The 115343-nt window shown below is 42.0% G+C and carries 109 protein-coding genes, 1 tRNA gene, 1 other RNA gene, 1 riboswitch and 3 other annotated features (2 of these 115 only partly in view); of the genes, 12 read left to right on the top strand and 99 right to left on the bottom strand.

Going from position 1 to position 115343, the window contains the following annotated elements; translation table 11 throughout:
* From BMX79_RS02525 to BMX79_RS02540, 4 genes are all read right to left on the bottom strand, one after another.
* Positions 1–190, bottom strand: partial view of a V-type ATP synthase subunit K gene (locus BMX79_RS02525; protein WP_091264998.1) — the start only. 287 nt of this gene lie to the left of the window's left edge; only the first 190 of its 477 coding nucleotides appear in the window; the start codon lies at positions 188–190; the stop codon falls past the left edge of the window.
* A gap of 32 nt (positions 191–222) precedes the next feature.
* On the bottom strand, positions 223–2184 hold the full coding sequence (locus tag BMX79_RS02530) for a V-type ATP synthase subunit I (protein ID WP_091478841.1): 1962 nt from the start codon (positions 2182–2184) through the stop codon (positions 223–225).
* The gene (locus BMX79_RS02535) at positions 2171–2497 is read right to left on the bottom strand and encodes a hypothetical protein (protein WP_091478843.1); all 327 of its coding nucleotides are present in this window, start codon (positions 2495–2497) and stop codon (positions 2171–2173) included. The genes BMX79_RS02530 and BMX79_RS02535 overlap by 14 nt, the downstream gene beginning before the upstream one ends.
* Before the next feature lie 42 nt (positions 2498–2539).
* Positions 2540–2586, bottom strand: a sequence feature (sodium ion sensor (DUF1646 type); this cis-regulatory element may regulate processes involved in with the transportation of sodium ions).
* A 118-nt stretch (positions 2587–2704) separates the two neighbouring features.
* Complete coding sequence (locus BMX79_RS02540) at positions 2705–3571, bottom strand: DegV family protein (protein WP_091478845.1); 867 nt, start codon at positions 3569–3571, stop codon at positions 2705–2707.
* 251 nt (positions 3572–3822) lie between these two features.
* On the opposite strand from BMX79_RS02540, the gene BMX79_RS02545 reads away from it, so the two are divergent.
* The gene (locus tag BMX79_RS02545; protein WP_091478846.1) at positions 3823–4146 is read left to right on the top strand and encodes a hypothetical protein; all 324 of its coding nucleotides are present in this window, start codon (positions 3823–3825) and stop codon (positions 4144–4146) included.
* Between the two features lie 44 nt (positions 4147–4190).
* Here BMX79_RS02545 and BMX79_RS02550 read toward each other — a convergent pair whose 3' ends face one another.
* The 7 genes from BMX79_RS02550 to BMX79_RS02580 form a co-directional block, all read right to left on the bottom strand.
* Positions 4191–4880, bottom strand: coding sequence for an ABC transporter permease (locus tag BMX79_RS02550; RefSeq protein WP_091478848.1), 690 nt, complete (start codon positions 4878–4880; stop codon positions 4191–4193).
* Position 4881: 1 nt separating this feature from the next.
* Positions 4882–5838: an osmoprotectant ABC transporter substrate-binding protein gene (locus BMX79_RS02555; protein ID WP_091478849.1), complete on the bottom strand. Its 957-nt coding sequence runs from the start codon at positions 5836–5838 to the stop codon at positions 4882–4884.
* A gap of 16 nt (positions 5839–5854) precedes the next feature.
* Complete coding sequence (locus BMX79_RS02560) at positions 5855–6487, bottom strand: ABC transporter permease (protein ID WP_091478851.1); 633 nt, start codon at positions 6485–6487, stop codon at positions 5855–5857.
* A gap of 12 nt (positions 6488–6499) precedes the next feature.
* A complete protein-coding gene (locus BMX79_RS02565) occupies positions 6500–7666 on the bottom strand; it encodes a betaine/proline/choline family ABC transporter ATP-binding protein (protein ID WP_091478853.1) in 1167 nt (388 codons plus the stop codon).
* 473 nt (positions 7667–8139) lie between these two features.
* A complete protein-coding gene (cls, locus tag BMX79_RS02570) occupies positions 8140–9594 on the bottom strand; it encodes a cardiolipin synthase (protein WP_091478854.1) in 1455 nt (484 codons plus the stop codon).
* Positions 9595–9684: 90 nt separating this feature from the next.
* Positions 9685–10251 carry an energy-coupled thiamine transporter ThiT gene (gene thiT, locus BMX79_RS02575; RefSeq protein ID WP_091478856.1) on the bottom strand — a complete coding sequence of 189 codons (567 nt, stop codon included), beginning with the start codon at positions 10249–10251 and terminating at the stop codon, positions 9685–9687.
* A gap of 88 nt (positions 10252–10339) precedes the next feature.
* Positions 10340–10445: riboswitch (TPP riboswitch) on the bottom strand.
* A 24-nt stretch (positions 10446–10469) separates the two neighbouring features.
* Positions 10470–12152 (bottom strand): ribonuclease J, encoded by a 1683-nt coding sequence (locus tag BMX79_RS02580; protein WP_091478858.1) that lies wholly within the window; start codon positions 12150–12152, stop codon positions 10470–10472.
* 169 nt (positions 12153–12321) lie between these two features.
* Here BMX79_RS02580 and BMX79_RS02585 point away from each other — a divergent pair, with 169 nt between their 5' ends.
* Positions 12322–13302, top strand: a complete 981-nt coding sequence (locus BMX79_RS02585) for a biotin--[acetyl-CoA-carboxylase] ligase (RefSeq protein ID WP_170230943.1) — start codon at positions 12322–12324, stop codon at positions 13300–13302.
* A 111-nt stretch (positions 13303–13413) separates the two neighbouring features.
* Here the strand turns inward: BMX79_RS02585 and pnp are convergent, their stop codons facing one another.
* From pnp to pdhA, 27 genes are all read right to left on the bottom strand, one after another.
* Positions 13414–15528 (bottom strand): polyribonucleotide nucleotidyltransferase, encoded by a 2115-nt coding sequence (gene pnp / locus BMX79_RS02590; RefSeq protein WP_091478861.1) that lies wholly within the window; start codon positions 15526–15528, stop codon positions 13414–13416.
* A 232-nt stretch (positions 15529–15760) separates the two neighbouring features.
* Positions 15761–16030: a 30S ribosomal protein S15 gene (gene rpsO, locus BMX79_RS02595; protein WP_091264966.1), complete on the bottom strand. Its 270-nt coding sequence runs from the start codon at positions 16028–16030 to the stop codon at positions 15761–15763.
* A 136-nt stretch (positions 16031–16166) separates the two neighbouring features.
* On the bottom strand, positions 16167–16796 hold the full coding sequence (gene pyrE, locus BMX79_RS02600) for an orotate phosphoribosyltransferase (protein ID WP_091478862.1): 630 nt from the start codon (positions 16794–16796) through the stop codon (positions 16167–16169).
* Between the two features lie 5 nt (positions 16797–16801).
* Complete coding sequence (gene pyrF, locus BMX79_RS02605) at positions 16802–17509, bottom strand: orotidine-5'-phosphate decarboxylase (RefSeq protein WP_091478864.1); 708 nt, start codon at positions 17507–17509, stop codon at positions 16802–16804.
* On the bottom strand, positions 17502–18428 hold the full coding sequence (locus tag BMX79_RS02610) for a dihydroorotate dehydrogenase (protein ID WP_091478865.1): 927 nt from the start codon (positions 18426–18428) through the stop codon (positions 17502–17504). Before BMX79_RS02610 ends, pyrF begins: the two co-directional genes overlap by 8 nt.
* A gap of 25 nt (positions 18429–18453) precedes the next feature.
* A complete protein-coding gene (gene carB / locus BMX79_RS02615; protein WP_091478867.1) occupies positions 18454–21639 on the bottom strand; it encodes a carbamoyl-phosphate synthase large subunit in 3186 nt (1061 codons plus the stop codon).
* On the bottom strand, positions 21632–22723 hold the full coding sequence (locus BMX79_RS02620; protein ID WP_091478868.1) for a carbamoyl phosphate synthase small subunit: 1092 nt from the start codon (positions 22721–22723) through the stop codon (positions 21632–21634). The genes carB and BMX79_RS02620 overlap by 8 nt, the downstream gene beginning before the upstream one ends.
* Entirely contained in the window at positions 22720–24000 is a 1281-nt protein-coding gene (gene pyrC / locus BMX79_RS02625) for a dihydroorotase (RefSeq protein WP_246117617.1), read from the bottom strand. Before pyrC ends, BMX79_RS02620 begins: the two co-directional genes overlap by 4 nt.
* Before the next feature lie 19 nt (positions 24001–24019).
* Positions 24020–24934: an aspartate carbamoyltransferase catalytic subunit gene (locus tag BMX79_RS02630; RefSeq protein WP_091478872.1), complete on the bottom strand. Its 915-nt coding sequence runs from the start codon at positions 24932–24934 to the stop codon at positions 24020–24022.
* A gap of 246 nt (positions 24935–25180) precedes the next feature.
* Positions 25181–25723 (bottom strand): bifunctional pyr operon transcriptional regulator/uracil phosphoribosyltransferase PyrR, encoded by a 543-nt coding sequence (gene pyrR / locus BMX79_RS02635; protein WP_091478873.1) that lies wholly within the window; start codon positions 25721–25723, stop codon positions 25181–25183.
* Between the two features lie 341 nt (positions 25724–26064).
* On the bottom strand, positions 26065–28050 hold the full coding sequence (uvrB, locus tag BMX79_RS02640; protein ID WP_091478875.1) for an excinuclease ABC subunit UvrB: 1986 nt from the start codon (positions 28048–28050) through the stop codon (positions 26065–26067).
* 95 nt (positions 28051–28145) lie between these two features.
* Complete coding sequence (gene rpsT / locus BMX79_RS02645; protein WP_091478876.1) at positions 28146–28397, bottom strand: 30S ribosomal protein S20; 252 nt, start codon at positions 28395–28397, stop codon at positions 28146–28148.
* Between the two features lie 166 nt (positions 28398–28563).
* The gene (gene holA, locus BMX79_RS02650; protein ID WP_170230942.1) at positions 28564–29589 is read right to left on the bottom strand and encodes a DNA polymerase III subunit delta; all 1026 of its coding nucleotides are present in this window, start codon (positions 29587–29589) and stop codon (positions 28564–28566) included.
* Complete coding sequence (locus BMX79_RS02655; protein ID WP_091478880.1) at positions 29573–31951, bottom strand: DNA internalization-related competence protein ComEC/Rec2; 2379 nt, start codon at positions 31949–31951, stop codon at positions 29573–29575. Before BMX79_RS02655 ends, holA begins: the two co-directional genes overlap by 17 nt.
* 13 nt (positions 31952–31964) lie before the next feature.
* The gene (locus tag BMX79_RS02660) at positions 31965–32441 is read right to left on the bottom strand and encodes a ComE operon protein 2 (RefSeq protein WP_091478882.1); all 477 of its coding nucleotides are present in this window, start codon (positions 32439–32441) and stop codon (positions 31965–31967) included.
* Positions 32442–32534: 93 nt separating this feature from the next.
* The gene (locus BMX79_RS02665) at positions 32535–33203 is read right to left on the bottom strand and encodes a helix-hairpin-helix domain-containing protein (RefSeq protein ID WP_170230941.1); all 669 of its coding nucleotides are present in this window, start codon (positions 33201–33203) and stop codon (positions 32535–32537) included.
* A gap of 535 nt (positions 33204–33738) precedes the next feature.
* Entirely contained in the window at positions 33739–34776 is a 1038-nt protein-coding gene (locus tag BMX79_RS02670; RefSeq protein WP_091478885.1) for a SepM family pheromone-processing serine protease, read from the bottom strand.
* Positions 34777–35274: a pantetheine-phosphate adenylyltransferase gene (gene coaD, locus BMX79_RS02675; protein WP_091478887.1), complete on the bottom strand. Its 498-nt coding sequence runs from the start codon at positions 35272–35274 to the stop codon at positions 34777–34779.
* Entirely contained in the window at positions 35275–35832 is a 558-nt protein-coding gene (rsmD, locus tag BMX79_RS02680; RefSeq protein ID WP_091478888.1) for a 16S rRNA (guanine(966)-N(2))-methyltransferase RsmD, read from the bottom strand.
* Positions 35833–35856: 24 nt separating this feature from the next.
* Positions 35857–36177 carry a YlbG family protein gene (locus tag BMX79_RS02685; RefSeq protein WP_091478890.1) on the bottom strand — a complete coding sequence of 107 codons (321 nt, stop codon included), beginning with the start codon at positions 36175–36177 and terminating at the stop codon, positions 35857–35859.
* Between the two features lie 69 nt (positions 36178–36246).
* Positions 36247–36522 carry a DUF1507 family protein gene (locus tag BMX79_RS02690; protein WP_091478891.1) on the bottom strand — a complete coding sequence of 92 codons (276 nt, stop codon included), beginning with the start codon at positions 36520–36522 and terminating at the stop codon, positions 36247–36249.
* 121 nt (positions 36523–36643) lie between these two features.
* Complete coding sequence (gene typA / locus BMX79_RS02695; protein WP_091478893.1) at positions 36644–38476, bottom strand: translational GTPase TypA; 1833 nt, start codon at positions 38474–38476, stop codon at positions 36644–36646.
* Positions 38477–38662: 186 nt separating this feature from the next.
* Entirely contained in the window at positions 38663–39442 is a 780-nt protein-coding gene (locus BMX79_RS02700; protein ID WP_091478894.1) for an inositol monophosphatase family protein, read from the bottom strand.
* Positions 39443–39579: 137 nt separating this feature from the next.
* The gene (gene lpdA, locus BMX79_RS02705; RefSeq protein WP_091478896.1) at positions 39580–40986 is read right to left on the bottom strand and encodes a dihydrolipoyl dehydrogenase; all 1407 of its coding nucleotides are present in this window, start codon (positions 40984–40986) and stop codon (positions 39580–39582) included.
* A gap of 12 nt (positions 40987–40998) precedes the next feature.
* Complete coding sequence (locus tag BMX79_RS02710) at positions 40999–42357, bottom strand: dihydrolipoamide acetyltransferase family protein (protein WP_091478897.1); 1359 nt, start codon at positions 42355–42357, stop codon at positions 40999–41001.
* A 129-nt stretch (positions 42358–42486) separates the two neighbouring features.
* Positions 42487–43464, bottom strand: a complete 978-nt coding sequence (locus BMX79_RS02715; protein ID WP_091478899.1) for an alpha-ketoacid dehydrogenase subunit beta — start codon at positions 43462–43464, stop codon at positions 42487–42489.
* A 2-nt stretch (positions 43465–43466) separates the two neighbouring features.
* Positions 43467–44573 (bottom strand): pyruvate dehydrogenase (acetyl-transferring) E1 component subunit alpha, encoded by a 1107-nt coding sequence (pdhA, locus tag BMX79_RS02720; protein ID WP_091478906.1) that lies wholly within the window; start codon positions 44571–44573, stop codon positions 43467–43469.
* 442 nt (positions 44574–45015) lie between these two features.
* Between pdhA and def the strand changes: the two genes are divergently transcribed.
* Positions 45016–45591: a peptide deformylase gene (def, locus tag BMX79_RS02725; protein WP_091478908.1), complete on the top strand. Its 576-nt coding sequence runs from the start codon at positions 45016–45018 to the stop codon at positions 45589–45591.
* Between the two features lie 105 nt (positions 45592–45696).
* On the opposite strand, the gene BMX79_RS02730 is transcribed toward def, so the two are convergent.
* The 3 genes from BMX79_RS02730 to BMX79_RS02740 all read right to left on the bottom strand — a co-directional run bounded on the left by BMX79_RS02730 (position 45697) and on the right by BMX79_RS02740 (position 48047).
* Entirely contained in the window at positions 45697–47034 is a 1338-nt protein-coding gene (locus tag BMX79_RS02730; RefSeq protein ID WP_091478910.1) for a DUF1576 domain-containing protein, read from the bottom strand.
* Positions 47035–47077: 43 nt separating this feature from the next.
* A tRNA-Ala gene (locus BMX79_RS02735) sits at positions 47078–47150 on the bottom strand.
* Positions 47151–47258: 108 nt separating this feature from the next.
* Entirely contained in the window at positions 47259–48047 is a 789-nt protein-coding gene (locus tag BMX79_RS02740; RefSeq protein ID WP_246117616.1) for a Cof-type HAD-IIB family hydrolase, read from the bottom strand.
* Positions 48048–48284: 237 nt separating this feature from the next.
* Between BMX79_RS02740 and rnjA the strand changes: the two genes are divergently transcribed.
* Positions 48285–49955, top strand: coding sequence for a ribonuclease J1 (gene rnjA, locus BMX79_RS02745; RefSeq protein ID WP_091478911.1), 1671 nt, complete (start codon positions 48285–48287; stop codon positions 49953–49955).
* Positions 49956–50013: 58 nt separating this feature from the next.
* On the opposite strand, the gene BMX79_RS02750 is transcribed toward rnjA, so the two are convergent.
* The 11 genes from BMX79_RS02750 to BMX79_RS02800 form a co-directional block, all read right to left on the bottom strand.
* Positions 50014–50649 (bottom strand): response regulator transcription factor, encoded by a 636-nt coding sequence (locus BMX79_RS02750; protein ID WP_091478913.1) that lies wholly within the window; start codon positions 50647–50649, stop codon positions 50014–50016.
* A gap of 13 nt (positions 50650–50662) precedes the next feature.
* Complete coding sequence (locus tag BMX79_RS02755) at positions 50663–51706, bottom strand: sensor histidine kinase (protein WP_091478914.1); 1044 nt, start codon at positions 51704–51706, stop codon at positions 50663–50665.
* A complete protein-coding gene (gene liaF, locus BMX79_RS02760; protein WP_091478915.1) occupies positions 51703–52440 on the bottom strand; it encodes a cell wall-active antibiotics response protein LiaF in 738 nt (245 codons plus the stop codon). The genes BMX79_RS02755 and liaF overlap by 4 nt, the downstream gene beginning before the upstream one ends.
* Positions 52441–52581: 141 nt before the next feature.
* Positions 52582–53055: a transcription elongation factor GreA gene (gene greA / locus BMX79_RS02765; RefSeq protein WP_091479046.1), complete on the bottom strand. Its 474-nt coding sequence runs from the start codon at positions 53053–53055 to the stop codon at positions 52582–52584.
* A gap of 158 nt (positions 53056–53213) precedes the next feature.
* Positions 53214–53843 carry a uridine kinase gene (udk, locus tag BMX79_RS02770; RefSeq protein ID WP_371862051.1) on the bottom strand — a complete coding sequence of 210 codons (630 nt, stop codon included), beginning with the start codon at positions 53841–53843 and terminating at the stop codon, positions 53214–53216.
* Positions 53844–53932: 89 nt separating this feature from the next.
* Complete coding sequence (gene mltG / locus BMX79_RS02775) at positions 53933–55018, bottom strand: endolytic transglycosylase MltG (RefSeq protein WP_091478917.1); 1086 nt, start codon at positions 55016–55018, stop codon at positions 53933–53935.
* Positions 55019–55198: 180 nt separating this feature from the next.
* Positions 55199–55516, bottom strand: a complete 318-nt coding sequence (locus BMX79_RS02780; protein ID WP_091478918.1) for a DUF1292 domain-containing protein — start codon at positions 55514–55516, stop codon at positions 55199–55201.
* Positions 55517–55532: 16 nt separating this feature from the next.
* Entirely contained in the window at positions 55533–55955 is a 423-nt protein-coding gene (gene ruvX / locus BMX79_RS02785) for a Holliday junction resolvase RuvX (protein WP_091478919.1), read from the bottom strand.
* Positions 55956–56213: an IreB family regulatory phosphoprotein gene (locus BMX79_RS02790; protein ID WP_091478920.1), complete on the bottom strand. Its 258-nt coding sequence runs from the start codon at positions 56211–56213 to the stop codon at positions 55956–55958.
* 157 nt (positions 56214–56370) lie between these two features.
* Entirely contained in the window at positions 56371–59019 is a 2649-nt protein-coding gene (gene alaS / locus BMX79_RS02795) for an alanine--tRNA ligase (protein WP_091478921.1), read from the bottom strand.
* Between the two features lie 321 nt (positions 59020–59340).
* On the bottom strand, positions 59341–60234 hold the full coding sequence (locus tag BMX79_RS02800; protein ID WP_091478922.1) for a YitT family protein: 894 nt from the start codon (positions 60232–60234) through the stop codon (positions 59341–59343).
* Positions 60235–60419: 185 nt separating this feature from the next.
* On the opposite strand from BMX79_RS02800, the gene BMX79_RS02805 reads away from it, so the two are divergent.
* Positions 60420–61334, top strand: a complete 915-nt coding sequence (locus BMX79_RS02805) for a diacylglycerol/lipid kinase family protein (RefSeq protein ID WP_091478923.1) — start codon at positions 60420–60422, stop codon at positions 61332–61334.
* 59 nt (positions 61335–61393) lie between these two features.
* Here the strand turns inward: BMX79_RS02805 and recD2 are convergent, their stop codons facing one another.
* The 6 genes from recD2 to gshAB all read right to left on the bottom strand — a co-directional run bounded on the left by recD2 (position 61394) and on the right by gshAB (position 70436).
* A complete protein-coding gene (recD2, locus tag BMX79_RS02810; RefSeq protein WP_091478925.1) occupies positions 61394–63796 on the bottom strand; it encodes an SF1B family DNA helicase RecD2 in 2403 nt (800 codons plus the stop codon).
* Positions 63797–63851: 55 nt separating this feature from the next.
* On the bottom strand, positions 63852–64607 hold the full coding sequence (locus BMX79_RS02815; RefSeq protein WP_091478927.1) for an AraC family transcriptional regulator: 756 nt from the start codon (positions 64605–64607) through the stop codon (positions 63852–63854).
* A gap of 205 nt (positions 64608–64812) precedes the next feature.
* Positions 64813–65940, bottom strand: a complete 1128-nt coding sequence (gene mnmA, locus BMX79_RS02820; protein WP_091478928.1) for a tRNA 2-thiouridine(34) synthase MnmA — start codon at positions 65938–65940, stop codon at positions 64813–64815.
* A 670-nt stretch (positions 65941–66610) separates the two neighbouring features.
* A complete protein-coding gene (locus tag BMX79_RS02825) occupies positions 66611–66955 on the bottom strand; it encodes a hypothetical protein (RefSeq protein ID WP_091478930.1) in 345 nt (114 codons plus the stop codon).
* 40 nt (positions 66956–66995) lie between these two features.
* Complete coding sequence (locus tag BMX79_RS02830; RefSeq protein WP_091478932.1) at positions 66996–68150, bottom strand: cysteine desulfurase family protein; 1155 nt, start codon at positions 68148–68150, stop codon at positions 66996–66998.
* A gap of 18 nt (positions 68151–68168) precedes the next feature.
* Positions 68169–70436 (bottom strand): bifunctional glutamate--cysteine ligase GshA/glutathione synthetase GshB, encoded by a 2268-nt coding sequence (gene gshAB, locus BMX79_RS02835; RefSeq protein WP_091478933.1) that lies wholly within the window; start codon positions 70434–70436, stop codon positions 68169–68171.
* 186 nt (positions 70437–70622) lie between these two features.
* Here gshAB and BMX79_RS02840 point away from each other — a divergent pair, with 186 nt between their 5' ends.
* The 3 genes from BMX79_RS02840 to BMX79_RS02850 all read left to right on the top strand — a co-directional run bounded on the left by BMX79_RS02840 (position 70623) and on the right by BMX79_RS02850 (position 72742).
* Positions 70623–71888, top strand: a complete 1266-nt coding sequence (locus tag BMX79_RS02840; protein ID WP_091478935.1) for a replication-associated recombination protein A — start codon at positions 70623–70625, stop codon at positions 71886–71888.
* A 66-nt stretch (positions 71889–71954) separates the two neighbouring features.
* A non-coding RNA gene (gene ssrS, locus BMX79_RS02845) (6S RNA) lies at positions 71955–72143 on the top strand.
* 140 nt (positions 72144–72283) lie between these two features.
* Positions 72284–72742: a universal stress protein gene (locus BMX79_RS02850; RefSeq protein WP_091478936.1), complete on the top strand. Its 459-nt coding sequence runs from the start codon at positions 72284–72286 to the stop codon at positions 72740–72742.
* Between the two features lie 169 nt (positions 72743–72911).
* Here BMX79_RS02850 and BMX79_RS02855 read toward each other — a convergent pair whose 3' ends face one another.
* The 18 genes from BMX79_RS02855 to BMX79_RS02940 form a co-directional block, all read right to left on the bottom strand.
* Complete coding sequence (locus BMX79_RS02855; RefSeq protein ID WP_091478938.1) at positions 72912–74105, bottom strand: acetate/propionate family kinase; 1194 nt, start codon at positions 74103–74105, stop codon at positions 72912–72914.
* Positions 74106–74126: 21 nt separating this feature from the next.
* Positions 74127–75137 carry a class I SAM-dependent methyltransferase gene (locus BMX79_RS02860; protein ID WP_091478939.1) on the bottom strand — a complete coding sequence of 337 codons (1011 nt, stop codon included), beginning with the start codon at positions 75135–75137 and terminating at the stop codon, positions 74127–74129.
* A 238-nt stretch (positions 75138–75375) separates the two neighbouring features.
* Positions 75376–75660: a 50S ribosomal protein L27 gene (gene rpmA / locus BMX79_RS02865; protein ID WP_091478941.1), complete on the bottom strand. Its 285-nt coding sequence runs from the start codon at positions 75658–75660 to the stop codon at positions 75376–75378.
* 16 nt (positions 75661–75676) lie between these two features.
* A complete protein-coding gene (locus BMX79_RS02870) occupies positions 75677–76018 on the bottom strand; it encodes a ribosomal-processing cysteine protease Prp (protein WP_091478942.1) in 342 nt (113 codons plus the stop codon).
* Positions 76019–76042: 24 nt separating this feature from the next.
* Positions 76043–76354, bottom strand: a complete 312-nt coding sequence (rplU, locus tag BMX79_RS02875) for a 50S ribosomal protein L21 (RefSeq protein ID WP_091478944.1) — start codon at positions 76352–76354, stop codon at positions 76043–76045.
* 48 nt (positions 76355–76402) lie between these two features.
* Positions 76403–76475, bottom strand: a sequence feature (ribosomal protein L21 leader region).
* 48 nt (positions 76476–76523) lie between these two features.
* Positions 76524–77318, bottom strand: a complete 795-nt coding sequence (gene minD, locus BMX79_RS02880; RefSeq protein ID WP_091478945.1) for a septum site-determining protein MinD — start codon at positions 77316–77318, stop codon at positions 76524–76526.
* Positions 77319–77996, bottom strand: a complete 678-nt coding sequence (locus BMX79_RS02885; RefSeq protein WP_091478947.1) for a septum site-determining protein MinC — start codon at positions 77994–77996, stop codon at positions 77319–77321.
* A gap of 15 nt (positions 77997–78011) precedes the next feature.
* Entirely contained in the window at positions 78012–78575 is a 564-nt protein-coding gene (gene mreD / locus BMX79_RS02890; RefSeq protein WP_091478948.1) for a rod shape-determining protein MreD, read from the bottom strand.
* 1 nt (position 78576) lies between these two features.
* Positions 78577–79428: a rod shape-determining protein MreC gene (mreC, locus tag BMX79_RS02895; RefSeq protein ID WP_091478950.1), complete on the bottom strand. Its 852-nt coding sequence runs from the start codon at positions 79426–79428 to the stop codon at positions 78577–78579.
* 149 nt (positions 79429–79577) lie between these two features.
* A complete protein-coding gene (locus BMX79_RS02900; protein ID WP_091478951.1) occupies positions 79578–80588 on the bottom strand; it encodes a rod shape-determining protein in 1011 nt (336 codons plus the stop codon).
* A gap of 214 nt (positions 80589–80802) precedes the next feature.
* On the bottom strand, positions 80803–81003 hold the full coding sequence (locus tag BMX79_RS02905; RefSeq protein WP_034302391.1) for a cold-shock protein: 201 nt from the start codon (positions 81001–81003) through the stop codon (positions 80803–80805).
* 192 nt (positions 81004–81195) lie between these two features.
* Positions 81196–81882 carry a RadC family protein gene (gene radC / locus BMX79_RS02910; protein WP_091478953.1) on the bottom strand — a complete coding sequence of 229 codons (687 nt, stop codon included), beginning with the start codon at positions 81880–81882 and terminating at the stop codon, positions 81196–81198.
* A gap of 57 nt (positions 81883–81939) precedes the next feature.
* A complete protein-coding gene (locus BMX79_RS02915; RefSeq protein ID WP_091478955.1) occupies positions 81940–82596 on the bottom strand; it encodes an HAD family hydrolase in 657 nt (218 codons plus the stop codon).
* Positions 82593–85244 carry a valine--tRNA ligase gene (locus BMX79_RS02920; RefSeq protein WP_091478957.1) on the bottom strand — a complete coding sequence of 884 codons (2652 nt, stop codon included), beginning with the start codon at positions 85242–85244 and terminating at the stop codon, positions 82593–82595. The genes BMX79_RS02915 and BMX79_RS02920 overlap by 4 nt, the downstream gene beginning before the upstream one ends.
* A gap of 51 nt (positions 85245–85295) precedes the next feature.
* Positions 85296–85533, bottom strand: a binding site (T-box leader).
* A 16-nt stretch (positions 85534–85549) separates the two neighbouring features.
* Positions 85550–86053 carry a thiol peroxidase gene (locus tag BMX79_RS02925; RefSeq protein ID WP_170230940.1) on the bottom strand — a complete coding sequence of 168 codons (504 nt, stop codon included), beginning with the start codon at positions 86051–86053 and terminating at the stop codon, positions 85550–85552.
* 68 nt (positions 86054–86121) lie between these two features.
* Positions 86122–87339, bottom strand: coding sequence for a tRNA uracil 4-sulfurtransferase ThiI (gene thiI, locus BMX79_RS02930; protein WP_091478960.1), 1218 nt, complete (start codon positions 87337–87339; stop codon positions 86122–86124).
* A gap of 10 nt (positions 87340–87349) precedes the next feature.
* The gene (locus BMX79_RS02935; RefSeq protein ID WP_091478962.1) at positions 87350–88486 is read right to left on the bottom strand and encodes a cysteine desulfurase family protein; all 1137 of its coding nucleotides are present in this window, start codon (positions 88484–88486) and stop codon (positions 87350–87352) included.
* A 149-nt stretch (positions 88487–88635) separates the two neighbouring features.
* Entirely contained in the window at positions 88636–90354 is a 1719-nt protein-coding gene (locus BMX79_RS02940) for a septation ring formation regulator EzrA (protein ID WP_091478964.1), read from the bottom strand.
* Positions 90355–90486: 132 nt separating this feature from the next.
* Here BMX79_RS02940 and msrC point away from each other — a divergent pair, with 132 nt between their 5' ends.
* Entirely contained in the window at positions 90487–90945 is a 459-nt protein-coding gene (gene msrC / locus BMX79_RS02945; RefSeq protein ID WP_091478965.1) for a free L-methionine (R)-S-oxide reductase MsrC, read from the top strand.
* Between the two features lie 79 nt (positions 90946–91024).
* Here msrC and rpsD read toward each other — a convergent pair whose 3' ends face one another.
* The 11 genes from rpsD to BMX79_RS03000 form a co-directional block, all read right to left on the bottom strand.
* Positions 91025–91630, bottom strand: a complete 606-nt coding sequence (rpsD, locus tag BMX79_RS02950; protein WP_091478967.1) for a 30S ribosomal protein S4 — start codon at positions 91628–91630, stop codon at positions 91025–91027.
* A gap of 311 nt (positions 91631–91941) precedes the next feature.
* A complete protein-coding gene (locus BMX79_RS02955) occupies positions 91942–93075 on the bottom strand; it encodes a baeRF6 domain-containing protein (protein WP_091478969.1) in 1134 nt (377 codons plus the stop codon).
* A 145-nt stretch (positions 93076–93220) separates the two neighbouring features.
* Positions 93221–93781, bottom strand: coding sequence for a sugar O-acetyltransferase (locus tag BMX79_RS02960; RefSeq protein WP_091478970.1), 561 nt, complete (start codon positions 93779–93781; stop codon positions 93221–93223).
* Between the two features lie 20 nt (positions 93782–93801).
* Complete coding sequence (locus BMX79_RS02965) at positions 93802–94440, bottom strand: DUF1054 family protein (RefSeq protein ID WP_091478972.1); 639 nt, start codon at positions 94438–94440, stop codon at positions 93802–93804.
* 108 nt (positions 94441–94548) lie between these two features.
* Positions 94549–95547 carry a siderophore ABC transporter substrate-binding protein gene (locus BMX79_RS02970; protein WP_091478973.1) on the bottom strand — a complete coding sequence of 333 codons (999 nt, stop codon included), beginning with the start codon at positions 95545–95547 and terminating at the stop codon, positions 94549–94551.
* A gap of 30 nt (positions 95548–95577) precedes the next feature.
* The gene (locus tag BMX79_RS02975; RefSeq protein WP_091478975.1) at positions 95578–96339 is read right to left on the bottom strand and encodes an iron ABC transporter ATP-binding protein; all 762 of its coding nucleotides are present in this window, start codon (positions 96337–96339) and stop codon (positions 95578–95580) included.
* 2 nt (positions 96340–96341) lie between these two features.
* Entirely contained in the window at positions 96342–97298 is a 957-nt protein-coding gene (locus tag BMX79_RS02980) for an iron chelate uptake ABC transporter family permease subunit (protein ID WP_091478977.1), read from the bottom strand.
* A complete protein-coding gene (locus BMX79_RS02985; RefSeq protein WP_246117615.1) occupies positions 97295–98272 on the bottom strand; it encodes an ABC transporter permease in 978 nt (325 codons plus the stop codon). Before BMX79_RS02985 ends, BMX79_RS02980 begins: the two co-directional genes overlap by 4 nt.
* Positions 98273–98541: 269 nt before the next feature.
* Positions 98542–99252 (bottom strand): 5'-methylthioadenosine/adenosylhomocysteine nucleosidase, encoded by a 711-nt coding sequence (locus tag BMX79_RS02990; RefSeq protein ID WP_091478978.1) that lies wholly within the window; start codon positions 99250–99252, stop codon positions 98542–98544.
* A 29-nt stretch (positions 99253–99281) separates the two neighbouring features.
* Positions 99282–99527: a hypothetical protein gene (locus tag BMX79_RS02995; protein WP_091478979.1), complete on the bottom strand. Its 246-nt coding sequence runs from the start codon at positions 99525–99527 to the stop codon at positions 99282–99284.
* A gap of 11 nt (positions 99528–99538) precedes the next feature.
* Complete coding sequence (locus BMX79_RS03000) at positions 99539–100093, bottom strand: NUDIX hydrolase (RefSeq protein WP_091478981.1); 555 nt, start codon at positions 100091–100093, stop codon at positions 99539–99541.
* A gap of 172 nt (positions 100094–100265) precedes the next feature.
* Here BMX79_RS03000 and BMX79_RS03005 point away from each other — a divergent pair, with 172 nt between their 5' ends.
* The 3 genes from BMX79_RS03005 to BMX79_RS03015 all read left to right on the top strand — a co-directional run bounded on the left by BMX79_RS03005 (position 100266) and on the right by BMX79_RS03015 (position 102517).
* Positions 100266–100934 (top strand): 5-bromo-4-chloroindolyl phosphate hydrolysis family protein, encoded by a 669-nt coding sequence (locus BMX79_RS03005; RefSeq protein ID WP_091478983.1) that lies wholly within the window; start codon positions 100266–100268, stop codon positions 100932–100934.
* Positions 100935–100963: 29 nt separating this feature from the next.
* Positions 100964–102169 carry a toxic anion resistance protein gene (locus BMX79_RS03010; protein WP_091478984.1) on the top strand — a complete coding sequence of 402 codons (1206 nt, stop codon included), beginning with the start codon at positions 100964–100966 and terminating at the stop codon, positions 102167–102169.
* 105 nt (positions 102170–102274) lie between these two features.
* Positions 102275–102517, top strand: coding sequence for a GlsB/YeaQ/YmgE family stress response membrane protein (locus BMX79_RS03015; protein WP_091264552.1), 243 nt, complete (start codon positions 102275–102277; stop codon positions 102515–102517).
* 63 nt (positions 102518–102580) lie between these two features.
* Here BMX79_RS03015 and BMX79_RS03020 read toward each other — a convergent pair whose 3' ends face one another.
* The 12 genes from BMX79_RS03020 to mraY all read right to left on the bottom strand — a co-directional run.
* Entirely contained in the window at positions 102581–102781 is a 201-nt protein-coding gene (locus BMX79_RS03020; RefSeq protein WP_091478986.1) for a cold-shock protein, read from the bottom strand.
* A 212-nt stretch (positions 102782–102993) separates the two neighbouring features.
* On the bottom strand, positions 102994–105774 hold the full coding sequence (gene ileS, locus BMX79_RS03025) for an isoleucine--tRNA ligase (protein ID WP_091478987.1): 2781 nt from the start codon (positions 105772–105774) through the stop codon (positions 102994–102996).
* A gap of 263 nt (positions 105775–106037) precedes the next feature.
* Positions 106038–106694: a DivIVA domain-containing protein gene (locus BMX79_RS03030; RefSeq protein ID WP_091478989.1), complete on the bottom strand. Its 657-nt coding sequence runs from the start codon at positions 106692–106694 to the stop codon at positions 106038–106040.
* A 76-nt stretch (positions 106695–106770) separates the two neighbouring features.
* Positions 106771–107556 carry a YlmH family RNA-binding protein gene (locus BMX79_RS03035; protein ID WP_091478990.1) on the bottom strand — a complete coding sequence of 262 codons (786 nt, stop codon included), beginning with the start codon at positions 107554–107556 and terminating at the stop codon, positions 106771–106773.
* A gap of 7 nt (positions 107557–107563) precedes the next feature.
* Complete coding sequence (locus tag BMX79_RS03040) at positions 107564–107863, bottom strand: YggT family protein (RefSeq protein ID WP_091478992.1); 300 nt, start codon at positions 107861–107863, stop codon at positions 107564–107566.
* A gap of 24 nt (positions 107864–107887) precedes the next feature.
* Positions 107888–108358: a cell division protein SepF gene (locus BMX79_RS03045; protein WP_091478993.1), complete on the bottom strand. Its 471-nt coding sequence runs from the start codon at positions 108356–108358 to the stop codon at positions 107888–107890.
* 24 nt (positions 108359–108382) lie between these two features.
* Positions 108383–109600 (bottom strand): cell division protein FtsZ, encoded by a 1218-nt coding sequence (ftsZ, locus tag BMX79_RS03050; protein WP_091478995.1) that lies wholly within the window; start codon positions 109598–109600, stop codon positions 108383–108385.
* A 30-nt stretch (positions 109601–109630) separates the two neighbouring features.
* Entirely contained in the window at positions 109631–110941 is a 1311-nt protein-coding gene (gene ftsA / locus BMX79_RS03055) for a cell division protein FtsA (RefSeq protein ID WP_091478996.1), read from the bottom strand.
* A gap of 234 nt (positions 110942–111175) precedes the next feature.
* Positions 111176–112003, bottom strand: a complete 828-nt coding sequence (locus BMX79_RS03060) for a cell division protein FtsQ/DivIB (RefSeq protein ID WP_091478998.1) — start codon at positions 112001–112003, stop codon at positions 111176–111178.
* Between the two features lie 21 nt (positions 112004–112024).
* Positions 112025–113149 carry an undecaprenyldiphospho-muramoylpentapeptide beta-N-acetylglucosaminyltransferase gene (gene murG, locus BMX79_RS03065; protein ID WP_091479000.1) on the bottom strand — a complete coding sequence of 375 codons (1125 nt, stop codon included), beginning with the start codon at positions 113147–113149 and terminating at the stop codon, positions 112025–112027.
* A 23-nt stretch (positions 113150–113172) separates the two neighbouring features.
* On the bottom strand, positions 113173–114558 hold the full coding sequence (gene murD / locus BMX79_RS03070; protein WP_091479002.1) for a UDP-N-acetylmuramoyl-L-alanine--D-glutamate ligase: 1386 nt from the start codon (positions 114556–114558) through the stop codon (positions 113173–113175).
* Between the two features lie 95 nt (positions 114559–114653).
* Positions 114654–115343: the 3' portion of a phospho-N-acetylmuramoyl-pentapeptide-transferase gene (gene mraY / locus BMX79_RS03075; RefSeq protein WP_444826248.1), read on the bottom strand. 273 nt of this gene lie beyond the right edge of the window; the window shows 690 of its 963 coding nt (coding positions 274–963); the start codon falls outside the window, past its right edge — the gene reads right to left on this strand; its stop codon occupies positions 114654–114656.

The following is a 115343-nucleotide window of genomic DNA, read 5'->3' on the forward strand; positions in this document are numbered from 1 at the left end:
GAAGCATCTGAAGAACTAGTGCACGACCGAATTTTTCCGGCTGTTCTTTTGTCAAGGCAGCTGCTGCTTCACCTGCAGATCCTACCCCTCTTGATGATCCGATACCTGAAAGGATGACTGCCAGAGCGACACCTACTGCACCAAATACAAAACCTAAATTATCTCCAAAAAACAGTTCAAAGTTACTCATTATTTTTTTCCTCCATTATTATAAATATAGTTTTAACCGTTATTATTGTCTTCCATCCAGACATGTTTTTCAAGCATTTTAAGTGGAGTCAGTGGTCTGCCTCCGCCTTCGAAGAATTTACCGAAGAACTCAACGTACTGCAGTCGGGATGTGTGGACATAAGCACTTAAGAATGTCAGTGCTATATTTAGTGCCTGCAGGGCAATAATGATCAGAACACCTACAGTAAATCTTGCTATAGGCGGCAGGAAACCGATGATCATATTGAACGCCATCGCAATATTTGCACTTGCTACTGCCAGTGCCATCAGTCTTGTATAACTGACAATATCTCCTACATAACCTGATATTCCATATAAATTGTATGCTCCAAGACCAATACCCAATGCTTTGTTGGAACTGGAAATTGCTGAAACAACAAGGATACCAACTGCATTTAGAACCACAAGTCCAATACCGACTTGAGTCAGCAATGGAATATTTAATAACATAGCTCCTGCAACCCAGAGAATAAACCCTATCAGCATAAGGAACCAGGCATATCCATCCACGTATGAAGAGGCTCTCTGCCCCTGCTTGCCTTTGATGATTCCGTTCAGAACCAACCCGTACAGCAGCTGGATCAGTCCTAGTACAACTGAAAATGCCATAATTTCAAGGACATCATCCTGTAAAGAAAAGACTTGTATGGGCAGCTCTATTCCGAAGAAACTTCCGAAGAAAAGACCAAAAGCCATTGTCGGGAATGACAATGTATAGAGGAATTTCAGAAAATTGCCCATCGATCCTTCTATGTTAAATGCCTTAAGGGCAAATAATGTGACCCCAAACAGAAGCAGCCCATAACCAAGATCAGCTGCCATCATACCGAAGAACACCATAAAGAACGGCATCATAAGCGGGGTAGGATCAACCTCATTGTATTTAGGATAACTGAACATTTCTGTGATCATCTCGAACGGACGGACAAGTTTATTATTCTTGAGCACCACAGGTACATCATTATATTCCTTCATTAAAATATCGTCGGAAAGAACAGCTACTTCGCTTTCACCGGTTGAGCTCTCGATATTGGCTTTAAGGGAATCTACCTTTTCTTCTTCTATCCAACCGGACAGCAGAAAAAGATGGGGGCTGTCTATGAGCAGCGCATGAGCCTTTTCCCGTTCGGAAATATTGTAGAAATATTCTTCTGCTAGTTCAAGATCTCTATAGAGTCTTGTCCATTTTCTCATATCAGATATAAGAGAAGATTTTTCGTCTCTAACTTCTTTCTGACCGGTCAGGTTGCGATAAAGTTCGTCTTCAGGTAGAAGTTCGTGTGAGTAAGTCAATTCTCTGTAGCTGTACTGGGCTATCAGTTCATCAAAGTGCTTTTTCTCTGTTTTAGGAAGAATCAGTAGATACGCCACTTCATCACTTCGTCTGTAGACTTCATCGTAATAGACTTTTCCATTTTCACGCAGTGACTGAACCAGAGAATCAGACTGTTCTTTGTCAACTGTGCCGACCAGTACATCCATAAGCCTGAAATCACTGACTTCTTCCGGCATAAAGCTAAGAGCCCGCCATTTTCTCAGAAATTCCTCTTCCTGTTTCAGTCCTTTGAGTCGTTCATCCAGTTCGTTCAAATGTTTTTCCTTCTGAGAGACTTTCTCCAGAAGACCCTCAACATCTGCAGTTTCCACGTGACTTTCAAGCTCTTTAAGTGTGAAAACATCCCGCTTGGTCTTAAGTCTTTCAATCAGCCCAGGCTGATCAACATAATCTTTCAAATAATTAATTGCATATTCAATATCCTGAAGTTTCGACTGACTGTCACTAGCCACATCACTCGATACGTTAGTTTCAAATTCACTGAGCAGACTTTCTTCTAGTACGTCAGCTAAAGGAATAATTTCAAGACTTTGCATTTCCTGAACACTTTTTAACACAGCTTCCTTGTTAGAATGTTCCGCTAACAAGGTCAGTTTTTTCATTTTAGCTATTGCCATATCGACGCAATACCTCCTCTGCTATTCGACTGGCCAATCTGTCTTTTTCCGATTCATAGGTAGCGTTGAATCGGTTAATGTCTTCATTGATCTGCTCTTCAAACACTTTCTCATCTTCACCCAGTCTGGACTCGACCTGTTCCTGCTGCTCTTTTCGATAGGCAGCAAGTTCGTGTTCAGTCTGCTCGTTTATTTTCTCCATCCGAAGAGCAGTTCCAGCCTTGATGTCTTTTATCTCTTTTTCAGCATTGGCTCTAAGTTCTTCAACTCTAGCCTCTGCATCTTTTACGTAATTAATTGCTTCACGGTTCACTTCATTCTCCCCCTTTCAAAAAAAGGGCGCAGCTAACAGGCCTTCTTCTCGCCCTAGAAGAAAATAACCTTGAAAGCTCACGCCCAACCGCATTGATATAAATTGTACTAACAAAATTTATAATAGCATACTCTCAAAATTAGTGTCAACTGAAACTTATCAGCAGTCTCTTTATTCAGGACTACTGTAATGAGGGGAAAGTGACTGTTACCGTTCTTCTCCATAACTGAAGACGGATAAAGAGCCAAATCCTGTATGGGCTGCAACTGTCGGACCATAGCTTGATACAATAATTTCCTTAGGACTCACTTTTTCAAGCAGTTTCTCTCTGACAAAGTCAGCTTCCTCAGGCACTCCAACATGACCGATAAAGACAGCATGCTCTTCTTCATCTCTTATGTTCTTGACTGTCTGATCGACAAGGAATTGAAGTGACTTCTTCCTGCCTCGAACTTTTGAGGACGGGACAAGCTTTCCTTCACGGTTCATGATGATGATCGGCTTGACATTGAGCAGTGAACCAACTGTAGCTGCAGTAGCTGAGATCCTTCCTCCTCGCTGCAGATGTTTAATGTCATCTACTGTGACCCAGGAATGGTAGTTCAGCTTATTATCCTCGACCCAATTGACCAGTTCATCCTTACTCATACCTGCCTCTTTTTTCAGTGCAGCTTCATAGACCAGCAGGCCTTCTCCAAGACTGGCTGCCCGTGTGTCGATGATGGTCAGATCCACATCATCATATTCTTCTTCAAGCATCTGCTTGGCTTGACGGGCACTATTAAGTGACCCACTCAATTCTGAAGAAAACCCTAAGTAAATAACCGGCTTACCTTCATCTACATATTTCTTAAACTTTTCGAGATAGGCATGAACGTTGACTTGTGATGTTGAAGCAGTCTCTCCTTCTTTAAGTCGATTAAAAAAGGACGTCTTATCGAACGTTTTTCCCATATCATCGATCAGCTCTTCTCCACTGATAGTAATTGTGAAGTTGACAATATCCAGGTCGAATCTTTCCACTAATTCCAGCGGAAGATCACAACAGGAATCGGTTATCAGCTGATAATCCATAAAATACCCACTCCTTATAATGTATTCATTCCTATTATACGTTTTTTTTAGTTAAATAGAAACAAAAGCACTAAAATATCCTCCCCACTTCAGTTTTATCTTCAGTTCCTTCATTCCTATAGTCAATAAGCTTTTGAGAATCTCATTAGACAAACGTGTTCCAGACAATCACAAAAAAACTGCATGAGACTCTTGACGAATGTATGTTCGCAAGCTATACTAAAGGTAACATATGTTCGGGGAGGACGATCATGAGTAAATTAGCTATTGAAACACAGCATATTGTAGATGTTTTCAGGAAAGGATACGGCGCTCTGTTTTCTACCAGTTTATCTAAAGTTCAGCCGCAGATGCCAAAAAGTCAGTTGGGTTTATTCCTTAAGCAGTCTGTCAAAAAACAGCAGCGTATTATCGTTCAGGTCAACCCTACTGCTCATTCAGATCAGATCAACGAGTTTATAGGGATACCAGTATTTTCACCTCATTCAACTCAAGTCATTATAAAAACAGCTTCATCACGAACTACTTACTTAATTAATGCCAAAGACATCAGACATATCAGATTGACAAAATAAAAAACAGCTATGGAGACAAGATCATCTCCATAGCTGTTTTTTGATTATCTGCTCACCCGACTGGCCGGATTCAGTTTTCTTTCAAGCCATGCCAGGACAAGATCAGCTGCAACAGCCATGAGTGCAGTTGGAATAGCACCGGCCAGGATGATTGCTCCTCCTTGAGAAGCATTCACGCCTCTCTGGATAATATCTCCTAGTCCACCTGCACCGATAAACGTTCCAATAGCAGTTACACCGATAGCTACGACCAGAGCGTTCCTTAATCCAGCCATAATCACCGATAATGCCATGGGCAGCTCCACTTTGTAAGTCTGCTGCCAGCGGGTCATTCCCATCCCTTTTGCAGCATCCATCAAAGCGTTGTCTACATTCTTCACACCCGCATAAGTGTTTTTAACGATCGGAAGAAGTGAATACAGGAATACAGTGATAATTACTGTGTTGACACCAATCCCGAACCCAAGCATTAGGATCGACAGCATTGCGAGAGATGGTATGGTCTGTATCACGTTAGCTGCTCCTACTACCCAATCAGCCAGTTTACTGTGTCTCGCTATATAAAATCCCAGAGGAATAGCAACGAGAGCGGCAAACAGCACACCGTAAATCGAGATAAGAAAGTGACGGACAAACTGATCCCATAGATAGGGGCCATTCTGCTGAACGTAGTAAATCAGCTGCTGGACGATATTCATTTGCGATAATTCATCTAGCCCTTCAATATTTAACATCTTATTCCCCTCCTGCTGGTTCGAGATATGGTTCACTGTCTTCAAAGTAGTTATTAGCTTCAAGAAACTCTGTAGCTACAGTGGCCGGTTCAATAAGATACTCGTCAGCGATAAAGTTCATTTCCTGCATATATTCCGTTTCTATGACTCCTTCAAGCTTCAACAGGATGTCCTCGAGGAGAGGATACTCTTCAAGAGTATCATAAAGAGCTGACGGACTTGCGTCATATGGAGGGAAGAAATTTAAGTCGTCCTCCAGAAATACCAGATCATAGCTGGCGATTCGTCCATCTGTAGAATACCCCAAGACGATGTCCATGTTGCCGGACTGAACTGCATCATATACTAGACCTATCTCCATGGGGTAGACGGTATCGAAGTCGAATTCATATGTTTCCAGAAATGCTCTGTAGCCATCTCCTTCTCTTTCCATCCAAGAATTATCGACTCCAGCAGTCAGGTCTTCAGCAATGGGTTCGAGATCGCTTATTGTTTCAAGTCCATACTCTTCTGCCAGTTCACTCGTTACGAGAAATGCATAAGTGTTTTCAAAACCATAGGACGGGAAGTATTTCATATTGTACTGTTCTCTAAATCCTTCTGTTACAGCGGCTCTTGCTTCATCAGGATCCGTAATTGGATCCATACCCAGCTCTCCTGTCAAAGCAGTTCCCGTGTAGCTTGCAGCAGCGACATCCGCATCTCCCTGCGCAAGTGCCTGTGTCACCATCGTGGATGACCCGAGATTTTGAATAACATCCGCATTGATATCAGAGTAGTGATTGACCATGCCCTGTACAATGTATCCTAAGATGACCATCTCAGTAGATGACTGAGTAGCAATAGTAATATTACCTTCTTCAGTCAGACCTGCTCCCAGACCAGGAAGAGAACAAGCTGTCATCAATACTGCTGCAGAACTCAAAGCAGCAAGTTTCAAATTTTTCTTAAATTTCATTATTATCAGCCTTTCTCTATTCTGTGACTTGGTTTCTAGGTGTAACCTTCTTCTCTACTCGTCCTAATACAAAATCCACCAGTAAAGCCAGGATGGTCACAGGGATCGTTCCTCCTATGATCAGTTCAGGAATGTAGAGGTTCAACCCATTAAAAATGAAATCTCCAAGTCCACCTGCTCCTATATATGATGCAAGAGCTGCCCAGGCGATAACGTAAGTTCCTGACAGTCTGATACCCGCCATGATTACTGGAGCTGCCTGAGGGAGTTCCACCTTCCTGACCAGCTGGGATTCGGTCATCCCCATTCCTCTGGCTGCATCTACAAGATCAGGATTCACACCCTTCATGCCTGTATACGTATTTCTGAGAATAGGCAGGAGCGAATAGATAAAGAGTGCCATGATAGCTGGAAACTGTCCGATCCCAAGAAATGGAATCATCAGAGCCAGCAGTGCCAGTGACGGAACAGTCTGAAGTATGGAAGCCAGACCGATGAAAAATGTCGCCAGTTTATCCGTTCGTGTAAGTAGGATACCGATCGGCACTGCTACGATCACACCTAATCCTAATGCTACTATTGATATATATAAGTGTTCCCAGATCAGTCGCATCATCTGAGCACCGTAGTTGTTAAGAAAATCGATCACTGAGGTCTCCTCCTATTCTGATTCTGAAAACTGGGTCGTTTCTAGAGGAATGCTTTCCACTTCTTCGTCATCTCCCCAGATTGTATCGTACACAATATCTACTAGTGACGCCCGTGTGACAAGCCCTTCCAATTTGCCTTCTTCGCTGACAACTGGGATGTTCTTGTATCCACGCTTGAGCATCTTGTCTGCCACACTGCTCAGCAGGGTGCCGGATTTTACATAATAGACATGAGACACAATATCCTGAACAGTTGACGCTTTCTGTCTGTTTTTATTGATTGCTTCGAAATCAACCAGCCCCTGCAGTACATTATTCATATCAGTCACAAATAATGTGTCTACTCTTCGGTCTCTCATGACACGAATAGCTTCTCCCAGTGTAATATCCTGTGTGACCGAAATAGGTGTTTTCACCATAACCTGATCTACGGTCTGCATCGTTGATCGCTGTTGAAGTCTGTCCTCACCTAGGAAGCTTTCGACAAATTCATTTGCAGGCTCAGCTAGAATGTTATCCGGTGTGTCATATTGAATGATTTTTCCTTCTGACATGATCGCAATTTTGTCTGCCAGTTTAAGTGCTTCGTCCATATCATGAGTAACGAATACAACCGTACGTCCCATCTCTTCCTGGAGGTGCTTGACCAGTTCCTGTAAAGCATCTCTCGTTATAGGATCCAGTGCTCCGAATGGTTCATCCATGAGAATGATGTCCTGATTAGCAGCAAGTGCTCGGATGACACCGATCCTCTGCTGCTGTCCACCTGAAAGCTCCTGTGGATAACGGTCAAGAAATTCCGGTCCCATATCGACTCGTTTCAGTAATCGTTCTGCAGTTTCCTGCATTTTTTCTTTGTCCCACTTTAACAGCTTGGGTACCATGACAATATTTTCGTAAACTGTCATATGGGGCATAAGGCCAGTCTGCTGGATAACATACCCGATTTTTCTCCTCAACTGCACGGCATCTTCTTGCTTAATATCCTTTCCATCAATAAGGATCTCTCCCGATGTCGAATCGATCATACGGTTGATCATCCTCATTGTCGTAGTCTTCCCACTTCCTGATGTTCCAATCAGGACAACAAATTCACCTTCGTTGATCGTGAACGTTACATCGTCAACAGCCTTTGTTCCATCTCCATACACTTTTGATACATTCTTGAACTCGATCATGATCGTATCTCCTCTACATTTATTCTGTTATGCTCTGAGTTTAACCCATAAAAAAACTGTATGAAGTCACCAAAGGAATAGACCTTCCTCACCATCACACAGACTCAAACACATAACTGGATTATGTACCAGTAGGTTTCTCACATTTTTTTAATAATTATGACTACCTTCTGGCTATTTTAGTTTCCATAAGCAATTATATGCATTCTATCATACATATTTTTGCAAATAAAAGGTCCTTATTAATTATTACAGAAAGATGACGCAATTGCAAATGATACGTTTATTAGCATTTTCAGCTTACAGATCAACATTGAAAGCCTTTTTATATTTTTGCATATAAAAAACAAATTTAGATAATTAAATTACAATGAAATGAGAAAATGTAAAGCTACCAAAAAAATAACGTCTGTTCAAACCCATAGGAAGAACCGGACGGTCTTCTGAACAGGATGAACAGACGTGAATATTATTTAAAGTATGGGTGAAAAAAGCCGAGAAAACTGCTGTTTGAAAATTTCCCATTTGGAGTAATTGTCGATCATATCTTCTGTGAGTAAATATGAATTTTTCTCATCCTCTTCAAACAGCCTGACCTGTTTCTTGGCAAGGTAACGATCATAAATAAATGCATTGACTTCAAAATTCAGACGGAAACTTCTGATATCAAAATTAGCTGTCCCTACTGATAAAATTTCTCCATCTATCACGATAACTTTCGAGTGAAGAAACCCTTTGTCATAAATATGAACTTCTGCCCCACTTTTAACCAGCTCTTCAGCATAACTTAGTGTAGCACGATAAATAAATGGATGATCAGGCTTGTTCGGTATCATGACTTTTACTTTTATTCCTGACAGAATGGCTATTTTAATTGTTTCCATAAGCGCTTCGTCAGGAATGAAATAAGGTGTTTGAATCAGCACGGATTCTTTAGCCATGCTGATCATTTTGATGAATCCTTTCTTGATGGCATGCATCTCATTGTCTGGTCCACTGGAAACAATCTGCATGTCCGTAGACCCTCTTAAACTGGAAAAAGGAAAATATGTTTCCTCGTAGTTTACCTGCTTATCTTTAACAGAAGCATTCCAGTCCATCAGAAAACGGGTCTGCAGAGTAAGAACTCCATTACCTTCTATTCTCAAATGTGTATCTCTCCAATACCCCATATCTTCATACATGCCAAGGTAATCATCCCCTACGTTAAAACCACCAGTATAGCCGACCTTTCCATCAATAACCACGATCTTCCGGTGATTTCTATAGTTCAGTCGCAGGTTGATCAGGAAAAACTTAGAACCAAAAAATGGTTCAGCCTGACCACCGTATGTTCTCAGTTTATCAAAGAAGTCTTTGCCCAATACTCTGGCACCAACTGGGTCGTATAACACTTTGACCTCAACACCCTGCTTAGCTTTTTCTTCGAGAGCTCTTAAAAGCCTCAAACCAATATTGTCTCCTCGGAAAATATAATAGGTCACGTGAATATGATGCTGCGCTTTTTCAATGTCTCTAATAAGCTGATCAAACTTTTCCTCTCCATCACTGATGATTCTTACTTTATTGCCTTTTGTTAAAACAGCCTGATTGCTTTCAAGAAATAAGCGAACCATCTCAAATGTCTTGTCCTGATAATTTGATTCAGGAACATCAAGGTTCTCTGATTCGATCAGGATTTTCTGTGACTCGACTAATTGAGGCATCCCAATTCGATCCTGACTTCGAAGATCAAAAATAGATTCCTTTGATATTTTCCTTCCTAAAAACAGATAGATCAAAAATCCGAATCCAGGCAGCATCGTAATGACCAGCAGCCAGGCCCAGATTGCTGCAATGTCCCGTTCCTTTTCTTTAAACACAGTAAATATGGCTAAAGCCGAGTTCAGAAAAATAAAGCCCCAGAAAATCGTGCTTAAAATCGTCATACAGGTCTCCTTTGTACACTATGGTAATGTTATTTATCTTAGTGTACATTAGCCTGTAACCTCCTGTCCACTATCTTAAGCCAACAGGGGTTATTTGCTTTTTGGCACAAAAATCAGTGGAGACCGCTCATACAGCATCAATAGAACAATCATGGTAACAGCGGCAGTTGCCAGCATACTAAGACCATTCATAACCAGTGAGAATGTAAAGGCACTAAAGCCCCATAAGGCATAGTCTCCCCAGAATATCCAGCCGGCTATGAAGTGCCAGAAATATCGTGCAACGGCTCCTGCTAGAACAGCAGCAACGATCGTTAAATTTACACGTCTGTCTTTCTGATTTCTGATCCCCTCAAGAATGTCCTTGGAGTAGAATCCGGCCAACCCAATGCTTGCATAGGTAATCGTATATTCAATAATGACTTGATACACATTCAGCATATATACTGAGCCAGTAACAAAATGAAGGATTCCCCATAAAAAACCGGCGAATATTCCCGGTCCCAGTCCTCTCCTGATGGCGTAGAATGTCAGAGGAATCATGCCTAAAGAAACACTGAAAGACGACCCTATTCCTGAGGGGATCCAGGACAGCACCATCCCTAATGCGGCAAATAGTGTCCCTTCCAGATAAATCCTCAACTGTCTGTTCTGCATAAAAAATCTCCTTCTCTAGTTAGTTTACTGAACTAGGGAAGGAGATAATGACATATTGAGAGCATAGTTGTACATACTCCAGATTGTCGATCTCAGTCAAGTACTCTTCCTACGCACGTATGAACGTACAGGTTCGAAGGGTCTGAACTCACAGTTCACTCTCAGCCAATTTATTGACTCCCCTAGTACAGTATCTGTTTTTATTATATACCAAAAACTTATCTTGTAAAGCGTCTATTCTGATTGACTTCCATTATAACAGGAAGAATGATCGGTCTTCTCTTCGTTTTCTTGAATAGATGATTATTCAAGCCTTCACGGATATCCTGCTTGATTGAACCCCAGTCAAAATCATTATGTTTAAGATTCTTTTTAACGATATTTTTAACAATATCTGTGGATTCATTGATCAGATCCTGACTTTCTTTAACGAAAACAAATCCACGCGTCACGATATGAGGGTCAGATACGATACGCTGCTTTTTACGGTCGATGGTGACTACTGCAACAAAAATACCGTCCTCTGATAAAAGACGTCTGTCACGCAGGACGATGTTTCCAATATCACCGATTCCAATACCATCAATCAATGTATTATCTGCAGATACCTGTCCGCTCTGTGTCATTTTATTCTTAGCATAGCTGACGACGTCTCCATTACTCAAAATAAAGATATTCTGGTAAGGGATACCTGTCTCATTTGCCAGGTCCGCGTGAGCAGCAAGCATTCTGTATTCACCCTGAATCGGTATGAAATAAGTCGGTTTCAGCAAGTTGATCATCAGCTGCAGATCATTAGGCGTCGCGTGTCCGGACGCTTTCAGTCTGCCTGATAACTTAATAACTGTACCGCCGGCTCTGTAAATCAGGTTTTCAGTCTCAGCTACCATAACTTCCATCGCTGTAGATGGACTGGTAGCAATAAAGACAAGATCCCCTTCTTTGATATTGACTTGATCATGATTATCTGTAGCCATACGGTTTAATGTTTTAATCGGTTCACCAGCTGATCCCGTTTCGAGAATCAGAATCTGATCGTCATCGTATTTATCGATCTTGCTGATCGGTACGATTAGGTTCTCATCCGGCAGAGTCAGCTTGTCAAGATCCATGGCAGTTTTCAAAATGGCTTCGAGGTTCTTTCCAGTGATGAACACTTTTCTACCTGAACTGTGTGCTGCATTTAGAACCTGTTGGATTCTCAAAATGTTGCTTGCAACTGCAGCTACGATGATTCGGCTGCTGGTATCCTGAAAGATATCTAGAACTTCTTCCTGAACTTTTTTCTCAGACACATTTTCAGTCTGACTTTCTGCGTCACCAGAGTCACTCAGCAAGGCCAGCACACCTTCTTTACCTAAGTCCGCGATCTGAGAAAGATCTGTACTGTACATGTCCTGAGAACTCTGATCGAACTTGAAGTTTCCAGTATAGACAATATTTCCTTCTTCTGTATGGACAGCGATACCCATTGAATCTGGAATCGTATGGGTCGTACGGAAGAACTTGACTGTTGTTCCGTTAAAGTCGATTTCAGTGTGTTCATCGATCACATGATAGTCATCGAATGATGTTGTCAGATTGGACTGACCCACAAACAGCTTAGCTAAAGCTATAGTCAGCTCTGAGCCAAATACGGGTACATTGAATGTATCCAGGAAATAAGGCAGTGCGCCGATTGCATCTTCATGCCCATGAGTCAGAAAGACTCCAGCTATTTTATCTCTGTTATCTTCAAGGTAACTGAAATCAGGAATGACGGCATCGATTCCGAACAGTTCATCTTCAGGGTACATCAGTCCGCAGTCCAGGACGAAAATATCGTCTCCAGATTCCAGTACATACAAGTTTTTACCATTTTCTCTTACTCCTCCAAGAGGAATAATTTTTATATTACTCACAATCTTCCACCTCTAATACGCTTGTTACAGCATTTGATTTTATAGTTTATTTCACCTATGTACGTTTGCCTGTTATGTGCTTAACAGTTTCAGTATAGCATAGATATAGGCAAATGCCTACTTATCAGGTATACTGAGCCTAATGAACTTATTTACAAAGGAGTCTGACATGTCACTCATTTCATCTTTTATCGCTCTACTTAAATCAGACTATCCATCTTTCGTTTCTTTTGATCTGGTCGGTAAAACCCTTCATATAAAAACAGAAGAGATAAAACTGTTACTTAATGAAGCTAACGTGCAGGGCTACCCGATTCAGACCGAAGAGGACAGATGTAGACTGACCCTGCCTCTAGTCAATAAAGAATCCGTAGCTGAGAATCTACTTGCCTCCGCTATTGGACGATCGCTTGAATTCTTCGATAGAATCGATTCGACAAATACCTATGCTTTAGATAATCTTCAAGATCTGGCTCATGGATCAGTTATCCTGACTGATCATCAGTACAGAGGAAAAGGGAGGCTGGGCCGATCCTGGCATGCTGATCTCGGAAAGTCCGTAGCTCTTTCTATTGTACTTAAACCGTATATCGACAGTCAGCAGGCAGTACTGCTTACTCAGCTGACCGCTGCTGCTCTTGTGAAAGCACTGGAACCGGACTGGCCTGCATCTATTAAATGGCCCAATGATGTAGTCATCGGCGGGCGCAAAGTGGCCGGTATTCTTGTTGAATCTCAATTCAGCGGCTCAGAACTGACTGGCATCGTGATCGGGACCGGGATAAACACCAATCTTTCAAGAGATGAACTGCCTGAAGAATTGAAATCTAAAGCCACTTCTCTGGCAATTGAAAAAAATAGAGTCATCGATCCTAATCCGATCATCACCAGCTTTCTATCCTGGTTTGACAAATTTTATACAGCCTGGGACGAGTCGATGGACGCCTCCCCTTTCATTTCCCTCTGCAGAGAAAAGTCAGGACTGATCGGAAAGGAAATCGCTGTTCATCACGACCAAACTTCGAAATCTGCCCGAGTCATCGACATCAGTGAAGAAGGAGAACTAGTCATCCGATACCGGGATACCAACGAAACAGACCGTCTAAACTCATTGAATTTCTCAGTCAGAGGACAGTCCGGCTATATCTGATGCAGTTATGTAAAATAACCCACATGTCTCTTCTTTACGGTAAGCAGTTGCCTCGTAAGGATAGCCATGCGGGTTATATTTATATTATTGATTGATAGAAGCCAAGTTCAATTAGGCTTCGTCGTTGTTTCCGTTCAGGACAGCCTTGCGGGACAAGTTGACGCGCCCTCTGTCATCAATTTCCGTTACTTTTACATCAAGCACATCGCCTACAGAAAATTCTTTGGCAACATCTTTAATATACTTATCAGACAGTTCTGAAACATGGACCAGACCATCTGTACCTTTAATGATCTCCACGAACGCACCGAATTTCTCAATTCGTTTGATCGTTCCAGTATAGATCTTGCCGACTTCCACTTCTTCAGTCAGCTCTTCAATAATTTCGATTGCTCGCTTGATTCCTTCAGCATCCTGACCGTAAATAGAGACATTACCCTCTTCGTCAATATCGATTTTAACATTCGTTTCATCAATAATGCTGTTGATCGTTTCGCCGCCTTTACCGATAACGACTTTGATCTGATCAGGCTTGATCTTAATTGATTCGATCTTAGGAGCATACTGGCTCAATTCTTTGCGAGGTTCTGGAATTTCTTCCTCGATGTTATCGATGATCTCAAGTCGGGCTTTCTTAGCCTGTACAAGTGCTTCTTCAAGAATCTCTTTCGTGATTCCTTCGATCTTGATATCCATCTGCAGAGCGGTGATCCCTTGTCTTGTACCGGCAACTTTAAAGTCCATATCGCCAAGGTGATCTTCCAGTCCCTGGATATCAGTTAGAACGGTATAGTTGTCTCCGTCCATAACTAGACCCATAGCAATACCGCCGACTGGAGCTTTTATCGGCACACCGGCATCCATCAGTGCAAGTGTTCCGGCAGAAATACTTGCCTGAGAAGAAGATCCGTTTGATTCAAGCACTTCTGCTACTAAACGAATAGTGTACGGGAAGTCTTCCTCATTAGGAATGATGTAAGACAGTGCACGTTCACCCAAAGCACCGTGACCGATTTCACGTCGACCAGGTCCTCTGACAGGACCCGTTTCTCCGACAGAATATGGCGGGAAATTATAGTGGTGGATGAATCGCTTGCTGTCTTCGCTGCTCAATCCATCAATGATCTGGTGTTCATTCAATGGTCCAAGCGTCGCAACTGACAGAGCCTGGGTCTGACCACGAGTGAAGAGTCCTGACCCGTGAACACGAGGCAGAATGCCTGCTTCGGATTCAAGTGGACGAATCTCATCGACTTTACGGCCGTCAGGTCTTGTATTCTCTTCAGTTATCAGACGACGAACTTCGTCTTTTTCCATGCCGTCGACGATGGTCTTAACATCTTTAACAACAGAATCATGATCTGGCGAATCACGGTACTCTTCTTCATATGCTTCGATGATCTGGTCTTTCAGTGTCCCAGTTTTTTCAGCTCTCTCCTGTTTATCAAAAGTCTGGATCGCTTCTTTCATCTGCTCATTATACTTGCCGATAATTTCCTGTTTAAGCTCTTCGTCAGGAAGAAGCAAAGTCACGTCCATTTTTTCCTGTCCGACTGCAGCAACAATCTCTTCCTGGAAGGCAACAAGTTCCTTGATCGCTTCGTGTCCAAATAGAAGGGCTTCAAGCATGTCTTCTTCAGCAACCTGATCCGCTCCACTTTCCACCATGTTGATGGCATCTTTTGTACCAGCTACGATCAATTCGATATCTGATTTTTCAGTTTCCTCTTCAGTCGGGTTGATGATAAATTTGCCATCTACACGTCCGACAGTTACTCCAGCAATTGGTCCGTTGAATGGAATATCAGAAATGCATAGAGCAAGAGATGACCCGAACATCGCTGACATTTCAGGAGAGTTATCTGGATTCACAGACATGACTGTGTTAAAGATCTGAACATCATTTCGGAATCCGTCGGCGAACATTGGACGCAGGGGACGGTCAATCAGACGCGCTGTTAACGTTGCATTTTCTGAAGGACGGCCTTCACGTTTGATAAAGCCTCCTGGGATCTTACCTACTGAGTACATTTTTTCTTCATATACGACCATAAGCGGGAAGAATGGCATACTACTTGGGTTCTTGCTGCCGACAGCTGTAGAAAGAACAACAGTATCTTCGTAACGGACAAGGACTGCCCCGTTAGCCTGTTTCGCCATCTGGCCGATTTCTGCGGTCAGTTCTCTGCCGCCGATAGTTGTCTTGAATACTTGTTTGTTTGACATGAAATTCTCCTTTGTTCAGGTAGCCTAACCTACTAGACAAAGGTCAGCAGATCTGATCCATTTCCATCTGCTCACATTTGCATAGTAGACAATTAAGCCCCTGACTGTTTTTTATAGTAAATAAAGCGAGATTCCTAAGAATCCCGCTTCAACTAGTAAGATTAATCTGTCTGTCGTCCCGCTCATTCTTTATGCATAAGCATGCAGATCAGCGTGATGGGACAGGACAAAATTAACGACGTAAACCAAGTCTCTTGATCAATTCACGGTAACGGGTAATGTCTTTGTTACGTAGATAAGCAAGAAGGTTACGACGGTGACCAATTTTTTTCATTAGTCCGCGCATTGAATGAAAATCTTTCTTGTGTGTTTTTGCGTGCTCATTCAACTCGTTGATTTCTGCAGTCAATACTGCGATCTGTACTTCCGGAGAACCAGTATCTCCTTCGTGGCGAGCGTAATCAGTAATGATCTGTTGTTTCTGTTCTTTTGAAACTGCCATGTTTTCCACCTCTTTCCTGTTTATGACTCCATTTACTGAGTAAGCGCTGGTGAAACGACAAACCAAGTAAAGGTCAGTGTGCCGACGCTGTCAACACTGTACAAATACTACAGGATTCAGGGTCAAAAATCAAGTATCAAAGCCAACTTTCCGGACTCTTTTTCCAACTTTCCAGACGCGACATATCCTCCTGATCCACTAGTCCATTCCTAAGTGCAGCGTCAATTAGAGAAGTATAATCTGTGATGGTGTGATAGTCGATATTCAAATCATGAAAGGCACTGGTTCCAAGATCGAGCTCGTACGTGAAAATCGCTGCCACTCCGAGTACATCAGCTCCTTCGCTTTTTGCTGCATTGACGGCGTCGATGACACTCTGCCCTGTGGATATGAGGTCTTCGATCACGACGATTTTAGCATGAGGCTGAAAGGTTCCTTCTATCTGCTTACCAGTTCCGTGCTTTTTCGCTTCACTGCGAATATAGACCATTGGCAATTTCAGTCGATCTGCAATCCAGGCAGCGTGAGGTATTCCTGCTGTAGAGGTTCCTGCAATCACTTCAACTTCAGGGTAATAAGTCTGAATGATATTGACGAATGCCGTGATTATTTTTTCCCTTACTTCAGGATAGCTCATAGTCAGACGATTGTCACAGTAAATCGGACTTTTGAGCCCGCTTGTCCATGTAAAGGGCTCTTTTGGTGATACTGTGACAGCCTTTATTCTTAACAGCTCTTCCGGTATGGTATGATGTTCTGTTTTCATTCTCTTTATCCTTTCCATTCTCTTTGAATCGTGCTGTAGATTTCTGCAGGATCAGCAGCTTGAGTGATCGGACGTCCAACTACAATATGAGTGGATCCCATTTCCCTCGCTTCTGAAGGGGTAGCGACCCTTACCTGATCATCTTTGGACGAGTGATCCAGACGTATACCCGGCGTCACTCTAAGAAAACGGTCATCGGTTGCACTCCTGATCAGATCAGCTTCATGAGCCGAGCAGACTACGCCATCAGCTCCTGAATCAAAGGCCAGCTTCGCATAGTGTCGTACACTCTCTTCCATTGTAAAGCTTATTCCTTGTTCCACCTGCATAATCTGTTCCGAAGTTGATGTCAGCTGAGTGACCGCCAGCAAAAGTGGCCGTTTACGACCGTGGGCTGTCCCACTTTCAAGTCCTTCTACCGCTGCCGCGATCATCCGGCTGCCACCTGCTGCATGAACATTGATCATGTCTACCCCAAGACGGGCTATGCCGGACATCGCTTTTTTCACTGTTGTCGGAATATCATGAAGTTTGATGTCAAGAAAGACACTATGCCCTCTGTTTTTGACCAGGTAGACAATCTCTGGTCCCTGCTGATAAAACAGTTCCATACCTATTTTAACATTTAACGTGTCAGAATCGAATCGATTTAAAAACGCTTCAGTATCTTTTGAGTTGGAAAAATCCAGTGCAATGATCGGTTCATTATCCAAGCCGACGTCCCTCCTTCACTTCCCTGATCAAGTCTTCAATCGATTCGATGCCGAGATCAGCCATTCGGTCCGGAAGCGCATCAATGATTTCATTCATGACCACCGGATTGTGATATGTCGCCGTACCTACAGCCACAGCAGAAGCACCCGCCAGAAACATCTGAATGACATCATCTGCGCTGCGGATGCCTCCCATCCCGATAATCGGAACAGACACCTCACGTGATACCTGATAGACCATTCTAACTGCGATCGGAAAAATGCTCTCCCCTGACAGTCCACCCATGACATTTCCCAGGACCGGCTTTCTAGTTTTAGTGTCAAAATTCATCCCTAAAACTGTATTGATGAGGCTCAGACCATCCGCTCCTCCTTCTTCAGCTGCCTTGGCGATAGTCACAATATCCGTCACATTAGGCGTCAGTTTGACGTACACTGGAAGTGATGTCACCTGCTTGACTTTTTCGGTTATACGTCTGACAGCTGACGGATCGACTCCAAAAGTCAGTCCACCTTCTTTAACATTGGGACAGGACAAATTCAGTTCCAATGCACTCAACACACCTGATTTGCTTAAAATATCTGCTACTTCAACAAACTCCTCTTCCGTCTCTCCTGCTACACTCCCGATGACCGGTGTCGAGAATCCGTGTAATCGTGGAAGTTTTTCGCTGACGACCTTTTCTACACCAGGATTTTTCAATCCTACAGCGTTTAGTGCACTATGATTTAGTGGATGAAATTTGGGGTCTTCATTTCCTATTCTTGCCTGACGGGTGGTAGATTTCAACACAATTGCTCCAAGACGATCGTAGTCATACAAATCATGGTACATATCACCAAATCCGAACGTCCCACTTGCAGGCATAACTGGATTTTTCATATTTAATCCGGGTAGTGAAACAGATAGTCGTGTCATATTGCTCCTCCATTTAAAAGTATTTTTAAAGTGCTGAAGTTGTAAATGTACGCGATTCAAGAACACTGATGATGGCTGAAACAGTATCAAGTGATGTCATCAGTGGAATCCCTTTTTCAATTGAGCTTTTTCTGATAGACAGACCGTCTTGTACAGCTTCAATGTTTTTGCCCATAGTATTGACGACCAGATTGACCTGTCCACTCATGATCAGATCAAGAATATCATATGACTGGTCTTCAGGATTACCAGTTTTTTCAATTTGATCAGCAGGAATCCCTCTCTCCTTAAAATTACGAGCCGTTCCTTCGGTAGCGGTGATTGAATAGCCGATATTGACAAGTCTGGCAGCTAAATCAGCTGCTTCATTTTTATCTTCGTCAGCTACAGTAAACAGGACTGTTCCGTGTTCCGGAAGTCTCATATCGCTTGCCTCAAATGCTTTGTATAATGCTTTCTCCAGTGTACTGTCGCTCCCCATTACTTCTCCAGTCGATTTCATTTCCGGTCCCAGCGTGGCATCCACTTTGTTCAGTTTAGAAAAACTGAACACTGGTGCTTTTACATGGACCATCGAAGAGAGTGTATGGAGACCCGGTGTATAGCCCTGATCTAGAATGGATTGACCTAGTATCGCTTTTGTTGCAACTTGAGCCATTGCAATGCCGGTAACTTTGCTTAGAAATGGTAAAGTACGGCTGGCTCGCGGGTTAACTTCGATAACGTATACCGTCTCTTCGTGAATAACAAACTGAATATTCATGAGCCCCACACAGTTCAGACCCAGACTCAATCTTTCGGTGTAATCGATAATCGTATCGATCACGTTCTGAGAAAGGCGCTGTGGTGGATAGACAGCCATGGAATCTCCAGAGTGCACGCCCGAGCGTTCTACATGCTCCATGATTCCTGGGATCAGCACCTGTTCTCCATCACAGATGGCATCCACTTCTACTTCTTCGCCTATCAGGTAGCGGTCGATAAGTACGGGATGTTCTGAAGATATACGTACAGCATCATTCATGTATCTTGACAGATCAGCAGCATTATCTACGATCTGCATTCCTCTACCCCCAAGTACATAACTCGGACGGACAAGAACCGGATAACCTATAGAAGAGGCTATAGTCAGCGCTTGTTCTTCCGTAACAGCGGTTCCCCCCTCAGGCTGAAGAATACTCAGACTCTTCAGGGCTTTCTCAAATTCATCTCTGTTCTCTGCTCGATCCAGATCTTCAACAGTAGTCCCAAGAATTTTCACCCCACGTTTTTGTAAAGGTTCAGCCAGATTGATAGCCGTCTGTCCACCAAACTGAACAATCACTCCTACTGGATTTTCCAGCTGGATAACATTCATGACATCTTCAACTGTCAGAGGTTCAAAGTACAGCTTATCCGAAATAGAAAAGTCTGTAGACACAGTTTCCGGATTGTTGTTCATTATGATCGCCTCATACCCAGCTTCCTGAATGGCTTTAACTGAATGGACGGTCGCATAATCGAATTCAACCCCCTGCCCTATGCGGATCGGACCGGAACCCAAGACAAGCACTGACTGTTTATCTGTAACCAGGCTCTCCTGCTCCTCTTCATAAGTACTGTAGAAATAGGGCGTGGATGATTCGAATTCAGCAGCACAAGTATCGACCGTCTTGTACACCGGCAGAAGCTCGTGCATGACTCTGAACTGACTGATTTCATCTTCGGTCGCATTCCATAGTTCAGCTATTTTCCAGTCAGAAAAGCCATAGGATTTAGCATAGGCAAGCAGATCAAGATCCCACCGACCTTCCGTCAGCCGCTGTTCGATTTCGACGATATGAAGCAGTTTGTCGAGGAAGAATAAGTCGATTTTTGTCAGTGACGCGAGTTCTTCCACTGGATACCCTCTTCTAATGGCTTCAACAAGATAAAACAGACGGTCATCCTGAGCTTTGACTGTCTTGTTGATCAGCTGGTCATCGTCAAGATGATCCAGCTCAGCCAGCTGTACATGGCTGACCCCTATTTCAAGTGACCGGACAGCCTTCAATAAACTTTCTTCAATAGTCCGACCGATCGACATGACTTCACCTGTCGCTTTCATTTGAGTAGTCAGTGTTCGGTCCCCTGTTTCAAATTTATCGAAAGGCCATCTCGGGATCTTAGCAACTACATAATCCAGAGCTGGTTCGAATTGGGCATATGTCGTTTCAGTGACAGGATTTTTCATTTCATCTAAAGTCAATCCGACAGCGATTTTAGCTGCAAGTTTAGCAATAGGATAACCTGTAGCTTTACTGGCCAGAGCAGAGGATCGGCTTACTCTTGGATTGACTTCAATTACGAAGTAATCAAAACTGTTCGGGTCAAGAGCCAGCTGGACATTACATCCCCCTTCAATACCCAATGCTCTAATGATTTTAAGGGAGGCATCTCTCAGCAGCTGATATTCCTTGTCGGTCAGTGTCTGACTTGGCGCAATGACAATCGAATCTCCCGTATGAATGCCGACGGGGTCGATATTTTCCATATTACAGACGACCATCGCATTGTCATCAGAGTCTCTCATGACCTCGTATTCAATCTCTTTATATCCGGCAATACTCCGCTCGATCAGACACTGGTTCACTGGAGACAGTTTCAGCCCATTCCCGACGATGTCACGCAGTTCCTTTTCGTTGTCACACAGTCCACCTCCGGTTCCACCCATGGTAAATGCCGGTCTGACAATAACGGGATAACCGATTGAGTCTGCGAAATCCAATGCTTCCTGGGTGGTATGGACAATATCGCTATCCGGTACAGGTTCATTCAATTCTCTCATCAGTTCTCTGAACTGATCGCGGTCTTCTGCTTTATTAATAGCTGACAGACGGGTACCCAGCAGCTCGATCCCCAGCTCATCAAGTATGCCTGTCTCATTGAGCGCAATCGCCATATTCAGTCCCATCTGTCCACCTAAGGTCGGCAGCAGTGCATCCGGTCGCTCTTTTCTCAGTATTCTTGAAATAAATTCGACAGTCAGAGGTTCGATATACACTCTATCTGCTATCTCCTTATCCGTCATGATCGTAGCCGGGTTAGAGTTGATAAGAACCACTTCATAGCCTTCTTCTCTCAGAGCCAGACACGCCTGAGTCCCGGCGTAGTCAAATTCTGCAGCCTGCCCGATGATGATCGGTCCAGAGCCAATCACTACAATCGTCTTGATATCTGTTCGCTTAGGCATTCGTTTCTTCCACCTTCCATGCATCCATTTCTTCAATAAACTGGTCGAACAGGTCTGCGGCATCATGAGGTCCAGGTGCAGCATCCGGATGATACTGTACGCTGAACACCGGATACCGGCGATGTCTCAATCCTTCAACTGTTCCATCATTGATTTCAATGTGTGTGATTCTCAGTTCATTATTATCGACTGATTCTTCAGATACCGCATATCCGTGGTTCTGAGACGTAAAATCGATTCGACCAGTCGCGATCTCACGTACTGGATGATTAAATCCTCTATGACCAAAAGTCATTTTAAACGTATCTGCACCATTCGCCAGAGCAATCAGCTGATGACCAAGACAAATCCCGAAAATCGGTACATGTTTCTGTAGTTCTCTGATCATGTCATGGGCATACGGCAGATCTTTAGGATCGCCTGGTCCGTTCGTCAGCATCACCCCGTCAGGTTTCAGATTGAGTATGGTATCTACTTTTGTATCATGCGGCAGAACCGTTACATGACATCCTCTTTTATTCAATTCATGCAGGATACTATGCTTCAGACCAAAATCGATGACAATCACGCGACGTCCATTTTGAGGACTGACATAAGGGCGTTCAGTAGACACTTGAGCGACCTGATCAGTCGGAAGAGTAACGGATTTAAGCCGGTCGATTAATGCATCTGTCTCTTCTGTAAAATCCGTTAAAATGGCTTTCATAGCGCCATGTTCACGAATCACTCGCGTCAGTCGCCTCGTATCGACACCAGTAAGTCCTGGAATATCTTTTTCTGTTAAAAATTCATCCAGATTCATTCTGCTTCGCCAGTTTGATGGTCGTCTCGCAAATTCCTTGACGATCACAGCTTTTGTCGTTGGGAAAATGGATTCGTAGTCATCCCTGTTGATGCCTGCATTTCCTACTAAAGGATAAGTAAAAGTCAGCAGCTGACCATTGTATGACTGATCAGTGATTGATTCCTGATAACCGGTCATTCCTGTGTTGAAAACGACTTCTCCGATCGTTTCTTTTTCAGCACCAAATCCGAATCCTTTAAAGACATTTCCGTCTTCCAGTACGAGCATTCTTTTTTTCATATGTTCTCCCCCTCATATACGACTTGACCATCAACCATTGTAAATACTGTAAGTCCATTGACTTTCCAGCCTATAAATGGGGTATTTGAAGATTTTGAGAGGAAATCTTCACGCGAGATACGTTCTTCTCCAGCCAGATCAAAGCAGGCCAGATCCGCTGGTGCCCCAACTTCGATTCTTCCAGTTTCCATTTTAAATATATCTGCAGGTATGGAGGTCAACTTACTAATCAGCTGCTTTAAACTGAGCTTCCCTGTTTTAACAAGATAAGTGTATAACAGAGCAAAAGCTGTTTCACTTCCCACAATGCCAAAAGGAGACCCGATCATTGATCCGCTTTTCTCTTCATCGCTATGAGGGGCGTGGTCTGTGGCAATCATGTCGATCGTGCCATCAATAAGACCTTCGATCAGAGCCTCTCTGTCTTCTCTGCTACGCAAAGGGGGATTCATTTTAAACTGGCTTGTATCAGATGGGATATCCTCATCACATAAAAGTAAATGGTGTGGCGTGACCTCTGCCGTCACGTTGATTCCGTAACGTTTTGCATCTCTTATAACACGCACACTTTCTTTTGCTGACACATGACAGACATGGTAATGAGCTCCAGTGGCTTCAGCCAGCAGGACATCTCTTGCAATCTGCGTTGACTCAGTCAGCTGCAGCATGCCGGGAAGGTTCAGTTCATTATTTCTTTTGCCTTCATGCATCACACCATTAAACAAAAGGCTGTCATCTTCAGTATGAGCCACTAGTGCTGCCCCATTTTCTGCGGCTTCAAGCATTGCTTTATACATTGTTCCAGCTGTCTGAACTCCGACACCGTCATTTGTAAAAGCAAAGGCTCCTTCTTCTAACATAGCCTTCTGATCAGTCAGTTCATTGCTTGTCAGTTCCCTTGTGATCGGAGCGTAATGTTTCACTTTGACCTGCGCATTCTCATCTATTCTCTCTATGATTTTCTTGAATCGTTCAGGCGTATCCGGAACTGGGCTGAGATTCGGCATAGCACAGATAGTTGTAAATCCGCCTCGAGCTGCTGCCTTTGATCCACTTTCGATCGTTTCTTTGTACTCATATCCCGGTTCTCTAAGATGGACATGCACATCAATCAGTCCAGGTGAAACCAGTTTTCCTTCAGCATCCAGTATCCGTCCAGCTTCATCATCAAGATTCATACCAATTTTCTGTATGATTCCCTTATCAGTGTATATATCTACTTGACGAGTCTGTCCTGTTTCATCAATTATTTCTGCATTCTTAATTAAAATCGACACACGTGTCATCCCCTGTTTTTTAGTTTAAAATCGAATCTATGATTGCCATACGTGCAAATACTCCGTTTTCCATCTGTCTGACTATTCTCGATCGATCACATTCAACCAGCTCATTAGCAATTTCAATGCCTCGGTTAACCGGTGCCGGGTGCATGATGATGGCTTTTCTGTGCATTGTGGATTCTCTTTCTTTGGTCAGCCCATACTGAGCCAAATAGGAGACATCCAGTTCGTGACTTGCCTGCTGTATATGTCTTTCACGCTGAACCCGAAGCAGCATTAAAACATCGACTTGATCTGCCAGTTCATCAATAGATCTGTACTCACCATATGTCTGACATTCAGTACCAATAAACTCTTCCGGACCGGTAAAAAAGAGTTCAGCTCCAAGTTTCTTCAGGATCTGCATATTGCTTCTGGCTACTCTTGAGTGAAGGATATCCCCTGCTATGGCGACCTTCACACCTTTAAAGGTTCCAAATTCTTCATAAATCGTCATAAGATCAAGTAAAGACTGACTAGGGTGCTGGCCGGCACCATCTCCCCCATTGACGATTGAGCACGTAATGGACTCGCTGTTGATCAGCTGGTTATAGTAAGCAACATCACTGTGTCTGATAACCATCAGATCGATTCCCAAAGACTGAAAGGTAAGAACCGTGTCATAGAGACTTTCACCTTTCCTGACACTGCTCATGGAGGGCTGAAAATCCAGCACATCCATTCCTAATTTTTTTTCAGCCATCTCAAAGCTTTTGTGTGTACGCGTACTTTCTTCAAAAAAGCAGTTCACTGCATACATTCCCTTGTACTTGGGAACAGATGAGTTATGCTTGTAGGCAAGTGCCATCTTTATTAGAGACATGATGTCATTCTCGTTATAATGATTCAGTGAAACAAAGTGTCTGGCCTGTCTTCTTTCTGACTTATCCATTTCTTCCTCCTTCGTATTTACGGATATTCAGTGGCTCTCTGGACATTAAAAGACCCGGTGTATCCAGGGACACCGGGTCTTCACGGAATAACTATGAAACAATAACAGCTGCAAGTCAGGCTTACGATCCTTTCAGCTATTTAGCTGAATGAACTCATGGAGCGCCCAAGCATCATCTGTACTCATAGTCTATCCTGTGACCTTCTGTGCCTCACGGGGCTTCAGTTAAAGCTCACATCACTTTGTTCATGACGGTTTTATTATATCTACGTGTTCTTTTCCATCTGTTTCATTTAAATAAACCTGAACGGACTCTTCACGGGAAGTTGGAAGATTCTTGCCGACAAAATCTGCCCTTATAGGAAGCTCCCGATTGCCTCTGTCTATCAGCACAGCTAGATATATTTTTTCAGGTCTTCCTCTATCAATTATAGCATCAAGGGCTGCTCGTATCGTTCTGCCTGTATACAGTACATCATCAATAATCACTACTTTTTTACCGGCTACATCCTGAACATGTCCGGCTGATACCTGTGCTGCAGAAGCATCATCTTCTCTGTCATCGCGATACAATGATGTGTCCAGCTCGATTACTTCGACCGATTCTCCTTCCAGTTCAAGAATACGATCTGCAATTCTCTGGGCTAAAATGATTCCTCTAGTCCGAATACCGGCAAGCACCAGTTTCTCGATCCCTTTATTTTTTTCGATAATCTCATAAGTAATACGTGTCAGTGCCCGTTTGATTGCCGCTTCGTTGACAACTTCTACTACTGTTTTATTTTCCATGACCTGCCTCCTGTAGACAGCTGAAAAGCATATTTCTATGTCCAGCTTTTTTATTAAATATCTGCCGATAAAGCATGTCACTTACTTCGTTTGAAGTATACAAAAAAGCACTCCTATCCATCTAAGATAAGAGTGCTCCCCATTGACTGTTTTGTTGGGCATAATCCGGCAGTTCTAGCATAACCAGTCTACCTGACTATTATCTCCATACATACTCTCTGGTACATCATGAAGATACGCGTCTCCTTCTTAGCCTCTCTGGACTATCTTTAAAGGACAGTTATTTAATTTAAATTAACTCTAAAGGTTTACTGTAAAAAAGTCAACCGGATATTTCTCAATTATGAATATTTCGTCTTCAATTCCATGACGACATCCCGCAGCTGTGCGGCTTTCTCGAAGTCCAGTTCTTTTGCCGCTTCTTTCATTTCCAGCTCCATGGTTTCGATCAGCTGACGTCTCTCTTCTCTGGACAGCTGCTTGACGACTTCTTCTGACAAGTCTTTTTCTTCATCATCAACAACGGTAGAGATTCTGATCAGATCTCTTACTTCTTTCTTGATCGTCTTCGGCGTGATGCCATGTTCCTTATTATATTCTTCCTGAATCTGACGACGACGCTCGGTCTCATCGATGGCTTGTTTCATAGAATCCGTTATGCGATCTGCATACATGATCACTCGGCCATTTTCATTACGAGCCGCTCGTCCAATAGTCTGGATCAGTGAACGGGCACTTCTTAGGAATCCTTCCTTATCTGCATCCAGAATAGCAACCATGGAGACCTCTGGAACGTCCAGTCCTTCTCTGAGCAGGTTGATTCCGATCAGAACGTCAAACTTCCCGACACGAAGGTCCCGGATGATCTGTGTCCGTTCCAGCGTCTTGACGTCACTATGCAGGTATTCGACTTTTATCCCTACCTCTTTAAGGTAGTCGGTCAAGTCCTCGGACATCTTCTTGGTCAATGTCGTAATGAAGACTCGTTCGTCTTTCTCGACTCGATCATTGATTTCTTCGATCAGGTCATCGATCTGTCCTTTGATCGGACGGACTTCAACGATTGGATCAAGCAAGCCAGTTGGTCGGATGATCTGCTCGACGATCTGACTGGATCGGTTCATTTCATAATCAGCCGGTGTAGCAGAAATATAGTTAATCTGAGGCACGCGTTCTTCAAACTCTTCCAGACGCAGCGGACGGTTATCCAGCGCACTCGGCAGACGGAAGCCGTGATCGATCAGCTGCTGCTTTCTGGCTCTGTCCCCATTGTACATTCCTCTGATCTGGGGCATGGTGATATGTGATTCATCAATAATGAAAAGAGAATCTTCAGGAAAGAAGTCCAGCAGTGTATAGGGCGCCTGACCTGGCTTCCGGCCATCCATATGTCTGGAATAGTTCTCTATTCCTGAACAGTAGCCCATCTCCATCAGCATCTCAATATCATAATTTGTACGCTGCTCCAGCCTTTGAGCTTCAAGCAGTTTGTTATCTCTCTTAAGTTCTTCCAGACGGTCTTTCAGTTCCGCCTGAATCGATTCGATAGCTGATCGTGTCTGTTCATCATTTGAAACAAAGTGAGTAGCAGGGAAGATCGGTACGTGTGACAGATCTGCTTTGACCTCACCTGTAAGAACATCAACTTCTCTGATCCTGTCTATCTCATCGCCGAACATCTCAATGCGAATGGCTTCGCTTTCTCTGGAGGCGAGAAAAATTTCAACTATATCCCCGCGAACACGAAAGCGTCCACGCTGAAAATCGATGTCGTTTCGTTCAAACTGCATGTCCACTAGACGTCTGAGCAGCGTTTCCCTGCTGATTTCCATTCCTGAACGCAGAGAGAGGACGTGTTCCTCGTAATCTTTCGGATTAACCAGTCCATAAATACAGGATACAGAAGCAACCACGATCACATCTCTTCGCTCTAGCAAAGCACTTGTGGCAGAGTGTCGCAGCTTATCTATTTCGTCATTAATGCTGGCATCCTTTTCAATGAACGTGTCGGAAGACGGCACATATGCTTCAGGCTGATAGTAGTCGTAATAACTGACGAAGTATTCGACTGCATTGTCCGGAAAGAATTCCTTAAACTCTGTATAAAGTTGACCGGCCAATGTCTTGTTATGCGCCATGACCAGTGTGGGCTTGTTTACTTCCTGAATAACATTGGACATAGTGAAGGTCTTACCTGTCCCTGTCGCTCCAAGTAGAACCTGTTCTTTCTGATTCTCCTTGATGCCTTTGACCAGTTTCTTTATCGCTTCAGGCTGGTCACCCCCTGGCTGGTACACTGATTTCAATTTAAATGCTTGTTCGACCATATACGTTCCCCTCTCTGGCAGTCATTCAAGCTTAGTTTATCATAAAAAAAGTATTCTCAAAGACTTTGCGTCTCACGAGAATACTTTTCTATCAATTATGCTAATTTTTTGCTTAAACGAGATTTGTCTCTAGCAGCTTTGTTCGGGTGAACAAGACCTTTTGCAGCAGCTTTATCGATCGCTTTAACAGCTTTTCTGTAAAGCTCCTGAGCGTTGTCTGCATTGCTGTCTGCTGCAGAAACAAAGTTTTTCTTAGCTGTTCTCATTGAAGTTACTTGACTCATGTTGTTCAGTCTCTTCTTAACGTCTTGTCTCTGTCTTTTTTCAGTTTGAATCATGTTTGGCATGGGTAAAACACTCCTTATATCGTCTCAATTAAATTGGTCTACAGATTATTGCTCACATTTCTGCAATAAATGGCAACCTGAACAGTTGATTTATTCAACATTCCCCATTTTACAATATCTGCAAGGTTTTATCAATGATTTTTTCGTTGATTACTTATATCTTCTCCTACAGCTTGGAGAACTTCCAGATAAAGAGCTCGATCTGCAGCTCAGCATCGATCTTTCCTGTCTTTATTTCATGGTCCGCGGTAATGAGCATGTGATGCGCTTGAGATAGAACAGGCTGAGGAAACTTCTGCTGTTTCTGAACAGCCAGCTTAATTCGATAAGGGTGTATTTTAAGTATCGTTGCAATATCCGACTGCTGGTATCCCTTGTTTTTCAATATCTTTACTTGAAGGAGCAGTCTGAACTGACTGATCATTAAAGCTAAAATCTTTACAGGGTCTTCTTTCTGCGTCAACAGATCCTGATAAAGCTGGATCGATCCACCAACATCTTTTTTCAGTACACGTTCGTTCAGCTCAAAGATATTCTGTTCCAGTGACTTGGATACCAGCTGATGAATCGCCTCGAGCGATACTGTCGTTTCTCCTGAGTGATATAAAGCGAGTTTTTCTGCTTCTCTGATTGTTCGAGTCAGATTATGATCGGTCAGATTAACTAAAAGCTCAACTCCTTCTCTGGAAATCGACAATCCCTTCTGACTGAAAAAAGACACCGCATATTCTTTTACATCCGTCTGCTTATCGGGATTGGCTTCAATAACTTCAGCCTGCTTCAGTACAAGTTTGGTTATTTTCTTCCTCTTATCCAATTTATCATATGGCGCTAGAAAAACTAGAACTGAAAAATCAGAAGGATCCTTGATATACCTTTCCAGCTGCTCAATTTCATGAGTAAATGTGTGTGTCACTTTTTTTCCTGTAAAGATATAACTGTCATGTACAATGATCAGTTTGTTTCCTCCAAAAAAAGGATAGCTCTCTGCTTCATGTATGACATCCTGTATCGGCGTGTCAGACAAGTCGAAATGGTAAGTATTCATCGGGTCTTCATTTTTTTCTTCCATTCGCTCATTAAAGGCTTTTACAGCGTTATCCAGGAGAAGTTCTTCGGTCCCCCAGATCAGATAACAGCTGCTGAGCTGATCATTGGAAATGGATTTCAGTTGCTTAAAAGCTGTTTTCATCATTTGACTCCTTAATATCGTTATCTGTCATCACGTTAAATATCCCTTTTTTCTGAAGGTGATAGTCCAGATACTTGATGTCCGAATAGTTGTAAAGTATGCTCCCATTCTCATCAGTTCGAAACAGAGCAGCCCCGTGTCGACTCAGCTGATCGAGTGTTTCCTGATAGGGATGACCGAACCAGTTGTTTTCACCAACAGAGATCAGAGCATAGTCAGGATCGATCTTTGACAGAAATGCTTCATGTGTAGACGTCCCACTGCCATGGTGAGCAACCTTCAGAACATCGGCATTCAGTTCCGGGAAGTGCTTCATGATATTTTTTTCTCTTACTTCCTCTATATCACCGGTAAACAGCCAGTCCAGTCTGCCATACCTGCCCAGCAGAACGATGGACTGGTTATTTTCATTTGTCTGGTCTGTCCAGTTGTCATGAATGACATGTAACTGATCTGTCAGCTTCACAGGTTCATCCGGTTTTAAAATGCGAACGTTCAAGGCACTTCCTTTTATTTGGGAAAGAGACTGTCGAAAGACTGAGTGGGTTTTAGTAAAGTCATTCATCACCAGCGTCTTCACAGGAAAAGAATCGATAAGTTCGCTCATGGCACCATAATGGTCCCAATGCGGATGGGTGATCACCAGCTGATCGAGTGTTCTGATTCCCAGACTTTTCATCACAGGGATCAGAACATCTTCTCCCAGCGTATAGTCATTGTTTCTGATCTGCCACTCTTCCTTTTCATTCCATACTTGTAACCCTCCAGTGTCGATCAGAATAGATCCTCTCCCGAACGGTTCTTTAATCAGAACTGCATCGCCTTGACCGACATCAATCATTATAACCTGGCCGATCGGTGAATAGGTGTTCATATTAAGAAGCAGGACGAGCACAGCTGCCACCGGTAATGTTGACACTAACTTTTTTCTTTTTTCCACTTGAAGCAGGCCTAAAATGCATAAGGCGAACCAGAGTACAGTCTGGCTTCCACTTAACCTGCCGGTAATGATCATCAGCGACATCCCCTGATCAATAATCAGACTCCCCTCTTCCATAATGACAATCACCCATCTGGCCAGTTCATCCAGAAAAAGTCCGAATTGAGTGAGGGCAAGAAGTGGTGAGGTAACGAAAAGAATGAGCAGCACGGGCATTAGCAGATAAGTGACATACGGCACAAACAGACTGTTCAGAAAAAGCACACCCCAGGACAGCTCATAGAAATGAAAGCTGAGAATAGGTACTGAAAAACAGAAGAGTGCAAAGTTGACGAAAACAATCTGCTTTAAGCTCGATAGTTCCCTGAAAAAAACCTGATCCGAAAGAAACAGAAGGATGAAGCTCATGAGAAAGCTCAGCTGAAAACCAACAGAAAAAATGATCATTGGCCGTACAATAACGGCAATGCAGAAGGTAAGTCCCCAGCAGTCAAGCGACGTCAGGTGGCAGTCAATCGTGTCTGACAGATATCTGATCCATGCCTGCATCGCTGCCCTGTATATGCTTATGCCAAAACCTGCAAATATGTAGAATACCGGCAGGATGAAGAGAAAGACCAGTCTCTTCGACTCTCTGGTCACAGTCAGACCCGTCATTATTTTGTCCAGCATACCAATCAGCAGTGAGACATGCAGTCCCGAAATACTTAGAAGATGAATGATTCCTAACTGCTTGAAGGTGTCGGTCACTTCTGCTCCGAGTTCCCGTCTGTCTGCGAATATCAATGCCTTGATATAGCGTCCGGTAGTCGGTTGAAAGATCCGGTCACAATAATCCAGCAGGTCTTGTCTAAACGGATCTGTTTTGTAGGCCCGTTCAAAAAAAGATTGCGCAAGGTCAACGTCCTCTATCTCATTCGTATACAGTACATAAGTGATATTCTTTCGGTTCAGATAGGTCCGATAATCAAACTGATTGAAGTTGGTTGCCCGACCTGGCTGGTTTAACTCTCCTTCAATCAGCAAGTGAGAAGGAATGATCGTACTGCGTTCTTCCTTTTCCTGTTCACTGGATATTTTGTGAACGACCATGACTTCATGACTGACCTTTCCGTTATCTGCCATCCCTTGAAATCGAAGACGGTCTCCATCTACAGTCCAGCTTGTCTGCTTGACTTCAACAAGATAAGAGTCAGATGGAATAGTGTCCGGTGGATTAAGTTGGTCGTCAATGGCCAGCATGCGAAGTGTTACTGCAGCTAGACTGAGAACGATCAGTCCTGTCAGACGACGATCTGCCGACCTCGCTGTTTTGACCAAGGCGCCGATGAGTATGAGGAGAAGCACGGTATACCCGGTCAGGTTATATGATACCAGCAAACCTATCAGAATAGAAAAGATGATCAGTCTACCTCTAATCACTAGTCAGGAAATATTAAGCAGGATCAGTGTAAACTTGCTCGATTGTTTTGAAGAAATCCGTCGGTACAGATATTTTTTCCGTCAGGACACCGGCTTTTTCAAGCAATTCAACGGCATACTGATGGTTTCGATAGTCATTCAGATAATATATTTTTTGAATCCCGCTCTGTATAAGCTGTTTTGTACATTGCAGACAAGGAAAATGAGTCACGTAGAGATCGGCTCCTTCAGTTTTCACGCCGAACTTGGCGCATTGAAGCAGCGCATTAGCTTCTGCATGGACTGTTCGCACACAATGTCCGTCGACGACAAAACAGCCTTCATCAATACAATGAACATCTCCGCTTACTGATCCGTTGTAGCCCCCGGAAATCACTCGTTTGTCTCTGACGATCGTGGCACCTACTGCAAGTCTCGAACAGGTACTTCTCATAGACAGAAGCATGCTCTGAGACATGAAGTACTGATCCCATGGTATTCTTTCATTCATCTTGTCACTCCTTGTCAAATGCGTTCAATATGTTCAGTGTCTAACCTATTTATACAGTATACAAGAGCGGAACTTATGAAGCAATATTCTCTGTCAGTGTACGGTAATCTGGTCCTGGATTTTTTCAAACGTTTTATCTCCTATTCCTGATACATTTACGACATCTTCTGGTTTTTCAAATGGGCCCTGTTCTTCCCTATAAGTAATAATGGCTTCTGCTTTCTGCGGCCCTATGCCATTTAAATTCAGCAGCTCTCCTACCCCCGCCGTGTTGATATTTATTTTACCTTTATCTGTCTCTTCTCCGGATGGGCTGTTCTCAATGAGTGGCAGATCAGCCGACTCTCCTTCATATGGAATGTAAATGACCATCTCATCAAAGAGAAGCTGAGCGAAATTGACTGCTTTCACCTCAGCCTGCTCCAATGTTCCTCCAGAAACCTGAACAGCATCCACTACCCGCTGCCCGGACTGCATTTCGTAAACTCCGGGTTTGTTGACCGCCCCTTTTACATCTACAAATACAGTTGATACTTGACCCTTGTCTGTTTGTGATAAGGCTGCATCCTCATTATTGTCTTCGTCTTCATTTTTAAGAAGCTCATCTACTGACAACAAACTGTCCAGTGTCTGCTCCTCACCTGCAGGCAGATGCTCATACGGAACTTGCTTTAATACAAGCAGTCTGTAGCCCATTAGAGCAATAACTGCCGCAGCCACAGATGTAATGATAAATGGCTTCAATTTCTCAAACGTATTCACGTCACTCTCCCTTCTGGTCATACTATATATATTTACTATTTATATTAAAACTCACTAAATTAATCTTGTTTTTTCAACGGATTGAGTGAAGTAATAAGTTTCTAAACACAAGGAGTTGCAGCTAAGATGGCTTTTGCGACAAACTCGAGCTTTTGGTTTCGACGAGTTGGTTCTAATATGCGTCTTGTGACTCACTCAAACTCTAAATTTCGACGAGTTGGTTCTAAGATCCACCTTAGAACCAGCTCAAGCATCACTGAACCGTTGAGTTGGTCCTAACATAAATCAAGGTGCTACTCGCTCATTAATAAATCCTTATGATGAAAATCTCATCGGTCTGATGAGATTCTTCTATATTTAAATCCCTTTTCCTTAGTTTTGTCTGATGTACTTATTAGTGGATTATCAAAAGATGTATCTACTAGAAAGGCCAGCCGCCAAGATATAGCAAGCCGTACAGAAAAAACCGCCAAACGAGGGAGTGTACCCACATTTGACGGTTTAATATAATTTTGAGCAATGGTCTGATGAATTTTTAATTACTAACCAGCAGATTCAAATAGCTGATAGCATCACTGATATGTTGTACAGGAACGATTTCCATCTCTGTATCGATTGCTTCAGCTGTTTCTAAGGCAAGATCATAATTCGATACGTAATCTGGTATAAGAGCAATCGTCTCCTCGTCCACGGGATCATCCGGGACGAAGAAGATGTCTGCTCCTTCTCTGTCAGCAGCTACAACTTTTTTATCAACGCCTCCGATTCGACCAACTTCTCCGAACTCATTGATGGTTCCTGTCCCAGCTACCTGCAGGTTGTTCAATGGAAGATCTGTAATCTGAGTATAGACTTCCAAGGCAAACATCAGACCAGCTGAGGGGCCACCTATATTCCCAGAATTGATGGCTACTGTCGGATCAGTTTCTACTTGTGACCTGGTGACAAGAGTAATTCCAATACCTGGCTGACCCGTACTTTCAAGTAGTACTAGATCGCCATCGACTGTCAGTTCTTCGCCATCTCTTTCAATAAGAAGGGAAACCGTATCTCCCGCATTCTTACCGCTTACGCTGTCAACGAACTGCTGAGTATTATCAAAGCGCTCACCATTCAGTTCCAGAATACTGTCTCCAGGAGAGAGCTCGTCTTCAAACTGAGATTCGTCTGACACACTCATTACATAGACACCCAGGTAATCAATGTCATATGACAAGCCTGCTTCTTCGAATGCAGCTACTTTCGCCATATCGATCGAATTGCTCATGAAATACCTCTGCATAGTCCGGTATTCTTCGTAATTATCTATCTGACCAAGCAGCTGACTTTCCCAGACTCCGGAATGAAAAGGAAGGAACTGGAAAAAGCTGGTGAAAGGTGTCGCCTGAAACATTTCAACTGTCGTCAGCATATACCGTCCATCGACCGGATCTACTACTCCTTCGACTTCTATCAAGGGATTAATTTCAACTGCGCTACCCGGTCGTTCAATGTAATAAGGAATTGGTACAAAGAAGAAGAGATAGAAAATAATAGCATAGATTATTCCTTTAACAATTTTTCTTTTTTTCACTTAAGAGGACCGCCTTTTATTTACCGCTTCAATAAGTGCTTCAGCAACATTTGAGGGAACAAGTGCATCTATTTTGCCACTATAATAAGCAATTTCCTTGACCATAGTCGAACTGATCGACCGGTACTGTTCATCGGATATCAGAAAGACTGTTTCGATTTCATTATTTTGAATCTTGTTCAAGGTCGCTATATCTACTTCATATTCCATGTCTTTTATTGACCGTATCCCTCTGATAAGTATGGAAATCCCCATTTCTTCTGCAAGAGAAACGGTCAGACCGTCGTGAGCTATTACACTAACCTGGCTGATCCCATTATCCTCTAGAGCAGTTCGGATCATGTCAACACGCTGATCGACTGAGAACCAGTATTTTTTCGCTGTACTGGCACTGACGACTACAACCACTTCATCAAAGAGCCGCGACGCCCGCTTGAGAATATTGATATGTCCACTTGTCACAGGATCAAAGCTGCCGACATACATTGCTTTTTTCACTTAATCGTCCACCCATTCAAATATAGTCAGTTTAGTGGTGCCGTAAGTCTTTTCTTTATATAATGTCAGCCTGTCACTAGAAGGAGCGATCTGGACGTGTTTATCTGTTTCGCATACGATCAGTGCCTGCGGTTTGAGAAGCTCATACGATACCAGAAGATTAATAACCTCTTCTATCTGCTGCTTCGCATAAGGCGGATCCAGAAGCACTAAGTCAAATCTTTCCTCTGCTGTTTTCAGATTAGCAAGAGCCTGACTATCTTTCTTTTTCCATACTGTAAATTTATCTTCTTCTCTGGTCATTTTTACGTTCTCATTTATTACAGATACCGCTGCCTGATTGATATCCACCAGATACGCTTTATCCATACCTCTTGAGACCGCTTCTATTCCAAGAGATCCGGTACCGGAATATAGATCTAGAGTAGTTCCTCCACTGAAATAAGGCCCTATCAGATTGAAGAGAGATTCCTTGATTTTATCCGTTGTTGGTCTAGTATTCAATCCTTTGAGACTTTTCAAAGGTCTCCCACCATACTCACCAGAGATTACACGCATATATTTCCATCCTTTATCTTGTGATTAAATGACTAGTCTGGAATTTTCCATTTCAGATTTTTCCAGTTCCGCTTTTTCCTTTGCCATCTCAGTCACCTTGTCAAGAACGCCGTCAAATGTCTTCGGCAGTTCGCACTGGTAAGCATTTTCCACTTTTCTGACAAAATGCTGCTTGCTGATGGTTTTACTTAAGTCCTCACGTTCATTCTTGTTTACGTACAGAACTGCGTAATTCATATTTTTAGAGACATAATGCACTAGTCCATAGCGCTTAAGTTTATTTACATATTTTGTAGTATAAAGCCAGATAACAAGGCCAGCTCTTACATTTTTTTGATCGCTCATTAGATTCACCTTCAAGAGTTTTTTTTATTATATCAAAAAAACCCTCTTTGTGAGAGGGTTTTTTAAGTTTCAGTCATTTTGGTTAGAGTTAAAAGCCTCTGAGTAAACATCGTTTAAGTGTTTCTCTAGGGTTCCGAGCATCAGATGCCCTTCTTCTTCTTCAATCATACCCATAGCGATAGCAAATTCTACTTTCTTCGAAAATCCGAACATTTGAGTATCTATGACTTCTTCAAAAGCAGGACATGATACACAAAGATGCTGCTGATTTTCAATCAGTGATGAAATTTTTTTCGCATCTTCGTTAAGAACATCTTTAGCTAGAGCAGTCTGCAGCTGATCCATAGGCATTTCCTTTCCTTATCATCCATAAGTAGTCTATAACTTACATTAGTATAGCATACTCATCAGGAATGCGAAAGGCTATATGACCCGGAGATCAGCTCTAGACTATCAGACGATTTAATTAGCTGTTAGATTTCTTAGCTGCTTTTTCACGTTCATTCTTGTTCAGTATTTTCTTTCTCAGTCTGATTGACTCGGGCGTTACTTCACAGTACTCATCGTCAGCCAGGAACTCAAGTGATTCTTCAAGTGTCATGATTCTAGGACGCTTGATAACATTGGTCTGATCCTTGTTAGCTGAACGAATATTAGTTTTCTGTTTTTCTTTAGTCAGGTTAACAGCCAGATCATTGTCACGGTTATGCTGACCTACGATCATCCCTTCGTAAATCTCAGTACCCGGCTCTACAAAGATCACTCCACGATCTTCCAGGTTCATAATGCCGTAAGTTGTAGCCACACCATTTTCCATAGAAACAAGTGCTCCATTTCTACGTTCACCTGTTTTACCGCTAAGCATTGGTAAATACTGGTCAAATGTATGGTTCAGGATTCCGTATCCACGTGTCATAGATAGAAATTCGTTAGTGAATCCAATCAGACCACGAGCTGGAGCAAGGAATATTAAACGAACTTGTCCATTTCCAGTATGAATCATATCCTGCATTTCTGCTTTTCTAGTTCCTAAGTTTTCAATGACACTTCCCATGTATTCTTCCGGCGTATCGATTTGTACTCTTTCAAACGGTTCAAATTTCTTACCGTCGAATTCTCTAATGATAACCACAGGTCTGGATACTTGCAGTTCGTATCCTTCTCTTCTCATGTTCTCAATAAGAATAGATAAGTGCAGTTCTCCTCTACCTGAAACGATCCATTCGTCAGGTGAGTCTGTCTGTTCAACTTTTAATGAAACGTCCGTCTGTAACTGAAGCATTAAGCGCTCTTCAATTTTACGAGAAGTCACAAATTTACCTTCTCTACCAGCAAACGGAGAATTATTTACAACGAAAGTCATTTGTAAAGTTGGTTCGTCAATTCTAAGGATAGGTAGTGGATCTACATGGTCTACAGGAGTTACAGTCTCTCCAACAAAGATGTCTTCAAAACCGGAAACAGCAATCAGATCGCCTGCTTTAGCCGATTCAATTTCAACACGCTGTAACCCGAAGTATCCAAATAATTTGGTTACACGGAAATTCTTGGTTGTGCCGTCAAGTTTACTTAATGTAACGTTGTCTCCAACTTTAATGGTTCCACGGAAAACTCGTCCAATTCCGATACGACCGACATAATCGTTATAATCAAGTAGAGAGACTTGGAACTGCAGCGGATCTTCGCTGTTATCTACTGGAGATGGGACTTCTTTTAGAATACTTTCGAAGACTGGTTCCATCGTTTTTTCCTGAGTACTCAAGTCTGCTGAATAGCTGCTAGTTCCGTTGATTGCAGAGGCATAGATAACCGGGAATTCCAACTGGTCTTCATCAGCATCAAGTTCAATCAGTAAGTCTAAGACTTCATCTACAACTTCTGCTGGTCTAGCAGTATCTTTATCGATTTTGTTTACGACAACTAGTGGACGCAGTTTCATTTCCAGAGCTTTCTTCAAAACGAAACGTGTCTGAGGCATGGTTCCTTCATAAGCATCGACGACAAGGATAACCCCGTCAACCATTTTCATGATTCGTTCCACTTCTCCACCGAAATCGGCGTGTCCTGGGGTATCCAGAATATTGATACGGTGATCTTTATAGTTAACTGCTGTGTTTTTCGCAAGAATCGTAATTCCACGTTCTCTTTCGATATCGTTGGAATCCATAGCTCTTTCACCTAGTTCACTATGCGCGTCCAGAGTGTCGGACTGTTTCAGCAGTTCATCAACCAGGGTAGTTTTTCCGTGGTCAACGTGGGCAATAATTGCAATGTTTCTTATATCATCTCGTCTATTCATAAATTTCCTCCAGTTTGTGGTTCTAAATCAATAATTGGCTTATAGTGTTTTCATAACACTTTCATATACTTTCACAAAAAAAACACTTACTCCTGAATACCTAACTCAAGAATAAATGTTTCCCAGATATCCTGTATTGTTGCAGAGAATATTATATCAGTAATTAGAAGACATGTACAACGTTTTTTAAGCGTTAAGCATCTTAATAATGTCTTTGTGTGCATTTTTTGTCGAAAAGATGATGTCATTGTTAGTCAGGAGATCGATCGGTTCATCAGTAAACGTCACAGCAGACATCCCCAACTCTTCCATAAACACAAGTCCAGGAGCCACATCCCACGGTTTAAGATTAGAAGCTATATACGCCACTACACTTCCCTTAGCTACTTCTACACTCTCGAGACCTGCTGAACCTAGCATACGCACGCCCATGCTCGTATTTCCAATATCGCGAATGGTCGTTTTTTCTTCTTTCATCATCAGTGCTGAACTGGCGGCAATTAGTCCCTCTTTGAGCGAGAGATTGTCAGGTTCAGCTAACCTTTGACCGTTACGACTGACGCCTCCCCCTTTAGTTGCGCTGTACAATTTATCTTGCGTGATGTCAAAGACATAAGCAGATTGGCCTATTCCATCTTCATAAACTGCCAGCATAACGGCAAAATTTTCCTGCTGCTTGACGAAGTTAAGTGTGCCGTCAATTGGATCAATAAACCAGACAGTACCATCCATACTGGATACATCATCTCCAAAGCCTTCTTCACCCACAACTTTATCACCAGGAAAATGCTTGCGGATTTTCTTTACTAGCTGCTCTTCTATCGAGCGATCCATTTTCGTTACCAGATCGTTATCTGCTGTTTTCTGCTCAACGTTCAAATCACTATTTTTTTGTTCTATAATATATGACTTGATTTCTTTTAACCATTGTAGAATCAATGTACTTCTATTCTCTGGATTCGTCATCGTTTTCTCCTCTTCTGTATCAAATGAATAAATTTATTGTAATAAAAGTGAAGATAAAAAGCAAAATCTTCGTTGACTATGTACAGAAAGAAAGACCTCTAGTCACACTAAAGGTCTTTCTAACCAATTGTTGAATCTTACATGTGGATTGGTAATCCTAAAGCTGCTTCTGCAGCATCCATAACAGTTTCGCCTAGTGAAGGGTGACCGTGGATAGTTAATGCGATATCTTCAGCATTCATACCACTTTCAATAGCCAATCCTAGTTCAGCAATAATATCAGATGCACTGATTCCTGCAACCTGAGCCCCTACAATGACATTATCTTCTTTGGTAGTGACCAGTCTGACAAATCCTTCAGTAGCATTAAGAGACAATGCACGTCCGTTTCCGCCAAGTGGGAATTTAGTGACTTTAATATCCATATCCTGTTCTTTCGCTTCACTTTCAGTTAAACCAACAGAAGCAATTTCCGGATCAGTAAAGGCTACTGCAGGAAGTGCACGGTAATCTACCGCTACTTTCTTGCCTGAGATAGCTTCCGCTGCGATTTTAGCTTCATAGCTGGCTTTGTGAGCCAATGCAGGTCCAGGTACAACGTCTCCGATGCCCCAGATGCTTGATACGTTCGTACGTCCCTGATTGTCGACCTTGATCAGACCACGTTCTCCAACTTCAACGCCAGCCTGCTCAAGACCAAGTTCGTCAGTGTTTGGACGACGTCCTACAGTAACAAGTACATAATCCACGTCAAGAGATTTTTCTTCTCCTTTAGCTTCATATTTAACTGTCACTCCGTTATCTGAAACAACAGCTTCTTTAGCCATTGCATCAGTTACGATGTCAACACCACGAGATTTAAAGTTCTTCTCAACAAGTTTGACCATGTCTTTGTCAAAACCATTTAGAATAGATGGCAGACCTTCAAGGATAGTGACTTCAGTACCCAAGTTAGCGTATACTCCTGCTAATTCAGAACCGATGTATCCACCACCGACGATAGCCATTTTCCCTGGAATTTCAGACAAGTTCAGTGCGCCAGTTGAATCAAGTACGCGTTCACCGAATTTAAATCCTGGAATTTCAACCGGGCGGCTTCCTGTAGCCACAATAGCGTTATTGAAAGAATAAGTCTGAGCTTTATCTTCACCCATAACACGCAGTGTGTTTTCATCAACGAAGAAAGCTTCTCCATCAAGGATTTCAACTTTATTCTTTTTAAGCAGACCTTCAACACCTTTAGTCAGTTTAGAAACAACTTGATTGTTCTTCCATTCCTGAGTTTTAGCGAAGTCGATCGTTACATTCTCAGATGATACACCAAAAGATGTAGAATCAAGAGAATCCTGATATTTGTGACCAGCAGCGATCAATGCTTTAGATGGAATACATCCAACGTTCAAGCATACACCACCGATATATTCTTTTTCTACAATAGCAACTTTCTGTCCCATTTGAGCAGCTCTAATTGCAGCTACGTATCCGCCAGGTCCAGCGCCGATAACTACTGTATCCAGTTCAATTGCGAAATCTCCTACTACCATTTACGATTCACCTTATCCTTCCATTAATAATAATTCAGGATCTGCTAATAGACGTTTTAGTTCGTTCATAGCTTTCTGACCTGTCGCTCCATCGATTACTCGGTGGTCGAATACTAGTGACAATGCAAGCATTGGAGCAGCAACAACTTCACCTTCGTCGTTTACGATCGCTTTTTTAGCGATACGGCCAACGCCTAGAATAGCAACTTCAGGGTGGTTGATGATTGGTGTGAACCATCCGCCGCCAACAGAACCGATGTTGGAAATTGAAATAGATCCGTCAGCCATGTCGCTGGATTTCAATTTACCTTCGTGAGCTTTAGCTCCAAGTTCTGAAATTTCTGAAGCGATGTCGAACATTGATTTCTTGTCAGCATCAGAAACAACTGGTACGTATAGTCCCTGTTCAGTATCTGCAGCGATACCTATGTTGAAGTAGTTTTTGTAGACCACTTCATCAGTTGTATCATCGATAGATGAGTTCAATGCTGGGAATTTCTTCATAACTGAGATGATTGCTTTAACAACGTATGGTAGGAATGTCAGTTTAACATCCTGCTCAGCTGCAATCGCCTTGAATTTAGTACGATGAGCCATCAATTTAGTTACATCAACTTCATCGAACAATGATACTGAAGGAATTGTCAATGAACTGTTGACCATTGCTTTAGAGATAGCTTTACGTGTAGTAGACATTTTTTCTCTAGTTTCTTCATCAGAACGACCAGATTTGAATGGTTTCGCTTCTGAAGATACACGTTGAATGTGCTTGCTTTCAGTTTCAGTTGAAGTACCTTCTTCAGAAGAAGACCCTTGATCAGCTGATTTAGATTCAGCAGATGCTCCGCCACCTTGCAGGAAGCTGTCGATATCGTCTCTAGTTGTGCGTCCACCTTTACCAGTTGCTTCAACTAAGCTGATGTCTACATCTTTTTCACGCGCATATTGTCTAACAGATGGCATAGCCAGAACACGTTTATTCGGGTCAGATGTTTTAACTACCTCACCGGAAGTTGCACCTTCTGAACCTGCAGGATCAGTTTTTTCTGTTCCAGCAGCAGTTTCTTCAGATGACATTTCTGACTCAGCTGCTTCTTCGCTTGAATCAGCTTCTTCCTCGCCGCCTTCATGTCCTTCTGCATCGATTTCGACGATTGGATCTCCTACAGAAGCTACCGTTCCAGGTTCAACTAAGAATTTTTTGATTGTTCCATCAACTGGAGAAGCTAGTTCCTCAACTGATTTATCGTTTTGGATTTCTGCAATCGAATCGCCTTCTTCAACTGTGTCTCCCTCAGAAACTAACCAGCTGACGATTTCGCCTTCTGCCATACCTTCCCCAACATCAGGGAGTTTAAATGTAAAAGCCATTATTTTTCTTCCCTTCTATAAATGATTTCATTTAAGAAATTAAATTTACTCAATAAGGAACAATCTTTCTATTCTCTTGTATCGAGTTAAAAAGAATGTTCCTTTTTGAGTTTACTGTATCAAATTATATTAAAATTCAACGGTTTCTTTGATTGAATCAGTAATGTCTTTAGCGTTTGGCAGCCATGTGTTTTCAGCTTGTCCGAATGGATAAACTGTATCTGGTGCTGTAACGAATCCAATAGGTGCTTCCAGAGAAAGGATCGCACGTTGAGACACTTCAGAAATAACCGTGTTTCCTACTCCAGCCATACGCTGAGCTTCCTGAACCATAACCATGCGGCCAGTTTTCTCAACAGACGCTACGACAGTTTCATAGTCGATTGGAGAAACAGTACGTAAGTCAATGACTTCAACAGATACTCCATCTTTTTCAAGTTGTTCAGCAGCTTTCAACGCTTCACGAACCATGTATCCATAAGCTACAACTGTTACGTCTGTTCCTTCTTTAGCAACAGCAGCTTTTCCTAGAGGTACAGTGTACTGTTCTTCAGGAACTTCGTCACGGAAAGAACGGTAAAGTTTCATGTGCTCAAGGAAAACAACTGGGTCTTCATCACGGATTGCTGAAGTTAGAAGTCCTTTTGCATCGTAAGGGTTTGAAGGGATGACGACTTTAAGTCCAGGAGACTGAGCCATTAATCCTTCAAGGCTGTCTGCGTGCATTTCAGGCGTGTGTACTCCTCCACCAAATGGTGAACGGACAACAGCTGGAAGGTGCATTTTCCCACCCATACGGTAGCTAGTACGAGCCATTTGACCAACAATTGAATCCATAACTTCGAATACGAATCCGAAGAACTGGATTTCCATAACTGGACGGAAACCTTGAACAGCTAAACCAAAAGCCATTCCTCCGATACCAGATTCAGCAAGTGGAGTATCACTGACGCGATCTTCACCGTACTTGTCGAAAAGTCCTTGAGTTGCACGGAATACTCCGCCGTTTTTACCTACGTCTTCACCGAAAACCAGGACTTTTTCATCACGGGCCATTTCCTGATCAAGTGCTTCCGTGATTGCTTGAATCATTGTAAGATTCGCCATGATTATTTACTCTCCTTTGCTTCGTATTTCTCAATCTGCTCAGTGATGTTCTGACCGGGCTCATTGTACATGTTTTTCAGGAAGTCTGAAATTTTCATCTTAGGAGCTTGGTCTGCTTCTTTAGCAGCTTGTTTGATTTCTTCTTTAGTTTCTTCAATCAGTTTTTCTTCCTGTTCTTCTGACCATAGACCTTTTTCAGTCAGGAAGTTACGGAAGCGGATAAGTGGATCTCTTTGCTCCCAGTAATCAAATGATTCCTGTTCACGGTAACGTGTTGGGTCATCACCTGAAGTTGAGTGTGGGCCGAAACGTGACGTGATTGTTTCGATCAGTACAGGTCCGTTTCCTGCAGCTGCCCATTCACGAGCCTGTTTAGTTACAGCGTATACTGCAAGTGGGTCCATTCCATCAACTTGAATACCAGGGATTCCTGCAGCAGCAGCTTTTTGAGCGAGTGCTTTAGCAGCAGACTGCTTCTCACGAGGAGTAGAAATCGCATATCCATTGTTTTGTATAAAGAATACGACAGGTGCTTTGTAACGTCCGGCAAAGTTCATACCTTCGTATACATCACCTTGAGAAGATCCACCGTCACCAGTGTAAGTGAAGGTCACTTCATCTTCTTTTCCAGCCATTTTCTGTCCCACAGCATTACCCATTGCTTGAATAAACTGCGCACCGATAATGATTTGAGGCGGGATAGCGTGCAGATCTTCAGGGTAGTTGTTTCCTTCTACGTGTCCACGAGACCATAAGAAAGCCTGTGATACAGGTAGACCGTGCTGGATCAATTGAGGTACATCACGATACCCAGGATAGAACCAGTCCTGCTTCTTGAATGCAAAATGACTTGCTAACTGAGATGCTTCCTGCCCCATAGTAGGTGCATAGAACCCTAGTCTTCCTTGACGAGCAAGTGCCATTGAGCGATCATGAAGAACACGTGACCACACCATTCTTCTCATTAATTCTACTAATTCATCATCAGATAAATCCGGCATAATGTCTTCGTTGACGATTTTCCCATCTTTATCCAGAATTTGAACCATCGGAAACGAAGCTTCGATTGTACTTAGTAATGCTTCGTAATCAACTGGTTGCTTTGCCATAGATTACCCATTCCTCTCTGTTTGTAAAGTTCAATATAACAGGCACTTTCCCCTGTTACATTTTCATCCATTCCTTTCTAAATCTATCATGATTTCAGAATTAATGCAAGCGATATTCACATGGTGTTTCAGTATAAATCGTTGATATTACAGCAATTTCAGGCCATTGTGATAACCAGAGCAATCGCCCTGTTATACTATTTTTATCTAATCCCATATGGAACATCATTAATTAAAGTAATACAGGCATTTTATCTGTTATATAAAAGAAGTTCCTGCTGTATCTTTGTACTATTGTTCATATATCTTCATTCCTGCATGTGAACGACCTCACTATATATTATGAGAATACTTTTATTTTACCTGTAAGCATTTTTGAGGTGCGGGACCCTTTTAAATTTGATAGAATAGTAAAAGAGTACTAGCATTGGAGGTTATATGTGTGTTAACTATGAAAGATGTCATTAGAGAAGGACATCCTACTTTAAGAAAAACTGCTGAGGAAATTGAATTGCCATTAGATGAAGACATAAAGTCTCTCGGAGAAGACATGCTTCAATTTTTAAAAAACAGTCAGGATCCTGAACTTGCTGAAAAATATGAACTGAGACCTGGTGTAGGAATCGCAGCTCCACAAGTCGATGTATCCAGAAGGCTGATTGCTGTACATGTCCCCTCTGCAGATGAAGAAGACAACACACCTGAGTTCAGCGCCGTGATGGTCAACCCTAAAATCATCAGTCACTCAGTCCAGCAGACTTGCCTGCCAGATGGGGAAGGCTGCCTGTCTGTCGACCGTGAAGTCCCCGGCTACGTTCCTAGACATAAGCGGATTAAAGTGGATTACTTTGATTTGGACGGAAATAAGCAGAGCATTCGATTGAGAGATTTTCCGGCAATTGTCGTCCAGCATGAAATCGATCATCTGAATGGTATCATGTTCTATGATCGAATCGATTCTGAAAATCCATTAGCACTTCCAGACGACATTGATGTTCTAGGTACAGTAGAAGAATAATACGACCTGATAACACCTGAATGATAATTAAAATAGACGATAGGTCATGCGACTTGCTTAAGCCGCATGACCTATCGTCTTTTCTGTACATTATTACATGATGAATCAGCGATCCTCAACTCTAATTTCTTCCGCAGGATCCACCGGTTCTCTAAGCTGTCTTCTCTTCTGCTGCTGATACTGTATTGCCTCTAGGAGAGGAATCATAATGGCTGCAATGAACCCGCCGGCAAATCCATTATTATATAAGTTGATTCCGCCGTGGAGATACCCTGTATTACTAACGACGCTGAGATGAAGTGCGCCGGCAAGAATACCGATCAATGTTCCGTATCGCCCTGCTATAGGCGCGATCGTCGTACCGAATAACCCTGCGATCACTACCGATGTCGCACTCATATCGTAGCCATTGAGGTATCCCATCAAGGTAACCCCTATGAGAATAGGAAGAACATTACGAAGGTGTTTCCCGAATGCACCAAAGCCTACAACAGTAAGTATCCCACCAATAACCGGTCCGTTAATTTCTCCGCCATGAAACAGCACATAAAATGTTGAAACAAATCCTAACAGAGCCATGTTTATTAAGGTGACACTGAATCCATTCGTAGTCAGAAAATCAGTTGACAACTGTCCGGAATGTTTTATCAGAGCGCCGTAACCATTAAGCGTCCACGAATTCAGATACAGACCCCAAACCAGCATTAGCGTAAACAGAGACAAGAAAATGATTGTAAATGGCAGATTGTTTCCGCTGGATAGTATTGAGACGGGTTCAATATCTCTTCCCGTACTTCTTAGAAGTGATGTAAAAATCGTTCCAACTACACCACTGGTAAACCCAACGTTGTAAACACTGAACCCTTTTGTAAAACCGACAAAGTGTTTAGCTAATGGCGGAAGAATAAAACCCGCAACAAACCCGACCAGATACCCATAGAAAATACCTAGCGGGAGTGGCAGTCCAATATTGAATGTCACTTCACTCACCAGAGGACCAAGTGCAGTTCCGAATAAAGCCGCCAGTAAAGACTTCTCTGCGGGGACTTCAGTTACCCTCGCATATGCAAAAGCACCTAGTACGATCGGCATGGAATTATAAAGGTTTTTACCAAAAAACGAAAAGGCAGCTACTGTAAAGACTGCTGCAATGATCGGCCCGTTGACTTTAGCTCGTGTCAGGCGGATGATGCCAATAGAATGCGCTGTCAATAATGCAGAATTAAAAAGCGTAGCGCCTACGTTTGAAAGTGCAAAATAATCGGTTGTCAGATTAGCCGGAGAAGTTAGAATCGTGATCTGTCCAGTGATGATTTCCTGAGGTGTGTTGAATAAAAACGCCAGAGCAGCAAAAAGCAGTGCCAGACTTAATAGAAAGCCATACTTCACATTCTGTGGTATGACTGTGTATTGAGTAATATGCAACTGGTTTTCAGATATCACATCAATTCCTCTTTCCTTAGCGTAGTTTCGCTAAATAATTGAATGGAGATAGACGGGCTCGAACCGACGACCTCTTCGCTGCCAGCGAAGCGCTCTCCCAACTGAGCTATACCCCCTGTGTCATACTTACTTATTATTACCCATAGGACCTACTTTTGTCTACAAAATCATTGAAAAAAGACTGGTTTCCCAGTCATTTTTCACAGGATCGACACAAAATCAAATCAAAGATAGCCCAATTTTTCAAGAGCCAGCTGAATCCCATTCTGACTACTGCTTGCAGTAACAAGATCAGCAACTTTCTTTACGTCGTCTTCCGCATTCCCCATCGCTACTCCTGTTCCAGCATTTTCAATCATCTCCAGATCATTAAACCCATCACCGAAAGCTACGATATTGTCATTGCTGATATTGAGATGTTTCGCCAGACGCTCGATAGTCGAAAACTTGGATCCTCCAGCAGGCAGGACATCTACTCCCGTTTCGTGCCACCTTACAAATCTGAAATGATCGAACTGTCCCTCTTCATATAAAGAGGCTTCTTCTTCTGAGTAAAAGATCAGACACTGCACTAATGGGTACTTTTCGTGATAGTCATGGTTCTGTTCCGGTACTGGAAACCCTACATGAGCCATCCCTTTCTCCATGCGTTCATTTGGCTGACTACTTCGTCTTCTTAGTTCATCTACCGTCTCATAGACCATCTGATGGCCATTATCATCAGCCATGGTAATTAGACGATCGAGCTCATCTTTGTTCAGAGAATTGGTATAGATTGAATCGTGCTTGTAATATGCGGCTGCACCGTTGCAGACGATATAGTTTTCAATAGCCAGTTCCTTAATGACTTCTGAAGCCATCGTGCGGTTCCTGCCAGTAGCAATAGCCACTTCGTAGTTTTCGGCCAGTTTCTTGACTGCCTGTCTCGTACTTTCGGGAAGCTGCTTATGTTCATCCAGCAGAGTGCCGTCAATATCGAATACGAATAGTTTCCTGCTTGTCATATCTACCATACACTTCCTTTTTTTACTGCTATTCTCTTACTATATACATAAAATTACATTTACTCAATGCTTAATTCGTAGTTTGTTTGGATGATGACGGCTTGCCTTCCTATACTTATTATTTTCATTATGGTAATATATTTATAGCAGTGGCTAGTACCCACTAAACAGACCTGATGAGATTTATCATATTTTTGTAAGTATTCATTAGCAAACTGAAATCAAACACTATAAGGAGACGTTTATATGAAACCAAATATCAAGAACAATGAAACGGCAGTCTATGCCTTAGGAGGACTGAATGAGATAGGAAAGAACACTTACGCTGTTCAATTCCAGGATGAAATCATTCTAATCGATGCAGGGATTAAATTCCCGGAAGACGACCTTCTGGGTATCGACTATGTCATTCCTGACTATAGCTACCTGATAGAAAATCAGGATAAAATTAAAGGGCTTTTTATTACACATGGACACGAGGATCATGTCGGTGGGATCCCTTTCCTTCTTAAACAGCTTAACATTCCTATATATGCTAATAAACTGGCCCTGGCTCTTATCAAGAATAAATTGAACGAACACAACCTGCTGCGTTCTGCTACACTTCACGAGGTCAACGAAGATACGGTCACTAAATTCAGAAAGACTACAGTATCATTCTTCAGAACCACTCACAGTGTGCCGGAATCATATGGTATCGTTGTAAAGACTCCGAATGGAAATATTGTACAAACTGGAGACTTTAAATTTGACTTCACCCCAGTTGGGGAGCCTGCAAACATCCATAAGATGGCTAAAATCGGAGAAGAAGGCGTGCTTGCCCTTCTATCGGATAGTACCAACGCTGAAGTACCAAACTTTACTAAATCTGAACAGGTAGTCGGTGATTCTATTCGCAGCCTTTTGAAAAAAATCGATGGCCGCATCATCTTTGCGACTTTTGCTTCAAATATTTCCCGTATCCAGCAAGTCGTGGAAGCTGCTAACAAGACTGGCCGAAAGATTGCAGTATTTGGAAGAAGCATGGTCAATGCGATGGAAACCGGTCAGGAGCTTGGATACATTCAAGCTGAAGAAGGCACCTTCATCCACCCGAACGAACTGAAACGCTATAAAGATAATGAAATGCTAATTCTATGTACCGGATCTCAGGGCGAACCGATGGCAGCACTGAGTCGAGTCGCAAATGGAACGCACAGACAGATATCCATTCAGCCTGGGGATTCAGTGATTTTCTCCAGTTCTCCAATTCCCGGAAACACTGTCAGCGTAAACCGTGTCATCAATCAGCTGCTTGAAGCTGGTGCGAATGTCATCCACGGAAAAATCAACAATATTCATACTTCTGGACACGGTGGTCAGGAAGAACAGAAATTGATGCTTCAACTGATGAAACCTAAATACTTTGTTCCTATTCACGGCGAACATCGTATGCAGAAAATACACGCTTCTCTTGCGCAGAAAACAGGCGTACCAGAAGAAAACTGTTTTGTTCTGGACAATGGTCAAATCGTCGCATTTACTGAAAACAGTGCAAGACGCGCCGGAGATTTTGACGCTAAAGATGTTTATGTTGATGGAAGTGGAATAGGAGACATCGGTAACGTTGTCTTGAGGGACAGAAAAATACTTTCTGATAATGGTCTTGTTGTAGTCGTCGCCACAATCGATCCTAAAAAGAAAGAAGTTCTTGCCGGACCGGATATTATCTCAAGAGGCTTCATTTATATGAGAGAATCAGAAGAACTCATTCAAAATGCACAGAAAATAGCCTATAAGAGCATCCGTAAGTCGTTCGAGCACAACACTGTCAATGAATTTAAAATGAGAAACGACCTGATCGAAGATATCAAGCAGTTCCTCTTTGCAGAAACTGAAAGACGACCAATCATCCTTCCAGTTATCTTAACAAATTAAAATAAAAGTGAGCGGACAATGATTATGTCTGCTCACTTTTTTTATTGTTTAAAATCGGCTACTCTTTGACCAGGTCATGTCTGAACGCATATATTGCCACCTGAGTTCTATCTTCCACATCCAGCTTCGACAATATATTTGATACATGCGTCTTGACTGTCTTTAGAGTGATGAAAAGCTCATCCGCTATTTCCTGATTGGTATACCCCTTGGAAATAAGCTGAACCACTTCATTCTCTCTGTTAGTCAGAAGTTCATGCGGATAATGCTTCAAAGATTCTTCTTTCTTCTCCTCCATGATCGTACTGACTTCGTCCTCGATATAATTATGTCCATTATAAGTATCTCTGACAGCTTTTGCTATTTCCTGAGCCGTAGATGTTTTAAGAATGTAGCCACAAGCTCCAGCCTGCATTGCCGGGTACACTTTTTCATCATCAATGAAACTCGTCAGGATTATAATTTTAGCCTCCGGCCATTGTCCCATAAGCTGCTGGGTAGCTTCCGTTCCGTCCATTACTTCCATAACCAGGTCCATTAGAATAATGTCCGGCTTCTCCTGAAGGGCAAGCTCTACTCCTACTTTTCCATTCTCGGCTTCTCCCACCACTTCAAAATCATCCTGTACTGAAAAAAAGGATGACAGCCCGAGACGGACCATTTCGTGATCATCTACTAACAACAACCGTATCACATTGTTTTCCTCCTCATACTATTGGTACATTGATTTCAATTCGTGTGCCGACATTTTTCAGTGAAATGATTCTTACGTTTCCACCCATGCCTTCAATTCGTTCCCGTATATTATGTAGCCCGTAACTGCCTGCTTTCTTATCATCCACCTCGAATCCTACCCCATCATCAATAACACTTAACTGAACAGTGTCTCCATTTTTCGTCAGATAAACTTCCAGCTCTTTAGCTTTGGCGTGTCTAAGTACGTTGGACAACAGTTCCTGTATGATTCTGAAAAAGTGGTCTTCCATAGTCTGAGCCATAGTAATCGATTCAATTGAGTAGTGAATAGCTATATCTATTTTGCCACCAAGTTCTTTCAAGAGTTGTTCAATCCCCTGTTTCAAGGATTTTCCATCCAGCTGGATAGGTCTTAGATGGAGAAGCAGCGCTCTCATTTCAGTCTGTGAAGCATTGATTGTCTGTTCAACCATCTGGAGTTGTCTGATAACGCTATCTGGGCAATTATCTATCTGCTGATTCACTGCTGAGAGCAGCATTGAAGAGGCAAACAGCTGCTGGCTGACGGAGTCATGAAGTTCTCTGGCTATACGATGCCTTTCCTGCTCCAGTATTTCCTCTTTCGTTTCACTACTCACTCCGCCCGTTTCCTGAGCATTTCTTAGGGCCTGATCAGCCATGAACATTAATTTTTCGTGCAGCTTCAGAAATTGTCTGTCAACTTCTTCATTAACTTGAAGCGGTGTGTCCAAGGAGTACATATTTAAAAAAATTGATGCGGAATAATGCCCCTGACTCATCATTCTAAGTCCTTCTTCTACTTTCCTCAATTTCTTTCGTTCAAAAGCCCTCAAATAAGTAAGCGTGCTGATTGACAGTAAAAATGAGAATAAAATCAGGTAAACAATCAATGAAATACCAATAAAATTGGCCTGGTACAGTACAGTGATCCACTGATTTTCTGATAGCGAAAGTAGAATAAATATTGTAATGAATACTAGGGTAAACAGATAGATGATAAAAAATTTTGCCAATAAAGATAGAGACTTTTTCATAAATAAATCACCTCTACTTCACCGACAAGCGTATTGGACACGATCCTCAGCTTTCTAAGCGACGTCTGATAATCCTTAGACTGCCACTTTATTGTTTCGTTCTTAAGATCATATTCTTCTGTATCGATAACCAGTTTTCCCAAAGCCAGACTGATGTCTATAGATAGTGCGACATCTTTAGGGACAATGACTTTAGTGTCTCCAAACCCTTTTCTGATAACAATCGTATTCTCTTTTTTGGGTAAAATCGTGTTGCCCAGATCGAAAAACGTATCTCCCATCAGCTTGGAAAAATTCTTGTCGTCCCACTCGAATACTTTTTTACCTTCGGTGTCATCGCCGAACCATCTGTTTCTGGTAAATTTCGTCTCTGTTTCCGTTTCTTCATCCCACTCTACTGACACGAACTCTTTCTCATGCCAATATTTGTTTCTTCGAAATAAAGGATCTCTTATAGTACGGGACAGTTTACTGTCAGAATTGAATTCAACAATCAGAAACACACTTATGATCGCCCAGAAAGCACTGGTGAATACAAGAGACAGAGCAAAAAACACCACACTCATCCATAACCACTGTGATTTTCTGCCGTCCTCAGACTTTGACGACTTATATAACAGGAGAAAGAACAATCCAGCAATAAAGAACAGGAGAAGCATCCACGTATTAAACAGCTGGTAGAACAGCCAGACAAAAAGTAAAATCATGATCGATCCGTAAATTGAAGAACTCATGAGCAGCTCCCCTCCTCTTTGTTATAGTTACAGTATATCTAAATCTCAACTTAATAGCACTAGCTTCTATTAAAAATCGGTCTCAGGTTGGATGAAAAAAGGGCTGAAAGAAGAGGCAGTCTCTCCTTTCAGCCCTAATAACTAAAAAACGTTTGTGATTTCAACTTCCATCGTTCCGCCAGGTGTGTTGATCTGGACTTTATCTCCGACTGTCTTCCCTAAAAGCGCCTGAGCTATAGGTGATTCATTAGAGATTTTTCCTGAAAATGGATCTGCTTCTGCTTTTCCGACGATTGTGTACTCTTCTTCGATTCCGTCCGGCAGTTCTTTAAAAATAACTGAACGTCCAAGAGTCACTTCGCCCTCCTTGGAATTGGAGCTATCGATGATCTGCGCATTTTGAAGCATATTTTCGATCGTGCTGATACGCCCTTCAATAAATGCCTGCTCATCTTTAGCAGATTCGTATTCAGAGTTCTCTGACAAATCTCCAAATCCTCTAGCAATTTTGATTCGCTCAACGACCTCTTTACGTTTGACCGTTTTAAGCTCATTTAATTCTTTTTCTAACTTTTCTTTACCTTCTAATGTCATTGGATAGACTTTTTCTGTCATCATTACATTCACCTCATAAAAAATACTTTTATATCTTACTGTTAGGAATCAATTGTTAAAATAATTTAAGAAAGAGCTGTCAACTAATTTCTCAATGGAACTAAGATACCACGAACATATGACGTTGTAAAGCATTTTTAAAAATTAAGCGCCCCTAATTAAAGGGCACGCTCTTCAAATATTGTATGAATCTTTGTAGTCATTAAATCGATTGCAACCTGATTTCTCCCCCCTTCAGGGATGATCAGATCTGCATATTTTTTCGTCGGTTCGATAAATTGAGCATGCATAGGTTTGACAACCGTCAGATACTGATCGATGACACTGTCCAAGGTTCTTCCGCGTTCTTCGATGTCCCTCTTGATTCGACGTATGATTCTAATATCATCATCTGTGTCAACGTAAAGCTTGATATCCATAAGGTTTCTCAGGCGAACATCTTCAAGAATAAGTATGCCTTCCAGAATAATTACTTCTTTAGGTTCCTGAGTGATTGTTTCTCCACTTCTAGTGTGTTTTGTATAATCATACACAGGTTTCTCGATGCTGTTATAGTCCAGAAGCTCGTTCAGATGTTCGATCAGCAGATCAGTATCAAAGGCAAATGGGTGATCATAATTGGTTTTTAGTCTTTCTTCAAAACTTAAATGATCCTGATTTTTATAATAAGAATCCTGCTCCAGCATCATGATGGACTTTCCGGGAAAATAGTTGTATATCGCCTGACTGACACTAGTTTTCCCGCTGCCGGACCCTCCTGTTACGCCTATGACTATTGGTTTGTGCATTTCGCTCATACTATAATTCCTTCCCTGTGTCTCTTTAGTTAGTTTTCTCAAGAAAAGCACTGAGCTCTTGTGAACTCAATGCCTTTAAATTATCTTAAATATTCATTCTGATATTCAAGGTGCTGTTCGTATGTTTCAGAAAAATATATATTCCTAGTTGATAAATCTGCCAGGAAAAACATATAGTCTGTCTCAGCCGGATTCATACTTGCTCTAATGGACTCTTCATCCGGATTGTTGACCGGTCCAGGACCTAATCCTCGGTGTTCATACAAATTGTACGGTGAGTCCACTTCAAGATCATCATATGTGATTCTTTCCTGGTGTTCTCCCAATGCGTAGGTGACACTGACATCTGTCTGAAGAGGCATATTGATTTCCAGGCGATTATAAAAAACTCCTGAAATCAGCTCCCTGTCTTCATAGGTTATTCCTTCACGTTCAATGAAAGAGGCCATTGTCAGTATCTCATGCACTGTGGTTTCTCTTTCTTCAATTTCAGCGTAATACTGATCCATGACCTGGTTCATTCGACCAAGCATCTGGGTCACGAGTTCATTAAGCGTGGTATCAGCAAATACTTCATAAGTAGCTGGGTAAAGATAGCCTTCAAGGGTATAGAGCGTTTCTTCTCTAAGATCCAGCGCTCCTTCGAGCAATTGAGGATATCGTTCCGCTGATGCTTCAAGAAACGCATCATCTTCTACCAGTTCAAAAAATTCCTCGATACTGTAATCCGTCTGATTTTCAACGACGATGGCTACTTGCTCAATTGTGTAGCCTTCCGGAATAGTAAGCCTGCCCGTTGACTCTTCTGTGATCGGCGTTCCGCCCTCCTGTAGATAGGTGACGATTTCGTCAGTCGACATTGAAGGAGAGAATAGATAGTACCCGGCCTGAAACCCTTCTTCACCTGTAAATCTCAGATGATAATTAAAGACAAAAGCACTTCGTATGATGTTGTTTTCTTCTAGAATACGTGCAATGTCCGTTCTTGACGACCCGATAGGGATCTCAACAGGAACATCTTCATTACTCTCAGCTTCCAGTGGTTCCAGGGAAGTCGTGTAATAATGATATCCCGACACCACCAGTATAATCAGTAGTATGATTAATATAGAAACAATACTCAGAACAATTTTTCTTACTGTTTGAGTAGATTGTCTGTTGGGCATAAACTGTCCATCCTTTACCTGTGTAAGTTATCTCTATCATTATACACAAATTGCAATACAAGCGAAAGATTTATTTTGAGTAGCAAGTGCCCACAAGTATAAAAGAGATTTAACCTATATCCTGTTATTCAGTTCAGAAAAAAAGGATGGAGTTTATCTCCATCCTGATTTTTCGACTAATTAATCAGCTTCTTCGTCACTGATGAATGTATTGAGAACCTCTTCAATCATTTCCCATTCTTCATCTGTTTCGATCGCGCTCAATGTACCTTCCAGCCCACCATCTGCTTCTTTATAAGAAAAAGCTGATAGTTCCACTTCTTCTCCTTCGCTAGTGCCGGACGGGAAGACAAGAACGTATGACTTATCAAAATCTTCAGAATCGAAAGTGAAAAGAATTTCATAAAGATCCTCGTTCCCCTCTTCATCTATGATTGTAATATATTCGTGCTCGTGGTCATGGTCGTGCTCGTGATCGTGGTTATGGTCATTTGTCATGTTTGTGCCTCCTTGATTATTTTGACTGCTGATCGAGATAATTCTGAAGAATCATCACTGCTGCCAGTTTATCTATTACTTTTTTTCTTTTTTTTCTGGATGTATTTCCTTCTTCAATCAGCATGCGGGTTGCCTGCATGGTGGTTAAACGTTCGTCCTGATAGATCACTGGAAGTCCAAATAGAGTTTCAAGCTGTTCGCCATAAGACAAGGACTGTTCAGCCCGCTGTCCAATCGATCCATCCATATTTTTCGGAAGACCTACGACTATTTTCTCTACCTCATATTCGGCGATCAGCTCTTTGAGACGATCGAATCCCAGCTCATTTTCTGCTTCTCTGATTTGAACCGTTTCTATTCCCTGAGCGGTCCATCCAAAAAGATCACTGACTGCTACACCAACCGTTTTGGACCCGACATCCAGACCCATTACCCTCATCTATTTCTCACTCTTAAGGTAATGAGTAACCAGTTCTTCCAGCACTTCGTCACGTTCATGCCGTTTTATCAGATTACGCGCATCATTATGTCTTGGAATATACGCAGGATCTCCAGACAGCAGATACCCGACAATCTGATTAATCGGATTGTATCCTTTTTCTTCCAGCGCTCTGTATACTATTCTCAATGTATCTTCTACACTGTGTTCGTCAACATTTTCAACGTTAAATCGAACGGTATGGTCATTTGAAGTCATTGTTTGTTCCCTCCATACTTTTCCGTAAAAAAACTTATTGAACTGTTTTCATAAGTTTCTATCTGATTATATTTTACTAGAAATAAGGTCAAAGTACAATGTAATCTGGATATCATTTACATGTCGGAACAAATAGAAGTTAAAGTATTACTTTTTATTAACCAAGCTGCCCGTTTATCCAGTCAGATACTGCAGCTAATGCGTCATCCAGTCCTTCAGGTTTTTTGCCTCCAGCTTGAGCAAAGTCCGGACGGCCTCCTCCACCACCATTAACATACGGAGAGACTGCCTTGATAAGATCTCCAGCTTTAAGTCCCAGTCCGACTGCTTTCTGGTTCATTGAAACAATCAGGTTAACTTTCTCTTCATTTCTCAAGCCTAAAACAAGGACATCGGAATACCCTTGCTGTTTCCACTTGTCTGACAGTTGTCTCAGCTGATTCATGTCTTTCGCTTTAATTTCTTCTGAGATAAATGTTACCTGACCGACTTCCTGGATATTGGTGAATACTTCTTCCGCTTGTGCATTTGCCAGTCTTGAATGCAGCGATTCATTGGCCTGATTCAATTCTTTCAGCTCTTTCTGCAGACCTTCGATTCGGGAAGGAACCTCTTTAACGGATTGAACTTTCATTAATCTGGATGCTTCATTCAATACGCGCAGCTGTTCTTCCATCCACTGATACGCGCCTTCACTGGTCAGAGCTGTAATTCTTCTTGTACCTGCTCCTATTCCTGCCTCGGATGTTATTTTGAACAGTCCGATTTCTGCTGTACTTTTTACGTGCGTGCCTCCGCATAACTCTTTAGAAAAGTCATCGATCATGACAACTCGGACATTCTTACCATATTTCTCTCCGAAAAGTGCCATTGCGCCAAGCTCTTTAGCTTTTTCAAGTGTAGTCTCTACTGTTTCGACAATAAGGTTTTCCTGAATCTTTTCATTGACAATCTGTTCCATTTGCTTCAGCTCATCGTCAGTTACCTGGCCAAAATGCGTAAAGTCAAAACGCAGATGATTTTCTTCAACCAATGACCCAGCCTGATTAGCGTGATCCCCCAGAACGTCTTTCAGTGCCTGGTGTAGAAGGTGAGTAGCTGTATGATTACGTTCAATCAGCCGGCGACGTTTTTTGTCAATAACCAGTTTGTATTCCTGATCGACAGCTAGAGTCTGTCTGACTGAAGCAACGTGTACAGGTTGTCCATCCGGTCCGGACTTTACTGTATTTACTTCTGCAAGAACGGTGCTGTTCTGGTCCAATATCAGCCCGCTGTCACCCACTTGTCCACCTTTCTCAGGGTAGAAGGGAGAAGCACTGAATATGAGCTTAACTGAGTCTCCGGAAGACACACTGTCAACAAAAGCTTCGTCTTTAATGATTCTGTTCAATTTGCTGACTTCTTCATCTTCAGTATACCCAGTGAATTCACTCTTGATTTTAAGATCGCTTAACAGAGAAGATTGGACAGCCATTGATCCTTCAGCCTGACGTGCAGCTCTTGCCCGTTCTTTCTGTTTAGTCATTTCTTCTTCAAATTCAGGATAGTTGATCGTCAGGTTCTGTTCACTCACAACTTCTTCAGTCAGTTCCACTGGGAATCCAAATGTATCGTATAACTGGAAGACATCTTTTCCAGATAATACCGTCTGATCAGCTTCTTTTAACGTGCTGACCAGTTCATTTACTTTGTCCAGCCCTGCAGCCAATGTCTCAAGGAAACGTTCCTCTTCATTCAATATCACTTTTGAGATGAACTCGACAGCATTGTCAACTTCAGGATAATGTTCCTTCATGATCGAAGCCACTACAGGGACAAGTTCAGACAGAAACGGTTTTTCGATAGATAGTCGTCTGCCATGCATGACACTTCTTCTCAGCAGTCGTCTTAAGACATAGCCTCTACCTTCATTTGAAGGCAGTGCCCCATCACTGATTGCGAATGAAAGTGCGCGCACATGATCAGCAATTACTTTAAAGCTGACTTTGGATTCAGCAGTATCCTTATAGGACTTGCCTGAAATAGTTTCTACGCGTTCAATAATAGGCATGAACAGGTCTGTTTCAAAGTTAGTTGGTGCGTCCTGAAGAATGGATAACATTCGTTCCAGACCCATCCCTGTATCAATGTTCTTGTTTGGAAGCGGGTCATAGACATCATTAGGTTTATGATTGAACTGCGAAAAGACCAGGTTCCATATTTCTAGCCAACGTTCATTTTCTCCACCTGGATAATTTTCTTCATGCCCTTCAGGAAGGTCATTGAAAGCCTCACCTCTGTCATAGAATATTTCAGAGTTTGGTCCACACGGGCCTTCACCGATGTCCCAGAAGTTTCCTTCTTCTTTAACGATATGTGAAGCATCCAGTCCGACTTCTTCTTTCCAGATTCGTCCTGCTTCTTCATCATCCGGATAGATCGTCACATAAAGTTTATCCGGATCAAGCGCCATCCACTTCTCATCAGTCAGAAATTCCCATGCCCATATGATTGCTTCTTTCTTGAAGTAGTCACCGATTGAAAAGTTTCCAAGCATTTCAAATAAGGTGTGGTGTCGAGCAGTCACGCCAACATTTTCAATGTCGTTCGTTCTGATGCTCTTTTGTGAACTCGCAATGCGAGGATTCTCAGGTTTGATCGTACCGTCAAAATACTTCTTCATCGTTGCGACTCCGGAATTCACCCACAATAAAGAAGGATCCTCCACGGGCACCAGTGATGCACTTTTTTCTATCTTATGTCCCTTCTCTTCAAAGAAATCAAGGTACATCTGTCTCAATTCTGTACTAGATAAATGTTTCATTCTTCTCGTCCTTTCAATTTTTAATGCCATAAAAAAAGACTGAACACAGTTACTGCATACAAGGACGTGATTACGCGGTACCACCTTGTTTGCAATAACTTCTATTCAGTCAGTCATTACCTCTTCAGTCTCGTTAACGCCGAGAAAGCGGCATAATTTCTTATGCGGTGTAAAAAGGGAGCACCAAAGACTTTTGACATTCTTTCACCAAAGTGAACGTCTCTCTAACATGCTGCATCTTCAGTATGGCCTTTTCAATTGATAAAAGTATAGCGCAGTTTCCGTCTCCAGTCAATATACTTGAGCCAACAGTTATTTATCTTATTCATCATCTGTCCAGTCCGTTTCATGGTGAATAAAGTATTTTTCTAGAGAAAATCCTCTACCGAGCACTTCGCTTGCCGGCATGGCTACAACGAATGCATCCGCATCAGCTTTAAGCACGGTTTCTTTGAGCAGGGTGAATTCTCTTTCCTGGATAACAGCCATCAGCATGTCCTTGTCAGTATTTCCATATCCTCCGCGAATGCCCAGATTTGTAACCCCGCGCTGCATCGTATGCAGAATCTCTTCTCTAATATCCTGTGGATTATCAGATATAATGAATACATTTTTATTTCTGTTAAAGCCGAGCTGTACGAGGTCGATCGTGCGAGAAACGATGAACAGAGCAATCAGTGAGTACATGACTGTCTCTACATCAAAAACCAGCAGAGCGATCAGGATGACCAGACCATCTACCATGATGGTACTGAGCCCAAGCTGAAAATGCAGGAACTGATAAAGGATCTGAACAATAATGCTCGTTCCCCCGGTTGACGCCTTGGCCCGAAAGACGATTCCGATACCAAGTCCAGTCAGTCCCCCACCGAACAATGCCGCCAGAAGCGGGTCCGAAGTCAGGGCCGGGAAATGGCCTATGAAACTCAAAAAGAAAGGCAGAAGCAGACTGCCGAGAATCGTTTTATATCCGGCAGCTTTTCCCAGAAGAACAAAACAGAGCACGAGCAGCGGAATATTCAGTGAATACTGGAACAGCGCTGGACTCCATCCGAACATGGCATTGGCCGCAATTGATAATCCAGATATGCCACCTGATACAATATTATTGGGAAGCAGAAAGACCTGGAATGCAATAGCTGTCAGAAACGATCCGAAGATGATATAGACATAATCCACCGCACTTAATGTGTATCGTTTTGCTACTCGTAACATTTTATTCCTCCTAAATAAATATTTGATCATATTGTTTGCAACTGGCCTATTTTAACACGTTGAGCAAGGAAGTGACAACCAGTATCAGTTCATAATATAAAATTTCTTAATATAATCAATATTCCCTTACAATATTCTTATTTTAACGTATACTATAGCTATATCAAATAGAGTTGGTGATTGAAATGGCTAGCAATTATACTCATCTTATTTTCATAGTTAACGAGTTTTCAAGAAAAGGCAAACACACAAAAAAAGCAATCAGTGAACATATGCTAAGGTATTCTCTTACTTATGAAATACATACTACACAATACAAGCGGCATGCTGTCGAACTGGCCCATACATTCTCAGATGAGCTGGCTGAAGACTGTCTGATTATCGCTGTAGGGGGCGACGGTACGCTAAATGAAGTTGTTGAAGGCGTCAGTAAGTCAGACCGTCAGCGGGCCGTTTCCTATCTTCCTACAGGGTCAGGTAATGACTTTGCGCGTTCTCATGACTTGTCCAGATCGATTGAGGTCTCTCTAGAACGGATTCTTTCTAAAAACGAGGAAACCGAGCTTGATATTATTACTGGGGTTTCAGATGTCGAAGAACTTGTTGCAGTAAACAGTATGGGTTTTGGCATTGATGGCATGGTTATCGCTAAACTCGATAAAAATCGAAATAAGCAGACTACTGGAAAATTTTCCTATTTACTGTCGGTTCTTTCAGCCTATTTTGCTCAGAAATCATTTCCTTTAAGTATTCATAGCGAGCGTCTGGATCTGTCGTTCGATGAAGTCCTTCTTATTGTCTGTGCAAATCATAAATATTTTGGTGGCGGCATTCCCATTCATCCCCTGGCTGATCCTCAAGATGAGTACATCGATATCGTGATCGCAGAAAAAGTCAGCTTCCTTGAACTTCTTCAGATTCTATATAGAATATTATCCAAAGAATCTCATTTAACTCACAAAAAGATGCATAGTTACAGAGTTAAGTCATGTACACTGCTATTCGAAACGCCTCAGTACGGTCAGCGTGATGGCGAACTTATAGACAAGTATACTCGCTCAATTAAAATAGATACGGTTAAACAATATTTCTGGGTCTGACCTTCTGCATAATCCCCCCTACGAACTGGAACGCCAGACGCAGGGGGGATCATTTATTATTATGGTTGACACTGTTCCATGCCGATCATTGGATCGATGCTGAACGAATCAACAGCTTCAGGAGTAAGAATGTACGTATTCTTTTCTACATTTTCTTGTTCTCCATCTGAGTTATCTTCTTTTAACTCACTGCTTTCCTCAGAAAGTGACGAAAGCCTCATCGCAAGCGATGTTTTCCGGGATGTCGTGTGCTCAGTGATACTTTTTTCAAATGCCTGACGCTCACCGCACAAAAGAAGTGTCTGACTGGCCCGGGTGATTGCTGTATAAACAATATCCTTTTTCAGCATCCTGCCGTAGCCAAAAACCAGTGGCAGAATAACCATGTCATACTCACTGCCCTGTGACTTATGGACAGAGCAGCAGTAAGCCAGCGTTATCTTGTTCCATTCAGCTCGGGGATAAGACACTTCTGTGCCATCAAAGTCAATGACGAGTTCTTCAGCATTCAGTTCTGATTCTTTGGCAGATATGATTCCTACAATGTATCCCATGTCCCCATTAAACACATTTCTTTCAGGATCATTGACAAGCTGAAGGACCTTATCCCCTACCCGGTAGACGCCATCAGGCTGCTTGACTTCTTTTTTCCGTTTAGATCCGGGGTTGAACAGATTCTGTAGAAGCTTGTTGAGTTCATTGATCCCTGCTGCTCCTTTGTAAATAGGCGCAAGTATCTGTATCTGCTGAGAAGTGTATCCTTTTTCGATCGCTTTTGAAACCAGTAGAGTGACGACGTCCTGAACTTTCTGAGTACTACAGGCGAAGAAATTGCGGTCCTGTTTCTTTTCACTAAAATCCTCTGGCAGAGCGCCTTTTTTTATCTCATGAGCAAGTGTGACAATGGACGAATCAACGCCCTGTCGGTATATATCTGTCAGTTCCTGAAAAGGAATTGCCTGACTGTCGAGAATGTCTTTCAGTACCTGACCTGGTCCTACAGAAGGAAGCTGGTCCTTATCTCCGACCATTATCACTTTCATCCCGTCAGGGACAGCTTTAAGCAGCTGATAAGCCAGCCAGGTGTCAACCATCGACATCTCATCGATAATCAGTAATGAGCCTTTTAAAACTTTCTCTGATTCCTGCAGCTCTTCTTCATCATCAGATCCAGTCAGCCCGAGCAGACGATGGATAGTGGATGCAGGCAGGCCAGTGGTTTCCTTCATTCGTTTAGCTGCTCGTCCCGTTGGTGCAGCCAGCAGAACCGGAAATGGCTGACCATTGTAATCATCCGGATCCAGACTCAGGTCATTCAGCTCAGCAAAAACAGAAACAATGACCTCAAGAACAGTGGTCTTCCCTGTTCCTGGTCCTCCTGTCAGCACAAATACTGGAGACTTCAGGGCATCTCGGACAGCTTTTTTCTGAGACTCTCCCAAAGTAATGCTTCGTCTAAACTCAAACTGATCTATGGCTTCGTCTATACGCTTGTCATCCTCAGCAAGTGAATCATCTCCATCAAGCAGTCGGTCGAATGCATTAGCAATGCCCCACTCGGACGCATAAAGAGATGGCAGATAAAAACGGGTCTCATCTTTAATGACAGACTGACCTTCCACCAGTTCAATCACGACTTCTGCAACTTTGTCGGGATCAATCAGGAACGGACGACTTTTTTCAAGGATTTCAATCGTATGCTTCAGCAGATACTCCGCATCGACAAAGGTGTCCCCACTTTTCATCGTCTGTTCTTCCAGCGTATATAAGACGCCCGCTTTGATCCTTTCAGGCGAATCACCTTCGATTCCCATCTCTTCTGCGATTGCATCCGCACGGTTAAAGCCGATACCTTCAATTTCTTCGATCAGGATATAAGGATTCTTCTGTATCGTGCTTAACGTGTTGCCTTCGAAACGCTGATATACCTTGTATGCCAGCTGGTTGGAGAGGCCGAAATCATTCAGGGTAATGATGATTTTCTGCATCCCTTGTTCCTTGTCCAGCACAGTGATCAGCTGCTGCCTTTTTTTACTGTTCAGTTCTGGGATAGTGTCCAAGACTGACTCGTCTTCCAGGATTCTATCGATACAGTGAACCCCTAGATGGTCAACCACAGCCTGTGCACTCTTTTTACCGATTCCTTTGAATCGTGGACTTGACAGATAAGCGACGATCGCTTCTTCACTGGACGGTTTTTCTTTCAGATATTTGGACGACTGAAACTGAACCCCATATTTTGGATGATCCGTCCACTTGCCGATAAATTTATACTGGTCCCCTTCCTGAATCTGACCGAAGTTACCCGTAATAACCAGTTCCTTTTCCTTTAGCGTGTCACTTGATTCATTCACACTAATCAGCATCACTTTATAAAAATTTGAGGGATTGGAATAATAGATGGATAATACTTCACCCATGACATAATGCTCGTTCTCATCATTAAAAAGATTCTGCTGCATACCGATCCCTCCTCTCTATGTAATATAAATAATAACAACTTGTCCACTCAACCGTCTACCGTTTGTTTCTGTAATCAGTCGGTGAACGGTACTGGTAAAGTCTGAAATTTCTGTTGAATGTTCTCAATGTATTGTAGCCGCATTGAAGTGCGATTTCCTTCACCGGCAGGTCGGTGCTGTTCAAAAAATAAACTGCCTGAGTAATTCTGTACCGGTTCAGGTATTCAGTAAAAGTCATACCGGTATACTGGTAAAAAAGCTTGGATAGATAAGCATAGTCGTACTGAATGTCTTGAGCAACCGTCTTGAGTGTGCAGTCCTCATAGTAATGCGCCTCAATGTAAAGGAGAATCGTCTGAATGATTTTTGTTTTTGACGGAAGAATACGCTGACTGAACGTCGTGGAGCGTGTAAGTTCGTCACAGAATTTATAAAGAATACTTTTCTGTGAGAAAACAGATGTCAGGTTTTCCTTTTCAATACCCGCATTTAAAGACAGTTTATTGTTATCAGGAATGGCGTGCTTGTACATTGAATAAAAGTCCTTGACCATTTCAGGAGAAAAAATCAGAAGTCTGCAGCGTGACTGATATTCAGTAATCAGTTCGTGGAGCTGATTAGGAAAAATGAAGACTCCTTCATTCTCTGTAAGATAATAAGATTTCCCCTCGATTTTAACTGTCATTTCCCCTTGTTCAACGATGATAATTTCATAGGCTCTATGAAAATGTAATGGGAAAGAACTGTTTACCAGTTCTGCATAATTAAACGTCTGAGTCTCATCCATCCCATGCTTTTCAAAAAAATACATTCAAGTCTCCCCCTCTCATCGAAGTTCGCTTTTAATTATACCTTATTTCACCTCTATCATAAATGATGAGATCATGTTGTAGGTAAAGGTCCTGGAATAATAGACAATTAAAGCATAAAAAGACCAGGAGAAGCTGGTCCAGTATTTTCCTGACACTATAATCAGGCAGGGACTGTCAGTTTCTCATGGTCTCATTTAAAACGTCTTAAATATATTGAAGAAGTTCGGATTCCTTATAAGCCTTATCGATCAGACCGCCTCCAAGACAAACGTCTCCATCATAAAAGACAATGGCTTGGCCGGGAGTGATCGCTCTGGCCGGTTCGTCGAATGTGACAACAGCTGTATTATCTTCTTTGTTCCAGTCTACCGTCACTTTTACATCTGTCTGACGGTATCTGAACTTAGCTGTACAGTCGAATGTCTCAGGCAGCTCCTGAGTCGTTGTAAACGAAAACTGGCTGGCTGTCAGATGAGTCGCATACAAGTGCGGATGAGTAAAGCCTTGTCCAACGATCAGCTCGTTAGTTTCAAGATTTTTACCAATAACGAACCAGGGCTCATTAGATGTTCCATTCCCACCGATGCCCAATCCTTTTCTCTGACCGATCGTGTAGTACATTAATCCATCGTGCTGCCCCATTACTTCACCATCTTCAGTCACCATTTGTCCAGGCTGAGCTGGAAGATAGTTCATCAGGAATTCCTTAAAGTTCTTTTCTCCAATAAAACAGATCCCGGTCGAATCTTTTTTCTTGGCCGTCGCCAGATCTGCTTCCTCAGCGATTCTTCTGACTTCACTTTTGTCCATTTCCCCAAGAGGAAACATCACTTTGGACAGCTGATCCTGTGACAGCTGATTAAGAAAGTAAGTCTGATCTTTATTGGAATCGACTCCTCTTAACAGATGCGTCGTTCCATCTTCTTCGCGTCTGACTCTGGCGTAGTGTCCAGTAGCCACATAGTCAGCACCCAGGCTCATAGCGTAGTCCAGAAAAGCTTTAAACTTAATCTCTTTGTTACACATGACATCAGGATTGGGTGTTCTCCCGCTTTTGTATTCTTCCAGGAAGTAAGAGAAGACTTTGTTCCAGTACTCTTTTTCAAAGTTAATTGAATAATAGGGCACGCCGATTTTGTTCGCTACCAAAGCGACATCCTTATAGTCTTCTGTAGCCGTACAGACTCCATTCTCGTCCGTATCATCCCAGTTCTTCATAAATACACCGACTACATCGTATCCCTGTTCTTTTAATAATAACGCCGTCACAGAGGAATCTACTCCTCCACTCATTCCGACGACTACTCTAGTATTGCTATTAGAATTTGTCATCACTTCACCATCATTTCAATTAAATTCTGTACACTTGCACGAATTGAAGGTTCGTAAGTTTCCAGTCTGTTCCATTATACTTACTAAAAAGAAGAAATCAAGTGATCCTGGGCTTTTTTAGGAGATTCTTATGAATTATGCTGCCTTTTGATAATGACTGTCCTAAATAGGTTGTTTCTTTTTTCAGTTTATTCCGTTACGTGCTTGATTAGCTGTCATTATAGCCTATCTAGCTGGACTTGTATGGCTCCTTCTTTCTAGCAGGTACAACTAGATGCGATCTAGTTATACCTTAGAGATTCGAGGGGCTGAAAAATGTCGCCAGAAGCGACATAGTTATATTTTATCCCTACCTCAATAGGGAAGACTGTCACTAGAGGCTCTCTAGCGACAGTAAACAATTATTTAAACCAGTAAGCTGTCAGTAGGAACTGTCTAGGTGTCGTTCATTATATTCCATTACAGTGAGAGATATCCATATACATGTCCCAGCTGCAGCTTTACTTTGACTACATACTCGAGAATGCTCTTGTACTGACTGACTATAATTGCTTACAGTAATATCACTGCTGTTATCCGGCTCCTCTATTCATAAAGACTACTCATCTTCTGTCCAAAAGGAAAGCCTGAAGATCACAGAATGATCCTCAGGCCTTTTTACTTAACTGATTTAGTCTACAACAGTCAGAACTTTTCCTTCAACTAAACTCTTAAGGATGTTTTCTGCAAATGTTCTTTCATCTGAAAGCTGATCTGATTTATAGAGATCGATCTTTTTCAGTCCGTTAGCCGTTACTGCAGATAGTTTCAGTTCACTTAAATCCTTTGAAATAACGATTTTTAATTTTGGAGCTTTCTTATCTACGGCATGGATACTCAAAGTCCGCTCATACTGAAACGACCCGTTTTTTGTTTCCATAAAACCATTGTCTTTCAGCGTGTAGCGTTTTGCCTCTTCATTGACTGAGTAATGTGTGTTGCTTCCCAGCAGACCGTCTTTTTTCTGTGTAGCCATTGGCGACATCCTCCCTGACACTCGTTATACTTCTATTATTTTACGTTTCAGCTAAAAAATCAACTGCTTTTTTTATTTTCGCTACAACCGTCTGGCAGTCCTCTTCAGTAACCCCATAGCCGAAACTCAATCGAATCGTCTCAGAAATTGCCGGATGGTCCGTGCCATAAAGAGCTTCGAGAACTGGACTAGGATCGACATTTCCAGCAGAACAAGCTGATCCGATAGAAACTGCGATTCTAGCCAGATCAAGATGAATCAGCAGTTTATCTGCCGGAACCCCCTTGATGTGAAGACTTAAAATATGCGGCAGACTATAATCGACTGATCCATTTACTGCATAATCGATACGAGAAGCATCCAGTTCATCCAGACATTTGCTTTTCAATGTCTGGTATGTCTCTCTAATCGTTTTTTTGTCAGTCTGCCTGATTTCTACAGCCCTTCTGAACCCGACTACGCCTGGGATGTTTTCTGTTCCTGCTCTGCGTTTATTTTCCTGCTCTCCTCCGAGCACCATGCCAGATATAGGCAGGTCCTCACTGATGAACAAGAACCCGATACCTTTAGGGCCATTTATCTTATGGGATGAAACTGAAAGGAGATCGATTTTCTGTTCTTTGACATCGATGTCTTCGGTCCCGTAAGCCTGTACGGCATCCGTATGAAAGGCAACTTTATGGTCAAGCCCATCAAGATACTGTCCAATTTCAGTTATCGGCATAAGGGTGCCGATTTCATTATTTCCATAGATGATAGACACCAGTATCGTGTCTTCTCTGATTGCTGCCTTCACTTGCTCAGGACTAATGAGGCCTGTTTTGTCCACTGCTAATTCAGTGACTTCAAAGCCCAGACTTTTCAGATAGTTTAACGGGCGCCTGACAGCTGGGTGCTCAACGTTTGTTGTTATAATATGATTTCCTTTATAGCTGTATTTCTCTGCTGTTTTGACTACAGCCATATTGTCACTTTCGGTGCCCCCACTCGTAATGACGATCTCGTTTGGTGAGGCGTTGATACTTGCAGCAAATGTGGCCCGAGCTTCTTCCAGGAGACCTTTACTTGTCCGGCCAATCTGATGAATACTCGATGCATTTCCATAATGCATCTTCATTGCTTCAGTCATGGCTTCGATCACTTCCGGTCTGACAGGAGTCGTTGCCGCATGATCAAGATAAATATAGTTGTTCATTTTATATCCCTTCCAGTTTTAAGATAGGTCGATAGATGGAAAGAGCATGTCAATGACTTTTCTGGTCAGATTACGCCCTTTACCCTTTTGAACGAACGCATGCATATGCATAGCCGGATTGAAATTGGCCTCGATGACGACATATCCTGGCTTATCCTCGGTACTTGGTCTAGTGATATCAGGAATGATCAGGTCCAGACCAGTGACTTTGACTTCCAGGGCCTTAGCCATCTCTACTGCCAGTTTCTTATAGGACTCGTCCATATCGTCAGTCATATCTATAGAGTCTCCACCAGTTGAAATGTTGGAATTCTCTCTCAACAGTACGCGTTCGCCTTCAGCCGGAATACTGTCGAATGTGTAGCCTTGTTCTTTGAGCATCAGTCGCTCAAGTTCCCCCATTTTGATTTTTTCAAGAGGGGCACGGTGCTTGATTCCTCGGTAAGGATGCGTATTCTTTTTCTTAATCAGTTGTTCAATCGTCTGTCTGCCGTCACCAACTACATTTGCAGGTTGTCTCAGCAGAACAGCTTCTACATTATCATCGATCACAACGAACCGGTACTCTGTTCCTTCAATGTAGTCTTCAACCAGAATCTGTCCATCTTCTTCAAAAGCCAGACGCACAGCTTCTGAATAAGCTTCATATGATGCAGGATGCTTAAAAATGGAGATACCCAGCCCATAGTTGGTACTTTTAGGTTTGACGACGATTGCTTTCCGGTCAAACAGGCTATATGCATTCATAGCATCTTCTATTGATGCAAATTCTTCTCCGTGAGGCACTCTATATCCATAAGTTTTTAGAATTTTCTTGGTAACTGTCTTATTCGCCATGATCCAGTGAGAGATGTAGGTGTCTTTAGACGTCATATTGCCGTTTCTCACATATTCGGTCTTGTCTCCGTAAGTCAGCTTTAAAAACTGATCGTGACTGTCCAGCAGTTCCGTTTCAATCCCCAGTTTCAATGCATCAAACAAGAGCAGCTGAGTACTCATTTCCATTTCAGTAAAGCCTTTGACTAGAAACGGCTTCTCAAAGGAGACCTCTTTATATTGCTGACCCAGCTTAATCCCGTAATCAATAAAGGAACGCCCATTCTCCAGTTCTTTAACGATACGTGCAGATAATGTCTGTTCAGGATTGTCCAAGAGCATGTGTGCCGTCTCAAGGACTGCATCGTACTCACTGCTCAAATGCAGCGCATTTAGAGTCTCTTTCATCATGTTAAGCAGGAACTGCCCCTCTTCTTTGAATCGAGAGAACTCAAAGGGGTCTTCCAGCGCCGTGTGTTCATTCATTTCTGCACCGGTTCTGATATCCTCTGTCGTACTTTCCTTATCCATCCAGACCATGGTCATCAGAAAGAGATGGGTAAACAGAGACTGCTCATAAGAGAATCCCAGTCTCGAGAATGGATTGAGGTCGAATGAACGAAATTCCACATATCGTGTCCCGTTGCTTATCAAGTTACGGACCGCCTTCCCCTTTCCTCTCAGTCGGGCTGAGCCATAATATTCACGTTCTTCTATCAATGTTCCCTCTTCCACCAGGTGTTCAATGTCTCTGGCATATTCCTCAATGCCCTGATAGGAGACTTTGTTGCTGAAGGAGTTGTGATAGCCTAATGGACTGTTTCTTATACTTCTATAGTACTGCCTTGAATCTTCACTTGAAAACGTGTCGTCGGAAACTGGTGATGCACCGAATAAGTAAGTCAGGAGCCATTGGTATCTCAAATAATTGCGGGACATTTTGAGATATAGATCATTACTCCAGCTGGTCAGCTTTTCTGGTGTCTCAGCAATACTGGCAAGTTCATCAATAAAATCATATGAAAATGAGAAATTGTAATGTACACCGCTGATCATCTGCTTTTTCTTTCCATATTTTTCAGCTAGCTGCTCTCTGTACTCTATTTCTTTCCTGTCATCGACTTTGATAATCGGAATATCTTTCTCATCAGGAAGTCGACTAGGCATACTGAACGGCCAGACAAACTCTTCAGGATCGATTGTACGATTGACCACATCATGAAGAGCCTCAAGCCACTTATACTGTTCTTTAAGTGTATTCTGAGGTGGAGTCACCAGTTCCAGCTGAGATTCACTGAAATCCGTCTGAATGTACGGATGATGTTTCCGGCTTCCAAATGACGAAGGATGCAGGCTAAGCGCCAAATTGCCCTGTCCTGTAGTTCTCAACCCTTCCTTTTCAATTCCAAACGAGCCTTTTTTAAATAGTTCCTGTAACTGATTATCAATAACTGTCTGTTTTATATTCATTCAAATCTTTCCTTACTGAGTGATTTACTTACTAATATCAAGTACTATCTTATCATAAAGCTACGTGTCAACCTAGAAAAAAGAAAGAAGCCCACAAACAAACATTTGTTCTATATTGTTTAAAACAGTGTCAAAACATGCTATACTTTAGTCACTTATATAACTCACGTGATAAAGGAGCCTTTTATGAACAAACCACTAGCCTACCGTATGCGTCCGACCACGATCAGTCAGGTTGTCGGTCAGGAACATCTTGTAGGAGAAGGAAAAATCATCTGGCGGATGGTAAAGGCCAAACAGCTGTCATCCATGATCTTATATGGCCCTCCCGGAATAGGTAAGACAAGTATTGCCAGTGCAATTGCCGGTTCAACTAAGTATGCCTTTCGCACTCTGAACGCTGCCACAGATTCCAAAAAAGATCTGCAGATAGTGGTTGAGGAAGCTAAAATGAGCGGTACAGTTGTTCTGCTGCTGGATGAGGTCCATCGTCTAGATAAACCTAAACAGGATTTTCTTCTTCCGCACCTTGAAAATGGTCGAATCGTACTGATTGGGGCGACTACTGAAAATCCGTATATATCCATACACCCTGCGATTAGAAGTCGGTCTCAAATATTTGAATTAAAACCTTTGTCTGAAAAGCAGATCACCTCGGCACTGGAACGGGCACTGGCTGACGAAGAAAACGGACTGGGATCTGAATCTATAGATATTTCTCCCTCTGTATTGAATTATTTCTCAAGGGTGACCAATGGCGATTTAAGAAGTGCGCTGAATGCACTGGAACTGGCAGTGAAGTCTACTGATTCTGATGATAATGGAAAGACCGTTATTACATTGGATATCGCAGAAGAATGCCTTCAGCGCAAGTCTCTGACTCATGACAAGGATGGAGACGCTCACTATAATGCAATTTCAGCCTTTCAGAAGTCCATTCGGGGAAGTGACGTGCATGCAGCCCTTCATTACCTGGCACGCCTTCTGGAGGCTGGTGAATTGAAAGTGGTGATCAGACGACTGATTGTCACCGCATACGAAGATATCGGTCTGGCAAATCCTGCAGGTGTATCGAGAGCCGTACAGGCTACAGAAGCGGCTGAAAAAATTGGGCTTCCCGAAGCCAGAATCCCTCTTGCCAACGCTGTCATCGAAATGTGCCTGTCTCCTAAATCAAATAGTGCGATCAGCGCGATCGATCAGGCATTACAAGATGTTAGAGAGGGAAAAACAGGAGATGTACCGGCTCATCTGAAAGATACTCATTATAAAGGAGCAAAAGATCTAGGAAGCGGCATTGGCTATCAGTTCCCGCATAATTTTGAAAGCCACTGGATCTCCCAGCAGTATCTTCCTGACACGATCAAAAGCAGAGAATATTACGCTCCAGTCCTGACATCCAAATTCGAGGAAGCCTTGAACAAACAGCTTCAAAAGTTTGACAATAAGTAAGTAATTATTATCTGGGACGAGCTATCTGTATTGACTAAAAGTACCCCCTGTGCTAATATAAAGATAAGAATTCTGAGGTGTACGCGATGCCAAACTACTGTGTTGACCGAACATTGTATTAAAACACTGGGATTCTAAAGGAAGAATTGATGACATGCCTTATCACTTGGAAGTCAGATATTTTTCTGGTGAAGCCCACCTGCCATTAGCGGGTTCAACCTAAACTGGCATTCTACCGGCACCATCGGATTTCTTATACTTAGTATGAGACGGAGCGAGGATTAATTCTTCGCTCTTTTTTTGTATATCTATCCATTCTTTAATCGTTTCTGTTAGCTATTGTCAGGCTTTTTTTAGTATAATCAGTATATAGAACAAGAGAGGACGTGGATAGAATGTTACAGGAATATAAGTCTATATTGGTGGCAATCGATGGATCTACTCAGGCAGAAAAGGCCTTCAAGAAAGCAGTCGAAGTTGCCAAACGTAATAATGCCCAACTTGTGCTGGCTCATGTGATCGATACCCGGGCTTATCAGTCGTTTTCTACCTTTGATGGGTCAATCGCTGATAACGCACGAGTGGAAGCCAAGAACACTTTAAACGAATACAAAAAGTATGCTGAAGAAAAAGGTCTGGATAATGTAAAGGTAGTCCTGGAATACGGTTCTCCAAAAGTCATGATTGCTAAACAGATTCCTCAATCTGAGAATATTGATCTGATCATGCTTGGTGCCACAGGACTGAATGCTGTAGAACGTATTTTTGTCGGTTCGGTTTCTGAATATGTCATCAGACAGGCAGCTTGTGATGTCATGATCGTCCGTACAGATCTGGATAACAAGCTCGACTGATGTATCTTCTGATATTATTTATAGTAATTGAGTCCTGGATGAGGCTAACTAAACCTCTCCAGGGCTCTCTTTTTGTGCCTTAATACTCTTTTCCCCTACCATAGCTGTTATTGTCTACAAAAAAATCTGCCTGAGTTCCTCAGACAGATTTTCTTATATTATTTTGAATTTAGCTGTTTCTGAGTTTTTCTACATCTCTTGCAATCATGACTTCTTCATCTGTAGGAATCAGGAACACTTTAACTTTAGAAGAATCAGATGAAATTTCTCTTTCTTTTCCACGTACATTATTTTTCTCATCATCGATTTCTGCTCCCAGGAAAGTCAGTCCATCGATCACATTTTTACGTGTATCTGATCCGTTTTCTCCAATTCCTGCAGTAAATACGATAGCATCTACGCCATTCATAGTTGCTGCGTAAGATCCGACATATTTTCTGACACGATCTTCAAAAATACGAAGTGCCAGTGCTGCTTTTTCATTAGTTGCTTCTGCATCTTCAAGATCTCTCATGTCGCTTGAAATACCAGACAATCCTTTAAGGCCGGATTCATTGTTTAAAATGTAGATCATATCATTGATTGATTCGATTCCTTCTTTTTCCATAAGGAATGGGAGTAACGAAGGATCAATATCTCCAGAGCGTGTTCCCATAGTCACTCCTGCAAGTGGAGTGAATCCCATAGATGTATCTACTGATTTTCCGCCATCAACTGCAGTGATAGACGCGCCGTTACCTAAGTGACACGTAATGATTTTTGTGTCTTCAATTGGTTTGCCAAGCAGTTCAGCAGCTCGCTCAGCAACATATTTGTGGCTTGTTCCGTGTGCACCATACTTACGTGCATTATGTTTTTCATAATACTCCATTGGAATGCTGTAAAGGTAGTTAACTTTAGGCATAGTCTGATGGAAGGATGTATCAAATACAGCTACACTAGTAATATCTGGAAGAATTTTACGGAAAGCCTTGATTCCAGTAGCATTAGCCGGGTTGTGAAGCGGAGCAAATTCAGACAGGTCTTCGATCTGCTTGATAACTTCATCAGTTACTAGAGCTGAATCTTTAAAAATTTCTCCACCAGCTACAACACGGTGTCCAACACCAGTAATTTCATTAAAGTCACTTAAGATGTTCAATTCTTTCAACTGTTCGAGAAGCATTTCAACTGCCACTTCATGATCAGCGATATCGACAACTTGTTCGAATTTTTCGCCGTCATTGTATTTGATCGTAAAGATCGAATCATTCAATCCGATTCTCTCTACGATTCCTGAAGCCAGTACGTTTTCTTCCGGCATAGTGAAAAGTTTCCATTTCAAACTTGAGCTTCCAGCATTAATTGCAATTGTCTTTGACATATTATATATGCTCCTTTTAATTTATTTAATCCCTTGTTCCGTTTTCCATTTCTTAATATCCATTAAGAAGGTTTTGAACGCTTCTTTATTGGATAAGCTTGGAGAAGTAGCGATCAGCACTTCTTTAGCCTGTCTACTCTTTTCTCCTTTTTTCTGAACTATCAGTATCGATTTTCTGGAATGTTCATTCTTGAACCATTCATTGGGCAGATGAATGAATCCCTGAACATATCCTATACTCTGAATAAATGAAAGCAGTCCTTTAACTTCTTCTGACTCAAACGTGCTCGTAGGCATGAGATAAAAAGCCAGGCCATCTTCTTTTAAATAGTTGAGGCCCTGCTCTACCAGCAGAAAATGACTATATGAGTAGCCTTCCTCAAATGAAGTACTGAAAGTATTACCCTCTAATTCTATCGGATAATACCCTACAGGTAAATCAGAAAGCATGATGTCTGCAGGATCCATCAGTAAAGGCTGAAGCGCGTCCTGATGCATCAGTTCGATCGGCATACCCAGTAATGCAGCTAATGTCGACGTTAACGATATAAGCAGGTCATCATTGTCCACACCTGTGAATCTCATTTTATTTTTAGAGGAGTCCAGATTACTGAATAGTGTATACAGTAAGTTGCCAGTGCCGACCGATAAATCAGCTATATGGGCGGGCTGGTCGAAATCGTATAGAAGTTCGATCAGATAACTGAAAAGGATACCGATGGCATCTGGAGTTGGCTGATGGTTCGGCTGAAGCAAGTCTTCCTTGGCTGCTTTGATCAGAATAAGCTGGATGGCCTGTTTTCGTTCTTCAAGAGTCAATGCAGTCAATGTCAAACGACTGTATATATCATTCAACTGTTTTTGAACCTCTTCCCCGGGCAGACCATTCTCCACATGAATATCACCGTCATCCAGGATATTCTCACCTGTTTCGATCAGGGCTTCAATATATGTTGAATCAAGCTCTTTTCTGATGAGTTCTGTGGAATCATTCAGCACAGAAAAAAAACGTTCTACGTTATTTATGTCCAAAAAAAATTATCCTTTCATCTTTAGGGTGGTCAACAGCGAGTAAGATACTTGGGATAAAGAGTTAAAGCAGATTTAGTTATTATTAGTAAGGGTATCTATAGTCATTTTAACTCATTTACTCATTATTCACAAGATTAATAATTATTGTATGTACATTCTGTCGTATGACATCCTGTCATGTTATCGTAAAGAAAAAAGGAACCATATCAGCTGATGTGATTCCTCCACTTCTCTTAATTTAGTTAGCTACAGGATAAACAGAAACTTGCTTTTTGTTTTTTCCTTTACGTTCGAAGCGAACAACGCCGTCAACTTTAGCATAAAGCGTGTCATCTCCACCACGACCAACGTTTTCACCTGGATGGATTTTAGTTCCGCGTTGACGGTATAAAATTGATCCACCTGAAACGACTTGACCGTCTCCACGCTTAGCGCCTAGACGTTTAGATTGAGAATCACGACCGTTGGAAGTTGACCCTCCACCTTTTTTCGTCGCGAAAAATTGTAAATTCATTTTCAACATGATTTTTGCACCTCCATTACTTATTGTTTGAGGAATGGACTGTCATATAGTCTCCGTACTCTGCTTCCGTGTTTTTCAAGGAAAGATGCAGACTATTCATCAATATTTGAGCTATTTCAATTTGCTTCTGACTCAGACCTTCAGGCAGCGAAAACTTCAGAAAGCCTCCCTGCTCATCTGCCGACACAATATCAAGTGATATGTCGCCGATCTCGATCAGACTGTTCACTGTTCCGATACTCAATGCTGAGACGGCGGCACACACGATATCCTGACCATAAGGACCAGAATCAGCATGCCCAGTGACTTCCACCGAGGAGATGTGTTCATTTTCAAACTGAAATAATATATTGATCATTACAGAACCGCTTCCCTGTCTGTATTAGTTAGATTTAATTGATTTGATTGTTACTTTTGTATACGGCTGACGGTGACCTTGCTTGTTGTGAGAGTCTTTTCTGCGACGGTATTTGTAAGTCGTAACTTTCTTACCGCGCCCTTGTTTTTCGATAACTGCTTCAACTGAAGCACCTTCGATAAACGGACTTCCTACAACAGTGCTGTCTCCACCTACGAACAATACTTCTCCAAATGTTACTGTATCGCCAGATTCTCCGTCCAGTTTTTCAACAAAGATTTCCTGACCTTCTTCAACTTTGAACTGTTTGCCGCCTGTTTTGATGATTGCATACATACTTGTTGCACCTCCTTAAAATTTTGAACAAAGCATAATATGCCTTATTCTTGCACTTAGACTCGCCGTTATAAGTGGCAGTAGCTCTTCAAGACTTATATACGAGCGGTTGTAGCTGTGGTGCGTCACAAATACAACATTAATATCATATCAAATATGATTAAACGAGTCAACGTTTTTTACCGAAAAGCTTTTTCCAGAATGACTGTTTCTCATCTTTAAGAGACATAAGCGGAACAGTGTCTCCCAGAAGACGTCTTGCAATGTTTCTATACCCTTGAGACGATACATGATCCGGATCCAGCACCACTGGATTCCCCTTGTTCGAAGATCTGACAACTTCATCGTCTTCAAATATGATTCCCAGCAGTTCAACTGATAGATGGCGGGTGATTTCTTCTATATCCATCACTTCACCTTTTTGCATCATTGACTTTCTGATTCGGTTGATGATCAGTTTCGGCTGCTGAATCGATGTCTGTTCGATCAGCCCAATGATTCTGTCTGCATCTCTGATTGCTGAAATTTCCGGGGTCGTGACCAGAATAGCATCATCAGCTGCAGCTATGGAGTTTTTGAACCCCTGTTCGATTCCTGCTGGACAGTCGATCAGTACAAAGTCATAATCTTTTTTCAGTTCACCGATCAGCTCGATCATCTGCTCTTCATTAATCGCATTCTTGTCCGCATGCTGAGCAGCCGGAAGCAGGAAAAGCTGATCATTGAATCGTTTGTCTTTAATGATTGCCTGATGCAGTTTTGCTCTTCCTTCGACCACATCAATGATGTCGTAGATGATTCTATTCTCAAGACCTAATATAACATCCAGATTACGGAGACCTATATCCATATCGACTAGACAGACTTTTCGGCTTTGAAGGGCCAGAGCTGTTCCTATATTTGCAGTGGATGTCGTTTTTCCTACTCCACCTTTACCTGATGTCACTACAATTGCTTTTCCCATTTAAAATAAACCTCCTGAGTGTTTCCCTATTTCTGGGCGTATCGTTTTCAAGTGATGGAGAGAACCGACTTCTATGATATGTAAATCATTCACGTAAACAAACTGGATGTCCTCTGATTGAACAAGGTTTTCATCACGGCTTTCGATGACATGGACATTGCCGCCAATCCTCACTTGTGCATTATACTTGAAATTCGCCAGAACTATGGCATTTTCGTTTCCTTCAAAGCCTGCATGGGCTATACCTTTCAATTCACCGATAACAAAAATACTGCCGGTTGCACGAACTGTTCCACCTGGGTGGACCTGGCCTATAAGCAGGAGATCCCCCTCTGCTTCTAGGATCTGACCGCTCCTGACCGTCCTTACTTCAAGCCTCGGACGTGCTTCTCTGGCACGCTTCTGGGCATCCTCAATCGAAATGACATTGGAATCGTAAGAACTGATTTTAAAATGTTCATCTTCAATGATATCACTGATCTGCTTTTTTTCGTCAGCTGACAGCAGTCTGCTACCAGTGTCGACAAAGAAATTCAGCTTATGCCCTTTCTGTGTATCCTTTTTCAACTGGACTGTTAGTTCTTTCAGCTGGTCAACTACTTCTTCAAAGGAAGCCGAAGCGTGCAGGATAATCTGAAACCCTTCCGTTCTTCCTTTTAGTGTTACAGCATTCTTCATTGGCTTCACTCCTCATTATCTGTAGCTAATACTGGATTTCGATTTGTCCTTATTCCCTTTTCTGTCAATACCGATACTCTGAATAATATACTTCAGAGGAAGAATCAGGATCACTGCAGTGACAGTGTTAAACAACAGCGATGCTGACAGTCTGTCTGCCATGAAATCCTGCACACCTATAGTAGTTAAGTCCAGCACGTTATAAATGCCGAAAACAAAAAACTCGAGAAAAGTGAACATAATGATGGAAACGAGCAGGATGATAAAATAATTCGTATCGAATATTTTCCTCAACTGCATGACAAAGTAGGCTATAAGTGTCAGGCCGGCGATATAAATACCAAGCAGACCTGAAAAATAGCTATCATAAATAAAACCAAAAACAATTGTCAGAATGATCATATGTCTCGGTTCAAGGTAGAATGCAAGCAGGATCGCAACTAGTACGAATAACCTCGGGGACATAAAGCCGAAAGGAACAATGAGCTGTTCAGTAAACATTGCAACGATCAGCCCGTCGGTCAGCAACGAGAAAAATAGAAGGACAATAGGAATGACAACTCTTTTCCACTGCTCCATATTATTCCCCGCTTTCTGCAAGTCTATTTATAATTGTAACGTATCTGATGTTTTCAAAATCTGCTGCCGGATTTACAAAGACTTGCTGAGCTAGTCCATGGGCATCCATAGTCACTTCATCAACTTCACCAATCACTAGACCGCGGGGAATCACGCCTCCAAGACCAGATGTGGTAATCAGATCTCCTTCTTCGATTTCAATCGTAGAGGTAATCTGAGACATGACAAGCCTGTCATTGCTGCTGTCATACCCACTGATCAGCCCGTAAACGATCTCTTCTTCCATAATAATTTCTGAGGAGACCTGATTGGCTGTCTGATCGATATTTGTCAGAAGGACGACCTTGGAACTCGTCGGATTGACTTCGGAAATTCTTCCAATAAGGCCGTTGCTCGACATTACCGGCATCCCGACCTCAACACCATCCTGGCTGCCCCGATCAACCACAATCTGATCCACCCAGTTATCCGGGTTTCTAGAAATTACGGTACCTGAAATAGTCCGATAGTCAGTCAGGGAACTTTGAAGATCAAGTTCTTCACCCAATCTCTGATTTTCATCTCTCAGAACGTTGATTTCAGCTTGTCGTTCGTAGATTTTGTCTATTTCTATTTTCAGTCTCTGATTCTCTTCATAAGTATTCTGAAGATCGCTAACTGATTCAAATACTCGTGTTACTGCATTTGCAGGTCGAGTAAAAACACGCCCTAGGACAGCTGTAATATCATTAGATGCCTGCTGTAGAAACGGCGTATTGTCACCAGATCTTAAAGATATGGAAATAAGAGACACGAACAGAATAACACTGATCAGAAGAACGATCATTTTTTTATTTGTAAAAAACTGGTTCAATTAAAACACCTCTTGTAATTAACTTCGACTATTTTACCATATATTTTGATTCTATCGTAGAGGCAGTTGCATAAGATTTTCTTTGTACACATTTGTCCGAGTCATCAAATAAGCGGGAAGTTTCCTCCCCGCTTGTCAGTCGTACCTATTTATCTCGATTGTTTTTTATATAGATCAAGGTGATTCAATGCTTCGCCCGTACCGATAGCTACACAGTCCAGAGGGTTGCTTGCTACAAATACAGGCACTTCAGTCTCTTCCGCAATGACATCACTTAAATTTTTAAGAAGAGCTCCCCCACCTGTCAGGACGATTCCTCTGTCGATCACGTCTGCAGAAATTTCAGGAGACGTGTCTTCCAGAGTTGCTTTTACGGCAATGATTATTCCATCGATCACTTCTTTTATCGCTTCAGAAACGTCTACTGCAGGGATAGAAATAGTTTTAGGTAAACCTGTAAGTAAGTCTCGTCCTCTGATGTCCATATTTTCCAGTGTTTTGGACGCTTCGATAGAAGCACTACCTAGTTCTATTTTTATTGCTTCAGCTGTGCGTTCACCGATAAGCAAATTGTATTTACTTCTGATATAGTGGATGATTGACTGATCCATCTGATCTCCAGCCATTTTGATTGTTCGGCTGCTGACGATCCCACCTAGTGAGATAGTTGCCACGTCGGTTGTTCCTCCACCAATATCTACAACCATACTTCCTGTAGGTTCATTGACTGGCAGGCCAGCACCTATTGCAGCTGCAAAAGGTTCTTCTATAAGAAACGCATCTTTAGCTCCAGCCATTCTTGTAGCATCAATGATTGCTCTTTTCTCAACTTCAGTTCCGCCTCCGGGCACACAGACAACCACATTAGGTTTCGAGGCACGTTTCCCGACGGATTTCCCTATAAAGTATTCCATCATAGCTGCAGTTGTATCAAAGTCTGCAATCACTCCATCTTTCATCGGACGAATAGCTACGATACTTCCAGGTGTTCTACCAATCATTTTTTGTGCATTTTCACCAACTGCAACAACCTCATCAGTCTGTTTATCTTTAGCTACAACTGAGGGTTCCCCCAGTACAATTCCTTTTCCTTCAACGAAGACATTAGTATTTGCAGTCCCCAAGTCAATTCCAATATTCTTTTTCCTAAACCAAAACACTTAGAAAATCTCCTTTCAAAATCACAGCATACATATTTAATTACTATTGAATAGTATTCATTATGCTATTGTACCTTTTTATCTCAAAAGATGCACTATAAGACTTTGACTTTATTTTAATTTTAATATTTGAAACGATTCGTTACATTATCTGAGTATATAAAAAACCGGATAAGCATTATGCCTACCCGGTCGAAAATTCAATTAGAGTTAATTACGCTTTTTCTACGTTTGCAGCTTGTGGTCCGCGTGCGCCTTCTTCGATGTCGAAAGTAACAGCTTGACCTTCTTCTAGAGATTTGAATCCTTCTTCGTTAATAGCTGAGAAGTGTACGAATACGTCGTCTGCACCTTCGCGCTCGATGAATCCAAAACCTTTTTCTGCGTTAAACCATTTTACTGTACCGTTTTCCATGTTACAATTTCCTCCTCGTGCCTGATGCACTTTATATTTCACATAATGCTATAGGTACGAATCGGAATGTTGTTACACATTACTTTTTTCTTTCCCTAACAAAATGCTAAATTCATATTAACATGGCTATTTTACTATTGCAAGTATAAAGCTCCATCTATTTTTAAAAATCAAACCTTTTACTTGCAGCTTTTAGAGCGCTCCCAATTCTTTAAGACTGATGTAGGAATCGTCACCGATAATAAAGTGATCCAGCAGTTCTATTCCGATGAGTCTCCCTGCCTCAGACATGCGTTGCGTGAATGAAAGATCTGCATCGGATGGTTCCGGATTTCCGGAGGGATGGTTGTGCGCAATGATGAGTCGTGCTGAAGAACACTTGATAGCGGCTTTAAATATCTCACGCGGATGTGCCACCGAAGAATTCAGTGACCCTTTAAATATAGTTTCTTTCTTGATGATTTCATTTTTTGTATTGAGAAAAAGAGCTACGACATGCTCCTGCTGAAGATCCTTCAGTTCATCCAGTAGAATCTGACCTATATACTGGCTGGAAGTCACTGCCCCTTCTTTAACGATAGGCGTATGGGACATCCTCTTTCCCAGTTCAATGGCCGCTAGAAGTTCCACGGCTTTTGCTTTTCCGATGCCTGGAATCTCCATCAGTTCCTCAAGTGAGGCATTCTTGAGCATGTATAAGTCATCGAAGTGTGAAAAGACTTGTAGACTTAATTGAAGCACATTCTGATCTCTAGTCCCTGTTCTTAACAAAATAGCCAGCAATTCATGATTGGCCAGGGCTGACTGACCGTATTCTTTCAATCGCTCTCTTGGACGGGATTCGACAGGTAGATCTGTAAATTTTTGCATAGATGACATCCTCCTTAATGAAAAGAAGAGGAGCTGTTTTGAGCTCCTCTTCTATAACATTACCCATTAAATTAAAATGTCACTTTTTATCTTCGTTAGAACTTCATGAAGATCATGGCAGACGTCTAATGTAAGGCTGCGAATCTCCTCATCAGGTTCAATCAGGTCCGGTACCATTACAACTGGGAAGCCTGCTGCGTTGGCAGCTTTGATCCCATTCACTGAATCTTCGAGAACTAAAACTTTGGAAAAACTCTCACCGGCGAGGCTGCTAGCCTTGATGAATATCTCAGGATGAGGTTTTGAATGCGTCACATCATCTCCACCTATGACACCATCAAAGTAATCCAATACCTCTGCGCCTTCCAGAAGAGCTCTGACGACCTCTCTTTCAGAACTCGAAGCGACCACCATTTTGTATTCATTATTTTTCAGATAATCAAGCAGATCGACCAGCCCTTTTTTCTTGACTGGAGGAGCCGCAAACAGAACATCTTTTAAATCTGCTGTGCTGTCAGTGATGAATCGTTCGACTTTTTCTTTATCAAATGACTGATACATCGCATTGAAAAAGTCTTTCTCACTTGCACCAATATACTTTTCATAAAACGCATAGTCAAACGGGAGGCCTATACGGTCAGCAGTCTGCTGATTGGCTTTATAATAGAGAGGTTCAGTATCGAACATCAACCCGTCCATATCAAATATGATCAGTTTACTCATCGGTTATCCTCTTCTATCTCTATCATTTTCGCCAATTGTCGAGTGACAGAATCAAATTTTTCCTGATATTCTCTTCCTTTAGACCGCTCTTCTTCCACGATGCTTTCTGGAGCATTCTGGACAAATTTTTCATTAGCCAGTTTCTTCTCCACTCGAGTAATTTCACTTTGCCATTTGGACTGCTCTTTTTCCAGACGTTTGATTTCTTCTTTGAAGTCGACTAGTCCAGCAAGCGGGATGAACACTTCTGCGCCAGTTACTACAGCTACTTTGACTTCTTCCGGCACATCAACTGCCAGTTCTATGACCAGCTGATCAGGATTACAGAATCGTCTGATGAATGATTCATTTTCTTTCAAGAAAGCTTCTTCTTTGTCTCCTTTTGTTCTGATCAGCAAATCAATCGTTTTGGACAGAGGTCTGTCAGCTTCCGAACGAATCGTTCTGACGGCCCTGATCAGTTCGATCAGCATGTCCATATTTTCTATAGCATCCTGGTCTTCAAATTCAGTACGAGTCACAGGATATTCCGCAGTCACAATAGATTCTCCTGAATGAGGGATGTGAGACCAGATTTCTTCAGTTACAAATGGCATGATCGGATGAAGCAGACGCAGTGTCTGATCCAGAACATGTACAAGAACAGACTTGGCAGACTGCTTCTGTTCTTCCGTTCCTTGCGTCAGGACTTCTTTACTCATTTCAATATACCAGTCACAGTAATCGTCCCATATAAATTTATACAACTGACGACCAGCTTCACCGAATTCAAACTTTTCAAACAGGTCGGTCACTTGTCTGACTGTTTCATTAAGACGAGCAAGGATCCATTTATCTGCAATTGATTTTTCCATAGTCAGATCGATTTCTTCAACTGAAAAGTCACCCAGGTTCATGATGACATACCTGCTTGCATTCCAGATTTTATTGATGAAGTTCCATGACGCATCCATTTTTTCATAACTGAAGCGGACATCCTGGCCAGGAGCAGATCCGTTGGAAAGGAACCATCTCAGTGCATCCGCACCATACTTGTCGATGACTTCCATAGGATCGATTCCGTTTCCTAAAGACTTACTCATCTTTCTGCCCTGCTCGTCTCTTATCAGACCATGCATCAGAACATGTTTGAACGGCGCTTTGCCTGTAAACTCAAGACTCTGGAAAATCATTCGGCTGACCCAGAAGAAGATAATGTCATAACCTGTTACTAGCGTACTCGTTGGGAAGTATTTTTTAAAGTCGCTGCTTTCCTCGTCAGGCCATCCCATAGTAGAGAAAGGCCAGAGTGCTGAACTGAACCAGGTATCCAGCACATCATTATCCTGAGTCCATTTTTCCGGATCAGAAGGTGCTGATTCTCCTACATAGACTTCACCAGTATCGTTGTGATACCAGGCCGGTATACGATGTCCCCACCAGAGTTGTCTTGAAATGACCCAGTCGTGAACATTTTCCATCCAGCTGTTAAATGTCTTCTCAAAACGTTCTGGTACGAAATTGACTTTATCGTCTGTCAGCTGGTTAGCCAGAGCTTTATCAGACAAGTGATCCATCTTGACAAACCATTGAGTCGATAGTCTCGGCTCTACAATGACACCTGTACGTTCTGAATGACCAACGCTGTGCTGCATGTCTTCTATCTTGATAAGATAGCCTTCTTCTTTAAGATCACTGACCAGAGCTTTTCGTGCTTCGAACCGGTCCATCCCTTCATATTTCCCTGCCAGGGTATTCATTGATCCATCATTGTTCATCACATTGATTTGTTTCAGATCATGTCGCTGACCGATTTCAAAGTCATTCGGGTCATGTGCGGGGGTGATTTTAACGACTCCTGTACCAAATTCCATATCGACATAGTCATCAGCTATGACATCCAGTTCCCTGTTTAAAATAGGAAGCAGGACTTTCTTTCCAATCAGGTGCTGATACCTCTCATCATCAGGATGAACAGCTACAGCCGTATCTCCAAGCATTGTTTCCGGTCGGGTCGTAGCTATTTCCACTGACTCCTCGCTGTCCACTATCGGATAACTGATATGGTAGAAGGCACCATTGACTTCTTTGTGCTCGACTTCAATGTCTGAAAGAGCCGTCTGTGCTTTAGGGTCCCAGTTGATAATGTACTCTCCACGGTAAATCAGGCCTTTATTATATAAATCGACAAAGACTTTATTGACTGCCTTATTCAGTCCTTCATCGAGGGTGAATCGTTCTCTTGAATAATCGACTGAAATACCGACTTTAGCCCACTGATCACGAATATTACCCGCGTATTCTTCTTTCCAGTCCCATACTTTTTCAAGAAACTTTTCTCTTCCCAGATCGTGACGGGAAATGTTCTGCTCAGCCAGCTTCTCTTCTACTTTGGCCTGAGTTGCGATTCCGGCATGGTCCATACCTGGAAGCCACAAAGTATCATACCCCTGCATACGCTTCTGTCTGATAATGATATCCTGAAGTGTCGTATCCCATGCATGCCCCAAGTGAAGTTTCCCTGTTACGTTTGGAGGCGGAATGACAACAGAATACGGCTCTGTTCCCTTTTCATTTGGCTTGAACAGATCTTTATCCAGCCATTCCTGATATTTCCCTGCTTCTACGGCAGTTGGATCATATTTCGTTGACATATTATTTTCTTCCATTTTATGCACCTCATTTATTTTAATTATCAAAAAAAGCACTCATCCTAAATTACTTAGGACGAATGCTTCGCGGTACCACCTATATTACTACAGAATATTCCGGTTGATCCGATATATGCTGTAATCTCTCTAGACAGTATTACTGGTCTGTCATCCCATCCACGAGTACTGTTTATTTCCTCGTAAAAGCTCCCAAGCTACTTCGTGATCGTCTTCATCAGGGATTTCCAGCTGACACCCATTCTCTGAGATGATTCGGATCATTACTCCTCTTGTTCTATGCTATTTAATATTCTATTTTTGAGTTAATTCAGTTCTGCTTCTTCATGTCTTGCTGCTGACAAAGCTTCTTCATAGTTAGGATCTTCTGCCATTTCTTTCACCACTTCACGGTAGACGATCTGGCCGTTTCTATTGATGACAAAGACTGTCCGAGCCATTTTGTCTATCTCTTCAATGTAAAGACCATAGCCTTTTGCAAATGATCGGTCACTGTCATGAAGAATATCTGAAGACAGCACTTTAGATTCTGCCCATTTGGTCTGCTGCTCTAAAGTATTTGTCGATATGGAAATGATCCGTGTATTCTTCAGATCTTCAGCTTTATCATTGAAGGTATTCGTCTGTCTGGAACACGTGCTTGTTTCAATATCCGGAACCGTACTGATGATCAGCACATCTCCTTTGTAATCTGACAAGCTGACCGTTTCTTCATTCAGATTCTTAGCCGTAAAGGAAGGCGCATCGTCTCCTACTTGAGGGGGTTGAGCGTTTGTCTGGAATTTTTTACCTTTTAAAGTTACATCCATGTTTTTTCCTTCTTTCCTGTCGTTTAAGTCTAGTGTACGTTTCATCAGAGCCGAATGCAACCAAAAGATCAGAAAAGCGAATCAAATGCATCTTCATTTGACTGCTCAGAATCGGAATGTTTACCTATCACGGTATCAACTATGCCGTCCAGTGCACGCTGCATCATCCCTTCGATATCCAGCTCCTCTTCCAGTTCCCTGACCTTGTGCAGTCTTGGTTTGGTCTTAGGACGTGAAGGGGCAAAGACCGTGCAGCAGTCTTCATAAGGCTGAACCGCCAGATCAAAGGTATCGATATCCTGTGCAATTTTAATGATGTCGTTCTTGTCCATTGAAATCAGTGGTCTTAGAACAGGGGTATTGGTTACTTCATTTATAGCTGTCATGCTTTCTAGAGTCTGAGAAGCGACTTGGCCGAGCGACTCGCCGTTGATTATTGCCAGCCCGTTTCTATGTCCTCTGATCGCATCAGTCAGCCTCAGCATCATTCGTCTCGTGATCGTCATTGAATAGGCTTCAGGTATCACTTTCTTTATTTCTTCCTGAATTTCAGTAAAGGGAACTTCCAGGAAGGTGACGTCTCCTCCAAAGCGTGCAATTTTGGCAGTGAGGTCTTTAGCTTTCTTAAGTGCTTGCGGACTAGTATAAGGCGGGCTGTGAAAATGAACAGCTTCTATAGACATGCCTCGTTTCATAGACAGGTATCCTGCTACAGGAGAATCGATCCCCCCTGACAGCATAAGCATGCCTTTTCCACTTGTTCCTACTGGAAGTCCTCCTGCACCGGACAGAGTATCGACAGAGATGAATATCCCATCTTTTCGTACCTCTACCCTGACAGTTACATCGGGATTTTTCATTTTTACTGATACCGGCTGAACTGCTTTTTCAACTTCTGTTCCAAGCAGACGGTTCATTTCATTCGTGTCATATTTAAAGTCGTGGTCAGCTCTTCTGGTCATGATCTTGAAGGTCATATTTTCTGTAAACTGTTGCTTAACTAGGTGAACAACGGCTTTCTTAGCTTCTTCCAGCGTTTTTTCTACTTTAACGACAGGTGAAAATGACTGAATACCGAACACATCCTTGAGTTCAGCCATCACTGCATCAGCATCTTCCTCATTAAGATCAATATGCATCCTGTCCCTGTTTGAACTGATTTTGACCGTGTTGAACTGACGAAGATGTGTCCGAACATTTCTGTGCAGCTTCTTGATGAAAAATTTTCTGTTCTTTCCTTTTGTAGACAGCTCGCCGTAACGAACCAGAATTTCTGTAATCTGCATAACGCTCTCCTTAATTTATATCTCTCATCTGCTCATGTATTAAATTGAACTGGTTTTTAAATTCCTGGACTTCCTCATTCGAATTCAGATGACTCAGGCTGATTCTGACGGCTGATTCTGCCTCTTCTTTAGAATAGCCCATGTCCAGCACTGTTGGCGTTTTTGTCTTCCTTCTGCTGGAACATGCACTAGTCGTCGATACGATGATTCCCTGCTTTTCCAGTGCATGGACAATGACTTCGCCGCGTATCCGGTTCATTCCAAAACAGATTATATGCGGTGCACTTCCATCTGGAGTAAAAACAGTTACTTTCTCCAATTTAGTCAGGTAGTCAGTCAGCTCGTTCTTCAAATTAAACAATTTATTTCTTTTAGCCGTGCTGTCTTCCAAAAGCAGCCTCAGCGCTTTCGCCATGGCAATATTCCCTGGCACATTTTCTGTTCCGCTTCGTTTTCCTTTTTCCTGGCCCCCTCCACTCATCAGGGGAGCAAGTTTTCTGCCTTTTTTCAGATAAATGAAGCCGGTCCCTTTCGGCGCGTGGAATTTATGACCGGAAAAGACTGCGATATCTATTCTTGATCCGGCCAAGTCAAGATCAATTTTGCCGACTGCCTGTACTGCATCTACATGAAAATGGATAGATGGATGGGACTCAAGTATCTCGCTGATTTTTCTCAGTGGCTGTATGCTGCCCATTTCATTGTTGACAGCCATTATGGATACAAGAACCGTATCTTTTCTAATAGCCTGCTTTAGTTCATCCAAATCGATCTGACCTTTCTCATCTACAGAAAGGTACGTCACTTCCCAGCCCATTTGTTCCAGCTGCTCCAAGGATTTAATTACTGCTGGATGCTCGATAGCTGTAGAGATAATGTGCTTCCCGTAAGCCATCTTTTCGATCGCTGTTCCTTTTATTGCCCAGTTATCTCCTTCAGTGCCACCGCTGGTAAAAAAGATTTCTTCGGATTCGACTTGCAGCAGCTCGGCTACCTGCATACGGGACCGTTTCAGCAGACTGCTGGTCTCTTCTCCCATAACATGCAGACTGGACGGGTTACCGTAGTATCGTTTGCTTGCTTCCAGATAGGACTCGAGAACTGAATCATTAATTTTAGTTGTAGCTGAATTATCAAAGTATATCATGTCAAAACCTCTCTATGCCGTTCATATACAAACTTTTACTATTATATCAGATTTTTTTGCTTCTTCAAGCCTTGGACTGGTGTATTATTCGCAGTATACTGACCGTGAAAAAAGCCAGTACTAGACTGGCTTTATCCGTAAATTAAGTTTTAATCATACGATTTATCTTTTTTATACTCTTCAGATAGGGTCTGATATGCACCAGGCTCAATTGATTCCAGTTTTTCTCTGACCATTTTCAGGGCTGTATGATAATCATATTCATCCAGAAAGAGTGATTCACTATACTTGATTGTCTCGATCACTTCTGGATGCTCATCCTTATATCTGTATAGACGCTGACTGGTCAGTTCTGTCAGGAGAGCCTCATCGACGATCGCATCAGTCTGATCGGCCAGCGACTCGATATCGTCTTCACACATTTTATGAAGAGATAAAACGTCCTTCAAATTGAGACGAGGTCTGGCAAGCTCTCTGGATAAAGATTCCAGGTGGTCTGTCGTATAGAAAAAGAGATCTAGAAATGCTTTCGACAAACCAGGAAGATGTTTACTTTCAATGTATCGTTTCATTTCCCTTAAGGCCATTTCCATTTCTTCAATATCATTTTTGATCTGTAATTCTTTTTCTCTATACGAATAGAGTTGTTTCGACATTTTCTGGTAAGCCTGGGATAGGTTCTCCAGCTGCTCGAAGCTCCTTTCGAGCAACTCTTCTGCAGTTGAGTACGGCACACGCTCTTCTGCCAAATCTGCCTCTACCTCACTGATCAGTTTTACTTGTTCTTTAAGTGTAGCATTCATTTCTTTATACTGGCCTTCTTCATTCTGATAGAGGGTATAGCTCTGGTTGATCCGGTCAAGTTCAAAGCCCATTTCACGATTCTGATCCTGAACGTATAATATAATCTTCTTCAGTTTCTTGATTAAGGTGTTTACCGATGCCTTGGCTTCAATTTCAGTTTCCATAAGATCGTATAAGTCATTGATCTGTATTTCGACCGCTTCACTTTGAGAATCTGCTTTTTCCATATCCAGTTCTTCAACATGAGATTTCAGTTCAATGATCTCCTTTTCGAGTCGAGCCAGTTTGTTATCCATTTCATTTGACTCTGGAAAGAGGTAACCTTGTTCAGTCAAAGTGCTGTACCCTTCAACTATTTCTTCTCTCTGTTTAACGTAGGACGTATTAATCGTCTTGATCAGTTCAGGGATACGGCTCATCAGCTTTTCCATTCCGGACATATCTTTATCTAGTTTGGATACAACCAGCTTAGCTTCTTCGTGATCTCCTGATGCTGTCAGATCAGAAAAGGATGTAAACTTAGATTCAACTTCACCCAGTTTATCCTCCAGGTTATTGATGCTGTCGCCAAATGTAAAACTGTTCGCCAGCAGTTCTTTCCTGATTTTGTGATACCTTTTCTTGATAGCATCGACTTTTTTCAGATTGGCTTCTTCCCGCTGCAGCAGTTCATCGATCGTACTCACGATCTGCTTGACATCTTCTTCAATAGATTGTAGAGATTCTTCAGCTTTGCTCTGATAACTCGATGCCTGCTTGAACCTGTAACGGTCTGTAGCTTGTTCGGCATCAAATAAACACGCCTCAACTTCAGGCAGGCGTTCATCATTGATCATGTTCACTTTGCTGACAGCCATTTCAGCGGATGCTTTAGACTGACCGCTTATCGCCATTTTTTCAAGCTTTTCTGCTTTTTCATTAGGCAGATGACTGAGTACGTCCTTTTTCTTGTGATCCAGTCGGTCGATATCAGTATAATGTGTTTTCTTGAGATAATATGTACTGAAATACACTATCACTGCAAGTATGACGATGCTGATCGCTACGACAATTTCGATTGTCATTTTATTCCCTCCAGCAGTAGATACGAGAGTCTACCCTTGTTCTCTTTTATATAGTATATCAAACTTAGATCAATTATGTTATACTAGCAAGCAAATTCTATAAAATAATCATAGCAGTGAAAGGAAAGAATCATGGGAAAAGAACTGAATTATATGATAAACAAGCAGCTTCAGGCTGTTCTGGCAGATGAGCCTAACCTGATAGCCAATCTCAGCAATGCATCTGCTCTGCTTTTTGATCACTTGACAGACGTAAACTGGGCTGGCTTCTACTTGTGGGACACAACTGATCAGGAACTCGTCCTGGGTCCTTTTCAGGGTAAAGTAGCTTGCGTTCGAATAAAGGACGGCAGCGGAGTATGCGGCACGGCATTTAAGAACGAAGAAACAATTGTCGTTCCTGATGTTCATCAGTTTCCAGGTCATATTGCCTGTGATGCAGCCAGTGAATCTGAAATCGTTGTTCCGCTTATTAAAGATGGCAGAAAGATTGGTGTGCTCGATATCGATGCACCGATTAAGAACCGCTTCTCACAAGACGATAAAAAGATGCTGGAAGAGTTCTGTGCTGTGCTCCTTGAAGCCATTTAAATCTGTTTCAACTAGTCAAACTAAAAAAGCCTTCTGTCGATTTAATGACAGAAGGCTTTTTAATACTATTAAAATCGGATTATCTGTTGTAGTACTCAACGATAAACGCTTCATCGATTTCAGCAGGCATTTCTTCACGTAGTGGTAGACGTGTAAGAGATCCTTCCAGCTTTTCGTCGTCGAAAGTAATGAAATCCGGACGACCAAAGATAGATTCAACTGATTCTTTGATGATTTTAAGGTCTTTAGATTTTTCACGAACACCGACTACATCTCCAACTGATACGTGGAATGATGGAATATCGACACGTTTGCCGTTTACAGTGATGTGACCGTGGTTTACAAGCTGACGAGCCTGACGACGAGTAGTCGCAAGACCAAGTCTGTAAACAACGTTATCTAGACGCTGCTCAAGAAGCACCATGAAGTTGACACCGTGCTTACCTTCACGAATTTTACCTGCTTTAGTGAACAAGTTGAAGAATTGACGTTCGTTCAACCCGTACATGTAACGTAGTTTCTGTTTTTCTTTTAACTGTAGGCCGTATTCAGATAATTTGATACGCGCAGTAGGTCCGTGCTGACCTGGTGCATATGGACGTCTTGCCAGTTCTTTTCCGCTACCGGTTAAAGAGATGCCTAAACGTCTTGATTTTTTCCATGATGGTCCAGTATATCTTGCCATTTTGGGATTCCTCCATTTAATTAGTTGTCAGTTTTATTCAAAAACTGCAATGGAGTAAAATAACGAATGGAAGCTCAGTAATACGTGCAGTTTCTTTTCAATCTTCACCAATTGCAGCCGCTGGTTACACAATTGCACTCATATGAGTCATATGGCAAGAAACTGTTGACGCGGTTACCACTTCCCGCTGCGATATTTTACACAAAGGTCAGTATACCGATAACCCCGCAGGAAGTCAAGGAATTATGGATATTTGGACAAAATAAAAACCGGGGTCATTGGCCCCGGCCTTTACCATTGTTTTGGTTGGATCAGAATCTTAATGTTGCAGCGATACCTGTATCTGAAGGCATGCTGGCTTTTTCCAGAACATAGACGTTCCCTTTAGTCTTGAGCACGTTATGAACAAGCTGGTTCACATACTTTGTAGTTTCTGTGCTTTCCTGATACTGACCGTTTTCGTCCAGTTCTCCGTGGACCTGATAATCGTCTTCGATCAGAAGAACGTCGATTTTCCCTTGAATACTTGCCATTCCCAAGTCATTATACTGGGCTTCAAGTCGATATTCAGGTGTCGTTTCGTTAAATTTCTCAACGAGTTTCTTGTATCTGCGATTAATAATTTCATCCACCACTTCAGAAGTATGTGATTGAATCTCATTAAACGATAACTGCGATGGAGAAGCTTCAATACGTGTTTCGTCAAGGTATTCATTTTTTGACAAACGTTCAAAATCTGCTATATTTTTCGGCAGAGCGAATAGGACTAAAGGTAGTTCTGTCGGCTTGGAATAATGTTCAAAGACATATTTATCAACTTCACGGAAATAATTCTCCTGGTCGATCTCAACTTCATTGCTCTTCTCGTTATGTCCGTGAAAGACGCCACCACTGTTTCCTTCACTTCCATTATAAGATCCAACGTTGAGCTCTCCACCAGTCAGTTCGTCCCCTAAAGCTTTAGTCAGTGTGTCAGGGGCCTCTTCAGGCAGATCTATTTCCTGCAGTTTATTGCGTCTGCCGTTGTATAAACTGAATTTATCATGATTCAGGGCCAGCAGGTGATAGTAGCTCACGTACTGGAAATTGGCGATCAATGGTAAGATATATGGTTGTTCAGCTACTACTGTACCAGTGTGAATCGGCACACTTAAGCGGTAGTAGTAGACTTCGTCCGGGGTGACATAAAAGACGACACTTTGAGTCATCTGTCTCCAGAAATCTGAATGATCCACAAGTGGCTTCACTTTTTCGAGTAACGTATTGCAGTATTTCTCATCATACAACTCACAGAGTTTAGCTTTTGCCTCTTTCAGTAAATTCTGGAACTGAATCTGGTTCGCTTCGATTTCTACTGCATTCGATTCGTTGTTCAGTGAGATCGAAACGACTACCTCGTACTCTTTAAGCAGTTCGTCTGTCGGGAATGTTAAAAGTTCTTGCATATGCGTCACCTTCCATTCATTATTCTCTTCACTGAGAAGCATCTCAACAAAGAGTGCTATATGTACATCATAGCTAATACACTAAAAAATGTCTAAGAATATGCTGAGTATTCATGAAAGTAAAAAAGGCCTATGAAGATAGGCCTTAATTATTAACCGGAATGTTCTTGATGATACGAGCCGGTACTCCGCCAATCACAGCATTGTCAGGGAAGATGCCATTGACTACAGCTCCAGCAGCAACAACCACATTATTTCCCAGTTCAGAGCCGCCTAAGATCGTCGCATCTGCTCCGATCCAGCAATTATCCCCCATAGTCACTGGTCTGCCAAATTCATATCCTGAATTCCGTTCTGAGGGCGTTAAAGGATGTTCAGGTGTGACAATGCTGACTCCCGGCCCCAGCATCGCATTCTTTCCGATGTGAATAGGACAGACATCCAGAAAGACACAATTGAAATTGGCATAAAAATTTTCCCCAACATGTATATTGTAGCCATAATCTACACGTACAGTCGGTTCTACTTTAATAGTTTCACCAGTGGTTCCGAACAGATCCTTGATGATTCGCTTTCTCTCTTCATCCGTATCAGCTCTATTAAAGTCCTGAGCTCTATCGTGGCCTTTGCGTCTTCCTTTTACAAGTTCAGGATCAGATGGGTCATACATCTCTCCTGCTGTCATCTTATCTTTCTCTGACTGCATATGACAACCTCCTTTATCCCTTAAGTTAAGTCTTCGTTCTTCTGATGCACATCAAGCAGGCGGGAATAGATAGGCATAAGATCGTCGAGTGTCTTTTTATAGAAGGCAAACTGTGCGTCTTTATCTGACAACTCTATACTATCTTCACGCATGATCTTACCTATCATAAACTCTCCTTTTTTCACTTTAAGCAGTCGCTTTAAAGTCTTTTCGATTGTTTCATCATCCGCCTTTTCAAGATCAGGTTTAGTATGATCTGGTGAAATGTAATACTCCTCTGATAAATGATCGAACAGTTTCAGGTTCTCAAGAAGATGCTGCCCCATGGCCTTTTCATGGACAGGGTTATCAATCAGTGACAGGAAGAGAAAAATATGGTCGCTGTTGATTCCCAGCTGGATATGTGGATATTTTTTGTAACCGCGAGAGTTCCCTCCCAGAGCACTCCAGGTACTTTCCGGCGCATTAGCAGTTCTCCGTCTATGCTGGGCAATGTGAAAGCCTCCGTCAAATGCCGTCTGCGTATTCACATGGGCTTTGAATTCATCACCGAATGACTGGAAAACAGGCTGGATATGTTCTCTGATCAGTGCCATCCTTTCATCCAGTCCATCGACTGAAAAAATATTGAAATGTTCTGGTTCAAAATAGTGTTCCATAATAACCTCCTGATTTATCATTGCATTATTAGTGTATCAAAAAAGGAGAAAGGATGCAGGATAAGTTCATCCCGATACCTTACCTCCTGATTTAAGTAATGTGTCCAATTAATCTAAAGCATGTCCTGCTTCATCCATCATGATACGGAAAGTTCCTACGCCGCCTTCAGCAAGGTACCATGCAGCTGGTGACAGATAGTAAATGGAATCAGACTGGACTGCGGATGTCTGCTGAATGACCGGATTTTCTTCTATTGGCTGAGAAGACGTATCGCCGCCTATTGCAGCAGTTCGGTCAATGACAAAGAGAAGATCCGGATCCATCTCCAGCACATATTCGAAGGAGATTTCCATGCCGTGATTCGATTCTTCAATGTTTTCATCAACAGATGTGAATCCAAACGCATCATGGACCACACCGAATCGTGAACCCGGTCCATATGCAGAAAGTGATCCTTCATTGTACATAGCCATTAAAGTCGTCAATTCTGAAGCCTCTGCACGCTCTCTCAGTTCTTCAAGCTCAGTTTCAAGCTCCGAAACAATGGCTTCTGCTTCATCTTCCAGACCAAAAATCATACCAAGACGGTCCAGATTGCTGTCTAATGAGTCAAAATAGGCTGTCGAGTCATTACTCAAATCGATCGTCGGAGCAATATCTTTCAGATCATCATAGGCAGAACTTGATCGTCCAGCTACAATAATCAGATCAGGTTGAGCTGCATTTGTCACTTCCAGATCGATCTCAAAAAAGCTTCCGGCAACCTCAATATCTTCGTACTCAGATAAATGATCAGGAAGATTAGGAGAAGCTGTCAGCACCACACGATCTCCAAGGCCAAGCGTAGACAGATTATCCAGCTGGCCGTTGTCAAACACAGCTATAGTCTGCGGATCGGCCGGTACCTCCACTGTATTGCCTGCAGCATCTTCAATGGTCACGACAGAAGGTGATTCTTCCACGTTTTCTTCTGAAATGTCTTCTAACACAGTTTCTTCTCCGTCAGCTGCACTTGAATCCACATTCTCTTCTTGTGTGTCTCCGCATGCTGTTAAGGTCAGTGTACTCAGAATGAGTCCCCATCTTACTAAATCTGATTTCTTCATTGTCTTCTCTCCTATCCTTTGTCTTTAAATTTAATTAGTATAGTACAGACAATATTTAGTGCCGTTACTTTCAATAATCTTGACATCCATATCGTACAAGTCATCCAGTACAGGTTTAGTGATCATCTCGTCAACCGGTCCGGAAGCAAAAAGCCGGCCTTCTTTCATGGCGACAATATTGTCCGCATAACTTGCAGCAAAATTGATATCATGCACGACAGTTATTACTGTCTTTCCAAGTTCATCAACCAGGCGTCTGAGTGTTTTCATCATCTGGACCCCGTAACTCATATCGAGATTATTTAACGGTTCATCCAGCAGGATATAATCTGTATCCTGACAGAGAACCATAGCAATCATCGCTCTCTGCAGCTGACCTCCTGACAAGGTATCGATATAACGGGTCTGCAGGTCCAAAAGCCCCAAATACTCCAGGGAACTGTCAATCACCTCATGACAATGCTGATTCAGGCGGCCTTTTGTATAGGGAAATCGCCCGAAAGAGACGAGCTCTCTTACCGTGAGCCGGACATTCATCTGATTGGTCTGTTTAAGTACAGACAGTCGCTTGGCAAAATCACCTTTCTTCCAGGTTTTGACCTCGTTTCCGTCGATATAGATGTGTCCGGTATCCTGCGGAATCAGTCTGCTCACCATTTCAAGCAGCGTGCTCTTCCCTGCTCCGTTAGGTCCGATGCATGCGGTCATCTTCCCCTTTTCGATCGGCAAGCTGACATTGTTCACTACAATTGTTTCGCCGTAACTTTTTGTCACGTTCTGGACTTCCATCATGATCAAACATTCCTTTCTTTAAATAGAATAAACAGGAAGTAAATGCCCCCTGCAAACTGAATAATTACACCTAATGTCGTTTGTAATCTGAAGACATGTTCAACCAGCAGCTGACCGGAGAGTATGAATAATACCGAGATAAGACTGCCTCCAATAAACAAGGTTGCATGTTTATATGTATTGAACAGACGATAAGCAATATTAGCACCGATAAACCCTAAAAAGGATACGGGACCGACAAGAGCAGTCGATACAGCTGTAAGGATACTTACCATGATGAACAGGATCAGGTAGTACTTGTCGATATTGATTCCCAGATTCAAAGCGTAGGCTCTTCCCAGATGGAGAACATCCAGGGTCCGGCTTTCTTTAAAGAGATAAATAAGTACAGGAACCGTTATGAGAACCGAGAACCCGACGAGCGTCACATCTACTCTATTGAAGCTGGCAATCGTTCGTGCAAACAGACTCTCAAATTCATTTGGATCAATAATAACTTGAAGAAAATTAGTGAAGCTGCTGAAGAATGTTCCGAGGATCAGTCCTGTCATCAGCATAAGATAGATTTTCCCTGGATATTTCTTGAAGAACAGCCAGAACATGCCAAGACTCCCTCCAATTATCAACAACAGGCTCAGAAAGAAATTGAGCTGGTGATGAGTAACAAGGACATGGTTCATGCCAAAAAAGAAGAAGATGACCGTCTGAAGCAGGATGTACATTGAATCCAGACCGATAATATTTGGAGTCAGTATAATATTCTGGGTCATGGTCTGAAAAACAATGGTCGCTATGGTAGACGAAAATCCTACGAGGAAAAATGGAATAATACGCTGACTTCTCAGCCTAATTGCAAAGGACAGATCCCCTCTTGTATTAACGGTCAAGTATAGAAACAGAAACACCGAGATGCTGATCAGCAGCAGTAAGAAAATCAGATTTAATCGTTTTGTCTTCATTTGGATTCCCCTCGAAGCAGTAAGTATAAAAAGAGCACACTTCCTACCACACCAATGACGACACTGATCGGTATTTCATATGGAAAGATGAGCGTACGGGATAAGACATCAGTGACCAGAAGAAACAGTGCACCAAATCCTGCAGTAGGAAAAAGTATTTTCCCGAAGTGGTCACCTTTTTTCAAAGATATAAGATTTGGTACTACGATACCTACAAATGGAATACTTCCAACTGTCAGAATAATTGCTGAGGTTGCCAGTGCAACAATCGTCACGCCTGCGAGCTCTAAAAGCCCATAAGGTACGCCCAGTTCAATCGATACATCTTTTCCCAGCCCCATAATAGTGAAATAGTACGCAAGTAAGTATATAAGAAACAGCAGCGGTACAGAAAGAAACAGCAGCTGATAATTAGTAGAAGAGATAAGAGAAAAATTTCCTTGAAGCCATGAGGATGTATTTTGCACAACTTCATACTGGACAGCCAGGTATGTACTCAAGGAGTTGACTATATTTCCGAACATCAGTCCCACAAGAGGAATCATTACTGCATTTTTTATCTTGACAGAACGGACAAACAGGATAAAAGTAAAGGTGCCGATCAGTGAAAAGATAAATGCCAGAACAGTTTTCTGAGTCAACGAAGAATGTGAAAAGAAAATAATGGCTGTAACTATGCCTAACCGTGCACTCGCAAGTGTTCCCGCAGTTGTAGGAGAAACGAATTTGTTTTGTGTCAGCTGCTGCATTAGTAGACCTGAAATGGCTAATGTACTGCCTGCCAGTATCAGGCTTATCGTTCTCGGCAGTCGGGTAGTCAGCAGAATCAGCCTTTGTGTATCGGTCAGACTGAATACGTTTCTGATGCTCAAATCATTTACGCCGGTAAAGATGGAAACTACTGTAAAAACAATCAGCAAGGCGATCATAATCCAATTAAACGGTTTCCGATTTTCAATTTTGCTGCCTTCCATCTCATCCAGTCCTTTAACATTCAATCGATTGTAGTATTTTTGTTCAGTAACTGAGAATGATTATCATTCTCTTCGAGAATTATATCGAATAATTTGAACAAATGCAATCTTTCACAAAAAATGACTGCAGACTAATTTCCTGCAATCTATAGCCTTAAAGTAAAACCCGTTATATCACAAGGTGAGACATTTACATCTCCTTGTGATATAACGGGTTTTACGATGCTAATAGTGATCAGCTTAACCAGTTTAACTCTTCATATCGATTGCTAGTCGACTGAATCATTTTCTTCTAGTAACTCAATATACCAAAGAACCATTTCTGCAGATTTTTTCCCAGCAGATTCGATAAATTCATTGAATGACACAGATGCTTCTTCATCTGCGACATCAGATACTGCCCTGACCACAGCAAATGGAATATCGAACTGATAACACGTTTGTGCGACAGCTGTTCCTTCCATTTCTGTAACCAGTGCATCACTGAAATAGGATTTGATTTGCTGAATTGCAGAAGCATTGCTGATAAAGGAATCCCCACTCACTATAAGCCCGTCTTTAACTGTCCACTCACTCTTTAAAGCAGCTGTTTTTAGCACCTTTACTGTTCCTGTATCTGCTTCGTAGTATTCAGGCATCTGGGGTATCTGACCGAATGCATAACCAAAGGCTCTTGCGTCGGCGTCATTGTAGCTCAATCTTGTTGAAATGACAAGGTCCCCTACTCTGAGTCCTTCTCCTATGCCTCCTGCTGATCCTGTATTGATTACCGTATCAGCATTAAATCTGTTGATCAGCAGAGTCGTTGCGATCGCTGCGTTGACTTTTCCAATACCAGACTGTACTAGAACGACATTGGTTTGTCCTATCTTACCTTCATAAAAGGTCTGACTCGCGATCTTAGTCTGCGTCAAATCAGACAACTCGTCAGTGAGCAATCGGATTTCCTGCTCCATCGCAGCTATAATTCCTAATTTCATCTAAACACCCTTTCATTATAGTGATAAGATCAGATAAAGAAAACGAACGCCAGAACGATTATAAGCAGCAGAGCGACTATAACGATAGCTAGAGTAAGCTGTTTTTCCACTCGGCGGTACTTCTCCATCTCATTCAGTCTTTTCTTTGATGTGCGTCCTTTTTTAGATAGTTTTCTTTCGTTCTTCCGATCTTCAGCTTTTCTTAATCTGCTTTCTTTTTTTTTCTTTATTTCATCCAGTTCTTTCTGTTTTTTCAGTTCACTTCTTGAAGACATCCTTATCATCCTCAGTCTTTCTTCATAGATTTTTTCATTTTCCAGTAAAACAAGGCGAAAACTGTCTTGGAGTCTCTGAGTAACCCTTGTTCATATAGATCCCAGGCTTCATCATATGTTACGATCATTACTTCGACATTTTCATCCTCATCTTGGGAAAGCGGATTTTCTGCTAAGTACAAATCTGTCGCTTCATAGATTTCAAGAAATTCATCTGTAAACCCAGGTGTACTATAAAAAGAAGTCACAAAAGAAAGGTTATTTGCTCTATAGCCAGTTTCTTCTTCAAGTTCACGTGCAGCAGTTACAGATGCACTGGCATCCGACTCGTCTTTCAAGCCAGCAGGTATTTCAATACTGATCTGCTCGATCGCCTTACGGTACTGTTTGACAAGTATGATTTCATCGTCGTTGATAAAAGGAATGACCGCAGCAGCTCCATCGTGTCTGACTATTTCTCTCTGAGCCGTTTTTCCATTAGGCAGCCTGACTTCCTGTACCGTATACTCTGTAATGTTTCCTTTATATACTGATGTTTCCTTGATCGTTTCTTCTTTAAAATCCATTGGTCCACTCCTCACATACCGTTAATCATACAGGATTCGCCAGCAATTTTCATTATATAATTATCGTTCATATCCTGTTAAATCCATCTTAGGTCTTATGTCAATTCTACCAGATTTTGTGATACTATATAGTTAGAATAAGTAATCGTTTCACCAGAATGGAGGATCAACAATGAAACAGTCAACACTATATACATCTTTAATTTATACACTTACTTTACTCACTTCTCTATTTATTTTCATCATGATGATCGGACTTGAATTTAACGGACTGCTCGCTTTGGGGCTGAGTATAGGAGCTGGAGTGCTTATGTTGAAAAAATTCGGTAGAAAGACATCTTCTGCAAAGAATACAAGCCAAAAATTACCGAAGATGACCCAGGAGAAAGAAGCCTTTTATACTTCAAAAGGCCTATCTAAAGAAGATATTCAGTATTTCAGAAAAACAATGCACAAAGCGAAAGAACAGGTTATAATGATCGAAAAGAATATGACTCAGTCTGGTAAGCTTAGAGCAATTGAAAACCGCAATAACACGGTAGCCCTATCAAAAGCATTGTTCAAGGAAATTACCGATGAACCTGATCGTCTCCATGAAGTCGACCAGTTTCTATACGTCCACCTGCCATCACTGGCAGATCTGGTTAAGAAATACGTCGAAATCGAAAATCACAAGGCTAAAAGCAAAGCGACCTATGATATTCTTGAGAAATCGTCTCAGACAATCGACAAAATGTGCGGACAGATTGTAGAAGACTATGTCATGTTTAAAGAAGACGATATCCAGGATCTTGATGTAGAAATCGAACTAGCCAAACGTACATTGAATGACGAACTGTAATATTAACCCATACACAAGGAGCTGTTACAATGGCAAACGAAGAGAATGATTTATTCGAAAAAAAGGAACAGAGTGAAATCGATGACTTATTGGCAAATCCTTTTGGTGCTTCCGCAAAAACTGAACCTACTGTAGAAAAAAATGAGATAAAAAAGCAGAATGAAGTAAAAAAAGTGATCGATACTTTAAATGAAACGAGAAAGAAACAGGCTTACGAATTGGCTAAAATGATTGATACTTCTGATACTGATTCTCTTCTGAACTACGGTGCTCAAGCCCAGCAGAAGCTTGGTGAATTTTCGCATTCCGTACTGAACCATGTTCAGAATCAGGAGACTAGCCATATCGGTGAAACCCTCAATGATCTGATGTTTCGTTTGAATGAGGCAAATCCTAACGAGCTTAAAGCTGATGACCGGAATATCTTCAAGAAAATGTTCCGAAAGATAAACCGGTCAATTTATGAAACGACTGCTAAATACCAGAAGATTGGTGCTCAAGTCGACAAAATAGCAGTCAAACTGGATAAAGAACGTGAACTGCTTCTAAAAGATAATGTCATGCTTGAAGAATTGTACGAAAAGAACTACGAGTACTTCGAAGCTTTAAATGTCTATATTGCAGCTGGAGAAGTAAAAATCGACGAGCTCAGCAATGAAGTGATTCCGCAGGCTGTCAAGCATGCAGAAGACAGTGGAAACCAGATGGAAGTTCAGAAGGTTAATGACTTGAATCAGTTCCTGAATCGCCTGGACAAACGTGTATATGATTTAAAGACCGCTCGTCAGATGACTATTCAGCAGGCACCACAAATCCGTCTCATCCAGAATACCAATCAGGCTTTAAGTGAAAAAATACAGACATCCATTAATACTGCTATTCCTTTATGGAAAAACCAGATCGTTGTTGCACTGACTCTCCTCCGTCAGAAAGAAGCTGTAACGGCTCAAAGACAGGTTTCCGAAACAACCAATGAGCTTCTGACTAAGAATTCAGAAATGTTAAAACAGTCCTCAATTGAAACGGCTAAAGAAAACGAGCGCGGAGTCATCGATATCGAAACGCTTGAAAAAACGCAGGCCGATCTTGTTGAGACATTGGAAGAAACCTTATCTATTCAGCGGGAAGGACGTTCCAAGCGTAAAGAAGCAGAAGTTCAGCTTCAGCAGCTTGAAAGTCGTCTGAAAGATCAGCTTCTTCAACTGACTGAACCAAAACAACCGGATTCTAATTAAATAGTACAATTTTATCTTTTCTCAAGTGTAAACATTTGAATAAAATGTGGCAATTCCATATACTAAGTATGTAAGTTATTCAAAAAGAAAGAGGAGAGATGTATTATGTTAGGATTTATTTGGTCACTTATTGTGGGTGGAGTTATTGGTGCAATCGGTCAGGCTATTGTCGGTACTGATGTACCAGGTGGTATTATAGGTAACATTATTATAGGTTTCGTTGGTGCTTGGGCAGGCCATGCATTGTTCCAGATGGGACCTGAATTAGGTGGATTCTATATTATTCCTGCAATTGTAGGGGCAATATTGATCGTATTCATCTATGACCTGATTGCAAGCAGATTATAATCATAGATTTCCATATAAAAAACTTCCTCAAGTCTGTAAATTGAGGAAGTTTTTTTATTATTATCACAGTTTTTCAACGTTGGATGCCTGAGGTCCTCTGTCGCCTTCGATGATGTCGAACTCTACTTCCTGACCATCATCAAGTGACTTATACCCTTCACTATTGATTGCACTGTAGTGGACAAATACATCTTCATGTCCATCAACTTCGATAAATCCGAAGCCTTTTTCAGCGTTGAACCACTTGACCTTACCTTGAGCCATAAGTACTTTCCTCCTACTATTTTTCTTGCAACAGAAATCTAATACTGACATACTACTATGAAAGTTAGGATAAAGCAGTTAAACCTCCATTACATATAAAATTATACAAAAGAAAACGCTTTAAATCAATAACCCTATAATGAATTTAGCAGTAAAATACTGAGTTCCTCCAGTTTTCAATAGAAAACAGAGGAACTCAGTTTCAACTCACTTTAACTGTTTAAAACTTCAGGGTAATGCTCTTCACAAATAGAGTGGCAGCGTGGGCACAACTGCTCATCCTCATTCAAAGCTACTGTTTCTTCAGATGTGATACGGCAGCGTGTGCATACCTCCCCTGGCATACGTTCGACCTTGATTGCTACACCATCAAAATCAAGAATAGACTCGTCGCCTTCAGGTTTTTCATCAAGACTTTTCACAATGAATTCAGATGCGATAAGGATCTGGCGGATATCACTGTCAAGTGTATCTAGAAGACTTCTGATATCATCTGAAGCGTAGACTGTCGTTTTCGCTTCAAAGTCTTTTCCGATCACTTTATTCTCTCTTGCCACTTCGTTAGCTTTTAGTACTTTGTCTCGGAATGTCATGAATGCACTCCAGTTTTCAAGTACTTCTTCTTCATTGCTGAAAGATTGTACTTCAGGGAATTCTGACAGCTGTACGAAATCCTCTTCTTCCTGCAGGTATGTCCACATTTCTTCTGCTGAATGAGGCAGGATCGGCGTAAGCAGTTTAGTCAGATCTCTGATGATGTGATAGAAAACTGTCTGCATCGCCCGTCTGCTGTAGGCATCAGGCGCGTCAATGTATAGAACATCCTTGGAGAAGTTCGCATAGAAGTTTGAAACATCTACAGTACAGAACTGATTGATTTCTTTAAAGATATCTGAGAAATCATAACGCTCATAGCCATCCACGACGTTTTTCACTGTCTGGTTCAGACGGTTCATCAAGTACTGATCCACTGGGCGTAAGTCTTCATAAGCAATGCCATCCGCTTTAAAGTCGAAATCTTCAGTATTCTGGATCAGGAAGCGAATCGTATTTCTGATCTTTCTGTAAATTTCCGATACCTGTTTAAGAATATCCATGCTGACTTTTACATCTGCCTGAGTATCTACACTGGATACCCAAAGACGGATCAGATCGGCACCCATCTGCTTGATGACTTTATTAGGATCGATTACATTACCAATCGATTTACTCATTTTCTTCCCTTTGCCATCAAGAACCATTCCTTGAGAAAGAACAGCTTTATAAGGAGATACTCCATTTATTGCAACAGATGTCGTGATGCTGGAGTTGAACCAGCCTCTATACTGATCAGATCCTTCAAGGTACAAGTCTGCCGGGAAGGTCAGGTTCTCTCTTTTGCGCAGTACTGCATGGTGAGAAGATCCGGAATCGAACCATACGTCCATGATATCTGTTTCTTTCGTAAATACCCCATTAGGACTGGATGGGTGTGTGAATCCTTCCGGCAATAGCTCTGCAGGCTCTTTTTCAAACCAAATATTCGAGCCGTGTTCCTCGAATAACTGGGCAACATGTTCAGTTGTTTCCGGCGTGATGATCGCATCTCCGTTTTCAGCATAGAATATCGGCAGAGGTACACCCCAGGCACGTTGTCTGGAAATGACCCAGTCTCCACGGTCTCTGACCATGTTATATATGCGCTGCATTCCCCAAGGCTGCAGCCAGTCCACTTTCTGTACAGCATCAAGAATATCATCTCTGAAATTGTTGATAGAAGCAAACCATTGCGGAGTCGCTCTGAATATTACTGGTTTCTTAGTTCTCCAGTCATGTGGATAACTGTGAGTAAAGAAATCAAGTTTTAGCAACGCATCATTCTCTTCCAGCCATTCAGTGATCTGTTTATTTGCTTTGTCATAGAACTGTCCTTCCAGTCCTGGAGCTTCGTCAGTGAAGCAGCCTCTTTCGTCTACTGGAGACAGAACAGGCAACTGATACTTCTGACATACGATAAAGTCATCCTCACCGTGGCCAGGAGCAGTATGAACAAGTCCAGTACCATCTTCAAGGGTAACGTGATCCCCTAAAATCAATAAGGACTCGCGATCATAAAATGGATGCTGTGCAGTAATCCCTTCAAGATCTTTACCGGCAACTTCTTTAATTAATGTCACATCAGACCATTCAAGAGTCTCTGCAACTTCTTCAGCTAGTTTAGATGCAACAACAAATTTTCGGCCGTCTGCTTCCAGCACAGCATAATTTGTGTCGGGCTTAACTGCAATAGCTAAGTTCGCAGGTAGTGTCCATGGCGTAGTTGTCCAGATGATGAACGATGTATCATTATCCAGAAGATCATTGCCGTCTTTTACTGTAAACGCGACATAGATGTTAGGCGATCGCACATCGTGGTATTCGATTTCTGCTTCAGCAAGTGCTGATTCACTTGACGGAGACCAGTAAATCGGTTTAAGACCTCTATAGATATAATCTTTTTCAGCCATTTTTCCGAAAACGCGTATCTGTTCAGCTTCATAGTCCTTGGTAAGAGTGACATAGGGATTATCCCATTCACCGGTAACTCCAAGTCGTTTAAAGTCTGTTCTCTGTTTTTCTACCTGTTCCCAGGCATAATCTTCACAGAGCTTTCTGAATTCCACTACTGACATGGACTTTCTGTCTACACCAGTATTAGTCAGCGCCTGTTCTATAGGTAGGCCATGGGTGTCCCAACCAGGTACATATGGTGATCTGTAACCAGACATGGATTTATATCTGACGATAATATCCTTTGATATTTTGTTCAAAGCATGTCCAATGTGGATGTTCCCATTAGCATATGGAGGGCCATCATGAAGAACAAAAGACGGTTTATCTTTATTCAGTTCCTGTCTCTTGTTATAGATGTCTGCTTCTTCCCATTCCTTCTGTCTCTCTGGTTCTTTGTTCGGCAAACCCGCCCGCATGGGAAAGTCTGTTTTCAGCAGATTTAGTGTATCTTTGATTTCCATTTTCTCACCCTTATTCTAATAGTTTTGATAAAAAAAAGACCTCATCCGAAAGGACGAAATCATCGTGGTACCACCTTAATTTGAAAAGTGAAGAGTTAATCTTCCCTTTTCCTTCGCTTCCTTAACGCAGAATGACGCAAGTACTTACTTTATTCAGCACTTGTTGACTTAAATGATAACACATAGCTTCCGCTTGTCAATTCTCACCAGGTATTGACTCTCTGTTAAGCGTACACTATCTGTCGCGTTTTAAGTATCTTAAATTATTTTACTTCAGGGAGTTCGACTGCGGGCGTCATGCCTTCTTCGTACCCGTCCAGCTCTTCAGTTTCTTCAACTTCATCGACCTGATCCTCGTCCTGTCTGTCTTCCAGTTCTTTCTTTACTTCTTTAATCGTTTCGATATCCGGCTGTTCAGAGGTTGGCGGCTGAAGAAGATCATCCCATTCTTCCTTTTTTACCAGTTCAAGCTGAGATTCGATCATCAACTGAAGTCGCTGTCTGAAAATACGGCTTTGCTTTCTAAGCTCTTCAGTTTCCTGCTCGATGCGTCTAGCTTTGTTCACAGCATCTTTCAGAAGCTCATCTGCATGATTTTCAGCATCATGCTTGACATTAGAGGCTTGAGTTTCCGCTTCTTTTGTAATCATTTCCGCTTCTTTTTCAGCATTCTTCTTCAGACGGTCAGCTGCGTCCTGAGCGACTAAGATCGATTTATTGAGAGAATCATGCATCTGATCATAATTTGCCAGTTTTTCTTCAGCAAAGCTCAGTTTCTTTTCTGTTTCTTTTTTCTGTTTTAAAAGCATTTCGTAGTCTTTAATGATCTGATCAAGGTAATCATTTACATCATCCTGATCATACCCTCTCATTTTAACAGGAAATTCCTTATTATGTATATCCAATGGTGTTAATGCCATGGAAAAACACCTCCACATTTTATTAGGCTTCAATGCCTTTAGTATAATGAAACTGAACCATTATCTCAAGAATCAGTTAACTGTTTCTGTCCAGAACTCCAAGAGATAGTCGAATTTTTTCTTTTTTAGTCTTTCCCTCAATCGATTGCAGTCGTAAGCGGCCGTATCCTCGAATAGATACAACATCATAAATACCAAGTACAGTATCTGGTCGGTCTGTTTCATTCCAGTTTATTTTTACTTTTCCTGAAGCGATCAGCTCTTTTGATTTCTGTCTGGAAATATTAAAAGCACCGGCGAGAACAACATCCAGTCTTAAGGAAGAAACGATTTCATCTCTATCTTCCCAGCTGTCTTTTGGAAGAATCAGATCAGTATAGGAAATTTCTTCAAGCTGTATTGTAATTTTTCCTATCTTGTCTATAGAAGACATCAGAAAATCCATGATCGATCCGTCTGCAAAGAACTGCCAGCGGTCGCCATCGGAAATTATATCTCCGATCGTACTTCTATCGATTCCAGCTCCCATAAGTGTTCCGAGTATTTTTCCGTGACTCAAGTCAGCGAACTTCTTAGGGTATCTGATTTCAGAAATTCTGATGTCGAAATCATTCTGATCCGGATCAAAATAAGACGGTGAAAGATAGAGGCGCCTGCGTTCGGCTGCCTCATATCCCCCATACGTACTTATCTTTATATCCTCATATTGTCCAGCTATCGATTCAACGATGAACTGCTGCCTCGGATCCAGAAATGGACTCAGATAAGGTGTGTACTGCATCTCAACCTGACGCAGCCAGTCACTCACCTGATCGATAAACTGTTTCTCATCTTCTCTGAAGTGCTGATAAATTGATTCCATTGTCATCTCATCCAAACTGTCTGACTAAATTAAACAGCATACTGAATACTGCATTAACTCCGTAACCCACAAATGTTAAAGAAAACAGTGCGACTAGCCCTGCCAGACTGATCATGCCAATAGGCGGAACGAAGCGTCTGAAGAACCCGACATATGGTTCACAGATTCTGATCAGAAACTGCCCCAGGCTGGACTGATATCCACCAGGGAGCCATGACAGCAGAAAGTATACAACAAGCGCTATTCTATAGACTTGCAGTCCCTGCATAATTAGATTATATAATACACTTAATATTTGAAGGCCCATTTATAAAATAAAGCTCCGTTCTCATTAGTAATCGTTGTTTTTTAATGCCTGCAGTTCTGCCCCATCAATTTCAAAAGAATGAGGGGTACAGATGAAAATTTCTTCGCCGAGTCTCTGAATATCTCCCTTGATCGCATAGGTTGTTCCCATAAGGAAATCGATCATCTTTTTAGCCTGATTTTTTTCCATTCTCCTGAAGTTCAGAATGACAGACTGATTTGCAAGAAGCAGATCAGCGATGGATTGAACATCAGAGTAAAGCCTTGGTTCCATCACTTTTATGCGTGGCTTTTTCAAGGCCTGCTGGTGGTTGATGGCCACAACATTTTGAGAAACGGATTTTTTTGTTTCTTCCATCCCTCTAAATGCAGGCACTGTTGCCTCGGGCGCTTTTTTCTTCTCTTTTTTCGGTGTCTGCTCTGACATGTCTTCTTCCAGATCGTTGTCAGTATCATTTAAAGAAAAGTAATCATTTAATTTATCTTTGATGCTCATTTTACTCTTCCTTTCCAGTGACTGTTATTTACGTCGACGTCTGAAGAAAGGGGGAGTATCCATTTCTTCACTTGTGCTGTCGGTTTCATCATCTCTGGAAAACAAATTTCCGGAAGCCGACTCTTTACGGTTTTCAGCTTTTTCATCCAGGTCTGCATTGTGTCTGTCCCTAAGATTAGGCTCTTTACGGATATCCCAGTTGCCGAAAGGATCCTTTTCATTTGATGCAGGTGCAGAAGGTTTTGACTGCTTCTTAGATGGAGCAGGCTTCTGCTGCTGGTTCTTCTCAGCATCTATACCTGTTGCAATAACTGTTACGATAACCTCATCGCCCAGATCTTCATTAATTGAAGTACCGAAGATAATGTTAACGTCGTTTGTAGCTGCTGCAGATACGATATCTGAGGCATCCTGTGCTTCAAATAGTGTCAGGTCAGATCCACCCGTAATATTTAGAAGTACATTTTCTGCCCCATCCAGAGATACTTCAAGTAGTGGGGATGAGATGGCTTTCTTAGTTGCCTCAGCTGTTCGGTTTTCTCCAGTTGCTGTACCGATACCCATTAACGCTGATCCCTGATTTTCCATGACAGTTTTAACGTCTGCAAAGTCCAAGTTAACGTAACCAGGATTGGTGATCAGATCAGAGATACCCTGTACCCCTTGTCTCAAGACGTTATCAGCCTCTCTGAAAGCTTCCATCATTGGGGTCTTCTTATCTACTATTTCAAGCAGACGATTATTCGAAATTGTAACTAATGTATCCACATGTTCGCGCATGGATGCAATACCTTCTGCAGCAAATCGGCCTTTTTTCGGTCCTTCAAAAGTGAAAGGTCTCGTAATGACACCAACTGTCAGAGCCCCTTGTTCTTTAGCAATGCGTGCTACGATTCCGGCAGCACCAGTTCCTGTTCCGCCACCCATTCCTGCAGTAACGAAGACCATGTCAGCTCCCTGCAGCGCGTCAGCAATAGCTTCTTCACTTTCCTCAGCAGATTTTCTTCCTACTTCAGGGTTGGCTCCTGCTCCAAGGCCTCTAGTCAGTTTAGGTCCTAATTGAATTTTAGTTTCTGCACTCATCATATCCAGTGCCTGCAGGTCAGTATTGGCAACAATGAATTCCACGCCTTGTACATCGTCTTCGATCATACGGTTGACAGCATTTCCTCCAGCGCCACCCACACCTATTACTTTAATAACTGCTCCATTTGAGATTGCTGAATCAAATCCTAATTCCATTCTTTTTCCTCCTGTATAACCTTATCCAATTTAATCAAAAAAACTCGAAAAGATTGATTTTATTTTATCAATAAATGACTCACTAGAAGCATTACTTTGATCGCTGCTGACTTTAGATTGCTTATTGGACACAGCCGGCAGTTTTTCGGCAGGCTGATCTGTCGTCTGAATGTATTCACTGTTCAGAACAATGGCATTCAACAGCTTAGTCAGTTCATCCATATGTGCTTTCGTGTACACGAGTGCAATGGCATTTGAGAAAGAAGGATAACGAACGCCCATGAAATCTGGTATGTACGTTTTGACATTCACTTCAAAAATGTCCTCCGCCAGTTCTTTCACTCCGGGAATGGCAGCTGTGCCTCCTGTCAGAATGATTCCACCTGGAAGATCGAATGCACCAATGTCATCCAGTTCAATCTGGATTTTTTCAAATATTTGAGCCAGTCTGGCTTCAATGATTTCAGCGATGTACGATTCTTTGACATCTACTGTTCCCTCTTGACCAACAACATCGATTGAAAGGGTCTGATCTCTTTCATCAGTCAGCTTACTATACGCATAGCCGACTTCTCTCTTAAGCTTCTCGGCATTTTTCAATGATGTGTTCAGAACAACGGAGATATCTTTCGTGATGTTTTCTCCACCCTCCTGAACGATTGTTGCATATTTAACTTGTTCGTCATGGACTGCGGATGCAGAAGTCTGCCCCCCGCCCAGATCGATCTGAATGGTACCGAACCGCCGTTCATCTTCTGACATGATCAGTCCAGCCATTGCTTCAGGCTGAAAAATCAGATCACTAATGGTGTACCCTGCATTGTTGACACTTTTTTTGACATTATGCAGGACCGTTTTCGATGTTGCCAGGAGGGTCCCGTAAAGTTCTACTTGGTCTCCAACCATTTTTCGTGGGTCTTTTATTCCGTCGAACCCATCAACTAAAAATTCTTCAACCATTACTGATAGAAGCGTCTTATCGGACGGTGTTTTTTTTGTTCTAACTTGCTCTATAATTTTTTTGAGTAATGAATCGTTAATTTCCTGTGATGCATTTTCATTTGAAACGGTCACGTGAAAAGGATTGATTTCAATATTAGTGGCAGGTACTCCTACGATCAGTGAACCGATCTGTATTCCAGATTTTTCTTCTGCCTGTTTAACTGCTTTTGTTATAGACAGTGCTGTTTCGTCAATATCTATTATTAATCCTTTATTGATTCCATTAGATTTTTCACTGCCAACTCCAATAACATTCATCTTGCCATTTAACACTTCAGAAACAATGACTTTTATTGAAGTGGTTCCAATATCTAAACTTGAATAAATTCCATCCTTCACTTTATTGAAACCTCCCATTCTTCAATAATCAATTTCAAACACGCTGTTTTGATTTTAACTATTGATACATATCATTCTACCATAAACTTGCGTGTATAATGAAGCCCATTTATTGATTTATCAGTATATTTGAATTACTTTTGTGTAACAGTCCAGATGCTTGAATCTCCAGATTTTCTAAATTAAAAAGCCTCACCCAAGGGATGAGACTTCTCACATATTAATACAGATAAATTACTCATCACTCTGGTCCATATCTCCATGCTCATTATCATCTTCATAGGCTTCATATTCCTCTGAGTCATATGGGATGAAGTAAGCACCGGCTTCCAGGTCGAACACGCCTTGTTCATCAACTGTTTCTCTCATCTGTAGATAATAGTTCAACCGTTCTGCAAATGTCGGAATCGAGGCAAGCACTTCATTTCCATCGTTCATGAATGCCCTGACAAGCATGGGGTTCCGGCTGTCATCCAGGTGCTCTATTTCAGATATTAATGACTGCACCTGTTCATCTACTTCTTCATAGGTTTCAAGCATACGATCGAGTGCTTCTCCTTGTCTGAAACTCAATAGTATTGGCTGGCTGGAGGTGATCCGAGGCAATGTTTCATCTAGAATCACACCATTCTCAAGTATTTTCTGATACTGATCATCCGTCTGAAGAAAAGCCACTGTCTCGAATTCACTGATGGTGAGCGTCACTGACTGCAGCCCGGTCACGTTCAATTCTGCACCAGAAACTTGAGGGATTTCTTCAACAATTCTGGTTTCGATCTCTTCTCTTCCAAAGTACGTACCTAAAACAGAATCCCCTATAGCAATTGAACTATAATTGAATACTTCCTGATCGTAGACTTCAGTGGTCCCTTCAACCGATACATCTTTTACCTCACTATACGTACTGACTGTATAAAGTGACGCAAGTATAGCCAATGTAAACACCAGCATCAAGCCGGACCATTTCCAGTAAAGTCTTTTTCTGCTTCCTGCATGACCTGAAGAAACTGCCTCTGTCTGACTATTTTCGGCTGTTTCCTCTAATCCCTCTTTTTTTGACATAGTCACTTCTCCTAAAAACTCTTAACCGTTCATAAGTGTCATCAACAGATGAATAATCTTGTCAGATGCATCAGGCACTCCGAGCTGTTTAGCTTTAGCTGCCATATCATTTCTCATATCTACATCCGACATAAGCTGATTTACTGTTTCAATAAATCTACTGCTGCTCAGTTCATCTTCACGAATAAGTTCTGCTGCTCCTGCTTCAGATAGACTTCTAGCATTCTTAGTCTGATGATCTTCAGTCACATTAGGACTTGGGATCAGTATACTTGGAACACCAAGGGCTGTCAGTTCTGCCAGGGTAGTTGCTCCACTTCTTGACACCACTAATGAAACCGATGCAAAGACGCTTGGCAAGTCTTCAATGTAAGGGACTATGCTGATTTTAGACTGATCGTTTTCAGAACCACAGCTGTCTTTCCACTTTGAAGACAGGGCTTCAAAGTGCTCTCTACCTGTTACAAACAGAACTTGGTAATCAGCTTCGACCAATGCCTGACAATGATCGATCACTGTATTATTGATGGCAGCTGCTCCTCTGCTTCCGCCAAAAATCAGGACAGTTAGTTGTTTCGGATCCAGTCCAAACCTCTTCAAGCTATCGTTCGCTTGAATATCTGCAACTTCCTGGGCTCTCGGATTGCCTGTAAAGACAACCTTCTCTTCCTGTCCTTTAAACTGATTCTCTGCATCCTTAAAGCAGATTGCTATAGCTGATACATAGCGGGCCAGAAACTTATTAGTGATACCTGCCACGCTGTTCTGCTCATGGATCACTGTCGGTATTCCTTTTTTAGCTGCAGCATAGCATACAGGAGCACTGACGTAACCGCCAGTCCCAATAACCGCATCAGGTGAAAATTCGGCAATTATTTTTTTAGACCGTTTAATAGACTGGATAAAATATCCAATAGTTTTCAGATTATACTTCAATCCTTCAAAATCAAGTTTCCGCTTAAAACCCTCTACCTTTAATGCTTTGAACGGGATGGAATGATTCGGGACAATCGTACTTTCAAGTCCTCTATGTGTCCCGACATACAAGAATTCGATATCGTCATTTATTGCTTTCATTCGCTTGATCAGCGCAAGGGCCGGATAGATATGGCCACCGGTACCGCCACCAGTTACTAAAATTTTCATAAATTATGCACACTATTGGGTGCTTACTCCCCTTTTTCATCATTGACTTTTATTTTACTGATCGTATCGATGTAATCCTGACCCCTTGCTTCGAAATTAGCATAAGCATCCCAGCTTGCACAAGAAGGAGACAGCAAGATCACATCTTTTTCATCACTAATCTCAAATGCTTTATACACTGCCTCTGATAATGTCTCGAAAGCAGCCTGCTCGCTGATACCGGCTTTCTTTCCTACTTCCAGCAACTTACTTTTAGTTTCTCCAAAAGTAAACAATGCCTTGACGTGATTTCTGAAAGAAGGAATAAGATTATCCAAGTCGTCTTCACGATCAAGCCCGCCCGCAAGCAGAATCACTTTTTCCTTGAATCCTTCAAGGGCATTAATTGTGGCCAAAGAATTCGTTGCTTTGGAGTCATTATAAAACCGCCGCTCGCTGATTTCATCTACAAACTGCATCCGATGAGGAACCCCATGGAAATGACTGAGCACTTTCTCGATCGCCTGATTACTGATCCTGTACAATTTCGCAACCGCTATAGCTGCCAGTGCATTTTCCAGATTATGTTTGCCGGGTAGAACGATATTTGAACTATCCATAATTTTTTCGTCATTAAAGTAGATAATCCCATCATCAAGATAGACCCCCTTTTCTAATCTGGTCTTGCGGGAAAAAGGAATCAGCTGGGCTTCACTCGCTGAAAGAACAAGATTTGTCAGTTCAAGCTGGTCATGATTATAGATAAGGTAGTCTTCAGCTTGCTGATTTTTAGTAATGGCCATTTTAGCTCCAACATATTCTTCTCGAGACCCATGGTAATCCAGATGAGCAGAGTGAATATTGGTGATAACTGCAATATTTGGACGGAATGTTCGTGTTCCCATAAGCTGAAAACTGGATACCTCCATAACAAGTGTATCCTCCGGTTTAGAATGTAAGGCGACAGTTGTTGAAGGGGTTCCGATATTCCCAACAGAATAAATATGTCCATCTCCTGCTTCAGATTCCAGAAGGGATTCGATCATCTTGGTGGTCGTCGTTTTTCCATTTGTTCCTGTAATCGCTACTAGGGAAGATGGTGATATTGTATAAGCTACCTCCACGTCAGTAATGATAGGGATGTCTCTTTTGACAGCCTCTTTCAGTAATGGATTGGAATAAGGAATGCCCGGATTTTTAACGAGCAGATCTATCTCCTGATCTAGCAATGACAGCGGATGTCCTCCTGAAACAACCGTTATACCCATGGATCTGAGATCTTTAGCTTCATCACTGGTGTCGATATCTTTGTAATCATTCACGGTGACATGTGCGCCAAGTTCTCTAAGAACTTTTGCTGCACTGTATCCACTGACAGCCAGTCCTAAAATCAGCACCTTCTTGTTTTTATACTCCGTTTGATTGCACATGACTATTCTCCTTAACACATATTCAGTCTCTGATTCTTCTCTTATTCAGCTATGAAAAAAACTGGAAGTAGATAACTACTACCAGTTCCGGTTTTTTATATACTTATCAATGCCAGTATACTAGTGATCAGTGTGATAATAGAAAAAATAATAACAATTTTCCATTCGCCCCACCCGCTCATTTCAAAGTGATGATGAATCGGGCTCATTTTAAAGATTCGTTTTCCTCTTAATTTAAACGACCCTACTTGCAGCATCACGCTTGCAGTCTCGATGACAAACACCAGACCGATGATCAGCAATGTCCATTCCTGATCAAGGATGATCGATGCGCCTGCGAGTCCTGCGCCAAGAGCAAGTGATCCGACGTCTCCCATGAACACTTTTGCCGGTTTTTTATTGAAAATAAAGAACCCAATAAGCGCGCCCACAACTGCTGCAGTAAAGACGGCAACTTCCCACTGTTCCTGCCATACGGCAATAATAGTATAAGCACCATAAGCAATCATTCCGGTTGTTGCAAGCAGTCCATCGATTCCGTCTGTCAGATTAGTCGCATTTGAAAACCCCACCAGCCAGAATAAGACAAAGAAGATATAAACCCACCCGATCGATACACTTAAGTTAAAAGGTAAACTGATGGTCTGAATGGGGATCAGACTGCTGACACCGAAATAGAACAATACTGCACCAGCGATTTGAGCTAAGAGTTTTTGAAGACTTGTAAGGCCTAGATTTCTTTTCATAACAACTTTAATATAATCATCCACAAACCCAATAAGGGC

This window comes from Alkalibacterium pelagium, from assembly GCF_900109325.1.
Taxonomy (GTDB): domain Bacteria; phylum Bacillota; class Bacilli; order Lactobacillales; family Carnobacteriaceae_A; genus Alkalibacterium; species Alkalibacterium pelagium.

Bases quoted from the DNA above. Each gene is read 5' to 3' on its own strand.
- BMX79_RS02530 (WP_091478841.1), bottom strand. From the start codon at position 2,184: ATGGCAATAGCTAAAATGAAAAAACTGACCTTGTTAGCGGAACATTCT.
- BMX79_RS02540 (WP_091478845.1), bottom strand. From the start codon at position 3,571: ATGGATTATCAGCTGATAACCGATTCCTGTTGTGATCTTCCGCTGGAA.
- BMX79_RS02545 (WP_091478846.1), top strand. From the start codon at position 3,823: ATGAGTAAATTAGCTATTGAAACACAGCATATTGTAGATGTTTTCAGG.
- BMX79_RS02550 (WP_091478848.1), bottom strand. From the start codon at position 4,880: ATGTTAAATATTGAAGGGCTAGATGAATTATCGCAAATGAATATCGTC.
- BMX79_RS02555 (WP_091478849.1), bottom strand. From the start codon at position 5,838: ATGAAATTTAAGAAAAATTTGAAACTTGCTGCTTTGAGTTCTGCAGCA.
- BMX79_RS02565 (WP_091478853.1), bottom strand. From the start codon at position 7,666: ATGATCGAGTTCAAGAATGTATCAAAAGTGTATGGAGATGGAACAAAG.
- cls (WP_091478854.1), bottom strand. From the start codon at position 9,594: ATGACGATTTTAAGCACGATTTTCTGGGGCTTTATTTTTCTGAACTCG.
- thiT (WP_091478856.1), bottom strand. From the start codon at position 10,251: ATGCAGAACAGACAGTTGAGGATTTATCTGGAAGGGACACTATTTGCC.
- BMX79_RS02585 (WP_170230943.1), top strand. From the start codon at position 12,322: ATGTCACTCATTTCATCTTTTATCGCTCTACTTAAATCAGACTATCCA.
- pnp (WP_091478861.1), bottom strand. From the start codon at position 15,528: ATGTCAAACAAACAAGTATTCAAGACAACTATCGGCGGCAGAGAACTG.
- rpsO (WP_091264966.1), bottom strand. From the start codon at position 16,030: ATGGCAGTTTCAAAAGAACAGAAACAACAGATCATTACTGATTACGCT.
- pyrE (WP_091478862.1), bottom strand. From the start codon at position 16,796: ATGAAAACAGAACATCATACCATACCGGAAGAGCTGTTAAGAATAAAG.
- BMX79_RS02610 (WP_091478865.1), bottom strand. From the start codon at position 18,428: ATGACACGACTATCTGTTTCACTACCCGGATTAAATATGAAAAATCCA.
- carB (WP_091478867.1), bottom strand. From the start codon at position 21,639: ATGCCTAAGCGAACAGATATCAAGACGATTGTAGTGATTGGCTCTGGA.
- BMX79_RS02620 (WP_091478868.1), bottom strand. From the start codon at position 22,723: ATGAAAAAAAGAATGCTCGTACTGGAAGACGGAAATGTCTTTAAAGGA.
- BMX79_RS02630 (WP_091478872.1), bottom strand. From the start codon at position 24,934: ATGGATAAGTCAGAAAGAAGACAGGCCAGACACTTTGTTTCACTGAAT.
- pyrR (WP_091478873.1), bottom strand. From the start codon at position 25,723: ATGGAAAATAAAACAGTAGTAGAAGTTGTCAACGAAGCGGCAATCAAA.
- uvrB (WP_091478875.1), bottom strand. From the start codon at position 28,050: ATGGTCGAACAAGCATTTAAATTGAAATCAGTGTACCAGCCAGGGGGT.
- rpsT (WP_091478876.1), bottom strand. From the start codon at position 28,397: ATGCCAAACATGATTCAAACTGAAAAAAGACAGAGACAAGACGTTAAG.
- holA (WP_170230942.1), bottom strand. From the start codon at position 29,589: ATGAAAACAGCTTTTAAGCAACTGAAATCCATTTCCAATGATCAGCTC.
- BMX79_RS02660 (WP_091478882.1), bottom strand. From the start codon at position 32,441: ATGAATGAAAGAATACCATGGGATCAGTACTTCATGTCTCAGAGCATG.
- rsmD (WP_091478888.1), bottom strand. From the start codon at position 35,832: ATGCGTGTAATCTCTGGTGAGTATGGTGGGAGACCTTTGAAAAGTCTC.
- BMX79_RS02685 (WP_091478890.1), bottom strand. From the start codon at position 36,177: ATGAGCGATCAAAAAAATGTAAGAGCTGGCCTTGTTATCTGGCTTTAT.
- BMX79_RS02690 (WP_091478891.1), bottom strand. From the start codon at position 36,522: ATGGATCAGCTGCAGACTGCTCTAGCTAAAGATGTTCTTAACGAAGAT.
- typA (WP_091478893.1), bottom strand. From the start codon at position 38,476: ATGAATAGACGAGATGATATAAGAAACATTGCAATTATTGCCCACGTT.
- BMX79_RS02700 (WP_091478894.1), bottom strand. From the start codon at position 39,442: ATGACGAATCCAGAGAATAGAAGTACATTGATTCTACAATGGTTAAAA.
- lpdA (WP_091478896.1), bottom strand. From the start codon at position 40,986: ATGGTAGTAGGAGATTTCGCAATTGAACTGGATACAGTAGTTATCGGC.
- BMX79_RS02710 (WP_091478897.1), bottom strand. From the start codon at position 42,357: ATGGCTTTTACATTTAAACTCCCTGATGTTGGGGAAGGTATGGCAGAA.
- BMX79_RS02715 (WP_091478899.1), bottom strand. From the start codon at position 43,464: ATGGCGAATCTTACAATGATTCAAGCAATCACGGAAGCACTTGATCAG.
- pdhA (WP_091478906.1), bottom strand. From the start codon at position 44,573: ATGGCAAAGCAACCAGTTGATTACGAAGCATTACTAAGTACAATCGAA.
- BMX79_RS02740 (WP_246117616.1), bottom strand. From the start codon at position 48,047: ATGGTAGATATGACAAGCAGGAAACTATTCGTATTCGATATTGACGGC.
- rnjA (WP_091478911.1), top strand. From the start codon at position 48,285: ATGAAACCAAATATCAAGAACAATGAAACGGCAGTCTATGCCTTAGGA.
- BMX79_RS02755 (WP_091478914.1), bottom strand. From the start codon at position 51,706: ATGAAAAAGTCTCTATCTTTATTGGCAAAATTTTTTATCATCTATCTG.
- liaF (WP_091478915.1), bottom strand. From the start codon at position 52,440: ATGAGTTCTTCAATTTACGGATCGATCATGATTTTACTTTTTGTCTGG.
- greA (WP_091479046.1), bottom strand. From the start codon at position 53,055: ATGACAGAAAAAGTCTATCCAATGACATTAGAAGGTAAAGAAAAGTTA.
- udk (WP_371862051.1), bottom strand. From the start codon at position 53,843: ATGCACAAACCAATAGTCATAGGCGTAACAGGAGGGTCCGGCAGCGGG.
- mltG (WP_091478917.1), bottom strand. From the start codon at position 55,018: ATGCCCAACAGACAATCTACTCAAACAGTAAGAAAAATTGTTCTGAGT.
- BMX79_RS02780 (WP_091478918.1), bottom strand. From the start codon at position 55,516: ATGACAAATGACCATAACCACGATCACGAGCACGACCATGACCACGAG.
- ruvX (WP_091478919.1), bottom strand. From the start codon at position 55,955: ATGAGGGTAATGGGTCTGGATGTCGGGTCCAAAACGGTTGGTGTAGCA.
- BMX79_RS02790 (WP_091478920.1), bottom strand. From the start codon at position 56,213: ATGACTTCAAATGACCATACCGTTCGATTTAACGTTGAAAATGTTGAC.
- alaS (WP_091478921.1), bottom strand. From the start codon at position 59,019: ATGAAACATTTATCTAGTACAGAATTGAGACAGATGTACCTTGATTTC.
- BMX79_RS02800 (WP_091478922.1), bottom strand. From the start codon at position 60,234: ATGTTACGAGTAGCAAAACGATACACATTAAGTGCGGTGGATTATGTC.
- BMX79_RS02805 (WP_091478923.1), top strand. From the start codon at position 60,420: ATGGCTAGCAATTATACTCATCTTATTTTCATAGTTAACGAGTTTTCA.
- recD2 (WP_091478925.1), bottom strand. From the start codon at position 63,796: ATGCAGCAGAATCTTTTTAATGATGAGAACGAGCATTATGTCATGGGT.
- BMX79_RS02815 (WP_091478927.1), bottom strand. From the start codon at position 64,607: ATGTATTTTTTTGAAAAGCATGGGATGGATGAGACTCAGACGTTTAAT.
- mnmA (WP_091478928.1), bottom strand. From the start codon at position 65,940: ATGACAAATTCTAATAGCAATACTAGAGTAGTCGTCGGAATGAGTGGA.
- BMX79_RS02825 (WP_091478930.1), bottom strand. From the start codon at position 66,955: ATGGCTACACAGAAAAAAGACGGTCTGCTGGGAAGCAACACACATTAC.
- BMX79_RS02830 (WP_091478932.1), bottom strand. From the start codon at position 68,150: ATGAACAACTATATTTATCTTGATCATGCGGCAACGACTCCTGTCAGA.
- gshAB (WP_091478933.1), bottom strand. From the start codon at position 70,436: ATGAATATAAAACAGACAGTTATTGATAATCAGTTACAGGAACTATTT.
- BMX79_RS02840 (WP_091478935.1), top strand. From the start codon at position 70,623: ATGAACAAACCACTAGCCTACCGTATGCGTCCGACCACGATCAGTCAG.
- BMX79_RS02850 (WP_091478936.1), top strand. From the start codon at position 72,284: ATGTTACAGGAATATAAGTCTATATTGGTGGCAATCGATGGATCTACT.
- BMX79_RS02855 (WP_091478938.1), bottom strand. From the start codon at position 74,105: ATGTCAAAGACAATTGCAATTAATGCTGGAAGCTCAAGTTTGAAATGG.
- rpmA (WP_091478941.1), bottom strand. From the start codon at position 75,660: ATGTTGAAAATGAATTTACAATTTTTCGCGACGAAAAAAGGTGGAGGG.
- BMX79_RS02870 (WP_091478942.1), bottom strand. From the start codon at position 76,018: ATGATCAATATATTATTTCAGTTTGAAAATGAACACATCTCCTCGGTG.
- rplU (WP_091478944.1), bottom strand. From the start codon at position 76,354: ATGTATGCAATCATCAAAACAGGCGGCAAACAGTTCAAAGTTGAAGAA.
- minD (WP_091478945.1), bottom strand. From the start codon at position 77,318: ATGGGAAAAGCAATTGTAGTGACATCAGGTAAAGGTGGAGTAGGAAAA.
- BMX79_RS02885 (WP_091478947.1), bottom strand. From the start codon at position 77,996: ATGAAGAATGCTGTAACACTAAAAGGAAGAACGGAAGGGTTTCAGATT.
- mreD (WP_091478948.1), bottom strand. From the start codon at position 78,575: ATGGAGCAGTGGAAAAGAGTTGTCATTCCTATTGTCCTTCTATTTTTC.
- BMX79_RS02905 (WP_034302391.1), bottom strand. From the start codon at position 81,003: ATGGAAAACGGTACAGTAAAATGGTTTAACGCAGAAAAAGGTTTTGGA.
- radC (WP_091478953.1), bottom strand. From the start codon at position 81,882: ATGTCATCTATGCAAAAATTTACAGATCTACCTGTCGAATCCCGTCCA.
- BMX79_RS02915 (WP_091478955.1), bottom strand. From the start codon at position 82,596: ATGAGTAAACTGATCATATTTGATATGGACGGGTTGATGTTCGATACT.
- BMX79_RS02920 (WP_091478957.1), bottom strand. From the start codon at position 85,244: ATGGAAGAAAATAATATGTCAACGAAATATGATCCAACTGCCGTAGAA.
- BMX79_RS02925 (WP_170230940.1), bottom strand. From the start codon at position 86,053: ATGGATGTAACTTTAAAAGGTAAAAAATTCCAGACAAACGCTCAACCC.
- thiI (WP_091478960.1), bottom strand. From the start codon at position 87,339: ATGCAGATTACAGAAATTCTGGTTCGTTACGGCGAGCTGTCTACAAAA.
- BMX79_RS02935 (WP_091478962.1), bottom strand. From the start codon at position 88,486: ATGATATACTTTGATAATTCAGCTACAACTAAAATTAATGATTCAGTT.
- BMX79_RS02940 (WP_091478964.1), bottom strand. From the start codon at position 90,354: ATGACAATCGAAATTGTCGTAGCGATCAGCATCGTCATACTTGCAGTG.
- msrC (WP_091478965.1), top strand. From the start codon at position 90,487: ATGGGAAAAGAACTGAATTATATGATAAACAAGCAGCTTCAGGCTGTT.
- rpsD (WP_091478967.1), bottom strand. From the start codon at position 91,630: ATGGCAAGATATACTGGACCATCATGGAAAAAATCAAGACGTTTAGGC.
- BMX79_RS02955 (WP_091478969.1), bottom strand. From the start codon at position 93,075: ATGCAAGAACTTTTAACATTCCCGACAGACGAACTGCTTAAAGAGTAC.
- BMX79_RS02960 (WP_091478970.1), bottom strand. From the start codon at position 93,781: ATGCAGTCAGAGAAAGATAAGATGACAGCAGGAGAGATGTATGACCCA.
- BMX79_RS02965 (WP_091478972.1), bottom strand. From the start codon at position 94,440: ATGGAACACTATTTTGAACCAGAACATTTCAATATTTTTTCAGTCGAT.
- BMX79_RS02970 (WP_091478973.1), bottom strand. From the start codon at position 95,547: ATGAAGAAATCAGATTTAGTAAGATGGGGACTCATTCTGAGTACACTG.
- BMX79_RS02975 (WP_091478975.1), bottom strand. From the start codon at position 96,339: ATGATGGAAGTCCAGAACGTGACAAAAAGTTACGGCGAAACAATTGTA.
- BMX79_RS02980 (WP_091478977.1), bottom strand. From the start codon at position 97,298: ATGAAGACAAAACGATTAAATCTGATTTTCTTACTGCTGCTGATCAGC.
- BMX79_RS02985 (WP_246117615.1), bottom strand. From the start codon at position 98,272: ATGGAAGGCAGCAAAATTGAAAATCGGAAACCGTTTAATTGGATTATG.
- BMX79_RS02990 (WP_091478978.1), bottom strand. From the start codon at position 99,252: ATGAAATTAGGAATTATAGCTGCGATGGAGCAGGAAATCCGATTGCTC.
- BMX79_RS02995 (WP_091478979.1), bottom strand. From the start codon at position 99,527: ATGTCTTCAAGAAGTGAACTGAAAAAACAGAAAGAACTGGATGAAATA.
- BMX79_RS03000 (WP_091478981.1), bottom strand. From the start codon at position 100,093: ATGGATTTTAAAGAAGAAACGATCAAGGAAACATCAGTATATAAAGGA.
- BMX79_RS03005 (WP_091478983.1), top strand. From the start codon at position 100,266: ATGAAACAGTCAACACTATATACATCTTTAATTTATACACTTACTTTA.
- BMX79_RS03010 (WP_091478984.1), top strand. From the start codon at position 100,964: ATGGCAAACGAAGAGAATGATTTATTCGAAAAAAAGGAACAGAGTGAA.
- BMX79_RS03015 (WP_091264552.1), top strand. From the start codon at position 102,275: ATGTTAGGATTTATTTGGTCACTTATTGTGGGTGGAGTTATTGGTGCA.
- BMX79_RS03020 (WP_091478986.1), bottom strand. From the start codon at position 102,781: ATGGCTCAAGGTAAGGTCAAGTGGTTCAACGCTGAAAAAGGCTTCGGA.
- ileS (WP_091478987.1), bottom strand. From the start codon at position 105,774: ATGGAAATCAAAGATACACTAAATCTGCTGAAAACAGACTTTCCCATG.
- BMX79_RS03030 (WP_091478989.1), bottom strand. From the start codon at position 106,694: ATGGCATTAACACCATTGGATATACATAATAAGGAATTTCCTGTTAAA.
- BMX79_RS03035 (WP_091478990.1), bottom strand. From the start codon at position 107,556: ATGGAATCAATTTATCAGCACTTCAGAGAAGATGAGAAACAGTTTATC.
- BMX79_RS03040 (WP_091478992.1), bottom strand. From the start codon at position 107,863: ATGGGCCTTCAAATATTAAGTGTATTATATAATCTAATTATGCAGGGA.
- BMX79_RS03045 (WP_091478993.1), bottom strand. From the start codon at position 108,358: ATGAGCATCAAAGATAAATTAAATGATTACTTTTCTTTAAATGATACT.
- ftsZ (WP_091478995.1), bottom strand. From the start codon at position 109,600: ATGGAATTAGGATTTGATTCAGCAATCTCAAATGGAGCAGTTATTAAA.
- BMX79_RS03060 (WP_091478998.1), bottom strand. From the start codon at position 112,003: ATGTCAAAAAAAGAGGGATTAGAGGAAACAGCCGAAAATAGTCAGACA.
- murG (WP_091479000.1), bottom strand. From the start codon at position 113,149: ATGAAAATTTTAGTAACTGGTGGCGGTACCGGTGGCCATATCTATCCG.
- murD (WP_091479002.1), bottom strand. From the start codon at position 114,558: ATGTGCAATCAAACGGAGTATAAAAACAAGAAGGTGCTGATTTTAGGA.